We start from the raw sequence: 82,589 nt of genomic DNA, 5'->3' as shown, positions 1-82,589 counted from the left end.
GATAGAATAAATGTATCCAATTGTCAATAATATTTCACCAATTTGTTTAATTATTAGGCGGTGGTATAAAGGGAGGTAATGCACACAAAAACGCGTGATTGCAAAAGCCGCTTCTCAGAGGTCCTAAAGCAGCCACTGGCACTGTCCGGAAAACCCTAATCACCTCCCTTTATACCACCACCGAAAAATTTAATATCTACATCGGTTGATGGAACTAACGCGTATAATAAATCTATTGTTTCCAGTATTCTGATTTAGGATTCAAGCTCTTTGATATTATTTCTACATCGTCTATAATTTCTGTGAAATATTTGTTCTCATCATAAAAAAAAGCTTTCTTTTGAAAGCATTCAATATATGTATGGAACATTTTAGACAATGAATCATATATAGTTATAGGATGACTCATCCCAAGTGAAGGGGAATAATAATATATCATATTAAAACTTTTTGATAAAGGGTCTATATTTATTAAGTAAGTACTGTCAAAAAATAATGGAAATAAATATTTAGGATAAATTTCTTCTTCTATATCAAGAACGTATAGATGAGTACTGATTTCCAAAGGAGAAAATATTCCCCTAGCTCCAAAAAGTAGATAATTTGCGTTTATGTTCTCACTATACAATCCATTCTTCCATGTATATAAATCAAGTAAACATTTGGGGGGGCTTATATTAATCCTGCTAAATAAAGCAAGCGCCTCTTGTTCCGCAATGCCATCATTCAAAAATGAGATCACAGGTGACTTATTGCGTTTTAATTCTTCCAGAAAACGAACTAGTACGTTTCGAAAATCCATAAGTGAAATCAACTTTCAGGAAGCGATTCTTGATTAGGAGTAATGGGAAAAAAAATGGGCATCCAAAATAATGGTATTGTTCTTAATGCTGGCACCAATCGGTCTATTATTGTTGGTTGCACAGGAATGACAGGTATGATAAAAGGCTGAGGCACTGGAACAGGAGGTTTATTAGAATCTGGCAAAGGAAGTACTATAAACTTATCGCCAGTTTTCATCTGTGAGTACAATTGTTTGAGTCGAGCACCTTGGCTACCATTTTGCTTCTTCGGAACATACGCCACTAACGCATTTTTGCCTCCTTCCATTGTGGACGCGTATGGATATTCATCTCTTTCCAATCCTTCAGGATACCTAGAGGGCAGCCCGCTTGCTTTAAGGGCATCCTCTCTTCTTTTGTCTCTATTATTTTTATCAGAATCATAAGTTAAAATTTGTGGACGTCCTTTTTTGAAAGCATCTAAAGTGTGTTGATATATAGCAGGAGTTTCTGACTCAGGTACCAAATGTATTTTATTCGGTGGTCTAGTAGTTAATGAATTAAATAGTGTTTGCGCATCGCTGCCTGTAAATCTAAGATAATTTTGCGTGTTAATAATGTCTCTCCCATCAATATCTTTATATAAGATAGGATTATTTATACTCATGTTGTAGGACGTCCAAGAGTAGTATTTCTCAGCTAATGGATCAACTGCATGCCAACGCCCCAATTGTGAGTCATACATGCGAGCTCCATAATCATTCCAGTTGAGGCCAAACTCTTCCTGTTTTTCTTTGCCGTTGTACTGAAATTTAGCATTAGGTATACCTACCGTTTCGATACCTACCAAATTTAGACCCCAAGGGTCATAATGATTCTCCTGAAAATAGAGTGGTTCGGCCGGTTGTAGTGCCAAATCATCGAAGTACGCAGGTATTGCGCTTTCATTGATGACACTCACTTTCACATAACCTGCACTATCAGCTTTCAACCCTAGATCAAGGCGTTGCCAGGTATCGGTAGCAGTACGCAGTAAAGAACGAGTGCCGCTGGCCACCAGTTGACTATCCTGGTCGAAGAGTTCGTAGCGCAGGAAAGCCGTAGGCAATTCTGCGCTACGTGACTTGAGCAATTGCGGCAGCAAAGCCACACTAGCGCCTACGTAGGGCAGCCAGCGGCGGCGGGCATGAATCCGTTGCATTCTGTCACTAGAGAGATCCGACGGATTACCGGCTACCGCTGCTCCGGCCACCAGGGCCCCAGAGCGCAGCAGGCTACCTGTAGCGCCATTACGGTCATAACGGCCGTATACTTCAGCTTTTAAACTGTCGCCAGCAGCTACCGCTAACGTAATGCTAGGCCCTAAACGACGGCCTTCACGGGCATTCAAGCGTGCTACATAGCTACCCGTACGCGCATGCATGGCGTCCCGTAGCCGCGTCTCGCTCACGTGGGCAAACCGCTGTTCTTCTTCGGCTGCGTTCACCGGCTCCATGCCTGCGGTGAGTTGCTTTTCGGTACTGGGCCCATCGGTGTCGCGAAAGGTCATTCGTAGGTTGCCCAGATGGTCCTTCAAATGGTATTCATACTTCCACTTATAGCTGGTGCGGTCTGCAAAATATAAAACGCGTCCTTCAGCTGTGTGCGCAAAAACCGGTTGGCTAATTTGCGAGTTGCCTTCATACACGAACGCGCCTACATAATCTGTCTGGGTTGGTAAGCTCTCCCCTAATTTGTAGACTCGCTTACGCAGCTTAGTGCCCGTGGCTGAATAGACGTACTCAATGCGGTTTCCAGCGCCGAACTCAATCCAACAAGGCAGATTGAGCCGGTTATAGCGTATTAGAGTAATTCCTTTGTTCTTGTCCGCTACTAAGTTGCCAGCTGCATCATACGTATATTCAGGTGTATTATTTCCAGCTTGACCGCTGAAGAGGTTACCTCTATCCTCAAAATCATGGGTAGCAGCTGTAACATTCAGTGTGGTAGCAGTAGCTAGATCGTCTACCGCTAGCAGGCGGTTGCTAGCTGAACCACCGGTTGTTTTATAAGAATAGGTAAGTTGGTCTAATATACCTGTCTGCGAAGTACTTGTAGGGTTATTAATCTGACCATTACGGATCATGGTTTTCAGATTGCCATTCAAGTCGTAGGTGATGCCTGACACGGAAAAGTCCATGTTAATATTATTCCACCCCGTTCCCTCATACGTACGGTAAATGCCCTCTGTCAGGCGGTTCGTCTGATCATAACTGTAGGCATAGCCGCGCAATTTTGAGTTGTTCGCTGTGCTACGTGTACTCCACATGACCTCCGAGATATTGCCATTGTATTGCAGCGGGCTTTGTTTCAAGTTTTGTTCTTTGTCATACATCAACTCCACACCAAACAAATCCTGACCCTCAGTTGCAACATTGTCGACATTGGGGTCAGCATCGTTGTAGCGGGAGCCATCATTGCTTAGGTTGCGGTTATTGATGTTGGTAAGCCAACCGCGGATATTGTAGCGGTAGTCCACCGACTGTAGGAATGTGGCCCCACCATCGGCGCTGTGTAGCTTCTTGTCGACAAGCTGGCCAAGAGCATTGTATTCTTGTTTGGCTAGTAGGATGGAGGGCTGACCATCCGTTCGTTGCGTGGTGGTTAGCAGCCGGCCGGCATGGTCATAGACAAAGTCGTTACGAATGGTGCGCCGCACCCCATTGCCCAAATGCTTGAGCATGGTGTATTGTACCCGGCCCACGAAATCATAGCCGTTCGTGGTTCGGTCCGTGCCACTAAGCGTATTCTTCGTTACACTTTGCAGCAGCCGGTACTCCGAGTCATAGTACAAGACAGACGTTAGCCACCCCCCATATGTAGTGGTGTGGTCGGGCAACTGCCGAACCCGTGTGCCGGTTACTTGACCACGAACGGCAACTGCTCTAGTGGCAGCCGAGCCTACAAAGGATAGCGTCGTATCGCCTTGACTGGTAGCATTCAGGCTGGGATAGGTGTAGTCGTCATAATACGTAATGCTGAGCAAACTGCTCTCGGTGATGTTGATGCGGGGATAAGAATTCGTTAGCGTGTACCCCACAGTTGTTGTGGTGCGTTGCTCCGTGAAGACGGTTTCAGAGGCCGCATTCAGCTCGCTCTGGACCGTTGTGTGGTCTTTGCCTAAGCTAACGGTACCTGTGAGAATGGGTCGATTAAGACCATCGTACTTGGTGAAAGTCCAGTTCGTGGTTCCTTGGTTCGCATCTTGGGTGAGGACGGGCAAGTCCCGCTGGTTATACGCAATGCGTACAGGTCCGGAGCCTGGCACCTGCTTTTCTATTACCCGGCCTTTAGCATCGTATACGTAGCGAAAGCACCAGCGTGACTGGAAATCGGGACTAGGCGTCCAGGTACCAGTGGTCGGTAGATCTAAAGTTCCTTGCGGCTGAATGACCAATCGTAAACGATTAAAGGAGTCATATGCATAATAGGTCTGCTGATCCGGTTTCGTTGTGCTGGTAGATAAGGCGGTATAGGTAGCTACAACTTGCAGCGTTTTGCCAGAGCCCGGGCAAGGGTCTCCTAAGTAATCGACATTAATAGGAATCGTTAGACTAGTGGTGTTCGCCGTTAGGCTAGTAGCCACTTTCTGCTGTACTTGTGCTGTGACATCAGCGACACAACTACCAAACGTGAAACTCCCACATGTACCGGTAGTACCACTACCCACGCCGAAGGTAGCCGATTGTATGCCTGTAAGGCGCGTATCTGTTGGTGCATCGAGCGTTAAGAGGCTAATAGGATTTGCTGTCGTTACCCCCTCATAGTAACCGCGCACCTTGCAGACCGTTCCACTGGAAGTCGACACCCGTTTAAGCACGACGAGTCCATCCTTATCCTTGTATTCCGTTATCAGGGCATCATGTTCATCCCACATTTCGGAGACAAACAACTCTCCTGCTGCATAAAAGCCAGGAGAGGAGACGCTAGTGGCCGTACAGTCAAACCGCCGCACTTCATTGGCCCAGTTCGTGCGTGTAACGGGTTTCAGGGTATGATCGGGCCCTGGTGTCGGCCGCCAGGCACTACCAACTGCCCCTTGTTTGAGTACTCGGTCCAACGGAGAAGCCTCATAGACCGTACGGGTATAAGGCTGCGAGTCATTTGCAATATTGTCGCCGGTTGTGGAAGCCGCGTAGAAAGCGGCTTGTTTGCTAACTGCGTCGACTTTAAACTCGCCATTATTAATATCCTGGGCGTAAGGCAAATAGGTAGAGGAAGTCCTTCCTATAGCATCATATGTGATAGGCTCTACCAAGTCGTACTGCGTGGGAGAGCCTGCTTGGGTGACCTTTTGGCTCGGTCTGCCTAACCCATCAAAGTAAGTGGTACTGACTGCAACCGCTTGGGCCGGGTAGCCAACCAATTGTGTTGCCGTGCGCTTGCCCGTAACTTGGGCAACCCGGGTAGTTATAAAGTTGCCGGGCACCACCTGCACTTGCACTTGCAATGGGGCGGAGGTTAAGCCACACCGGGTGCCCACTACTGTGTACGTAGTTGTTGTAGCGGGAGCAGCACGTACCGTTGCTCCCGTAGTGGCATTTAACCCAGTGGCTGGCGACCAAGTGTAAGTGGTGCTTCCCAATCCGTCAATAGTGATAGGTATGCCTGGGTCACCTAGTATTGTTTTGTATCCTCCAGCAGGCCTGTTCAGCTCAGTGATGGTAGGAGCTAAAGGAGTCGTCTTAAGAGAAAGTAACGCAGATCCCGCCGTTTGAGTCAGGCTTGAGACAATAATATAGTAATCCCCTGCCTCTAGGTTTCGTTGTAGAAAGGAAGCACCAGCGCTACATCCTGCCGTCGGAGTATTATCGTTCGTGATAAGTGGCGAGTAAATATCCGTAGCGGAGGCTAGAGACAGGTAGGTATCATAGGAACTGGAATAGCAGGTATTAAGCGAAACGTTCGTGGGTATGCTTAAGCTAAACTTATAGTAAGCAGCTGGTCGGTTGTAATAGATGCTATTGCAGGGACCAACCGACACAGGAATGGTAGAGCGGGTTTCACCACACTCCGCGAGCATACCTAATGAAATTGGATTACTAGACGTGTTACCAGGTGTGTTAGGACAGGTGACCGTAACCGTGAGGCTACCATCTTCAGTAGCTGTATAGGGATAGGTGGAAGAAGGTATCTGGTATCGGATACGCCAGGTGCCGGGCGTAGTCCATTTAATGTCTGTTTTGACATTTGCAGGTGACGGAGTTGTGTAGGTATTTAAGATATTCCCCCCACCAGTGGCTAACCCCCAGGAATACGACTGCCATGCACTTGAGTTATAGCCAGAATACGTGTACGTACGTGTTTCCCCAACGATGGCCGTATAGTTATACCCGTTGGCTGCATGAATATTATAATCGCTGGACGTTTGAGCATGGGTGTTCCAACTGTGGCAACAGAGTAAGCTCAAGACAACCCATGATTTGCGGGAAAAGAAAAAATCAGCAAAAGCAACCAACATACCTTGGAGCAGGTAATGTACCGTAGATAATATTCTCATATAATGGATTTGTGAGGAGAACACGAATTCCTATTGATGGTAGTTGTATTCCAGCGTTTTGAGAATATTGCCTTCTTGGTCCTTTACAACGGAGAAGCGATTTAGCCCGTCATATTCGTAGAATACTGGCTTATTATTGGTGTCTGACATGCTCGTTACTCCTACCCCAGGCCGGTGAGTATAGGTTATCATCTGCGCATCAGCTGGATGGACACGTACATCATCAAACCAGACGCCGCCGCCCTGCACACTGGCCCCATTGTAATGGTTGTCTAGGCGCAGAGTTAATAAGGTTACGCCATCCGGTATATCTACCTCTTTTTCCAAATACACCCACTTGGCCGTTTCATTCGTTTCAAGCAGGTAAACAGGCAAGTTGTACGCCGTCATACCTTCGTAATAATTTACGGTCCCATCAGCTCGTTGTGCGCTGGGCTTGTTGAGTAAAAGGAGTAGTTGTGCTGCCGGGCCAGCACTGTATACCCAGCCAGAAACCACGAATTTCCGGGGGCGTGAGGCAATGGTCAAGGAAGGACCAAATGCATATTCATGCTGTTGTGGCGTGGTGGTGTACAGTGCCCCGGCTAATAAACCAGTTCGTGCCGTATTGCGGGCCATAGACCCGTCGCTCGGGGTACTTTCGTAGCGTAACGGAGCGCCATCCCACTTGTCGGCTACTTTAGTGCCTTCGAAATTGCAATGGAAGGTTTCATTGGGCGCTGCATTTTCCGTTTTCGCAATAGGTAGCGTGGCGTTATATCCCCACAGATAACTAGTCTGCTGGCCACCTTCATAGGATAGTCCTACTAAATTGCCCTTAGCATCATAGAGCGTACAAGTAGATTTTAACTGCATTTGGGTGCTGCCCCCCCCGATAATTAGAGGACTGCTAGTGGTTGTTCCATAGGTAGTTGGTGTGTAAGCACTAAGTGGTTGATCCGTTTCCAAGCGAAAGGCCTGAAAAGGTAAAATGCAGCTATTATTTAAGCCACCGAGGCGATATGTCTGCACGGAAACCCCGATAATTTGATTATTTCGGACGTTGATGGTTTCAATTGGCGTCCCAACTATATTTTTCGCTGTCATCGCACGGATAGTGCTCGCAACTGGATCTGTCAGCGGCTGCGTAGGGGGGGTTACCCCCGAGGGGAAAGTTAAATCAAATGGGTAGCGATACGTCGTACTCTGCGTCTGATTTTTACTATCCGTTACGGACTCAGATATTTTTAGCCGATATCCAGATAAATTATATTGTATGTTCTTTACTGTGGTTACAGGGCTTTTTCCGTAAATATCGTACAGCGTTTCTGTTTCACGACTAGGAAGGTATGAGTACGTATACAAGCGGTAGGCTGTACCTTCTTGTACGCCGTCCGTGGTAGTAGAAGGACAAGCCGTAAAGGCATCAGCTTGTACAGAACGCACATAATCTGTCTGCTTATTAAGGGCCGTGTACTCTATTTCGCGTGCTTTCACGCGCACATCTTGTGCAGTAAATAATTCCTCCTTGAGAAGCTTGCCACGCATTTCTTCGTTAGAGGCAAAGGGTTGATAGAGGGTACGCTGAGGCATCAGGGTACTACTTGCCGCTGCCACTTCATCGCGGTAAGCCGCGCCAGTATCAAAATTGCTGTAGGTGTACTTCGTGTAGCCACCATCACTTCTTTTCTCAACTATTTCACTGTAGCCCACATGGGTGCCTTTATTGCTGGAGGCAGGAATAACGGGTTGGGAACTAAATATGCGTTTAGAATAAATGGCCGGATTAGTGCTAGTCGAATATCCTATAATAAAATTACGATAATCGTCATAGTAGTAGCGACTCATTCCTCCAAGTACCCCACTGGAAGGCAGCGCAGTAGAGTTAATACTATTCTTGTAACCGGTAACGTAGAAATATTCTTTTTCCTGGGTAGCTTCACCCCAACGGCTCACGTAGTTTTTGATCTTTTTAATACGCACACCCCCAGCTGTACGAGCAGTTGTTAAGACTTCAGGTGCCAATGACCGATCCTCATACAGGCATTTACTATAGCTTGGCTGTTCGTATTCGAATACTGTACTGCCACCCGTTGGATAGGTGACTCTAGTAAGCATCCCGAGCGTGGCAAATGCTAGGCTGTTTGTGGCATCACGCTGTTGTTGATAAGTAGTAAGATAACCACTTCCCTGAGTATGATCAATAGAGGCATATACACCATTAAAAAAACCCCAATGATCATTGCTATTAGCTAGATAGTCAGTAATATAACCAGTGAATCTTTGGCTATTATACTCGAAGAGATAAGGAGGTTTAGTGACGGAACCACTTTGTGGAGTATACCCATTTTCCCTCAGAGCCTCAAGCGTCAGCCGTTGTTTCTCTGCATTAACTTCATTGCCTGGTCGGTCACTATATTCTAACTGGAAGCTCTTAAGAAACTTTCCCTGATAATTAACACTAATATTATCAAGTTTTTTCCACTGTAGCTTTTGCAAGCTTGTCGGATAGCGGTCTAACGCATTTGACGAAATTTCAAGCATAGGCAAAAATAATTCATGAGGTCTATACAAATCAAAAATTCTCTTCCGCTCACTATATGCTCTATAATTATCATAGCGAAGCTCTCTAGTTAGTGAGGACGTAAACGTAACCGTTGAGGATGTACAAGAAATCGAAGTTAAGTACACAGGTGAAATAAGTTGCCCTGATTGAAAGGCTATTACATCATTGTTCTGACTTGTATTCTCAAAGCCAGCACAATTAGATTTAGTAATGAAAAAGAAATCCGCTACTCCACTACCTGCTTGAGCTACTTTGGTTTCTATATCTTGGTAAACAGAATAATACATCTGATTAATGAAACGGCCATTTCCAGCTTCTCGTTGATATGTAAAGTTAATTGTGTTGCCATTCGTATCTGTAATCTTCGTTAACTGCCAAGCATTAGCAGTCATGTTTGACTGCCCATAGCCTTGAAGAAAAAAATCCGTACTATACTCAATAGCATCTCTTGTGCCGCCAAACTGGTATTGGGTACCATCATCGCCAGTTAAAACAAAGCCTATAAAAGACTTAAGATATGGATTTTCTGTACTGTCTAGAGAGGCAAAAGGTGAAGAAATTAACATCTTAGGGGTTGTAATCACTTCTACCTTAACCGGTCTATCGCATTTAACCTGCCATTTTCCCTCATGATTTAAATAAAATTGCCCAGTATACCCGGGGCAACTAAATGAAAATTCATCAGGTTCGGTATCTTTTATATGATTTTTATCGTTAGCAGCAGAATATGATCCCTTTATGAGCGTGTTTTCGATAAATGATCCCTGTTCCCAGGTAGAATTATTTAGAATGGAATGTTGAAAATAAAAACCAAGATTAGCAGGGTTAGTCGGGTCCTTTGGAAGTGCGTATTCATCAATTCGATCGTGCACAATACGCGTAATCGTTCCCCCCGCTTCAAGAGACCATCCCATGCCGACCCAGCCCGGGTGCATATCAGGTCTGAATCCTGAAGCATGATAGCTTAATACAATAGGAACGGTTAAATTTCCTTCCTGGATAGTATATAATGGTACCGAGATAGACGGTAACCCTGTAAAAGGGGAGACTGGAACATCGCCAAAAAGCCCAAGGCTAGCAACAGTAGGACTCTGGACGGGCGGCACACTCTGTGGGATTTGTGCGTTAAGCTGGCCAAAAAGCACAAACAGCAACAACAACAACAGGATGGTATTCTTATGCATAAGATGAGGCTGCATGTGAGGCAGGGCAGCACATAAAAGTTAATGGATGAAGAGAGTCTGAGTGATACCCATTTGCCGGGTAATCAATTCGGTACGTTAGTATTTCCTGATTAAACAGCAAAAGTGGCTTAATCAAGTATTATGCTTACTTCTTGTATAAGAAAGCGTGCTGCATAGTATGAAAACGAGCTGCGACTAGCTACTAGAAAGATTAGGGCAAGATGAAAGAATACTTTCATATATACAAAAGGTGGTGAGTAAAATACGCCTAGGCTTCCTTATTGGGTGAGCAGTGAAAAGTAGAGGAAAGGGGTATCTTCTCATTCCTTCTCATTCCTTCCCTACTGCCCCATGAAAAAGCCGCTTCACCTGAAGCGCAGCTGCATCCTATGGCAACAAGACTATGACCAAACTGTCGCTCAGATTTGCCAATATCCCAGCTTCAGTGGGCCCACGATTTACTAGTATAAGAGGAAATAGGGAGACCTGAAACTTGTTAAGTTGCAACAAGTAAATTACTTACAGGTAGGTATTGCTGCCTCAAGCAACTGGCAGCCGACTGGAACCTGGAAAGCGAAGTGGTAGAGTATTGTGAAAAAAGTAATTGCCCCGGCCTAGAGGCAAGCTGTGACAAAGCAAAAAGGGGCAGGGAGTTGAGGAGCCAGCGCTGGTGCTAGCTGCTCCCGTGCCTACGAGTCCGAACCAATGCTGGTCGCTGGATTGCATAATCGACGCACTAACTGACGGGCAACGCTTCCGCACGCTTAACGAGCTGGCTAACAGCAACTATGAGGTGCTCGGCATTGAGCTGGATTTTTACTTGTCTAGCGCCCGCGCCATGCGCTCGCTCGAGCAGTTGCTCAAGTGCGACAGGCCACTAGCCTGGCTGCATGTCAATAGTGGCCCAGAGTTTATCAGCCTAGCACTATAGGGTTAAGGAAGCGCCCTAGGAGTGGTGCTGAACTGAGTGAATGCCGCTATGCCCACGCAAAAGGCCTACGTGGAGCGCGTCAACGGCTCGTTTCGCTCCGAGTTGCTCAACGACTATCTTTTCGCCACTTTGCAGTAAGTGCGCGAAAATTTCCGCTACCTGCAGCTCCATCAGCACCTCTATTTCATTCCTCCAACCGAGTTCCGTCAAACCGCCTGACCGCTAGTTTTGGCTGACTCACCGAACGGAAAGTGTATAATGCAACTCGTGAACGTCATTGTGCATATGACCGATTGCCTACAGAATTTAGCTAAGAACTTACGGAAAGTATACTGCTTATTTATATTGCTATTGCTGTTTCATTCAGCTAAAGCCACACATATCGTAGGTGGAGAAATGGACTTGCGCCATAGCGTTTTCAATAATTATGTGCTTACGCTCAACCTCTACTTTGACGACATCAACGGCAGCCCCGATGCCTACGATTATGATCTGACAGCGGCAATCTATTCCAAGCGCACTAACCGCTTTATTCAAAGTGCCAATTTGCACCGTATCAGCGACACCTTTGTCGCCTACACCAATCCGGCCTGCGAAGCCTCCTCGCTACGCACTCGCCACCTAGTCTATGATGCTTCTTTGGAATTACAGGAAGTATTCTACACAGACCCGACCGGATATTACGTGGTGGTGGAGCGCTGCTGCCGCAACGGTACTATCAACAACATTGAGGAACCCGGCAACGCTGGCCAGACCTTTTACCTGGAGTTTCCGGCTATTGTGCGCGACGGGGAGCCATTCTACAACTCCTCGCCCCGCGTATTTCCGCCCCTGAGCGACTATGCCTGCAAAGGGGAGCTGTTCTACTACGATTTCGCCGGCACCGACCCCGACGGCGACTCGCTGGTCTATGAAATGGCTACGCCCCTTAATGGCCATGCTACCTATGATGACCCGATTCCGCGCCTACCCGGCCCGGCGCCGTACTCCCTTATCCGCTGGTTGCCCGGCTTCAGCACTGAGCAGCAGATTCCCGGCAACCCCGCTCTGAACATCGACCGGCAGACGGGCCGCCTGCAAGTACGGCCTTCCCAGCTCGGCCTGTTTGTCTTCAGCATCCGTTGCTCGGAGTACCGTGACGGGGTGAAAATCGGGGAAGTGCGCCGCGACTTTCAGCTCAAAGTCATCAGCTGCCCCGACAACCAGCAGCCAAGCCTGACGGCGCGCCTGCCCGGCCAGACCCGCCCCTACGCGCCCGGCCGTGACACGCTGCGCCTGCAGCCCGGCCAGGACCGCTGCGTGCCCCTGCGCTTCACCGACCCCGACGCGGCCTCCCGCCTTACCCTCTCGTTGCACCCGGTCAACTTTATTGGGGGCCTGCCGACCCTGAGCTTGAAGCAAGGCACTGTGCGCACGCCCGGCCAGCCCGACACGTTAGCCTCCCAGCTGTGCTTTGCCGAGTGCATCGACACGCAGGGGAAAGTGTACCTGCTGGATGTGGTGGTGGCCGACAATGGCTGCAGCCTGCCCAAGCGCGACACGGTGCGGATTGCTTTTATCGGCACGGGCCCACCTAACGCCCCGCCCACGCTCACGACCACGGCCAAACAACCTCTAAAGGTGCGCGCCGGCACCTGGGTCACCTTCGACCTGCTGGCCACTGACCCTGATGGGGATGCCGTGACGCTCACCATGCGAGGCAAGGACTTTGATGCCGACTGGCGTAAAGCCGAGCTAACCCAGACGCCGGGCAAGGGGCAAGTAAAGGGTACCTTCCGCTGGCGGGTGCCTTGCCCGGACCGCTACTACAAACGCTACGCTTTCATCTTCGAGGCCACCACTACGTACTGCGAACGACCGGAAACAGCCCGCGTCGAGGTAGTTATCGACATTGATGATAGTAACGTGCCGCCGAAGGTGATGACCACGGCGCCCACCACCCGCCCGTTGATCGTGCACCCGGGCCAGGTGCTCTCCTTCCAAGTGGTGGGCACCGATGCCGACCAGGATACCGTGAGCTTGGCGGTGCGAGGCAAGGATGAGGCATTTATTCCAGAAAACCTAGGGGCTGAGCTACTATGGGAGCGGCGAGCAGGCCGCAGTGAGGGCACTTTCCGCTGGCCCGTACCTTGTCCTGAGCAGGACAGCGTCTTATACAACTTTGTGTTTTTCGCTGGTTCCACATTTTGTGACCGAAATATACTCGATACGGTCACCGTGCCGATCCAAATCATTCGGGGCAATGCGCCCCCGGTACTGACGTCTACGGCGGGCCCGGAGCCGCTGCGGGTCCGCCCCGGTCAGCTACTTTCCTTTGATCTGCTGGCCGTTGACCCGGATAGCAACGCCGTCACGCTCACCTGGACCGGCCAGGGTTTTTCGCCTGATGATGTGGGGGCGCAGCTCACGCAGCAGGCCCATGGGGCGCAGCAGCAGGGCCACTTTAGCTGGCAGGTGCCCTGCCCGGTGGCCGGCAAGTCCTTGTACGAATTCGAATTCACGGCCACCGACGTGCCGTGCGGGGAGGTAAAAACGGCGGGTCTGCGCATGCCCGTGCAGATTGAGGACACGAACAGTCCGCCCACCCTTTCCTCCTCCCTGTTTGCGGCAGCCCCGGCCCCGTTGCTGCTCCGGCAGCTGCCCGGCACCACGCTGGAAGCTACGCTCACAGGGCTAGACCTGGACCAGGACCCACTCACGCTCACCGCCCACGGGGTGGGCTTCGATCTGGCCACAGCCGGGATGCACTTCACGGCCCAGAACGGAACCGGGCAAGCAGCAGGTACTTTCCGCTGGGACGCGCGCTGCGCCGAGGCTTTCCCGGAGGGGTATGAGGTGGTCTTCGAGGTGCAGGAAGCCGGATGCCAGCCGCAGCCGCGGCAGCAAACGGTACGCTTCGTGGTAGCGGACCCCGCGCCGCAGGCGTTTGTGCCGCCCAACATCTTCACGCCCAACCACGACGGGCAGAATGAGGTGTTCACGCTGCCCATGCTGCCGGCCGATATCTGTGCCCAGCGCTTTGCCTCCATCAAGGTGTTCAACCGATGGGGCAAGCAGGTGTACGCCTCCACCGACCGGGGCTTTGCCTGGAACGGCGGGGGCCTGCCCGGCGGGGTCTATTTCTACCTGATTGACTTCGTCAATCGACCCCAGTTCAAAGGCTATGTTACTATTGCCTATTGAAAGGTTAGTGCAGCAATGGCAGCTGCAAGGAATGATATGCTATAACTGAGGAGTATCGGAAACGTGGCCCCAAACTAATGCTAACGGATGGATATAATTTCACGACTACCTGCCGCATAAATCGCATTGCAAGCTCAGCAGATATACAATAACCACTCCTCCCCTCCCCTACTGTGCAGGTATATTGCCACTGGGTAATAGATCTACTACTCTAACACATGAATGATGAAATAAATATCAAGCTGCAATGGAGCGTTTATAGAATGTTATAAACACTCATGGGTACATATCCCACAACCTGACAACAAGGTGTTGTCAGGTTGTGGGATATGTACCCATCAGCTGCCAGACTTTTGCTAAACGCCCGTAAACTTTACGGTGACAATGGGCTCCGTCTCGTCGCAGCGCACCAGGTGCGGCTGCGTTTCCAATAAGGCCGTGGCGTCCTTATAGGCAAAGTCGAACTCCTGCAGAATGCTGCTATCAAACTCCCCCTGCCGCTGGAGCAACTCTGGGAAGCGTTGGCGGTAAGCTTCCTTGTCCGCTCGTTTCAGCGAATGCCAGTACTTGAGCGTATCCGTGCGGCTGTAGCGCCGCCCCGCCCCATGCGCGCAACTCCACAGGGCTTGGGCAAGCGCGGGATGCCAGCAGTTGGGCTTGACGATCAGCGAGCCCCGGCTCATGGAAAGCGGAATCACTACCTCGTGGTCGGCCGTGAGCTGCGTACTGCCCTTGCGGTGGATCACGCCCTCACTGGTGAATTCGAGCAGGTTGTGGCAGCTGTCGGCATAGACCGGTGCCCCCGCCCGAACGTAGCCGTTGCGCTGTAGGAACGCGTACGTCTTCTGCAGGAACTCTTGCCGGCGGCTGGCCGCGTAGGCCAGCACGCGTGCATACTCGCGCCGGTATTCCGGCGTGGCAAGTGCAAGCGGCAGCCACTCCTGCCCCGGGTTATGCTGCTGGAGCAAGCGCAGGTTTTCCTGATACATGTACACGCCCAGGTTGCGGCTGCCGGTGTGCACGATCAGGTAGAAGTAGTCCGCCGATGCCTCCAGCGAGAGGAAATGGTTGCCGCCACCCAAGCCCTCATCTGTCATGGTGTGTACCTCCCGCTCCAGTGCCCGGTAGTGCCGGGCTTTGTCAAAGGGGCGCAACACATCTTGCTGGGGCAAGCGTAAGTAGGCCACGCCACAGCCCATGTCCTTGCCCGTCACCAGTGGATAAAAGACGTCTGTGGTGTGGAAGGCCACCCCGACGGGGATGGCACGCTCAGCGCAGTAATGGATATCGGGAAAAACGGCGATGCGGCCGATGGTTTCTTTTTCCTCGAAGGCGAGGAGGGACTGTAGCGCGTGCTGCTCCACGCCGCTACGATCCGTAAAGTAGACGGTTTTCACGGGGTCTTCTTTCGGAGAATAAATGAGAAAGGGCGCGCGTCGGGTAGCAGCCGCATGAAATGCGCGCAAGGAGAGCCTTAGCGTAGGCTCGCACAAAGATAGCAACAAGTTGCTGGTTTTAGTCCAGTGGTGCCCCATTGAAACCGACGACTGTTGTACCCGTTTCATGCCCGCTTCGGGTGGGGAGGTGCAGGCCAAGCCATGCGACCCTTCATGCCTCCCTCGGAGGGGCCGCAGCCCTTTTTCGGAAACGGCTAGTTACTGCCCATTAACCCGAGAACGGGTAGGCGGCAGGGTACTGGGTCTGTGGTGGGGAGCAGCGGGCGGTGCGGGCACCCGCTTTTCTTGTGGAGAACTCACCTCTACCAGTGGCGGTGCTATGATGGCCTTGAACACGACGCATTGATTCAACGTCCGGTACTCGGTTACACTGTCGGGGACCAAGGGCTGCTGGTTGCTAACACTACGCACCGACAGTCGGCTTGCGGCGATGCCCTGCTGGTGCAAATAATCAGAAGCCGCCTGCGCGCGGAGCAGTCCCAAGCGCTGCAGGTATTGGGCCGGATTAGGGTGTCCCGCACGAGCCTCCTGCGCATCAGCGTGTCCTTCCAGGCATACTGCCAAGCGGGGTGTGGCCCGCAGGATGCGCACCATCACGCCTAAGGTCTGCACCGACGTCGAGGACAAGGTGGCCTGACCGGCAGCGAAATACAGACGGGGCGCCTCATCCTGAATCAGGTCGGGGGCGCGGCATGGGACGTAAAAGGTATGCGTTACCGCGCTCGAATCTTCTCTGGTAGCCAGTAGCTCCAGGTTGACTGTTGCCACGTGACGCGTCTCACAACTTACCTCAACTTGGTAGCGCCCGCCAGCAGGCAACGCGACCCGAAAGTCGCCGTCTTCTTGGGTAAGGACGCGCCAGGACCGGGTCAGCGAGTCCACGCCGATCTGGCGGAAAATAAGCTCGACGCCTGGCAGCCCGCTTACGCTGTCGTGTATGCTAACGACATGCCCCTGCAGCAGTTGGCTTCGCTCCTGCTGGCTGACGGCTGACGACATCGTCATGAGTCGCGAGGGCATCGGTTGGGAAGCACGGCACCCAAGGAAGCCGACACAGAGCAAGAGGGCAACGTGCTGTCCTGTGCGACCCGTTGCCTCAATGTGGCGCACAGCATCGCCTCTGAATAGCGCTTTCATTCGTCGAGTAGGTAGCACAGCTTTACCACGTATTGTACCAACATCACAAGGTATACCTTATTGAGAATCTATAGCACCAGCAGGCTACTGCAACATCAGGGAAGTCCATGGGAAAGTACCACGCTAGCGGCCGGCCTCGCAGGGAGGTTAAAACTGCACTGATTCCCAGGTCGGTCTGAGATCTGTTCTTACGTTAAGCGACAAAACCTAGTAAGGTGTAGAAAAATATGGACTGCTTCACGGTCGTTAAAATCCTATTTGCTTAAGCCCCTAAATCTACCTTCTACAGTCGTATTACCAACAGACCAAGCCCTTGGGTAGGGCAATCGGATAAGCTACTATCGAGGTACACGATAGTAGGTCTGCTTGCTAAGTTGTTCATACAAGCCCATGTACTGATGATTCTTCACGAGTTGATACTGTACCACGATCGAGGGGCAGTGAATGGCAAAGGCAGGAAGTGGCGCACGTGTATACACGGTCAGCGTATCGTGGGCAAAGCGATACAAAAACGGATCCAGGCCTTTGACCATCTCCGGCCGCTGCTGGTCATCCCATCCGATCGGGACGTTCGTGTCGCTGATGGTGGAGATCTGATGGTCACCTGTTAACCCCCAATTGTAGGCTTTGATGTAAAGGGTATCCCCGGCGCTGGAAACGAGGGGTACACCTTGATAGACTCCATTGGCCCCATCGCCCTCACTGCACGAAGCAGTTAGCAGCAGGCCGCAACCAGCGAAGAAGAAGCTTTTGATCATGGCGATAAAGTATAAAGGAGGTAAGCAATCGCGCCTAAGCGCTGCTAACTATGTAGTCGTTTTTTACTTGGGAATCGGTCCTCGCACTAGCCCTAATGAGAAGGCAATTTGCCTCATCAGAAGTGAGTAATTCGTCCGATACGTCCAGTTATCCTATCTGCCCTACAGTCCCGTTTGCCCGAGAGGGCCGGCGCTGTTTTTCGACGGCTCGCCGCGGCCGGTGGCTTGCTCGACGTCCCCGAAGCCGGTGCCTAAGCTTCCAATCCCTCGATGGTGACGACCGGGAACCAGCGGTCGGCGAACCCGTAGGCCTCGAGCCAGACCGTGCCCTGGGTGTCGACGGCGAAATCTCGGCGGGGGAAGTACTCCTGAGTGCTCGTCAGCCAGGCCACGGCCTGCGCGGCCTGAAAGCGGTGCGCCCGCACGGTAGCCGCTGCCTCAAAAGAGCGTTCGTCGGACATGAGCAAAAAGTACGACCCCACGGGCTGTACGGGGCCTACGGCGGCAATGAACCGCGCGGGCAAGGCAAACTCGACGGCGGGCGAGGCGGACTCCCCCCCGGAGGAAGCCCCGACCTTCTTGCGGGCCTGGGCCGCGAGCACGTTGCAGGAATTACAGCAGTACTTACGGCGTAGGTGGCGGGACTCAAAGACGTTCTGGCAATGGGCGCAGACCGTAGGAATGGGCGGGCGGGGGACGAAAGGCATGAACCAGGAATAGAAACAGAAAACAGGCCATTAACCCGCACAATCTACACTAATTATATCCAACTTAGCGTAAATTTGCGCTAAGTTGGATATAATTAGTGTAGATTGTGCGGGTTTGGTACGGGCCGGGGCAAGAAGCGCCTGAGGCCATAGCATAGGGTGTTGTTAAACAAATAGGGCAACACCTCCGACTCGTCAGGACAACCACGCGGTTTCAATGGTTAGTACCTTGATGAACACTGTTTTGCTTGGAACGCAGGCAAAATAGTAGCCTTACTGTTCGTTTTCGCTGCTCTCTCTCGATTGCATTACCCCTATTTGTTTAACAACACCCTTAGCGTGTAAATCCGCCCGTTTGGAAGAAGAACCCCTAGCAGACCACTGCCCGGTAGTACTAGCGGGAAAGAGGCGCTTTTCCCTTAGGGCGGTGTTCGCTGCTCGTGAATAGCATCTAGCGAAGAAAATATCCCGTTCTTTTACTGGCTTTTTGCGTGGTGTTGAGCCGGAAGAAAGACGCGGCTTTTTCCCAGCCCGCTACGGCCTGTCGTACGCTCTGTCGCACACATAAAAGCGCATAAGAAATGTCGCGCTTAGCCCAAGCAGGCGCGTCTCCCTAAGCGGAGGCCTTACAGCGGGGCGGACACATATGCTTTTCACAGCCAGTCCGCGTTAAACGCCCGGTTTGTGGCTTAAAAAGACCTGCACATGGGTGATGCTACCTCGCTTAACCAACGTCAGTAGTTGTGGCGCGGCAAGCGAGACAAGCAGGTCAGGCTATGCGGGAGCCATACGCCCCGCTTACCCACAGAAAAAACAGGCTGTCACCAGGAAAAATGGGCTGTACAGGCGGGGCAAAAATGGCCTATCTTCTGTATTGCATTATTTCGCTATAAATACCGGTTAAGCAGGGGTTCCTGCATAGCCAGTCGCTTAGGCGTTGACAGCACCTGGTAGGGGTATTCACTTCAAGTAGTACTTGAACTCCTGCCCGCCCCGCCCGCTGTCGTCCTCTGACCACGCTTGCTGCAGACAGGTACTTGGTTGCTGTGGGTGGCTCAGGTGTACTTGACGAGCCAGGCCTCCCCTAGCCGATCTTCGAGCGTGAAGCCGTCTTTGAGGTAGACCTGCTCTAGATGTTGCTCAAAGGTATCCGCCCGTTTCTGCCGGTGGGCATAGGGCCCCGGGTTGTCGTACATCGCTTGCACTTCGCTTAAGCGAAAGGCCACGGTCGCCTGCGACTCACTTGCTGGGACAACCTCCTTCTTGGAACCCACGCGCGGCTTGGCCGCCTGTTTATAGTCCTCTAGCAGGTACTTCTCGACCAGGGCTTTGTAGATAGCCCCCGCGGGCTTTTTGATCTTGCCCTTCCGAAACTGTCCTTCGACGATGCGCACCACAAAGCCGATGTATCCCACATCGTACTCATCGTTTTCTAGCTGATGAGCGATGGTAGCAATGCTGCGCTGGCTTACCCCAATCTGCAGCAGAGCGTCTGCCCACTCGGCCGCGCCGGGCAACGTCTTTTTTGTAGCAGATGCCGCCAACTGCTCGAATAGGAACTTGATCCGGGCAACCGTTTTGCCTTCCCGTTCCAGCTCATACGTGAAGGGAATGTCAGTCTCGGCAATCTCACTTTGTGCCTTATCCAGCACTCGTGCCTTGAAGTTAGAGAACCGAGGGTACTCATGCTCTTCAATGCCCAGTACAAACCGTAGATCCTCTACACTGATCGTACGACGGCCGAAGCCGGCATACTCTTTCAGCAGCCAATAGATGCGTAGTGACTGAGGGCTCTTCAGCTTGAGCACCTGCTGCATGTCAGCCGTGGTGAAGTTGCCACATTCTCGCAGCTGCAGCAGGTAAGGCATAATCTTCGGGTTGAAGCTGGCCACCACCCCACCTAAGTCTGCCCGGTAGCCCGCCTCGGCCATCAATGGAATATACGTGTAGCTGGGCTTACGCCGGCGCTTACGAGTCTTCTCTTCCAATTCCTCAATGTATAGGGTAAAGGAAGCAAGACCCTTACACATCTCATCTACCTGCTCATACGCAGATCCGCCGCGGCGCTCAAAGACCAACTCATCCAGCGGAATGAAGTGCTCTTTGAAATCAACATCTTCAAAATCAATGCGTGACAGAAGCGAAACGAATAACCGCATCTGTAAAGGCACAAAACTGAACCGGGCATTGATCAGCGCGTTATGCTGGGCTACTCGCTTATCCGGGGTGGCGTCCATGTCAGCAACGTCTTTTTTGTAGCAGAAAGGCTGTGGAAACGGCTATTGTGTAGTAGATATACGGCTATTGTGTAGCAGCACAACGTCTTTTTTGTAGCAGATAACGTCTTTTTTGTAGTAGATGCCCCTCTGGGGACGCTGTCCGTCAAGTAGTTATGGCACCTATAATACTCTATAAGTTTAGTAATAAAAAAAAGACTAGTAGAGCTTTTTTGAACGTCTTTTTTGTAGCAGATAGGTTGATTCAGGAAGTTCAAAAAAGTCCATTTCCGCTTCAAAATCGCGGTTTTTATGCTTTTTTATACTTGTCATGGCTTCAACTTCTTGTTCTTCTGCAACAGCTTCTGGTACTCATCCTCCGGTAAAGCCCGATTGGCGCCTTCTAGGCTATCCAACAGTTCGCTAACCACTTGTTCAATACGATGCCGGACGACGAAGCCCGGCTCCCAGTACTCGGCCTGTTTCAAGCGCAAGTAAGTCTGCCGGCGTAAGTAGGAACTAAACTGGACCCAGTCCTGACCAGATGCCTCAGGGCTGGGTACTACAGTTGCTTCAGCTACCGGAGCTTTGGCTGGTGTATTAGCAAGTGGTAGCTCGTCCAGTCCGTAGAGAGAATTGGCATCCAGTACAGGGCGGGCTGTTTTAGCGGTAAAATCGCGCTTGGAAGTGCTGCTCATAGTCGGGCAAGGATTTCATCGGTTAAAGACACGTAGTCGAGCGCTCCGTTGCTATCGGGGGCGTAGGCAAGAATGGACTCATGCATTGCTTGCGCCTCCCCTAGCTTGGTATTCTGCCGGATGCTTACATCCATTACCAAGGGAGCTAACTGCTCATCCTGATTGATGAGCTCGACATACTGGTGGTGCATGGATGAGCGGTAGGTAGGGGAATACTTGGTGAAGAAAATACCTCCGACCTTCAACTTTTGATTGTAATGCTTCCGAACGCGTACGCAGGCCTGCAGCAACGAAGTGAGCCCGTTGTAGCCAAAGTACTCCGGTTGCATAGGAACGAAGACAGCATCTGCAGCAATAAGAGCAGAGTAGGTGATACCGCCCAGTGATGGTGGCGTATCGATCAAGCAGTAATCGAATTGGTCCTCTATCGTCTCCAGGCCTTCCCGTAGCACAAACTCCAATCCGGAGCTACCAGCCATCAACTTCTCGACCATCTGCAGCCGAGGCGAGGCGGCAACGAGATGAAGCCCCTCCCCTACTTGTTCTATCAGTTCAGTAATCGAGACTTTGCCGTCACTCTCCAGCAACTCTCCCAAATGCCGGTTGCTCTGGCGGTCGAAGGACATGGAAAGATTCGTCTGCGAGTCACTATCAATCAGCAAAACGCGCGATCCTTTACTTGCTAGTACTTGACCTACGCTCAGCGTAGAGGTCGTCTTGCCTACCCCACCTTTGTGGTTAGCAAAGCATAGTGTCTTCATAGGAAGCGTGCCGTTAGTTTACAGCAATAGTACACATTGTATTTAAAACACACTGTACATATAACACATATTCTACACGCATAGCACCTATTACATGTAATACATACATTGTGTGTAGTGTATTTGTTGTATACTGTGAGTATGTAAGAGTCAATTACTTAGTGAATACTTGTGTATATCCACCATTACATCGATCTAGCACTCAAATTGTCAGATAGGCCAACTACTGCTCATGATTCCAGCCAACAATAGTCACTTGTTTGAGCATACCTTTGACACGTTCAAGGCCTTCGATGACTTGACAGTAATTAGTAGCAGTGCGGGACAGCAGGCATTTCCAGCCAGTGTTTGGCAAATTTTACAGCACTTACTTGCTTGGCAAGCGCATCAGTTAGCTCAATGGCACGAAAGCACACGAGCCGATTCATTCAACGAAGAGGGGAGCTGGAGAACAGAGCGCATACCACCCAGTCAAGAGGCAGTACAAGCCGCCGTAGCGCAGTTCAAGCAGCAACTTACCCAGTGGGCAACCCACGCCACTGACGTGCGCGATAAAGCACAGGGGAGCCATGAACAGCGCTTACTGTTACAGGAGGTCGCACTGCACTTGTCCTTTCACCTTGGCGAGGTCGTTCTGATTCGTCGGCTTCAGGGCAGTTACCCAATGCCGGCGCAGATGCAAGAATTTTTACGCGTATAAACATCCCGTTTCACTCCCGACATCTTACTAAGTAGGCATTTGGAATACTGGATGGAGCTTAGATCAATTTTATTTCCTCACTACTATAAGAAGGCCATTCTGAATCACCACATCATCTGAATAGAACACACCTGGCTTCAAGGGCCTTTTGTACAGGCTATAGATTTCATCCCCCCAATCGTCCCGCCCCCATAGTTCTTCAGCCACCAGCGGTAGGAGGGAGGAAAGCAGATGCCTAGCGCCTGTTCAGCAGCGCAGATCTCGTCTCCAGTATATCCCTCGCCAAAGTCAGCAAAATCAACCGCATCGGCATTGGCTGCTAAGAGCTGTTTGAGGGTTGCTGCTTGTTGGGTAAACTCCTCGGCAGGTATGCAGGTATCATCGGGCAAGGGGGCAGTGACGGAAGATAACTACCTTAGGGGGGTATTTTAGCAAGGGGCGCGTACTTTACGTTTTGTTCTTACGTCTCATGCAGCAGTTGCTCGCCCTTCTTCTCGTGACTTGTTCTTGCCTGGCGGCGGGGTGTGCAACGCCGCCACCTGCCATACATGCAACCGCGAACTGCCAAGCGTTCAGAAACGGAACATTTGTGTTCCGGCCTCAAGGTGGAAAAACGAGGTGGTCCTATCTGATTACCCGAACCGATACGCTGCAGGTGGAGGTAGAGCAGCCAACGGGCGGCCGATCTGTGCTAGCGGTACATTGGCTGAATGAGTGCACTTACCAAGTACGGCTAGTGAGTTCTACTATCCCTTATCCAGATTCGATTCAACAGCTTCGCAAGACGACGCCGTTAACTACACATATTCTGCAGACCACAGATCGTTACTATGTCTTCCGTTCGCAGCGCGCACCGAGTGATCCAGTATTCAGCGATACGCTTTGGGTACAACCCTAACAAAGCGTAACAGTAGGAAATAATCTTGGAGGCGTTGCAGCCCAGCTGCCCTCTGTTATGAGCAGGGCCATGCGGTCTTGCGTGAAAGCAAATAGGATTCAGAAAGCCTCTGCTCTAGCGGGTTCTGTCCATTAACATAAGCTTTACTTCTCGGACAGGCCTTGTGGAAATAGGTTTGCTAATTAAACGTCACAGAGGTGGCTGGTGTAGCAAGCGCGTTCCTGCATAGCTATCGTAGGGCAACTCTTCGTTCAGCCATGCGGGCAGCACCTGGCTCTCTAGCAGGAGTTGTACCACGGTATGTCGGTGAAGGCCACAGGTCATTTTGTGGTACAGAGCCAGTAGGGGCGCCGCGCACTCAGGTGTTTTATTCGCTTGGTAGATTTCTGTGTAGCTGCAGGCCAAGGCCTCGATCGTATGCTCCTGGTGGAAACGAGAGACCAACGTTGTCAGCAGCGCGGCGTCCCCTTCCTGGTAATTGCTGATCAGCAAGTCGGTGTACACACTGGGCCGGGTCGTACCCAACAACCGTTGCAAGGCAAATTCTCTGATTGCAGGCCCCTTCAGGTGTCTTAATGCATAGGTAGCAAACTCCGTGAGCCGGTTTTTGCTGCTGGGTTTCTGCTGCGCTAGCGCTAGGATGGGCTCGTAGGATAGCGGAAAGGGAAAAAGGGTAAACACGTACAGCAGGTTCTCTCGCACGGCGTTGTTTTTCTCCCGCACGAACCGCTCAGCTAACTGGCGCAATTCATTAGGCTCTAAACCGCGTTTCTGCAAGGCGAAGCGCCTATAGCCCGCACGGGGTGCGCACAGGATCTCTTCTAAGGTGGCTAGCTGCGTGCGTGGCCGTTGCAGGGTCGCATGGTGCGCCAGGGTTGCCTCAATATTTTGCACATAGCGGCGCACATCCTCGTCCTGCTCGGCCAGCTGGTGCAGTTCCTGCCAGACATTGATGGCCGGGTGCTGCTGCTGAAAAGATCGGATAAGGTCATCATCCTGCCAGCCAGCTGGATTCTTGGCCAAGGCTTGGCCGAACGTGCGGGCAATATATTTTAGCCCTTCCCAGCCATCCAGTTCCATAATTTCGTCCGCACCCACCCAATCAGAACCATGGATGGGGTTACGCAAAAACCGGCGGTACATGGCCCTGCGGGCGCCTTGGTCGCCGTCTTGCGCGAAGCGCAACGCTAGCTCATATAACTGGGTTAGGGTCCACGTATCTTCTCGTTCCTGCGCTAATGCGTTCAGCACAGCCCGCCGAATCCGCTTTTGCTGGGATGATAGGCGGTAGAGTTGATAGAGATAGTGAGCCCGGCTGGGCTCCGCTTGCCCATCATAAGCGTAATTCTTCAGCGCTGCGTCAATGATATCGGCGGAGAAATCAATTTCAGGATTTGCCTCCGCAATCAGGTCGGCACGGCCCGTTCCCCGTCGGACAGAATGGATAAAAGACTTTTTGAGCGTTCTTATAATGGTCATCGGCGCCTAGTGGCAGTAAAGTATGGCTAAGCAATCACGTACTATTTTTTTCGCTTCCTGAGAAGAGTCCTTCTATCCTTAGTCCCACGCTACTTTCTCAACTCTTCAAATACTTCTCCATTCTGAACAAATAATCGGGCCTTTGAATAGAGGCCTTTGCTGTCCTTCACGAATTCAATCTGCGCATTCCCGTCCAAGACAAAAAGGTTATTAGCTATATGTGCCAGCTCAGTTTTATTACCCGAGAAACTACATAAAAGTTTGTTTCCCTCCCGGTAGATGACCAGGGGACCATATGTCCCGGCGAATTGGTCAAATTGATCTAAAGGGAGTGTACCAAGGTTCCCATTCACATGGACGGCGTTGATCAAATACGTCAGCTTTTGTTTGTCCTTATCTGTTTTGGCGGTTGCCTGACGCTCTCTGAATATAAGCTCTTGGGCTTTTATAAGGGCTTTTGAAGCTTCCACTTCAACGTTCGGTTGTACTCCCGTTCCTTCCCAGTCAGTATTGGTAATAGGATTTAGGGAGCGGGCAAAGGGGATATGCACGACAAAGCCCTGACCAACTGAAAAAGGCATGGTTGGATGCGCGCCTCCCCCGGTAACTTCTCCTACGATGGTGGCGCGCTTCGCCTGCTGCATGGCATAGCTAAAGTCTTCCGCAGCGGAAAAGGTCTTTTTACTGGTCAGAATATAGAGGGGCATGGAAAGCGTTAAACCATCCGTCTTCGCCGGGTCGGCATAATAAAACGTAGTGTCCGGGGTACCACTAGAGTAAGAACCGAAAACAACGCTAAGCAAATTCGTCCGGGCCAACACTAGCCTACCTGAATTTTGCGCCGGCGGAGTGTCTCGCGAAACGGCCGTTTTAGCGGCCCACCCGCCGCGGCCGATTCGCGCCCCGAAAAGCCCCCAAAGATTGTCTCATTTGCTGTTCTCACCAATCAACGACTCGCTATCTTCGCCCACATTGACTTCTTGAGAATAATGGCGATGATTTTCGGCTATGCCCGCGTGAGTACCTCCGATCAGCACCTGCACCTGCAGACTGATGCCTTGCAGGCCTATGGCTGCGTGGAGGTGGCCCAGGAAAAAGTGTCGTCCGTGAAAGAGCGCCCAGCCCTGCAGCACCTGCTGACCCGGCTGCGGCCCGGTGATACACTCGTGGTCTGGAAACTCGACCGGCTGGGCCGCTCGCTCAAAGACTTGGTCACCTTAGTGACCGGGTTTCAAGAGCAGGGGGTGCACTTCGTCAGCCTGCAGGACCATCTGGACACGACCACGGCCCAGGGCCGGCTCATGTTTAATATGTTTGCCTCGCTGGCCGAGTTTGAGCGCGACATCATCCGTGAACGCACCAAAGCGGGCCTGACAGCAGCCCGGGCCCGGGGACGACAGGGCGGGCGGCCCAAGGGACTGTCCAATGAAGCGCTCTCCAAAGCCCAGGCGGCCAAAACGCTCTACCTGCAGCAGGACAAGACGGTGGCGGAAATCGGCCAATTGCTGGGGGTAGGCCGGGCCACTATCTACCGCTACCTGGCTTACCTGGGCGTGGCAACCGGCGGAAAAGCGCAGCAAACGGCGTAGTTGCCGCATTGCCGGGTGCCTGCTCGTGGCGGCTGCCGTCAGAAAGTCTTCAGAATTGCCGGCTACCTTTCCGCTGTTCCTAACCCTGCTCTCCCGTGAAGCTGCTGATTGTAGAAGACGAGCCCGCTCTGCGTACCTCCTTGATGGAGTATCTGCGCCAGGACGGCTATGTAGTGGAGGCTGCGGCCAACTACGAGCAGGCCCACGAGAAAATCAAGCTCTACCAGTACGACTGCGTGCTGCTGGATTTGACGCTGCCCGACGGCAACGGGCTGGACGTGGTACGCACGCTCAAAGCCGACCGCTCCCCGGCCGGCGTACTCATTATCTCGGCCCGGGGCGCGCTCGATGATAAGGTACTGGGCCTGGAGTTGGGGGCTGATGATTACCTGGCCAAGCCGTTTCACCTCTCGGAGCTGAGTGCCCGGCTGAAGGCTATTATCCGGCGGCGGCAGTTTCAGGGGCAGCGCCACCTGCTGTTTCAGGAGCTAACCGTGTTTCCCGACCAAGCCCAGGTGCTGGTCAATAGCGAGCCGGTCATTCTCACGCGCAAGGAATTTGACTTGCTGCTGTATCTGCTCACCCATCCCGGCCGCGTGCTGACCAAAGAGTCCATTGCCGAGCACGTCTGGGGCGACGCAGCCGATGCGGCCGACTCCTTCGACTTTCTCTACACCCACCTGAAGAACCTGCGGCGTAAGCTGCAGGAGAAAGGAGCCGGGGACTACATCCGCTCCGTGTACGGGGTGGGCTATAAGTTCAGCGCGGAATGAAGCTGCTGGCCGCCACCAACCGCTACTACCTGCTGCTGGCCACCGTACTCTTCACCGTGGGCAGCGTACTGCTGTACTATGGCGTGCGCTGGACACTGCAAAGCGAGGTAGAAGAGCGCCTGTTTCAGCAGCGCGACTACCTGCGCGCGCAGGTGCAGCGCACCGGCCGCCTGCCCGGCACCCCGTTCGAGGGCCGCATGCAGCTCAGCGTAAAGCCCCAGCCGGAAGGCCTGCGCGACACCCTGCTGCTGGAACCCCTGGAAAACGAGCTGGAGCCCTACCGTCAGCTCACGTTCCGGATGCAGCTCAATGGGCAAACCCAGTGGGTGTCGCTGAGCAAAGCCCTGCTGGAAACCTACGAAGTGCAGCGCCTGATTTTGTTGCTGCTGGTGGGTGTGCTGGGCACGCTGCTGCTGGGCGTGGTGCTGCTCAACCGCTGGCTGACCCACCGCCTCTGGGCCCCGTTTGAGCAGACCCTGCACCAGCTGCAGGGCTATGATATACGTCAGCACCAGGTCCTGCAGCTGCCCGTCACCCGCATCGAGGAGTTTGCCCAACTCAACCATACGATCACCCAGCTGAGCAAGCGGGTCGCGGCCGACTACGCCACGCTTAAGGAGTTCACCGAAAACGCGGCCCACGAAACCCGCACTCCGCTGGCCATCATGCAGGCTAAGCTGGAACAGCTGCTGCAGCTGCCCGATCTGCCCGCGCCGGCCGGCCCCTTGGTGGGCGACCTGTACGCAGCCGTGCAGCGGCTGGCCCGCCTGCACCAGGGCCTGACGCTGCTCAGCAAAATCGAGAACCAGCAGTTTGCCGCCGCCCAGCCGCTGCCGCTGGCCGGGCTGCTGCGCGAAAAACTAGGCCAGCTGGAAGAATTCGTGCAGCAGAAAGACCTGCAGCTGGACGTGCAAATCAGCGCCGAGCCGGTACTGCTGATGCACCCGGCCCTGGTGGATTCGTTGCTCAGCAACCTGCTGCACAACGCCATCCGCCACAACCAGCCGGGCGGGCTGCTGCGGGTGCAATTAAGCGCCACCGAGCTGATGATCACCAATGCCGGCCCGGCCCTGGCGGCGCAGCAGGAGCCCGCCCAGTTTTTCGAGCGGTTCCGCAAGCAGAACGCCGCGTCCGAGTCGCCCGGTCTGGGTTTGTCCATCGTGCAGAGCATCACAGCCTTCTATGGCTTTACCGTGACGTATGCGTACGCCCCGGACCCGCCGCGGCATACGCTGCGCGTCCGGTTTGGGCCGGCGGCTAGCCGGCCCTGACAACTACAGAATGTGCACAGAATTGGCCCTTACGTTTGGGGCCTACCTGCTGCTGCCTTCTGTATGTTTCGCTCTGTGCTGCTCCCCTGGCTGTGCTGTCTGCTGCCCCTGTTCCCCTTACGGGCTCAGACAGCCCCGGCTGCTCTGAAAATACCCGCTTCCGGTGACTCCACGGCCCACCGGGCGCTCTGGCAGCGGCCGGTAAGCCGGGCGGTGCTGGTGCCCACGCTGCTGCTCACGGCCGGCGCCCTGACCACCCACCGGGTGGAGCTGCTGGAATCAGACGAGGAGCTGCGGGAGGAAATCCGCGAGCACATGGGCCGGCCCACGACCACGCTCGACAACCAGCTGCGCTACCTGCCGGGGGCAGTAACGCTCGGCCTGGGTTTGGCCGGGGTGCCGGGCCGCCACAAACCAGTGGACCAGCTGCTGCTGGCGGCGCTGGCCTTCACCCTCAACGACGCGGCGACCAGCAACCTGAAGAAGCTCACGCAGGTGCAGCGCCCCGACAGGTCCGATTTCCATTCCTTTCCCAGCCAGCACACCAGCCTGGCCTTTGCCTCGGCCACGTTCCTGCACAAGGAATACGGCGGGCGCAGCATCTGGTACAGCCTCGGAGGCTACGGCGTGGCCGCCACTACAGGGGGCATCCGCATGGCCAAGGATGCGCACTGGCTCTCGGACGTGCTGGCCGGAGCCGGCGTGGGCATTCTCTCCACCGAAGCGGCCTACTGGCTGTATCCGCGCGTTATGAAGCCGATGCGCCGGGTGCTGGGCAGCCGGGCGCTGGTGGTACCCAGCTACCAGCAGGGCGCCGTGGGGGCCACCGCGGTGGTCAGGCTGTGAGGCCGCTGCTCCTTCTCTTCCTGAATCCGGCCCCATTTCTTCCTGTGGCCCCACTTTCTGCCAGACAGCATATGCGCAAGCGACTTATCCATTACCCGTTGCTGCTCCTGTTGAGCGGCGTAGTAGCTCACCCTCTTTCTGCGCAGGTAGTGCCCCCGCAGAAGATACTCCCGGATACCACGCACAAGTTTGAGAACCCCAATGCCGTAGCGGCAAGCAGCAAGAAGCCCTGGTACGCCGGCAAGCTGGTGAAAGCCACCATCGTGCCGGCCGTGCTCATTGGCTATGGGGCTTACACCTTCAACGGGGGTGGCTTTTACACCAACCAGCAGGCCAACCGCGACATTCACCGGGTATTCCCCACCTTCCGCACCCGCGCCGACGACCTACTCATCTTCGCCCCGTACCTGGAGCTGGGGGCCGTGCTGTTCTCCGGCGTGGAGTCGCGCAACGACCGGCTCAACATCGGGCTGGTAGTGCTGAAAAGCGAGCTGATTATGCTCAGCACCACCTACGCGGTGAAGTTCCTGTCGCGGGAAACCCGGCCGGATGGGTCCGACAACCTGTCGTTTCCCTCGGGCCACACGGCGCAGGCGTTTCTGGCGGCCAGCATCGTGCACACCGAGTTCCGCGACAAGAGCCAGTGGTACGGCGTGGGGGCCTATACCCTGGCCACCAGCGTAGCCGCCTTGCGCATGATTAACAGCAAGCACTGGCAGAGCGACGTGGTGGCCGGGGCCGGCTTTGGCATTCTGTCGGCCCACCTGGGCTACCTCACCCACCGCAACCGTTGGGGACGCAAGCTCACGCTGGTGGGCCTGAACGTGGCCCCGGCCTACTTCGGCGGCGGCACGCCCGGTCTGACGGTAAGCTGGCACCCGACGCACTAGCCGGGCAACACCAGCCGGGTAAGGCAGCTTTTCTTGAGCCGGTAAAACGAGCTGGCGAGCAAATAACGCGAGCTACAGAATTACTTCAGATTCCAGCAGGAGCTTTGTCGGGCTGATGCTCACCGACGAAGCTCCTGCTGGGCTTTTCGCTTTGTTGCTGGCTGCTATCTGACAGCGGGTTCAGTTTGACCTGCTATTGTACCCCTACCCACTTCACTGTGCCGGATACACCCTTCTTTTTTCGTACTACTTTTCTCTCTGGCCGTCTGGCTATTGTCGGGCTGCTGGCGCTGCCTTTGCTGCTGACGGGCTGCGTGAGTACCAAATCGACCTACACCCGCGACCATGTGGCCCGCCGGCTACAGACGCGGGCCGGCTACGAGCTGGGGCCGGGCCGCTCAGCTAACGCCCCCGCCCCCGCTCTGCCCAACCTGCAGGACGGCCTGAGTGAGGAGGAAACCGTGAGCCTGGCGCTCACGCGCAATCCTGCCTTTCAGGCGGACCTGAGTACGCTGGCCCTGGCCCAGGCTGATTTGCAGGACGCCGGTCTGCTGGCCAACCCTGTGCTCACGGGTGTGACAGCTTACGGCACCTCGCCCGTGTTTCTGGCCCTGAACTTCGCCTCCGACCTGCTCTGGCAGCGCCCCGGCCGGGTGGGAGCCGCCCAGCTCGAAACCCAGCGCGTGGCCGAAAGCCTGGTGAGCCGGGGCCTGCTCGTGAGCCGCGACGCGCAGGTAGCCTACACCGACATCACGCTGGCCGAGGAGCGGCTGCGCATTGCCCGTGAGGCAATTGTCATGCGGGCTGAGGTGGCGCGCATCGTGCGGGCCCGCTACCGGGTGGGTGAGGCCAGCGAGCTGGAAACCGTGGCCCCCAGCGCTGACAGCCTACGCGCCGTCGACGACTTCTACCGCGCCCGCCGCGACGCCCAGGTGGCCCGCCTGCGGCTTTTTGCCACCCTCGGGCTGGATTCGGTGACAGCTGATTCCGTCCGCTTTGCCGGGCCGGCTGCTACTACGCCGGCCGTGCCGCCGCTGCGCACGCTGCTGGATTCGGCCTACGCGGCCCGGCCCGATTTGTGGGCGGCGCGCATCGGCATCGAGGGCATCGGCAAGCGGCTGAAGTGGGAACGGAGCCGGGTGTTTTCGTTTGTGCTCTCGCTCAATGCCCGCCTCAACGACCCCAACCCCGTGAGCCTGGCTCCCGGCGCGGCCATCGGCCTGCCTATCTTCAACCGCAACCAGGGCCGCATCTCGCGGGTCAAAGCCGAACTGGAACAGGCCTCCTGGCAGTACCTGGCCCTGCGCCAGACCGTGAACCTGGACGTGCGCGAGGCCTACGCCCAGTACGAGCAGGCCACCCAGAGCGTCGCCCTGTGGGAGCGCAGCTACCTGCCCAGCCTGAGCGACGCGTTACGCCGCTCCACCAACGCCTTTATCAACGGCGACTTTCCCTACGTGCAGGTGGCCGAAACTACCCGCCAGCTGCTCGACGCCCGCCAGCGCGCCGCCGACGCCCGCGCCGACCAGCGCCGCGCCCTGGCCCGGCTGCGCTACGCCGTGGGGGGCCGCTTCTAACTTCTCCGACATCTTCCTGCCATGTACTTTCCCCCGTTCACATCCTCTCTGCTGGTGGCCGCCCGCTGCCTGGCGCTGACCAGCCTGCTCGGCGGCATGGTGGCCTGCGGCAAAGCCGAAAAGCCCAAGGCCGTCAGCCCCGCCGAAGTCGAAAACCCGGTCAAGGAGTCGGACCTGACTACCATAGTTATTACTGCTGACGCGGAAAAGCGGCTGGGCATCAAAACCGTGGCCATCAAAACCGACAACGTGCAGGCCACGCGGGAAGTGGGCGGCGAGATTCAGGCCGTGCCGGGCCAGGCCGTGACCATCGTGGCGCCGGTGCAGGGCACGCTACGCGGCGGGGCCAGCCTCACGGCCGGGCAGCGCGTACGCCAGGGCCAGACGCTGTACAGCCTGGTGCCGCTGCCGCCGGAGCGCGACCTGCTCACCCTCGACCAGGGCACCACCCAGGCCCGCACCCAGCTGCAGGTGGCCCAGGCCCGCTTGCAACGGGCCGAGGAACTGCTGGCCGACCGCGCCGGAAGCGTCCGGGCCCGCGATGATGCCCGCGCCGACGTGGCGTTGGCCCAGCGCGCATTGGCCGACGCCCGCGCCCGGCAGGGGGCCATGAACGGCAATACCAACGGCGGGCAGGCCCTGCCCATCAAAGCGCCGCTGAGCGGGGTGGTGCAGCGCGTGAGCGTCGCGCCCGGCTCGGTGGTGACGGCCAACACGGTGCTGGTGGAGCTGGCCGCCCTCAACAAAGTATGGGTGCGCGTGCCGCTGTTCGTGGGTGATTTGCGCCGGGTAGGCAAGGAACAATCCGTGACCGTACGGCCCCTGAACGGGGGCGCGGCCCGGCAAGCCCGGGCGGTGGAAGCCCCTTTGCTCAGCACTTCCGCCGGTACCGGCACGCCCGGGGCGGGTACGGCCGGCACGGGCACCGCCGACGTGTTCTACGAGCTGGACAACACCAACGAGGCCTTCCGCCCCGGCGAGCGGGTGGCCGTGGACGTGACGCTGGGCAGCGGCAGCTCAGCCACGGGCGGCACCGCCACAACGGCCGCCCTGACCATTCCGGCCGCCGCGCTGCTCTACGACGCGTCGGGCGGACAGTGGGTGTACGTGCGCACCAAACCCCGGCAGTACACCCGGCAGCGGGTGGAGGTGCAGCGGGCAGTGGGCAACCAAATTGTCATCTCCCGGGGCGTGCAGGCCGGCGCGGAAGTCGTGACGGACGGCGCGGCAGAATTATTCGGAACTGAATTTGGCGGCAGCCACTAACGGTGAGATGGTGAAATGGTGAGTTGTCGTTCTTCTTGCGCCATTTGCGCAGAACTGCGCCATCCGAACATCAAACTCACCATCTCACCATTTCACAATTTCACCATATGAAGTGGATCATAGAATCGGCGTTGCGGCTGCGGCTGGTAGTGGTCATCCTGTTTGGGGTGTTGTTGGTGGCGGGCCTGCAGGTGGTGCGCAACACGCCCCTGGACGTATTTCCCGAGTTTGCGCCGCCCTACGTGGAAGTGCAGACCGAAGCGCCTGGCCTGAGCACGGCCGAGGTGGAAGCCCTGGTGAGCGTGCCGCTGGAAAACGCCCTGAACGGCACGCCCGACGTGAAGAAAATCCGGTCCAAGTCGGTGCTGGGCCTCTCGTCGGTGGTGCTGTACTTTCCGCAGGGCATTGACATCAACAATGCCCGGCAGGCGGTGCAGGAGCGGCTGGCGCGGGTGGCGCCCACACTACCCGGCGTGGCCCGCCCCCCGGTGATGCTCTCCCCGCTGTCTTCGACCAGCCGGGTACTCAAGATTGGCGTTTCCTCCGATAGCCTGACGCAGGTGGAGATGACGACGCTGGCCCGCTGGAGCATCCGCCCGCGTCTGATGGCGGTGCCCGGGGTGGCCAACGTGGCCATCTGGGGCCAGCGCGACCGGCAGCTGCAGGTGCTGGTGAACCCCGAGCAGCTCCGCACGCTGGGCCTGACCCTAGCCGAAGTGGAAAAGGCCACGGCCGACGCCACCTCGCTAGCTGGCGGCGGCTTCATCGACTCGCCCAACCAGCGTTTGGCCGTGTCGCAAAGCTCGGCTATTCAGTCGGCCGCCGATTTGGCCCAGATGCCCGTCACGTTTCGCAACGGCGTGAGTCTGAAGCTGGGCGAGGTGGCGCAGGTGGTCGAGGGCTTCCCCGCGCCCATCGGTGACGCCGTGATAAACGATGGACCCGGTCTGCTGCTCATCGTGGAAAAGCAGCCCGGCGCCAATACCCTGGACGTAACCCGCCAGGTGGAAGCGGCCCTGAACGCTATGCGGCCGGGCCTGAAGGGCCTGGAAATCGACTCGACCATCTTCCGGCCCGCGACGTTCATCGAGATGTCGCTGAGTAACCTTAACAAGTCGCTGCTGATTGGCTGCGTGCTGGTGGTGTTGGTGCTGCTGTTCTTCCTGTACGAGTGGCGCACGGCCCTGATCAGCGCGTTGGCGCTGCCCACGTCGCTGATTGCGGCGGCGCTGGCCCTGCGCTACTCCGGCAAAACCATCGACACCATGGTGCTGGCCGGCCTCATCATTGCGCTGGGCGAGGTGGTCGACGACGCCATCATCGATGTGGAAAACATCATGCGCCGACTGCGGCTGAACCACGAGGCCGGCTCGCCCAAAACCGCGTTTGCGGTGGTGTATGAGGCCTCAATGGAAGTGCGCTCGGCCGTGATTTACGGCTCCGTTATCGTGGCGCTGGTCTTGCTGCCCATCTTTTTGCTGCCGGGCTTGTCGGGCGCGTTTTTCCAGCCGCTGGCTTTTGCCTACGTACTGGCCATCCTGGCCTCCCTGTTCGTCGCGCTGACGCTAACGCCCGCGCTGGCCCTGCTACTGCTGCCCAAGGCGGCGGAGAAAAAGTCGAAGGATGCGCCGGTGGTGGCTTGGCTCAAGCGGCACTACGCTCGGGTGCTGCCCAGTTTGCTGGCCCAACCTAAGCGCGTGGCCTGGTCGCTGACCGGCGTGGCAGTGGTGTCGATGCTGCTGGTACCGTTTTTCGGTCAGGAGTTTTTGCCCAACTTCAAGGAGTACGACTTCCTGATGCATTGGGTGGAAAAGCCCGGCACCTCACTGCAGGCCATGTCGCGCATCACGGTGCGCGCCAGCAAGGAGCTGCGCGCCATTCCCGGCGTGCGCAACTTCGGCGCCCACATCGGGCGGGCCGAGGTGGCAGATGAGGTGGTCGGCCCCAACTTCACCGAGCTCTGGATTTCCGTGGACCCCAAGGTGGACTATGAGGCCACGGTGGCCAAAATCCAGACCGTAGTCGACGGCTACCCCGGCCTGTACCGCGACCTGCTGACGTATCTGCGGGAGCGAATCAAGGAGGTGCTCACCGGCACCTCGGCCACCATCGTGGTGCGCATCTTCGGTCCCGACCTCGACCAGCTTTACACCAAAGCTAAAGAAGTAGGCGCCAAGCTCGAAGGCGTAGAGGGCGTGGTCGACCTGAAAGTGCAGCAACAGACGCTGGTGCCCCAGATTCAGGTGAAGATCAAGCCCGAAGCCGCCGCCCGCTTCGGCCTGAACCCCGGTACCGTGCTGCAGGTCATCAGCACGCTGGTGAAGGGCCGTAAGGTGGGTGAAATCTACCAGGAGCAGAAGATTTTCGACGTGGCCGTGTGGGGGCAGCCGGCCGTGCGCTCCGACTTCGGCGCGGTGCGCGAGTTGCTCGTGGGCCTGCCCGGCGGCGGGGCCGTGCCCCTCAAGGAAGTGGCCGACGTGCGCATCGTGCCCACCCCCAACGAAATCACCCGCGAAGCCTCTTCCCGCCGCATCGACGTGACGCTGAACGTGCGCGGCCGCGACTTGGGCAGCGTGGCCCGCGACGTGCAGGCACAGGTCGACGGCGTGGCTTTTAGTGCCGGCTACCACCCCGAAATCTTGGGCGAGTACGCCGAGCGGCAGGCTTCCCAAAACCGCATGGCGCTGCTGGTGTGCCTCTCGCTCATCGGCATCTTCCTGGTGCTCTACACCGACTTCGGCACCGTGCGGCTGGCCACGCTGGGTATTCTGAGCTTGTTTTTTGCCGTGTCGGGATGCCTGCTGGCAGCGTTTCTCACGGGCGGGGTGCTGTCGCTGGGCTCCATCGTGGGCTTTATCACCGTGCTTGGCGTCGCCGCCCGCAACAGTATCATGCTCGTGAGCCACTACCAGCACCTGGAACGCGAGGAGGGCATGCCTTTCGGCAAGGAACTGATTATTCGCGGCTCCCTGGAGCGGGTGTCACCCATCATCATGACGGCCCTGACTTCGGTACTTGCCCTGCTGCCCATCATCCTAGCCGGCAACGAGCCGGGCTCGGAAATCGAGCACCCCATGTCGGTGGTGATTCTGGGCGGCGTCATCACGTCCACGGTGCTGAACCTGCTGGGCATGCCGGCCCTGTACTGGGCCTTCGGGCGGAAGGCAGGTATCCCGTCTGACTCCGCGAACCAGTAGAAAAGCGTGGGCTGAAACCCTGGACGCTGCCCCGATGCCGGTAGAATTTCTTAGCAACGACCAAGCCGCTCGGTACGGGCGCTATCATGCCGACCCAAGCCTGGAGCAACTCAGCCGTTTCTTCTACCTGAGTGCCCCGGACCTGCAGTGGTTGTCGGGGCGTCGGCGCCCTTACAACAAACTGGGATGTGCCGTGCAGCTCTGCACGCTCCGTTTTCTGGGCACCTTTCTGCCTGACCCCACGCAGGTGCCGGCCAGTGTGGTCCACACGCTGGCTCAGCAACTCGGTTTGCCGGCGGAGTCGTTGGACGGCTACCTCATCCGCCCCAATACGTGGTATGACCACCAAGCCAGCCTGGTGGCGTACTCAGGGTACGTGCCCTTTGATGCCCGGCAAGCGTTTCGACTCACACGCTGGCTCTACGCGCAGGTAACCACCAGCACGGTGCGCCCGAGCGTTCTGTTTGATTTGACCACGGCGCATCTGGTTAATCTGCGCGTGGTGTTGCCAGGCGTTTCGCTCCTGACGCGCCTCATTGCGCGGGTGCGCGAACGGAGTGGCCAGCACATCTACCGCCACCTGCGGGCCCGCCTCAGTCCCGCGCAGCAGCTTGCCCTGGAAGCGTTGCTGCTGGTGCCCGCGGGGGAGCGGCTAACGCCCTTGGAAGTGTTGCGCACACCGCCCACCCGCGTGTCCGCTCCTGCCCTGGTGGTCGCCCTGCGGCGGGTGGAGCAGATTCGGGCCGTCGGTGTGGGGGATGTGTCCGTGCAGGATGTAGCCGAAGCCCGGCTGGTCCGTATGGCCCGACATGCCCAACTAACGTGGGCCCAGCCCTTGCTACGCATGAGCGAGGAACGTCGCCTGGCCACGCTGCTGGTGTTCGTGCAGGCCTTGGAACGCACGGCCACCGACGACGTGCTGGATTTGTTTGACGGGCTGATGACGTCGCTGGCCCTGCGCGGGGAAACCAAGCGTCGTCGTGAGCGGCTTCGCTCGCTCAAAGACCTGGACCATGCCGCCCTGCTGCTCCAGCAAGCTGTCTGCATCCTGCTCGACGAGGCGGTACCCGCCGAAGCAATACGGCCCCGGGCCCTGGCCGTCCTGGGCGAGGCCCGTTTACGGGCGGCGGCAGACGCCGTGCAGGCGCTGGCCAGCCCGCAGGATGACCCGATGGCGCAAGCGCTGAGCGGCAGTTATGCCACGGTGCGTCGCTTCTTGCCCGCCTTGCTCGGCAGCGTCAAGTTCGAAGGTACTCCATCAGCCAAACCCCTACTGGATGCCTGGCACTTCCTGCAAGCGCAGGAAACGAGCGGCCGGGGCCGGCCCAAATGGACTGCCGCCCCCCGCGCGGTGGTGCCCAAGGGGTGGGCGGGGCGGGTATTTCCTGCCAAAGGCGAGGTAAATCCACCCGCGTATACCTTATGCGTGCTCAACCGGCTGCATCAAGCTTTGCGCCGCCGGGAGGTATTTGTGGTGCGCAGTGAACGGTACGGCGACCCACGGGCCGAACTGCTTCGGGGCGAACAGTGGGAGGTGGCCCGCGATTCCGTGGCGCGGGCCCTAGAAAGGTCTACTGACCCAACCGTCGAAGTGGGTCGACTTCAGCAGCAGCTGCGGGATGCCTACCGCGAGGTGAGTGAAAATCTAGCGCAGAATACGGCCCTGGAGCTGCGGCAGGAGAACGGACAGCCATACGTGGTCGTCAGTCCCCTGGCGGCGCAGCAGGAGTCTGCGCGCTTACAGCACCTGCGGGAGCACCTGGCCAGCCAGTTGCCCCAAGTCGAACTGGCCGCGCTGCTCCTGGAAGTGGAGGCCTTTACCGGTTTTGCCAGCGCCTTCAGCCATGTGGCCGATGGGCAGACGGTCGCCACCGACCTGCCCCTGAGTATCTGCGCTGTTCTGCTGGCCCAGGCCTGCAACATCGGCCTGAAAACGGTGGCGCGGGCCGACGTACCGGCCTTGACGTTGCCGCGCTTGTCGTGGGTACAGCAAAATTACGTGCGGGTCGAAACGCTTACCGCCGCGAATGCCCGGCTCGTGGACGCACAAGCGGGGCTGCCGCTGGCCCAGGCCTGGGGCGGTGGGGAAGTGGCCTCGGCCGACGGGATGCGCTTCGTCGTGCCCGTGCGCACCCTGCACGCCGGCTGGAACCGCAAATACTACGGCTCGCAGCGTGGCGTGACCTACTACAACTTCACGGGCGACCAGTTCACCGGCTTTCACGGCATCGTCATTCCCGGTACGCTGCGCGACTCCCTCTTCATCCTAGCCGGGCTGTTGGAACAGCAAACCAGCCTGGACCCACGCGAAATCATGGCCGACACCCACGGCTACAGCGACGTGGTTTTCGGCCTGTTCGCGTTGCTGGGCTACCGCTTCAGTCCCCGGCTGGCCGACTTGGCCGACCAGCGTTTCTGGCGGCTGCAGAAAGACGACGACTACGGACCGCTGAACGCGTTGAGCCGCCACGTCGTGAATTCCCGTCTCCTTATCGAGCACTGGGACGATATGCTACGGCTGGCCGGCTCACTTAAAGTGGGCAAGGTCAAGGCCCCGGCCGTGATACGCACCCTGCAACGGGCCGGGGCCTTATCGGGCCTGGGCCGGGCCGTGGCCGAGTTAGGGAGGGTGGAGAAAACGCGCTACCTGCTGGCCTACGTTCATGATGAGGCCTACCGGCGGCGCATCCTGGTGCAACTCAACCGGGGTGAAGGGCGGCATGCGCTGGCCCGCGCCGTCTTTCACGGCAAGAAAGGCGAGCTGCGCCAACGGTACCGTGAGGGTATGGAGGACCAGTTAGGGGCCCTGGGTTTGGTGGTGAATGCGCTGGTGCTATGGAACACGCGTTATTTACAGCAAGCGCTGGTGCAACACCAAGAAACGGGTGGGGAAGTACTGGAGGAGGACATTGCCCGGCTTTCGCCGTTGTTGCATGAGCACGTCAACATGCTGGGACGCTACGATTTTACGTTGCCCGAAAGCCTTGCTACGGGGCAATTGCGGCCGTTGCGGGACCCGGCCGATTGGGAAGAACAACTCGCGCAAATTCCTTAGCGTTGGTTTCCGTTCTTACTCTTGTGCTACCCCTGTCCTGGTTGGCGCGCGTTACTACGCTGTTCATGCGGGTCTTCTCTTTGAAAAAATAGCTTTCCAGCTGGCTTACCATTTCCGGTTGTCCCCCATTATTTTCCCGTAAATCAATGATTATGGCACTGGAATTAGCTAAAAAACCCAGGGCGGAGGCAATGATTGGTTTTGCCTCTTTTACCTGTCCAACAAAGATGGTAAAGGGGAAGTAGCCGATATTACCGGGTAACAGCTCCACCTTCTTAAACATAAAGTTGTTGTCCTTCTCCCATTGAGCAAATTGCAGGGTTTCCTCCTCGGACTCCTGGTCGCTTCTTTGGATTCGCTGGGCTAAAGCAGGATTGTATTCCACCGCCATATGAGGGTCGCGGTGTGCTGTGTAAATATCCGCTTGAATTTGTACCGCTAACTTTTCAGGTTCCTTGGCCAAGGATGCATAGGTGTGCTTCTTTACCTGGCTCCTCAGATGCTTGGAAATAAACGTAGCCTTATCGGGAAAGACATAGTTCGTTTTCAGACGAAGTTCTAGGGAATCTAGCAGGTGGCGAACCTGTGTGGCGGCCTTCTGGCTACCCTGCGCGCGAGCCAGGGAGGGAAGTAAAAGGGCCACTACCAAAGTGGCTAATCGCAGGTTTTTCATCTTTGATCCTGAACTATTTATAAACAGGTAGCCAGTAGTAAAAGGCCCCTGGTGTTCCGTTCAGTCAAAGGTGAATACAGTACGCTACGCGGGCAATTGGCTTATTCACGTAGCCGGAATTGCTGTGTGAATGACTACAGGAGGAGGGTGAATGCAATAGGAATGGCAGGAAAGGCTATTGACATAGATTTTCGTCACGGACAAGCGCATAAGGGTATCTTTGATGTTGGATAATAACCAGCCCATCCATGATCCAAAGCCTTCGGATGCGTACGGAAACAAAGCATGTGGAATGGATGCTGCATGCCCTTATCTGGACCTCGTTGTTTGCCTATATCTGGCATACAGCTAATACCCTGGGGCCTTTTAGAAAGCAGGAAGGCAGTATTTACTGGCCCTTGCTGTGGAGTGCCGGCTTCAATGTGGCCTTGTTTTATGGAAATGCCTCCGGTTTGGTGCCGTGGCTATTCTATAAGCAACGCTATAAAACGTACGTTGTCTGGTCCCTACTGCTCTATGCGGCGGCTGTCCTTGGAAACGCCGTTTTTGATCACCGATACAGCCTCTCGCTTTTTTCAACTGAGAAAGAGCCCTTGGGGTCGGATATCGTGCAGAACATCCAGAGCAAAACGGTCCTCTTCTCGTTGTCCCTGGGCTATGGGCTCACGAAGCAGTGGTTTGAGAATCAGAAACTGCAGCAACAAGTCATTAAAGCGGCACTAACCACCCAGCTAAAATATCTGAAAGCCCAGATTAACCCGCATTTTCTGTTCAATACGCTGAATATGGCCTATGCGTCGGCCACGAAGAGCAACGACCTGGTTACGGCCGACATCATTGAAAAGCTCTCAGGCCTGATGCGCTACGTGTTGTATGAGAGCAACGAGGACACCGTTTCCTTGGAAGAAGAAATCCGGTACCTTGACGACTTTGTGAGCCTCCAACGGCAGCGCTTATCGCCCGAATTAGCCAGTCGGGTACAGTATCGGGTAGAAGGCAACCGGCAGCGCCACACGGTTGCTCCGCTGATACTTATTCCCTTTATTGAAAATGTATTTAAGCACGGCATTCTCCTCAGTCGAAGGTCGGATGTGCTGATCTCTATTATGATCAGCGAGAAGAGCTTAACCCTGGAAACGAAAAACGAGAAATCCCGGCATGCCAGGCCAGCGGAACCTAACTCCGGTATTGGCTTGAACAATGTCAGGGAACGGTTGCTACTCCTGTATCCAGACCAGCACACGTTAGACATTGATGACTCGGAGTCCTCTTTTCACGTCAGACTTCAACTGGAACTTACCCCAAAGCCATGAGATGTATTGCTGTCGACGATGAACCGTTTGCACTAGAGCTCATGGCCAGTTATATTCAAAAAACGCCTTCTTTACAGTACATAGGCGAATTTACCAATCCCTTCCAGGCCATGGCCTTTCTGGTGAGCACGCCGGTAGACCTGGTTTTTCTGGATATCAATATGCCCGAACTTTCCGGCCTGGAATTACTCAGGTCCCTGCCTGTTATCCCTAATATCGTATTCACGACGGCATATTCGGAGTTCGGGGCGGAGAGTTATGAGTTCAATGCCATTGATTTTCTGCTGAAACCGATAAAGTATGAGCGGTTCCTCAAAGCAGTCAACAAAGCCAGTAGCTATCCATTAACCCCAAAAGGGGGGGCTACCCCCGCGCAGCCGGTGGAACCGCCGAGTGAATCCATCCTCGTGAAAAGCGGCACGAAAAGGTTCCGAATAGAACCTGATGACATCCTCTATATTGAAGGGGGCGGCAATTACATAACCTTTCATACCAAGAATGGGAAGATTACGACCTTGTTGCCGATGAACGACGTGCTGAAGCTGCTTTCCCCTGCTACGTTCGTTCGGATCCATAAATCCTACATTGTTTCCTTGAAACACATAGGCATAATTGAACGGGCCAGCGTCATCATCCAGAACAAATCGATACCCATAGGCATTACGTATCGCGAACAATTTTCCAGAACTATACAAAGCCACTAAGTCTCCGCTTGTAGAATGGCCTCCTTCCCAGTGTAAGGGAAGATGACGCGAAGCCTTGCCCAACAGCTTGGTCATTACGCAAGCGAGGCCTGCAAATGCGTGCAGTAGTGCTTGACACCAGAAAGGATAGGAGTCCGTTTAAATACATCCAAATGATTATCACGTCACGGTAGTCACAGGCGGCGAATTTGCTTTTGTTAGCGGCTGGGTGCGGGCCTTCTTGATCTGCATTAGTCCTGTCCCTCACTAGCCGCAGAACCTCCCAGCGTGCTGGTTACTGCTGTGGTTTCTGCGCCGGCCCTTTATCTTCCGGCGTTATCTTGCTTTCCCCTGTATGAGACCACATCGATGGCTGCTGTATGGCCTACTGAGTAGCTGCTTTGCTTGTCAGGAACAGGCCAAAAAGGCCCCAGCCGCGGCAGAGCAGGACGTAGCCCCGCAGCCAACAGCAGCCGAGGCGGTGGTGGCCGCCACGCCGGTAGTGGAGGCGCACTTCTCCTGGCATCAGGCCGGCCGGTCTATTCTGGATGTAGCCTTTGCTCCCCATACCTCGGAACTGGCGCTGGTGCTACAGTACCAGCGCCAACCGGCCCATCACGACGGGCCGCCCCCGTCTCCCTTGCCGGCCAACGACCGGAGTGAGGATCCAACCATTAGCCTGCTGCGCACCGATACGCGGCAGCTGACCCAGGTTGACTACGGCTGGACGCCGGCCTTTTCGCCCGATGGCCAGCGGTTGGCCTATAGCTACCAACTGCGGCCGATGCCTACCCTTCGCACGCTGGCCTCTACCTTTACCGGTAATCCCATCCGGCTGTACGACCGCACGACGCGGCACATCACCACGGTAGCGCGCCCAGCACGGACGTTTCTCTTCGAGCCGCAGTTCACGGGCCCGCAGGAGCTGGTGTACCAAATCGGCGATACGACCAATGGCAGCTACGCGGGTGGCGTGGGGCTGCTGCAACTGAATCTGCGTACGCGACGCACCGATACACTCTACGCGGTCCAGCGCAGCCATGGGCACTACCATTTACTAGGGGGCGTCTGGCCGGGCGCGGGGCAGCTGTATTACTCGGTAGCCGTGCCGCAGGATCATTCTCTCTGGATGGCCAATACCTACGAACACCACCTGTATACCAAGCGGGGCCTAGCGCAAAGCTTCGGGCTCAGCAGCGAGGCGTATGTTGACGAGCTGATCGGTCTGCGTCCTTCGGGAGAGGCAGTGCTCGTGGGCCAGGGCCAGGACCCGGACAATACCCGATACTACCTGAGCTATTGGCGCAAGGGGAGGGGACAGCGGGAGCGGGCCTTGCCGAGCCCGTTTTCGAAGGCGGTACTCAGCCCCGACGGGCAGTACCTGTTTTACCTGACGGAGGAAGGGCAGGCCTTTGTGCTCAATACCGACACGTTTCACCAGACGCCGCTACCCACCGGCGATGGGGAGGTCCAAATGGTGCAGTGGGCCGCTGATTCGCGACGCTTGGCGCTGATACAGCCCGACGATACGCGGGCCGCTACCGACGTGCTGCACCTGTACCGGCTGCGCTGAAGAGTTGCGCACTATCTTTCCTGTCTTATTCTCAGTGAGATCGGGAAGTCATTTAATGGCCTATACAGAATAGCACTTTGGGGGCCGTTTGGAAGCGTAAGTTGGAAGGCGCGTTCGCGGAATTATTTCTTTACATAACGTTTAGGTATCAGACTGCCCCCGGAAAAGTGACGCTTTTTGCCTACCTACGCGGTTTGGTGCCAGCGTGGTACTTTGCTAGGAGACCGGGTGCGAAGCTTTCTAACCTTGCCGGTCTAGTCGAACTGCCTTCTGAGCCGCTTCCCGACCGTCCCATTGGTCGAAGCACGTTTGGTGAAAGCCCGCGTCGAAATAATCGTATTTATCGGCTTTAAAGTGTCGTGCTTTGTGCTGGTCATTGCCAAGCCCGCGAAAGACGTAAGCGCACTTCTCTTGCCGGTCGTGTGGCGCTTATCCCCATTCCCTATGCCCAACGGCACCATTTTACTCATCGACGACGAGGCCATGCTGCGACAGGCCGTAGCCCGCACCCTGGAACTGGAAGGCTATACCGTGCTGCAGGCGCCCGACGCCCATCGCGGCCTGCAGATCCTGCGCGAGCAGGCCGACAGCATCGGCGTCATCCTGTCCGACGTGAAGTTGCCTGACGGACGTGGCCTGGACCTGCTGCCCCGCTACAAAGCCCTGGCCCCGCTGGCCGAAGTCATCCTGATGACGGCCTACGGCACCATCCCCGACGGGGTGCGGGCCATGAAGGAGGGCGCCTTCGACTACCTGACCAAGGGCGACTCCGACGACCAGCTGCTGGTGGTGGTGAGCCGGGCCATGGACCGGGCCCGCCTGCAGCAGCGCGTGGCTGAGCTCGAACGCAAAGTGGACGCCCAGTACAGCTTTGAGGCCATGATTGGCCACTCCCCGGCCCTGGAAAAAGCCAAAGCCATGGCCCGGCAGGTGGCCCCAACCGACGCCACGGTGCTGCTCGAAGGTTCCACCGGCGCCGGCAAGGAGCTGTTTGCCCAGGCCATTCACTACGCCAGCGCGCGCCGCAGCAAGCCTTTTGTGGCCGTCAACTGTTCGGCCTTCCCCCGCGAGCTGATGGAGTCCGAGCTGTTCGGCTACAAGAAAGGCGCCTTCACGGGAGCGCAGGCCGATAAGAAGGGCTTGTTTGACGAAGCCCACGGCGGCACGCTGTTTCTGGATGAAATCGGGGAGCTGGAGCCCGGCGTGCAAGCCAAGCTGCTGCGGGTGCTCGAAGCCCAGGAGTTCACCAAAATAGGCGACACCAAGCCTACCCGGGCCAACGTGCGCATCGTGGCCGCCACTAATCGTAACCTGCGCCAGGAAGCCGAACAGGGCCACTTTCGGCCCGACTTGTACTACCGCCTCTCGGTGGTCGTGGTGGCGGTACCGGCCCTGAGTGCCCGCCGGGCCGACGTGGCGCCCCTCACCGCGCACTTCCTGCACTACTTCGCCGTGAAGCTGCGCCAGCGCCCGCTCGTTGTTGCGCCCGAAGCCCTGCGCGTGTTGGAACACTACCCCTGGCCGGGCAACGTGCGCGAACTGAAGAACGTGCTGGAACGGGCATCCATCCTCACGCCCGCCAACCAGCCATTGACCGTGGACGGGCTACCTCTGGAGTTGCAGCTGTTTGCCCAGGCGGGCTCGCCGGCCACCCCGGCCGAAGACGAACGCAGCCTGCGCAACGCTGAAAAGCAGCACATTCAGCGCATTCTGCTGGAATGCGGGGGCAATAAAACGGACACCGCCAAGGTGTTGGGTGTGGCTCTCACAACCCTCTACCGCAAAATACAGGAGTATGGGCTGTAGGAAAGCAACATGCTGACCAAGTGCTATTCCGCCTTTTAACTAAGCCCCCAGCCTTACAACTGGGGGCTTTTCTGTAGCCGCAGTCTGCTGGTGAGGAAGAGCTGCCGATACTACTGCCAGACTATCCATCTGCCTTGGTCCCGGGCAGCGGCCGGCTCTAGCATTTTGCAAAATACCCTAGCAAAACGCTAGGGTGCTCCCACTGAAGTAGCTGCCCGTCAGTCGCGCAAAATGATTATAAAATTTTGATTGTCAATAAATTGAAATAAGGGACTGGCTTCAGCGGCCAGTTGGGGCCGGGAGTTGCTGAAAGGCTCTGGCATTTGTGCCACACCCCTCCAGACCTCTGACTATGTCCCCCATCCTGATGATTCCCCTGCTCACCGCCGCTGGCCTGGCCGGCTTCTGGCTTTTCTACAAATCGGTTGAGTTTTTCGATCACATCTAGCCCGTCTTGCCATGATGCTTGCCCTTTTTCTTCTGTCGCTAGCCGTGTTCGGCTACTTGGTATACGTGCTGCTGAAGCCGGAGCGCTTCTAACGGCCGGCTTTCCTTCTCCCCTGACTTATGAACACTGAATTAGTCGGCATTGCCGGCATTTACTTACTCACCTTGGTGCTGGCCCTGCCGCTGGGCAGCTACCTGGCTAACGTCTTCCGGGGCGACAAAAACCTGCTCGACTTCCTGGCCCCCGTAGAGCGCGGCATCTTTCGCCTGGCCGGCATCGATGAGCGGCGCGAAATGAGCTGGCAGCAGCACATGGTGGCCCTGCTCACCATCAACGGGGTCTGGTTTCTGCTGGCCATACTCATTCTCTGCACCCAGGGCAGCCTGCCGTTCAACCCTGACGGCAACTCTTCCATGAGCCCCGATTTGGCTTTTAACACGGCCATTTCCTTCCTGGTGAACTGCAACCTGCAACACTACTCCGGCGAGTCGGGCCTTTCCTACTTCTCGCAGCTGGCGGTTATCACCTTCCTGCAGTTCGTGAGTGCGGCTACCGGCATCGCGGCGGCCGTCATCGTCTTCAATGCCCTGCAAACCCGCACCACCGAGAAGCTGGGTAACTTCTATAACTACTTCGTCAAGAGCCTGACGCGCCTGCTCCTTCCCGGCTCCATCGTGGTGGCCCTGATTCTGGCCTTCAACGGCGCGCCGATGACCATGCAGGGCAAACAGGCTCTGGTGACTTTGCAGGGCGACTCGGTGCAGGTGAGCCGGGGGCCGGTGGCGGCCATGGTGGCCATTAAGGAGCTGGGCACCAACGGGGGAGGCTTTTTCGGCACCAACTCGGCTCATCCGCTCGAAAACCCCAACTACCTCACCAACGCCACCGAAAACATTGCCCTGACAATCATCCCCATTGCCATGATTTTCGCGCTGGGCTTCTATTTAAAGCGTAAACGGTTGTCATATATGATTTTCGGGGTGATGACCGTGGGCTTCCTGGCGCTGCTGGCCCCGGCGGTGTACTACGAAATGCACGGCAACCCCGCCATCAGCCAGCTGGGCGTGAACCAGAGCCTGGGGGCCATGGAAGGCAAGGAGGTGCGCTTCGGCGCGGCAGCCTCGGCCTACTGGAGCATCACCAACACCATCATCAGCTGCGGCTCGGTGAACTCCATGCATGACTCGTTCATGCCGCTGTCGGGCCTGACGCAAATGTTGGGCATGATGACCAATGCCTTCTATGGCGGCTGCGGCGTGGGTTTGCTCAACTTCTTTGCTTACCTGATTATTGCCGTGTTCATTGCCGGTCTGATGGTGGGGCGCACGCCGGAGTTTCTGGGCAAGAAAATCGAGGCCCGCGAGATGAAAATTGCCATCCTCGTCACGCTGCTGCACCCGCTGCTGATTCTGGCGGGCACGGCCCTGGCGGCCCACACCTACACCGGCAACCCCGCCGAGTACGCCGGCTGGCTGGCCAACCCGGGCTTCCACGGCCTGTCGGAAATGCTGTATGAGTTCACCTCCTCGGCGGCCAACAACGGCTCGGGCTTCGAGGGCTTGGGCGACAACACGCCGTTCTGGAACATCGGCACCGGCATCGTACTGCTGCTCGCGCGCTTTCTGCCCATCATCGGCCCCGTGGCCATTGCCGGCCTGCTGGCCCGCAAAAAGTACATTCCCGAAGGCGCCGGCACCCTGCACGCCGACACCGCGACCTTCGGCGTGATGGTGCTGGCCGTGATTTTCATCATCGCCGCGCTGGCTTTTTTTCCCGCTTTGGCGCTGGGCCCGATTGCCGAGCATTTCTCGCTCTACTAGGCTCTCCTCCCCGCTATTTTCTTTCCCTTACATGGCACAGTCCCAGTCTTTATTTCAACCCGCGCTGGTCGCCGAAGCCATCAAGCAGGCCTTCGTCAAGCTCGACCCGCGCATCATGTTCCGCAACCCGGTGATGTTCACCGTGGAAATCGGGACGGTGGTAATGCTCCTCGTCACCCTCGGGCTGCTGGTGAACCCCGACCCCGCCCAGGGCTCGTTTGGCTACAACTTCACCGTTTTTCTGGTGCTGTTTCTGACCCTGCTCTTCGCCAACTTTGCCGAGGCCATTGCCGAAGCACGGGGCAAGGCCCAGGCTGACTCCCTGCGTAAAACCCGGCAGGATACGCCCGCCAACGTGCGGCTCGAAAACGGCCAGATGCAGGTCGTCAGCTCTGCCCAACTGCTGAAAGGCCAGGTATTCGTAGTCGTGGCCGGCGAAATCATCCCCACCGACGGCGAGATTATCGAAGGCCTGGCCACCATCGACGAGTCGGCTATTACCGGCGAGTCGGCCCCAGTTATCCGTGAGGCCGGCGGCGACAAATCCAGCGTGACGGGGGGGACCAAGGTCTTGTCTGACCGCATTGTGGTGCAGGTAACCACGGCCCCCGGCGAGTCGTTTCTCGACAAGATGATTGCGCTGGTGGAAGGCGCCTCGCGGCAGAAAACGCCCAACGAAATTGCCCTGACGATTCTGCTGGCGGGTTTTACGCTGGTGTTCGTGATTGTGTGCGTGACTCTGCAGCCATTTGCCGAATACTCGAAGACGCCCATCGCCATTTCCTCCTTCATCGCGCTGTTCGTCTGTTTGATTCCGACCACCATCGGCGGACTGCTCTCCGCCATCGGCATCGCGGGTATGGACCGCGCCCTGCGCGCCAACGTCATCACCAAGAGCGGCAAGGCCGTGGAAACTGCCGGTGACATCGACGTGCTACTGCTGGACAAAACCGGCACCATTACCATCGGCAACCGCAAAGCCACCCACTTCTGGCCCGCCCCCGGCGTGCCGATAACGCAGTTCGTGGAATACGCCACCCTCAGTTCGCTCACCGATGAAACTCCCGAAGGCAAAAGCATTGTGGAGCTGGCCCGCGACAACAAGGTGGACTCCGCGCAGCTGCAGAACCGTTTGGCCGGGGCCGAACTCATCAAGTTCACGGCTGAAACCCGCAGTAGCGGCGTGACGCTGACCGACGGCACCCGCATCCGCAAGGGCGCCTCAGACGCCATGCGCAACCTCTCGAACGCCGCCGGCTTCACCTTCCCGCAGGAAACCGCCTACCAGGTGGTGAAAATTTCCAGCAACGGCGGCACCCCGCTGGTGCTGAGCCAAAATGACAAGGTGCTGGGCGTGGTGGAGTTGCAGGACATCATCAAGCCCGGCATTCAGGAGCGTTTCGAGCGGCTGCGGGCAATGGGCATCAAGACGGTGATGGTGACCGGCGACAATCCGCTCACGGCCAAGTTCATCGCTGAGAAGGCGGGCGTCGACGACTTCATCGCCGAGGCCAAGCCTGAGGATAAGATGCAGTACATCCGCGCCGAGCAGCAGGCCGGCAAGCTGGTGGCCATGATGGGCGACGGCACCAACGATGCGCCCGCCCTGGCCCAAGCCGACGTGGGCGTGGCCATGAACTCAGGCACCCAGGCCGCAAAGGAAGCCGGCAACATGGTCGACCTCGACAACGACCCCACCAAGCTCATCGAGGTGGTAGAAATCGGCAAGCAGCTGCTCATGACCCGCGGCACGCTGACCACCTTTTCCATTGCCAACGACGTGGCCAAGTACTTCGCCATCGTGCCGGCGCTGTTCATGGTGGGCATCCCCGCCCTGGCCGCTCTCAACATCATGGGTCTGAAGTCACCGCAGTCAGCCATTCTCTCGGCCGTCATCTTCAACGCCATCATCATCCCCGCCCTGGTGCCGCTGGCGCTACGCGGCGTGCCTTACAAAGCCATCGGCGCTTCGGCCCTTCTGCGCCGCAACCTACTGATTTACGGCCTGGGTGGCGTGATTGTCCCATTTATCGGCATCAAGGCCATTGACCTGCTGGTCGGCCTGTTTTTGTAGTCGCAGATTTTCCTCATCGTATCATGAAAAATAACCTCCTTCCCGCTTTTCGCCTCACGCTGGTGCTGTTAGTACTCTGCGCCGTGGTGTACCCGGCGCTCATCTGGGCGGGCGCCCAGTTGGCCCCTAACCAGGGCCAGGGCGTAACGGTCAGCCAGAACGGCCGCGTGGTGGGCTACGCCAACGAGGGCCAGAAATTTGACCGGCCCGAGTACTTCAACGGCCGTCCTTCGGCCGTTGACTACAACGCCGCCGGCTCGGCCGGCTCCAACAAGGGGCCGACCAATCCCGAATACCTGGCCCTGGTACAGCAGCGCCTCGACACACTGCTGCTGCAAAACCCGGGGGTAACCAAAAGCCAGGTGCCCGCTGAACTGATTACCGCCTCCGGCTCGGGGCTGGACCCGCACCTTTCCCCCCAGGCAGCTACCATTCAGGTGGACCGCATCGCCAAAGCCCGCAACCTGGACGCCGCCACCGTGCAGGGCCTGGTGGCGCAATACACGGAAAACGGCCTGCTGGGTCCCGACCGCGTGAACGTGCTGCGCCTGAACCTGGCCCTGGACGCGCTGGCTCCGGCCGGCCGTTAACCGCTCAACTCCCATGCTAACTGCTGTTCATCGAAGGTTGCGGGCGCACCGCCACCCGCCGCGTCGATTTCAGGTGGGTTACACATTCCTCATCTTAGGCCTGCTCTGGCTGCTGGTGGAACTGGCCGCTTAGAAGCGCCGCCCGCCATTCCCTCTTCTCTCATTACCCATGAATACCGCTTTCCATCCCGCTGATTTCAAAAGCCGGCTAAGCGCCTTGCTGCTGGCGATGGGCTGCACGGTTCCCGTACTAGCGCAAACCATGCCCACGACCGATTCCGCTCTGGCCGTGCCCCCGACGGCCTCACCCGTGCAGGCCACGCCCACGCCCACCAATCCCCTGACCTTTTACGGCTTTGCGGACGCCTACTACGGCTACGATTTCAACAACGATAACACCCAGGACCGCCCCGGCTTTCTCTACTCGCACGACCGCCAGAACGAGTTTACCCTCAACAACGCCATCCTGGGCATGCGCTACCAGGACGACAACGTGCGCGGGGCCATCGGCCTGCACTCCGGCTCGTACGTCACGGCTAACTACGCCGCCGAGGACCAGGTATTCAAGCACATCTACGAGGCTTATGCCGGCTTCCGGCCTTTCCAGAAAGCCTGGCTGGATGTGGGCATCTTTGGTTCCCACATCGGGTTTGAGTCGGCCATCAGCAAGGACAACTGGACGCTGACCCGCTCGCTCATGGCCGAAAACTCGCCCTACTACCAAGCGGGGGCACGCCTTACCTACGAAGTCGGCCTCACGCTGACGCTGACGGGACTGGTGCTCGACGGCTGGCAGAACCTGCGCGATAACAACCAAGCCAAGGCCCTGGGCACCCAGATTCAGTGGAAGCCCACGGAGAAGCTGCTTATCAACTCCAGCACATTTTACGGGCAGGAGCAGCCTCAGGACACCACTGCCCGCCGCCGGTACTTTCACAACTTCTACGCCAGCTACACTGCTACCGACCGCCTCTCCCTGGCCTTAGTATTCGATGTGGGTAAGCAGCAGGCCCACCGCCCGGCCGGCACCTCGGGCGAAAAATACGACACCTGGCACACTGGGGCTGCTTATGTACGCTACAAGCTGGCCGACAAGTGGACCACTGCCCTGCGCGGCGAATATTATAAGGCCGAGCGCGGCGTCATCATCGGCTCCTACTCCCCGGCGGTGGGCAACCCCAACGCCTTTATCCGTGGCGGCTCGCTGGGCCTGGACTACGCGCCCACCGGCAATGTGCTCGTGCGCCTCGAAGGCCGGGTGCTTACAGCCGCTGACAAGGTGTTTGTCGAAACCGGTGGCAACACCCGCAGCACCTACACCAACCTCACGTCCAGCATCGCCATTTCGTTTTAACCCGTCCTGCCGCTGCGCAATTTCCCTCACCTGCTCACCCTCCGGTTTTCTCCTGAATTGCTGAATTTCGGCGGCAGAGACGGCCGGAGGGTCCCGTGTTCTTTTGCTATCCTTTCCATGAGTCCGACCGAAGAAGACCAGCACGATACCTCCGCCGAGCGGTTTCTGCGCCTGGTGCAGGCCAAGCGGCGTGGCACACTCAAGGTGTACCTGGGCCTGGCTGCCGGCGTAGGCAAAACATACCGCATGCTGCAGGAAGCCCACGACCTGCACCAGCACGGCGTGCACGTGCTGCTGGGCTACGTGGAAACCCACGGCCGCGCCGAAACCGTAGCCCAGCTGCGCCAGGTGCCGCTGCTGCCCCGCAAGCACATCTTCTACAAAGGCCGGGCGCTGGAGGAAATGGACGTGGAGGGCATCGCGCAGCGCCGCCCGCAGGTGGTAATTGTGGACGAGCTGGCCCACTCCAACGTGCCCGGCTCGCGCCACGAAAAGCGCTGGCAGGACGTGGAATACCTCGTGGCCCAGGGCATTTCCGTGATTACGGCTGTGAACGTGCAGCACCTGGAAAGCCTGCACGACCAGGTGCTCAAAATCACGGGCACCGACGTCACGGAGCGCATTCCCGACCGGCTGCTCCAGCTGGCCGACGAAATGGTGAACGTGGATGTGACCGTAGGCGAGCTGCGGGCCCGTTTGGAGGAAGGCAAAATCTACGACCCGGCCAAGGTGCCCACGGCACTGGCCCACTTCTTCCAGGCCGAAAACCTGCTGCAGCTGCGGCGACTGGCCGTGCGCGAAGTGGCCCAGCTGCTGGGCCGGCAGGTGGAAACCGGCAGCGGCGGCGCCCCGGCCGTGTCCGCGGCCCGTCGCAACGACGACCGCCTGCTGGCCTGCATCAACTCCAACGACCAGGCCGCCCGGGAAATCATCCGCAAAACCTCGCGCCTGGCCGACCGGCTTTCGGCTGCCGCCTGGTACGTGCTCTACGTGCAGACCGGCCACGAAACCGCAGACCGCATCGGGCTGGCTACCCAACGCCATTTGCTGCATAATCTACAGCTCGCCACAGAGCTGGGCGCCCAGATTCTGCGCGTCAAGGACGATGACATCGTGGGGGCCATCACGCGGGTGGCAGCTGAAAAAGAAGCAACCTTGCTTGTGTGCGGCATCACCAGCGAAAAAGGACTATGGGGCCAACTCTCCCGGCGCGGCGTCACCAACGATTTGCTGCGTGCCCTGGCCCATACCAACCGGGACCTGGATATTTTCCTGGTTACCTACTGATTTCAAAGGATTTGTGCTAAAGAAGATGAACGTTAAAACCCTGATTACGCTCGGCTTTCTGGCCATGCTCACGCTGCTGCTGGCCCTGGGCGGCTACGCATACTACACGGTGCAGCGGCTGGAGCGCGGCTCACGCAACGTGTTGCAGGACAACTTCTACTCCGTGGAGCTGGGCCAAAAGATGCTCCAGGCCCTCGACCAGATGGCCGCGGCGCCGGAAGCCGGGCTGCCCCAGTTTCGCCAGAGCCTGACCCGCGAGGCCGGCAACATCACCGAGGCCGGAGAACGGGAACTGGTCGATAGCCTTACGCAAAACCAGGCTGACTTCCAGCGCCTGCTCGATGCCGGCGCGTCCGCCGCCCTCGCGCCCAAGCTGGCCCTGCTGCGCCGGCAAACCTACCGCATGGTGGCGCTTAACACGGCCGCCCTTACCCGGAAAAACGAGCAGGCCGCCCGTCGGGCCACGGAGGCCCGCTACTACCTGCTGGCGTTTGTAGTAGTAAGCCTGCTGGTCGGTCTGCTGTTTGTGCTGAGCGTGCCCGAAGCGGCCGTAGGGCCGCTGCGCACGCTCATCGCCAGCCTGGAGCACGCCACCGAAAGTGACTTCACGGCCACCATTCCCGTGGAAAGCGCCAACGAATACGGGCGCGTGGCCCTGGCCTTCAACCGCATGCTGGTGCAGCTGCAGGAGTTCCGCAACTCCACCATAGCCGAGGTGCTCACTGAGCGCAACCGGGCCGCCAGCATCGTGAGCAGCCTGGACGAGGGGCTGCTGCTGCTCGACGAAAACCGGCGCATTATCCTGGCCAACCCCGTGGCCTGCGCCCTGCTTAGCTTGCCCGCCGCCCGCGTGGTAGGACGGCTGGCGGCCGAGGTAGCCCGGGATAACGACCTGATGCGCGAAATGCTGCTCCCACTGGAATCGGACGCGGCCCGCCGCGAGCAGGCCATCGCCGATGCCCCCCTGCTGCGCATCGCCCAGCAGGGCGAGGAAGCCTTTTACCGCCTGGCCGTGCAACAGCTGGTATCGTTCAACCAGGCCCGCGACAAAAACGAGTTTGTGGGTCAGATTCTGACGCTACGCAACGTGTCGGACTTCAAGAAGCTCGACCAGGTGAAATCCAACTTCCTGGCCACCGTGTCGCATGAGCTGAAAACGCCGCTTTCCAGTATCACCATCAATGCCAAGCTGCTGCTGGACGAGCGCCTGCCCGCCGGGGAGCGGCAGCAGGTAGCGGGTTACATTCGCCAGGAAGCCCAGCGCCTGCAGCGCATGGTAGCCGAGCTGCTCGACGTGGCTCGCCTCGACGCCGGCGCTGGCATCCAGCTCAACCTGCGCCCCACTGACCTGGCCGACGTGATAAGCTTTGCCACTGCCACCGTGCAGCCCCAACTCGACGACAAGCAGTTGCACCTAGAGCTGCACCGCACCGTGAACCTGCCCAGCGTGCTGGCTGACGTGGAAAAAACCACCTGGGTGCTCATCAATCTGCTGGCCAATGCCATTCGCTACTCGCCGGGCGGGGAGGCCCTCACCGTGCGGGTTACCGTGGCGGGGCGCTTCGTGCGGGTGAGCGTGCAGGACCGCGGGCCGGGCATCGCGTCGGAGCATCACGAGAAAATCTTCCAGCGCTTTGCCCAGCTGCCCGACAAGGCGGGCTACCGCGGCGGCTCGGGCCTGGGCCTGAGCATTGCCCGCGAGTTCATCACCACCCAGGGCGGACGGCTGTGGGTGGAAAGCGAACTGGGCAGCGGCAGCACGTTCTACTTCACGTTGCCAATGGCTTCTTAGTCCCATGTTTCACTCACCAGCCCTTGCCGGAGCTGCTCGTATTAGTCCGGGGCTCACTTACCTGGAACCCTTGCCACATTAGTTAAACGGACGTTATTAGGAAGGTGCGACGAGGTATGGGGTGACTTAGTACCGATAACTGCTTACCTATTGATCGGTATGCCGTGCTTCCCCAGGCCGATCCTACCCGGAGGCTGCACAAGGATTTCGTCTTACACGAATTACGCGAGTATGTTCGCGCAGCCGTATTCATGGACTTGGAACAAGCTGTAGCTTGGCTGCAGACCGATAGCCAATCGGCTCTTAGCTCGGGGAATGCTGACTGATGAACGCAAGTGACATCCCAACATGAGGTGCCGATAGTTGAGCCAAAATAAGGCCAACACACACTACTTATTCCCCCACAAAAAAGCTTCTCCGAAACGAGGAGCTTTTTTGTGGGGGAATAAGTAGGTGCGCAAGCTAACGGGCTTGGCGGGCACGCAAGGCGCGTAGGCCCAAACCCACGCCAGCGGCCAGTAGCAGGGATGCCCCCCCATCAATCGGGACGGCCGTTGGGTCCGGGTCAGGCTGCGGGCCCGTAGAGCCAGGTTCGCCCTGGGCTTGGGCATGGCGGGTACTGAGCGCCGATAGAGCCACAAGCAGGGCCGATACTACAAACAGCTTCTTCATAAAGAGAAAACAAGCAAAGAGAAAATAGCCGGCCCCGCCCGGGGTGGGGCCGACTTACGCTTACTGCAGCACCACGCGCTTGATGATTGTGGTCGCCCCGGCCGTCAGGCGCAGCGAGTACACGCCCGCGCTCAGGCCCTCGGCTTCGACCTCGAAGTGGGCGCCATCGGCCCGCAGGTTCACCGACTGCCGGCGTACCACCTGGCCCAGGCTATTGAGCAGCGCTGCTTCCACCGTGCGCGCCCCGGCCATAGCCGGCAGCGTCACGGCGAAGCGGCCCGTGGCCGGGTTGGGGTACACGCTCACTTGCGCCGCCAACTCGGCCGGCGCCGTGGCCAGCGCGGTACCCGTGTTGAAGGAGAGCGTGAAGCGGTTCGTGAGCAGGGCCACCGACTGCGCGGCTGTCACGCTGAAGCTGTACGAGGCGCCCTCGGCCAGCTGCACAGTCTGGCCCGTAGCGGCGTCGCTCAGGTAAGCGTCCAGCCCGGCGGGCAGGTTGGAGAGCGAGGCGGCGCTGATGGTGTAAGTACCGGCGGCAGGCACGCCCACGGCCAGGGCAACGAGGGTGGCCGTCGTGAAGGTCGGGCGCCCGTCAATGCTCAGGTCCTGGTCGGCAAATGAGCGGCTGCTCAGGTTCAGGCCTGTGGAGTTGGGCAGCTTCCAGGCGTCGTAGCGACCATCGAAGCCGGCCGTGGCCTGGGCGTCGGCGTACACGAAGAGCTTATCGGCGGGGCCGGTGGCGCCACGCAGGGTGAGGGACACGGTGGGCTGATTGGCAGCACCGCCGCGGTGCATGAGCACGTGCTGGTCGAACTCGGTGATGCGCTGGGCGTTGCGAAAGCGTAGCTGGCCGCTGGTGCGGTTCTGGCTCACGCGCACGAAAAAGCCCTGCCCCATGGCGATAAGTGGGTTCTGCGCGCCGCCGAAGCCGGCCACGTAGGAGCGGTACATACCGGCGTAGGGGCCGGTGCTTTCCACCACATAGAAGCTCTGGTCCAGGCCAGGAGCGTTTTCATCCGTCAGCAACAGGCTGCCGTCGAGGGGGGACGGGTAGGGGTTGCCCACCAACGCCCAGCCGGCGTCGGCGTTTTCGGACACCCGGCTCAGGCTCAGGTTAATGTTACCCGTGTTGGGCGTGCCGGTGAAATCTACTTTCTCCGTGCCCTTGATGTGCACGGCGTAGCCCCGGCCTACTTCCAACGGGGCGTTTTTATTGTCGCCGGTGCCCTCGGGCACGAAAAAGCCCCGGTCGAACGGCTTGTAGGTGCTGGTCATGGTCACGCGCTCCTGCTCGTAGCCGAACACGGTGGGGAAGGGCTTCACCTGGCCCGGCGTTGCGGACGTGTTGTACACTTGGGCCTGGCTGACCTCGGGCGTGAAGCCGGCGGTGGCCAGGTCGGCCACCGTGGAGCTGTTCATCGGGGAGCTGTAGTGGCGGTAGCCCAGGCCACTGTACGTTATGCCGGTGCTGGTCTGCGGGTTGAGGTAGCGCTGCAGGGTGATGGGGCCGAGCACGTAGCTGGCGCTGCCGTTCTCAATCAGGGCCGTGCCCGAGGCGTCGGAGAGCAGCGTGAGCGAGCCGCCGGGGCCCTGGAATGTGGTGGAGTTGTTGTACACGGCCAGCTTGCGGCGGATGCGCACGGGCACGCGCAGCTCCACTATGTCGTAGCTACCCCGCTCGCCCAGCGTCATGGTTTGCAGCTCCATGCCGGTGGTGCCGTTGAACAGGTGCGTGGGGCCGCCGAAGGCCACTTCGCTGGTAGGGTCGAGGGCGAAGGTGGCCCCGTTGTTGGTCAGGTTGCCGGCCAGGTAGATTTCGCTGTTGGCGAGCTGGGTGAAGAAGCTGCCGGAAGCCAACGTGAAGTTGCCGTCCTCGATGGTAATGGTGGTCAGCGTGCCCACGGTCAGCTCACTGCCTGCGGCCAGGGTGAGGTGGGCACCGGTGGCCAGATCCAGGTTGCGGGCGGTCTGGTCGCCGCTTACCACGGGCTGATTGGCCGGGCCGGCAGGGATGGTCACGTCGTTATCAATGGTGGGCACCTGGGCCGGGCTCCAGTTGCCGGCCGTAGCCCAGGCCGTGCTCACGGCACCCGTCCACGTCAGGGCGCTGGTGTAGGTGATAGAATAAACCTCTGATGCTTGGCTGGTGGTGTTGTTAGCATCCTGGGCCACGCCGTCGGCCACACTCACCCGCACGGGGCCGGAGCTGCTGGGGGTGACGGAGAAGGTGTAGGTAGTACCCGAGCCGGCAAAGTCCGAGAGCGTGCCGTTGCTCACCGTCAAGTCGTCGGCGGTGAAGGTGGTGCCCACGCTCTGGCTGAAGGTCACGGTGTAGCTGAGCGTGGCGGCGTTGCTCGTACTGCCGCTGGGGGCTGTGGCGCTTGAGACGGTGGCCGTCAGGGCCGGGGCCGTCACGTTGAACGTGGCCGAGGTAAAGGTGTCGTACGTCGGAGTGCTATTCGGCTGAATGTTGCCCACGAACACGTCGTCGACGAATACGTTCAGCCGCTGGTTCTTAGCGCTGTAGTTGCGCTGGACCGCCCGAAAGCTCACCTGGTAGCTGCCTGTGGGCACGGCCAGGTTTTGCGCAAGGCTAGCATTGTTGTTGCCAGCGCTCTGCACCAGGGCCACCGCGTTGCCCTCGGCTGCTACCGAGCCGAAGGGGCTGCCATTGCGCGACACCCCGGACGTGCCGGTGAAGCGCCAAGGCGCGGCCTCCACGCCGTCGGACGTCTTCTTGGCGCCGTTCGCTGCCACGTTATTCGTTTCGAAGCTGCCGTTCTGGATACCATTTGCCACCACAGTGCTCGACCCGCTTTGCAGCACCTGCACCACATCCACAAAGGCCGTCACGTCGCCGTTGTTGCTGGCGCTGCCCGCCGCTTGGATGCTCAGGGTGGGCGCGGCCGCGAAGTTTCGGGTGATGGTGTATTCAGTGCCGCCAGTGTAGGGCGTGTTGGTCACAGTGGGCGTGATGCCCGTGCTGTTGGCCACGTTCAGGCGCAGGGTGCCGTCGCCGCTGCCCGTGTTCACGACCACTGTGTACGTGGTGCCCGAGCCCGACACGCTGCTGACCGTGGCGCCCGTTGTGCTCGTCACCGAGAAGTTGCTCTCGCTTACGCCCGTAACACTGAAGGAACTGGATGAAAAGGTCACCCGGTAGCTCACCGTGGCCGTCGCCGTCGGCGAGGGCGTCAGCCCCGTGACCGATACCACCGTCGCGGTTGGCTCGCCATTGGTGATGGTATATACCTCCGACGCCTGGTTGGTGGTGTTGTTGGCATCCTGGGCCACACCGCTGGCCACACTCACCCGCACGGGGCCGGAGCTGCTGGGGGTGACGGAGAAGGTGTAGGTAGTACCCGAGCCGGCGAAGCCGGTGAGCGTGCCATTGCTCACCGTCACGTCGTCGGCGGTGAAGGTGGTGCCCACGCTCTGGCTGAAGGTCACGGTGTAGCTGAGCGTGGCGGCGTTGCTCGTGCTGCCATTGGGGGCCGTGGCGCTGGTGACGGTGGTCGTCACGGCCGGGGCCGTCACGCTGAACGTGGCCGAATGGAAAGCTTCATAGACTCCGTCACTGTTGGGCTGGATGCTACCTAGGAATACGGGCGTGCCAAATTGAAACAGGAACACGTTCACCACCTGGTCGCTGAGGTTGTTGTTGGTACGCTGGGCGGCCCGGAAGCTCACCCGGTAGCTGCCCGTAGGCACGGCCAGCTGCTGCGAGATGCTGGCATCGGTGCCGTTGACAACGTCAGTGGAAGTCTGGACTAAGCCTACTGCGTCGCCCTCGGATGTTACGGAGCCAAAGGGGCTGTCGTTGCGCGACACGCCGGCCAGGCCACTGAAGCTCCAGGGGGTGGCTACCACGCCATCGGCCTTCTGCTTGAAGGTGCGGGGGTCCACGTTGTTGGCCTCGAAGCTGCCGTTTTGCAGGCCGTTGTCGAAGGCTGAGTTGCCGCTGAATACCTTCACCTGGTCCACAAAGGCTGTCACGTCTCTCTTGCCCGAGGCGCTGCCCCCGGCCTGAAGGAGCAAAACGAGCCCGGCGGGGAATCTCTTGTAGATGGTATAGGTGTCGCCGTTGGCAGTGGGCAGGCCCGTAATGGATGGCGTCACGTTCGTGCTGTTGGCCACGTTCAGGCGGAGCGTACCGCTGCCGTCGCCGGTATTCACCACCACCGTGTACGTGGTGCCCGAGCCGCTCACGCTGGTCACGCTGGGCCGTACAAAGAAGTTATTGTCGGTCGTCACGATGAAGTTGTCAATGGTCAGGCCCGTGACGGGGGCCGAAAACACGACCCGGTAGCTCACCGTGGCCGTGGCCGTGGGCGAGGGCGTCGTGCCCGTAACCGATACCACCGTGGCCGGGGGCGCGTAGGTGATGGTGAGGGGCGCGGCGGCGGTGTTGCCGTTGGCCGTGACCAGGTCGAGGCGGCCGTCGACCTTGAAGTCGCCCGCCGCCACGTCGCGCGTACTTGGGCCGGTGGCGTAGCTCATGGCCATTGCGAAAGCGTCCGGGGCCAGGCCGGTGCCGAACAGCGTGAGCAGCAGGGCGAGCCACCAGTAAGTACGCCGGCCAGCGTAACGGCGGGGCGGCAGCAAGGAGGAAAGGTGTAGCAAAGCAGTGAGGAAAAAGGTGGCAAAAAAGAAAGTCAGCAGCAACGCACGACCAGACAGGCGCGCGGCTGCTCGTTGTTGAGTAAATTCCTCTTTTAATAGCGTTTGTTTTGAGTTGAATTTGCTTTTTGAAGCAGCCAAATCATGCGGCGGGCATCTATCCACGCCAGCAAACAACCACAAAACGCTCTGCCAATGAAAGAGGGTCTTGTGGTCGTCTGGTTTTGCGGCCTGAGGTGCTGACGGGTGGTAACCGGCCGGCCTTATTCCACCGTGAGGCGGAGCGCTTTGCTGCCCACGCGCACCAAGTACACGCCGCTGGGCAACCCGGCCGGCAGAACCAGCGCAGCCGTGCCGGCGGCATCTGTGGCGGCGGCCTGTACTGGGCGTCCTAGCGCATCAAGCACCGTTACCAGCGTCCCGGATGGCGCGCCGGTCAGGGTAGCCGTGCCACTCCGGGTCGGGTTCGGGAACAGCGCCAGGCCGGACGGGCCACTTACGGCCACGGCCCGCACGGGAGAGTAGCTGAACGTGCCATCCCGGTCTACCTGCCGCAGCCGGTAGTAGAGCCGCGACGCGCCGGCCGGCAGCCTGGCATCGGCCAGGGCGTAGGCACGGGGCCCAGAGCTACTACCGGCCGCCGCCGCCGTGCCGATGGCCGTAAAGACGACCCCGTCGGGGCTGCGCTCCACCTCGAAGCGGGCGCTATTGATTTCGCTGGCCGTGCGCCAGGCCAGCGCCACGGCCCCCGGCTGCGCTTCGGCCGTGAAGGCCACCAGCTGCACCGGCAGCGGGCCGTCCACCGTAAACACGGGTCCGTTGTAGGCGGCCAGCGCGGCCAAGGCCACGCTCACCGGGCCGGTGCTGGCCCCGACGGGCACCGTGGTGGTGGCCACGTAATCGTCGGCGGGCGTCGCAAACGCGGCCCCGGCCAGCGAGCCGAAGTTGAAGCCGGTGGCATCCTTCAGGTTGGTACCCCGGATGCTGACGACCGTGCCTACGGGGCCGCTGGCCTGGTCGATGGCCGTGATGGTGGGGAAGCTGCGCACCCAGTTGCTGGTGGTACCCGTGAGGCTGAATTGGAATAGTGTGCCCGCATTGCCCTTCCCGCTCAGGTCGGGCAAGGCGGTGAGGCCTGCGTTGTTGCCCCCGGCCGTGCCCTGGTCGAAGGTAAAATAGAGTTGCAGGTTGGTCAGCTCCTGCCCGACCGGGATGGCGTTGAACATATCGGCCATTATCTGGGCCGGCGTGCGGGGCGCGTTGTATACGCGCACCTCGTCGAGGCGGCCGGTGAGGTACTCGTTGTAGCTGGGCGAGCGGCCGAGGCGCAACTGGCTGCCGCTGGTGTTAGCGGTGACGGTGGGAGTGCTCGAAACGGTGAGGCCGGTCACATCCACGCCGTTGAGGTAGGTTTTGAGGCTGGTGCCGTTCCAGGTGCCGGCTACGTGGTTCCAGCGGCCCGCCACCAGGGCCGTGGTAGCAGTGGCCGCGTAGCGGGTGCTGCCCTGCCACACCTGCGTTTCCACCAGCCCGTTGCGCACCAGCAGGCCGTAGTCGCCGTCGAGGCGGATGATGGAGTTGGCCGCCTCTGCTGCCGCTGGAGCGATATATACCCACGCCTCCAGGGTGTAGCCGCTGGCCTTGAGGTTGCTCGCCCCCGCCGGCGTCCCCCCCTGCGAATTAGCCACGTTCACCCGGTCGTCTCCCCCGTCGAAGGCCAGTGCATTGTTGGCGATGGAAACGGGCGTGATGGTCATCGAGCCATCGCCGACGGCGGGCACGAGGGCGTAGCTGACGTTGGTACTGCCCTTGGGCAACACGAACGACGAGCCGCCGCCGCCGCTGCCGCCCCCGCTGCCGTTGTTGCCACTGCCTACGCCGTAGCTGCCGCCGCCGCCGCCGTAGTAGCCGCCGCCGCCGCCACCCACCTTCAGGCCCGGTTCGCCGGCCCCCCCCGTGCCGTTGCTGCCGGCGCTGCTGGCGTCGTGGGCATAGCCGACCGTGGTAGTGGTGGCACCGCCGCCTTCCAGGTTGTTGAAGCTGGTGGTGCCGTTGCCCCCGTTCGGGATGCCGCCATTGCCGCCAGGATAGGCTGTGTAGCCGGAGTTAAGGTCGAGGGTGAGGTTGCCGCCGCCGCCGCCAGCCACCAGCAGGGCATTGCGGCTGGTCAGGTAGTCGCCGGTGCTGCCCACAAGCGGGTTGCGGCGCAGGTCGGTGGCCCCGCCGCCGCCGCCGCCGCTACCGGAGCCACTGCCGCCCCCGTTGTAGCCGCCGTCGTTGTTGCCGGTAGTATAATATCGGTGGCCCTGGCCGCCCACCTGCACGGTGAGCACTTCGCCGGGTATGACCGTGACGGTACCCGCCGCCTGGCCGCCGTGCGAGTCCTGCGACGTGAGGTAGGTGCTGCCGCCCCCGGCCCCGCCCTGGGCCACCACTTGCAGGCGGAAGATACCGGCCGGCACGGTATAGTACTGGGGGCCGCCGGTGTAGCCAAAGGTGGTGGGGGTGGTGCTGGTTACGGGCGTGAGGGTGAGCGAGCCGTTGCCGGCGGCCGCGGCCGTGACCAAGCTGTATCGCACATTGGTGGCCGTGGCCGTGACGAACGACGAGCCGCCGCCGCCGCCCCCCCCGTGGTTAATGAAGCCGCCGCCGCCGGCAGCCCCGCCCCCCCCGTAGTAGCCGCCGCCGCCACCCCCGTTGAAGGGGGTGCCGGTTGACCCATTGCCGCCAGTGGGGCCATTGCCGGGCACCCCGCCGCCACCGGGCGCGGCCTGCGTAGCCCCCCGGCCAGGGTTGCTGCTGCCCGTACCACCATCGCCCCCGGTGGGGGTGCCGCCCGCGCCGCCGGTGCTGTAGCTATAGTCGCTGCCCCCGCCCCCGCCCGCTACCACCAGCGCGTTGCGGGTGGTGAGGTAGTCGCCGGTGCCGGTGGACGCGGTGTAGGCGCGCCGCAAGTCGGTGGCCCCGCCGCCCGCGCCCGTCTGGTAGCCGCTGCCGCCCCCGTTGTAGCCGCCCGCCGTGGTGCCGGCGTTGCCCGAGGCCCCCTGGCCGCCCACCACCACGGTGAGCACCTCGCCGGCGGTTACGGGCACTACCGCCTGCACCACCGCGCCGGGGGCCGGGGTCGCGCTACTGCTGCTGCTGATACCGCCGCTACCGCCCGTGGCTACTACTTGCAGCCTGGTCACGCCCACAGGCACGGTGTAGGTCTGGGGGGCACCCGTGTAGCCAAAGGTGGTGACCGTTTGGGCCAGGGCCGCGCCGGCCGGGGCCAGCAGCGCCAGCAGTAGCCACAACCCATACCCCAGGCAGGAGCGCGAGCGGTGAAAAGAAGGGGAGCGTGTCGTCATGCCGTAATAGGGAAGCGGGGGCAGGAAAATAAACCAGGGCAAGTGCATAGCACGGGGCTAGCCAGCCGTCAAAGGCAGGCGTCCGCAAGACCATTGCGGTGAGTGGACGTACCCGGGAGTAAAAGTAAAATCCAGTTTTGGGGAGCCTGCGCAAAAAGCTGCCATTCTGTTTCGCACCCACCATTTTGGCTGTTGGCAGGATTTTGCACTGAATCAACTACTTAACATCCAATTATTTGGGAGACAAGTAGTCAATGGGCCGCCGGCCGAACCGCTCGGTATAACATGTGCTGAAATACCTGGCCGAAGCAAAACCTACTGCATCAGCCACCTCCGCCACCGAGCCAACATCACCGGCTTCGAGCAGCTGCCGGGCTTTGTTAAGGCGCAATTCCCGCAGCCAGGCGGCGGGCGTGAGGCCGGCCAGTTCGCCCAGCCGCCGGTAGAGCGTGCGCTCACTCAAGCCCAGCCGGCGGGCTAGCTCGGCCGCACTAAATTTTTCGTTCGCTAGGTGCGCCTCTACCTGCGCCTGCCACTGCGCCAGCTGCGCTACTGCCAGTGGGACCGCTGCCACTTCCAACGCAACTTCCGCGCCCGGGGGCATCGAGGCAAGTAGCTCCCCAGCTGGCTCACCAACCAGGTCGGCCGCCGTTTCGACCGGCAACGTGGCGAAGTGGCGCCGCACCTGCTGGCGTGCCAGCAGTATCTGCACCCGCGTCAGCAGCTCGGCCGTACCGAAAGGCTTGGTCAGGTAGTCATCGACTCCCACGGTAAGGGCCGCCTGGCGGTGCGTGTCGTCGGCGCGAGCCGTGAGCATAAGTACCGGCACGCCGGCCAGGGTCGGGCTCGCCTTGAGGCGGGCTAGTAGCTCGATACCGCTCAGGCCCGGCATCATGGCATCGGTGGTAATCAGGTCGATTGGTGCTTGGCGGGCCAGCAGCTCCAGCGCCGCCAGGCCGCTGGCGGCGGTCAGCACTTCGTAGGTGGGGCTGAGCAACTCGCGCAAGTACTCGCGCAGGTCGGGCTCATCTTCTACCACCAGCACCCGCGGGCGAGAATCCGTGCTAGCTGGAGTTGTGGGAGCAGAGGCTAGCGACCAGTCGGGCGGGGGCACTGGGCTCTGCGCTGGCTCCTCTGCCGATACTGCCCCGGCTTGCGCTACTGGCTCAGCGGCAAACGTGAGTGTAAAGGCTGCGCCCATGCCCGGCTGGCTAGCCAGCGTGAGCGTGCCCCCTAGCAAGGTGGCCAGCTCGCGGCTCAAGGCCAAGCCTAACCCGGTACCCCCCTGGGGCTGGGGCTGTGGGCTTTGGTAGAAGCGTTCGAATACCCGCTCGTGCTCGGCCGCCGCAATGCCGGGCCCGGTGTCGCGCACGGTCAAGGCGTAGCGGCCATCGGGGCCGGGCAACGCAGCCTCCACGATGACCGTGCCGCCAGCGGGCGTGTGGTTCAGCGCGTTGCTGAGTAGGTTCGTCAGAATTTGCTCCAGCTTGCCAGCATCTACCAGCAGGTGAAGCGCCTCGGGCAGTACGGCGGGGCCGAGCAGACGCACCCCACGCTCAGTGGCTAGCCCCTCAAACTGCGCGACCACCCGGCGCAGCCACGGCGCCATCGCGGTGGGGGTAGGCGTTACAGGCAGGCGCCCGGCCTGCAGCTTGGTCAGGTCCAGGATGCGGTCGACCAGCTCGCGGAGGCGATGGGCCTGGCGGTAGGCAAGGGCTACGGGCGCACGTCCGGCCACCCGTAGCGTGTGCGCGGGGTTAGCGAGCAGCGTTTCGAGCGGGCCCAGCACTAGGGTGAGCGGCGTGCGCAACTCGTGGCTGGCGTTGGCAAAAAACTGATTTTTGGCCGCATCCAGTTCCCCCAGACGCTCGGCCTGAGCTTGCAGCCGCTCGGCCTGAGCTTGCAGCCGCTCGGCTTGGGCTTGCAGCTGGGTGGCCTGGGTGGCCAGCCGCCCGTTAAGGCGGCGGGTGGTGCGCAGGGCTAGTAGGATGGCCAGCGCCAGCAGCGCCAGCAGCCCGGCTCCGGTCGCCGCCAGGCGAACCAGGCGGGCTTGCTGGCGCTCGCGCTCGGTGAGGTAGGTAATCTGGGCGGCCTGCTCGCGGGTGCGAAACCGGGCCTCGGTAGCGGCCAGCGCCGCAAATTGCTGGGCCTGGCGCAAGGTGTCGGTGAGGGCCTGGGTGCGGCGGGCGTAGTAGTAGGCGCTGTCGTAGCGACCAGCCTGGGCATAGGCTTGGGTGAGCAATTCGGTAAGCTGGCTCAGGGGTAGCAGGCTGCCCGACTGCTGGTAGCCCCGCCGCAAGGGCCGCAGCAGCGCCAGGGCGGCGGCTGGCTCATGCATGGCTAGGGCAACGCCGGCCAGGGTTTGGCGAGGACGGGGCTGGGGGGCAGTGCGGGGGTAGCGGGTGAGCAGGGCCACGGCCTCGGCCAGCAGGTGGCGGGCCTGCTCAGGGTGGGCGAGCTGCTGCTGCCAAGCCGTCAGGCCCAGGGTCAGGGCTTTGACCTCGGCGTAGGGCTGGTTGCGGGCGGGCCAGCCGGCCGCCGTGGTGTCGGCGACAACCCAGTGGCGCAGCCAGGTGCGGGCGCGGGCCAGCCAGGGGGCCGCCTCGGCGGGCCGGCCGGCCTGCAGCGCCACCTGAGCCGGCACCAGGTTCAGGCGTGTAAGCAGCAGGGCGTTGTAGGGGGCGGCGGGCATCAGGGCGGTGGCTTCGGCGGCCAGGGTGCTGGCGTAGGCCGGCGGCCGGTGGCTGTGGCCCTCCAGCAGCAGGGGCAGGTAATAGCTCAGCAGCACGTCGGCCAGGGCCCCCGCAGCTGGGCCCCGGTTGGCGGCCGGCTGCCCGTAGCGGCGGTAGGTGGCCAGGGCCTGCTCATACGCCCGCTCGGCCTGGGGGTAGTTGCCCTGGGCGGCGTAAGCTTCGCCTATCAGGCACTGCATCCAGCCGGTTCCACTCAGGTTGCTCTGCCGTTGGTAGAGGCTCTGGGCCCGCTCGTAGTAACGCAGGGCCAGGGGCAGGCGGCCCAAAGTACGACAGACCGAGCCGGCATTGGCCAGGATACCGGCCAGCGACAGGTTGAGCGGCTGGCGCAAGGCAGGCCGGGTAGTAGCCGGGTCAGGCTTGAGGCTGCTGTCGGGGCCCACCACCCGAAACTGCCGGGCCGCCTGCTGATAGTAGTAGAGCGTGCTGTCGTAGTGGCCCCGGACGTAGTGCTGCCCGGCCAGCTCGTTGGCCAGCGCTATAACAGCGGCCGGTCGCTGCTGCCCTTGCCGCGCCCCGGCCAGCCGCCAGGCCCGCCCCAGGTAGTAGGCGCCAGAATCGGGGCGGTGCCGGTCTTGAAAAGTATGCGCCAAGCGCACATAGGCCAGTAACCGACCCAGTGAGTCAGCAGGCAACTGGGGGCGGGTGTCGGGGCGGCGGGTTAGGTCGACGGCTTGGGGCAGCCGCGAGGACGAGGGGCGGGACAGCTGGCGCAGGGTGTCAGCGGGCGGCGGGGCCAGCACCAGCCCCCGCGCGTCATGACTGGCAGCTTGGTGAGCATAGGCAAAGCGTATGGCCGGCAGCCTGTGCTGATACGGTATCTGCTGGCGTTCACTGGGGGACCCATGCATCGCGGTTGCCCTCCCGCACAATAGCCACCAAAGTCCGCACAGCAAGCTAATTTGTCGCATGCTGCAGCTTGAAGAAAGAAGTAAGCGGAGCAGCACGAGGGACCCGAATAGATTGCCTGAGTTGGGTGTGGTGGTTAGATGACCAAAGGTATAGAAGAACGAGTGTATCTCTAATCGATCCGCAGCCGTCCGTTTACCCACTCTTGTAAGACCATGGTTGCGCCTAAAGCCACGACACCAGATAGTTGGCTGATGCGTTGGAGCGCCGCTCTTGCTTGCTGCTCATGAGAGGGAAGTAAATGGGTCGCGGCCCAACTGGCCACAGCCGGGTCGTGGTTGTCGAGCAGTGGCACCAACTGTGCTACGGCGGCTTCTCCTTGCCGTTTCAGGGTCCGGTAAGCGCGCATGAGTTGTGCGTGTTTTTGGTTGGCGGTGGAAGCATCACCTCGCTCCGTTGCTTGCCTGTGTTGGGAGGCTGCGGCGTGGTATTGGTGCACCAGAAGAGCAATAGAAGTCATTGAGAGTTCAGGGATACGGTATTCTTTCTGCTATTGCCTTCGAGTATTTCGTTTTGTCACATTCGTTGAACGGTGGTGTAGATGCGTGACGTGTAATACCGCTGCTGATCGAGCGTCCCCCTGTGCCAAAGCTGCTATGTAAAGAGGAGGCATACTCTACGGGTAGCTATCTTACCGAGCTCCCAGGCGCTACTTTCGCTTGAATTTCTAATCTCTGTTATGATTACATAACTAAATGATTGGCAGTACATAATAAAAATATTGCTACAAATATTAGTTTGCCAATAATATAAGATATATTGACTATAAATTAGTGCTCAATCATACCTAAAGCACACGCATCATGAGCAACAAAGCGAAAGAGGTTATAACGCCACCTGCTGGCGTTTTCCGCATCGTATTTCTGTATGTTGGCCAGGGCGACGCCGCTATTCTCGCTATACCCGATGGCAGTAAGTTCAGATATGTCCTATTAGATAACAACATTGACAAGGGCGCAGGCGGTATCAACACCGAGAAGCTGCTGAAGGATTTGCTTGACGATCCGCTTGATGCTTTCATCAATACCCACCCGCACTGCGACCATACTGAGGGCATTGAGGCCATTCACAAAGCCGTAACAGTTACCGAAGTTTGGCACTCCGGGCACGTGCCAGGCAAAGATAACGATGACGCTTACCAGGAAATGCGCCGCGTCATCAAAGACATCGGCTCGGCGAACGAGTACAAGCTTTTCGGCACCAATTCCCTCAATAAGATTCGTAAATCTGATGGCTCAACGGAGGTAATCAAAAAGCTGGGTGATATCGATTATCAAGTTCTTTCCCCAGCGGAATACCTGTGCGACGACATCGCCGAGGGCAAGGACTCCGAACGCGACCAGCGTATCCACGAGCATTGTGCCGTTCTGCGCTTTTCCTACGGCACTACACCAGTTTACGTGCTGTTTACCGGCGACTCCGACCGAGTAGCTTGGGAAGAACACATTATGAGCAATCATTCTAAGAATGTGGCAGCTCACGTATTAAGCGCCTCTCACCATGGCTCCCGCACCTTCTTTAAGACTTCCGGCGAGGATGAAGAGCCCTACGAAAAGCATATGGAAAGCATCAAGCCCAGTGTCATAGTGGTAAGTGCGCCCAAGCAAAAGGAAAGCCGGCATAAGCATCCCCACGACGATGCTATGGACCTATACCGCAAACACGTTGACGAGGACAACCTGATGCACTCCGGCGAAAACCGGGAATCCATCATCATCGATATCAAATCAGATGGGACATGGGAAGTAAATACAGACCAAGAGCTCGTCAACGAATACGGCTACGACAACGACGGCGGAGGCAGCAAGGGGAGCAACCGTAGCGCCGCTGTCATCGGGGCCGGCACCCGTCTGGATGACAAACCCATGGGCTAGTATGAGCAAGTGGTTTGAGCGGCATCCTTTTATTCTACACCGCGAGATACATCAGCTCAGCAGCCACGGAGACTACCGGCAGGTTGGCATTGCCTGCAACCAGGTTTTACTCTCTGCCGGAACCTTGCTACTCCGCCTGAATGGTAAAGTAAGCCGCTACCCAGCGGCTTTCCTTTATCCCGATTCCACGCCCTTCGCATTACCCACGGTTTTTTTGCTTGAGCGGGAGTTAACCGAGCAGGAAGTCACCAAGCTAGCAGCCAGCAGCTTCGCCCATGCAACCGCCAGCTTGGGTCAAGTCAAGCGCTTAATCTATCAACGCCATCAGAATTCTAATGGCAGCCTCTGTTTGCTGGAGCAAGACAACGTCGAGCAGCTAGGCGCCGAAACATTCGACGCGCACAGTATCATCAACCGCGTAGTACAATGGCTCAAAGCCCTTGAGTTGGGTACGCCTATACCCGAGAGTAAGGAGGTGGAGCTGTACGCCCATTTCCCAGGCAAGGCAGCCACGCGTATACTGCTCACCGAAACGTATTTCACCACTGTCGGCCAGCAAGGCCGCATGTACTTCACCCCGCTGTTACAGGAACCTCGCAAAACACTAGCCAAAGAGCGGCTTTTCATAGGGGCAGGTATCTTGGTTGACGGTATCTCAATGCCGCCTGATGACGGAACCGTATGGCATTTCATGCCGGATGGTATCAACTCACCCAATTTGCTGTACCGGTACCCGGCCAAAGCACAGCGAGCCACCAAGCAATTCAAGTTGCTCGAAGGCTATTGGTGGCAAGTTGCGCAGGAGCCCCCCGTGCTGCGCGACACTGAGCACTTGCTTGCCTTTCTTGGCGGTGGTAACATCAATCAAGGCCTCACACGAATAAGTTCCGAGTTAAAGACCGCAGTAACTGAAGCACGGCAACCGCTGTTGATAGGCTTACGGTTTACCAATCGTAAAGGCTCCCCGGAATGGCTGATGCTCAAGCTAGAAGCATCTGAAACGCCCCAATTGCCTAAGGGTGCACTTTTTCGCCAGCGCTGGGCAGCCCTCTCCATCTATGCCTGTCCTGTAGAGGCATTCACGGCTAAGGAATACCACACCCGCAATGCTGGCCGGGTAGCGTATGACGTGATCAGTCAACAGGCAGTAACTGTAGTTGGGTGCGGTGCGCTGGGCAGTGAAGTAGCCGATTGCCTCGGCAAAGCTGGCGTAGGGTCTTTACACCTCGTCGACAATCAGTTACTCCACCCACACAATTCTGTGCGTCACTTGGCCAGCTACGCGTTTGCTGAGCTGCCAAAGGCCATAGCTGTGAGGCATCTTGTCAAGCTGCACAACTTTTTTATCGAAGCCACGCCCGCTATCAGCAATGTTCTGAACGAACCACTGGATAAGTATTTGCTGCCTTCAGGCATTGGTATCTGCACCATTGCTGACGACAACGCCGAAGAATACATCAACGAACAGGCCGTAAATCAGGGCCGGACCATCTTCTACGCCCGCGCGCTTCGGGGCGGTAAAATGGCCCGCATCTTCCGGGTAATTCCCGGACAAGACGCCTGCTTTCATTGCCTCATTCTTTACAAACGAGAGCAGCACCCCAACTTTATTTCAGTGCCCGATGATGAGCAATTGCCCACCATCCGCAACGAGTGTAATAACCCCATTCGCCCAGCTAGCGCCGCCGATTTAAAGTTGATTGCTTCCCTCACCAGCCGGCTGCTCCTGGACCATCTGCAAGCCCCAACTCCGGGGCCCGTCAATCAATGGATATGGGCGACCGAGCCCCTACCGGGTCGGCCCGCCACCTCTGAGCTGCCCTTCGTACTGGAAACCTGTCAGCTGCCGCCGCACGAGCAATGCCCATACTGCAATGCTCGGACGCCGACCGCCGTTGCTATACGTGCTGCCGCCTACGCGTTTATGCAGGAGGAAACCATTGGCCGCGCCGGCACGGAAACCGGTGGTATCCTAACGGGGCATATCCAGCCCGACGGTGCCATCCACGTCCTTAATGCTTCGGGTCCTGGCCCTGCTGCGGTGCATTCTACGGCATTATTTAAGCGGGATGTGGCCTACTGCCAGCAGTTTTTGGCAGATGAAGAGAAAGCCGGCCGCGTGTACGTAGGCGAATGGCACAGCCACCCCAACGAAAACAACAACCCAAGCCAAACCGACCTGACTAGCCTCGCTGCCATTGCCTATCAGCTAAACTACCACACCAGCAAGCCCGTGATGCTGATTTTTTCTCGCAGCGGCCGCGGGAGGTGTACAGTTCACCCCATTGGGGCTCCGCATTATCTCGTTGAGCCCATTTTCTTACCTGACCCGGCATGAACTTTTCTGTTTACGACGTCCTATCCAAGCTGCTGCCGGGTGGAATCCTCTTTAGCGTTGTGCTACTCGGGCAACTGGTGCCAAAGTCAGACAGGCTGACCGACGTTCTGTCGCTGGTCATTATGTATCTAGTGGGCTACTTCGTGGATGCCGCAGCTAGCAGCATTGAGCCCTTACTTTTTACCCTCATGGGCGGCCGGCCCAGCACCCGTCTGATTCAGGATCAGTACCAAGGACGACACCAACTGAGTCGGCTTGCGGTGCTCGTCCAGCATGTTCAACTAACCTATCCGGAACAGTTTGCCGACCGATCCTTGTGGTTCGACTTGCTTGCCCGTACTGTTAATCAAAAAGCACCACCGCGGGTAACCACTTTCCAGGAGGCCTATGCTTTTGCACGTAATCTGTCAATAAGCTTGTGCTTAAGCCTCCCGCTGATTCAATTGGCTTTTCATTCGTGGTACCTCGCGGCGGCGGTTGCTTGCTTATGCTTCCTGGCTTTGCGCCGCACTAAAGAGCGTGCATACTACTATGTACGCGAGATTATAAACTGCTACATGCACGAAAAATGCCCGTAGGGATTCGATCTGACACCTGAGTAGCTACGGTGCTTACTTCTCTATCTATAGGCATGACGAATCGGTCTTGAGTCATTGCGAAAAGCTGGTTTTTGATACTTTTTTGCATAAAGTCTTCAAACAAGTGATGTTTAGCGAAATGCAAAACAGGAGAGTCTTTATGTAATTGAGCAAGTGAAAAGGGTATCATGTTAGCCACATAATTCTTCCACTATTACTCCATGCCGGCTAAGGGCAGCCAAGGATTCCTGCCAGTCAGAGTCGGTGGCGTTGACGATAGGTGGGCGCTGGGGGTGAGTAAGGTGGGCCGCCACAAATACTCGGTCCGATTGGTTGAAGGTCATCAGGGCTGGGTCTTGGTCGGGATAGGCTTCGTACTGACCCTCGGGAGTACGGGGCAGGTTTACCCAATGACAGCGCTCGGTATTCGAACGGTTGTTGTATACCCAGCGCAGAAACAAGTGTCCTGCCCGAGCGCCGGTTTTAGGGGTGAGGTTGCGTTGGTACTCGGTCAGAATTTCCCAGCCTTCATCCAGCACCAGAATTTCGCCGGCCATGAACTGCTGCAGGCGGGCAATAGCACGCTGTACGCAGGCGGGGGAGGCACCGGCATGGCCATTATTAGCCACTACGCCTACGTTGGTATCGATTAGAAAAGGCTGCATCTAGGAGGCGGAGGGGGCTTGGCGGCGCTTCATTTCGGCATCGAGCATGGCGGCGGCATCAGCGAAGGGGTCGCCGAAGAAGCCGGTGGGCCAGTTGCTGATGTTGCCGTAGTTATCGATGGCCAGGGGCGTGAGCTTGGAGCGGCCGGCTTCGATATCGGTGAAGTATAGCTTGGCCTTATCAGCATCGAAGCCCTTATCGGCATCTACCCCAAACTCGGCCATGCGCCGCTGCAAGCGCTGCAACAGATGTTCGCTATGGCTTTCGAGAATAATCTGGAGGCGGCGGCGCTTGATGGCGTCGACAAATACATCGGCCAGCCCGGCCTGCACGGCGGGGTGCAGGTGAATTTCGGGCTGCTCCAGAATAACCGTGGAGCTTTCCGGTACATAAAACAACAGCACCAGCACCGGCAGAATCTGCGAGACACCGAAGCCCACATCGGTAAGAAATACGCTGGCCGATTCGGCCGTGCGCTGAATGCGCACCTCGTATTCCTTGCGGTTAGGAGCAATGGGCTGCACTACGAAGGAGTGAATCATGCCAAGCTCCTTGAGCCAATAAGCAACGTGCTCTTCGACTGTGCGTTTGGGCTGCCCTTCACCCATGTCAATAGTAGGTTCTTGATTACGGGAAGCGAGAAGCGCAGCAACAGCTCGTTCGCCACTGCTGCCAACACCGTCTGGCTGTTCGCCTCCCCATATATACAGGCGATGAGGATACTCTCTTAATGGCCCTAAATAATGAATTTCATCAACCAACTCCTCTAGCTTATACTCCAAGTCTTCCATTAAGTAATTTTCTCTGTATGCCACATGCGCTTGATTAGGAAATAAATAAAATTTAGAGGGTCGAGGTAAATCAAATATTGTAGGTGTGATACTGCCAGCATCTCTAATATTTAAGTTGTACTTAGAGTTAGCTCCGTCTTCTTGTTTTTTAATTTTACCTGTCCAAATTCTCTGATCTTCTAGCTCTGTGCGGAGCTGGTATTCAAACTCCTCTACAAATATTCTGTCATTATAATAGCTTATCCATGAACTAAAAGTTAAATTTCCTGGTACAGCAGTTCCGCTAACAGTTGGAATACTGTATTTCCAAAGTAACTTGAAAATCAGGTCTAATGGATTTTCATGATGGTATAGAATATCATGCATAGTGCCTAGCTCTACATAGCTAGAGTCGTCCCCTAAATTTAATACCTGCGACCTGTCTGACGACTCCACCGTCTGCTTCAGCATTAGCAGAAACTGCAGGATGCTGGATTTACCAGATGAGTTAGTGCCGAAGAAGCCCGTGAGGCTGCCGAAGGCTATGTCGCCAGTATCCTGCCAGGATTTGAAGTTTTGGATGCGGAGAGTTTCGAGCATAGCTGAGGAAGAAGCTTGAGATTCAGTAAGTAACAGAGATATTATTCGGGTAAGGCAAGCAGTTCCTGCTCCAGGCGCCGGATAGCTCGTAGTAGGTGTTTGAAGCTAACTGACCGCTCGTTGGTAAGATCGAGCAATGGGCCTAACAGGCGGGAGCCTTCCACTTTTTGGTACATATGCTCCGTAATCTTGCCTAACTCGTGGTCGGGCGCCTCCAGATAATCGGGCGCACGGAATTTGGCATTGGCCTGCTGACTACTAAGTCCCCGCAGCTGCAAGGCCTCTTCCACGGCGGCCAGATCGGCCAAGTAGAACGTTTCTAATGCCCGGCACGCTACCCTTACCATGGATACCGCGCCTTTACCTGCTTCCTGGCATTTAGCAACGAGACGGTTTTTAACCACTCGGCAATCGGGGGCACTGTCCTGGTCACGCATGACAATAAAGCGGGCCTCCGGGTTAATATATCCCCGAAGTTTGGCTACCATCCGTTTTTCCAAATCCTGTTTGCCTTCAAACGGAATAAGCCGGAAGGTAATGGATGGATCAAGCAAACGAGGTAAAAGGCCCTCCAGAAGCGCCTTGGCAGATGGCTCTTCTAGTAGGAAGACTAACTCCTTTCTCATTGCGGATCAGCCCCGGTAAAAAAGCCTTGTTTCCAGAGGTACCCCATTTGGTCGCCCTCGGCCATATAGATGGCCAGCTGCGGATCGTCCTTGGCCCGCATAATCTGGGTGCCACCATTGCTCTTGACCATCCAGCACACTTCTTCGAGAGTGGTAGCATTGAGAAAATCAGGTGAGTGGGTCGAAACCAGTACCTGACCGCCTCGGTGCGCATACAATCGAAATTCCTCGGCTAGCTCCGGCATCAGGCGGGGGTACAACTGGTTTTCGGGTTCTTCAACACATAGTAAAGGATGGGGTTGAGGATCGTAAAGCAGGACGAGGTAGGCAAACATCTTGATGGTGCCATCAGAGACGTAGCGGTCCAGAAAAGGCGTTTTGAATGAGCCATCTTGGAAGCGCAGGGTCAGGTAGCCATCATCCATCAACCGGGGTTCTACTGCCTGCACCCCGGGAATGCGCTGGGTCATTGTTTTGAGCAAGCGTTTGAATGCCTTAGGGTGCTGCTCATAGAGGTATTGGGCCACCAGCGGTAGGTTGTCACCCGATTCTGAAAGGTGCTCCGAGTTGCCCGCCGCCTCTTTGCGGCCGCGAGCCTGGTCGATGTGAAAATCGGAGACGTGCCAGGATTCAATGAGCTGCCGGAAGGCATTGGCCGCTTTAAATCGCTCGAACTGGCCTAACCCTTTTAGAGCGAGCATATCGGGCGAATTCAACGTTTGAAATTCCCGATCTAGCTCTTCATCTCCCTTCTGAAAATCTTCCTCGTTGGTAATGGCGTAGCCTTGGCCGCTACTAAAGTCGAGGAAATGGTAGGGGCTGCCGTAGCGTCCCCGTTTGTAGCGTAATATTTCGCGCTTTACGTAGGGAATCCCCTTTTTGTCGGCGATTTCCAACGAATAGGTCACCAGCCGGTTGACCTCCGCAATGGGCATCCGGTATTGAATTTCAATGAGGATAGTCGCGCCGGGGGCGCTGTCACGGCTAATAACTTCCTTGAAACGACCTCGCTTATCAAGCGCCTGCCGAACATTGCCGCGCAGGCAATCGTGTAGAAAGCCAAATACATCGAACAAGGTGCTTTTACCTGACCCATTCGCCCCGACAACGACCAAAAAAGGCGGGATTTCCCGCAGGTGCACGTCGCGAAACACCTTAAAGTTGCGTAGGCGGATGGCTTCGATTTGCATGGGAGCAGAGTACTAGTGAGATGAGGGTTGCCGTGGAGAACTTGTAAATTATTGGAGTAGCGCAATTTCATCTTCCGTGAGCCCATACAGCGCTGCAACCAGCGTATCAATCTGCTGCTCCAGCCCCGCAGTATCGGCCGTGGCATCGGCAGCTTTGGCGGCCAGCACCTGCTCAACTAGGGCAGCTATTTCAGACTGCTGCTCGGGTGTGGCGGTAGGAATAGAAATATTCTTAAAATTATCAAAGAGAAGCTGATATCCTCCTCTAATAGAAATACAGATCTGAGAAGTTTGAAACCATACAACCTTAGAATTTAAACATCCCAGTAGATATAAATCTGCTGTTGGAATAATATATGTAGCATTGTTGCTGAAATGTGAAGCTGTATCAATTGTGAAAGCAGGCTTTACTTGGAATGCATTATAAATAATCTTATGTTTTGTAAACTCTGATTTTGCTTCGCTCCTAGGTCTCTCCAATGCAAACCATGGATGATTACCTGCTTTTACTTCGGATCGGTTTTTTAAGGCTTCCTCAAATTGGAGCAGATGCTTTTTGATAGATGGATATTTATCTAGTTCAAACTTCCAGTCAATGAGAAGTATATAATCAGATGTTTTTGGCTGTAAGTAGCGTTTGATGTCTTTACCTATAAGGAAGGGTCTGATGACATCGCTTGATTTTGGGTCAGCAGCAATTAATTCACTACGTACTTGTTCATTTACTATGAAAGCAGCGCCTAAAGCTGATTTGATACCATTAAATGACTTGCCATCTACATACTCACCAAGGGTTTTGCCTGTAGATTGAAGTTTTATAAGTAGATGTTGAGTATCCATGCTTGCAGTGCTCCAAGCATTATCGTCTAAGCTTGTTATGGGAATTTTAATTGCTGCAATATTTACAATATCGTCAAAATTATTTGTGTCAGTCGGTAGCGTTGTAAGTTCTGCAACACGTATGGTGGATGTAGTCGGGGCGCGACGTACACTCAGGATGTTAGGGTAGGTAGTAGCTTCGGGAAATACGGGCAGGTCGCCGAAGTCTAATAGCTCTACCAGCTGACGCTCAGGGTGAAGCAAATAGCGCCGTAGGCCCTGGCCGTAGCCAGCCCGTAGCCATTTGTTGTTGGTAATAAAGCTCAGCTCGCCGCCGGGCGCGAGCAGGCGCAAGCCTTGCTCGTAGAAATATACGTAGAGGTCAGCGGTACCGGCTGCGGTTTCGTAGCCGGTTTTAAGATGATTCTTGAAGACCAGAGCCAGCTCTTCCTGCCGGATATAAGGCGGGTTCCCCAGCACGGCATCGAAGCCCCGGAAGGAGCCGTCGTGGTTAAGAATCTCCGGGAACTCGAACCGCCACTCGAAGGCGTCGCGGTAGAGGGTAGCTTCGCGCTTTTCGGTGAGCTGTTCCTGTGTCAGGTCGATGAGCATCTGGAGGCGCTGCTGCTCTACGGCGCGGTCGGCGGGGGAGCGGCTCTTCTTGCCGAACAGGTCGAGACCGGAATATTCGAGCTGGGCCAGCTGCCCCTTCAGCTCTTTGAGCTTCTTGTTGAGCGGATCGTGAATGGACACAGCCACCCGGAACTGGTCTTTGAGGCGGGCCAGAAAGTCTTGGAGCTCTTGCTTGGCCTCCCGGCCTCGGGCCGAGAAGAACTGGTTGAAGGCGCGGCGGTAGGCCGCTACGGAAGTATCCTTCTTGCGAAAGACTTCGGACAGATCGGCCTGCAGAGGGAAGCGGCTGATGAGGGAGTTGCCGGCCCGCACGTTCAGGTCGAGGTTGGGCAGTGTTTCCAGCTCCCGGAACTGACTTTCGGGGGTGTAGTAAGCGTGCTTGAGCAGCTCAATCCAGAGGCGCAGGCGGCAAATACGCACCGAGTTGGGGTTGAGATCCACGCCGTAGAGGCAGTGCTCGATGAGGTGGCGCTTTTCGCGGAACAGGGCGTTTTGCAGGCGTGAGTGGTCTTTGCCCACATGGCGCTGCCCGTCGGCGTCGAGGCGGGCGTGGTATTCGAATAGCTCGTCATCCTCGTCGGAGGTCACGGCCAGCTCGTCGCGGGCCACGGTGAGGGTATAGCGCAGGCGCTTGCCTTCGTCATCGAGCAGCAAGCCCAGCTCGCTCTTGATGGCCAGCAGCTCGTTCAGGGCCGATACCAGGAAGTGGCCCGAGCCCACGGCCGGGTCGCAGACGCGTAGCTCATTGAAGGCCGTGCTGAACTCGGGCCGCTTCTTGGGCTTGTCGTCGAGCAGCTCGCGCAGGTCGGCCACGGTCTCGGCGGCCAGGGCGTAGCGCTCATTGAAATGGCGCACCACGGCCCGGCGCAGAGTGTGGCGGCACATGTACATGGTAATAAAGCCGGGCGTATAGAAAGAGCCGTCCTTGTACCCGTTGATTTTCTCGAAGATAAGGCCCAGCACGGCGGCCGAAATCAGGGGACGGTCGTCATCAGTAGTCACGGCCTCAGAGCCTTCGGAGGCGAAGTCGTAGGCATCCAGAAAGCGTAGCAGGTAGGTAAGGGCCAGTGGAGCGGGGGCGCCAGCTTCCTGGCGCAGCACCGAGCGGCTAGCCTTGCCCCGGGCTAGCAGGGGTAGCGCAATTTGGTCGTCGAGCCCGGAAATGCGCAGCGTGACGCGCTCCAAAGCACTGGGCTCAAACAGCGAGGAGTTGAGGTAGGGTACGTGGGGGTAAAGGCCGGCTTCGGGCTGTTCGCGCTCCTGCAGGGGGCGGTTGAGGATGCGGTAGAAGAGGCGGTTGAGTAGGTCGTACTCCTTGAGCTGGCTGGGGTCGAGGAATCGGAAGGGGGCGTCGTGGGGAGCATGGTAGCGGCGCAGCTGGCCTTCCAGCAGCTTAAGGAACAGCAGGCGGCTCACCCAGGTAAGGCACAACGCCAGGGCTACTTCCTGGGCCTGTTGATCGGGGGTGTCGCCGTAGGTAGCCAGCTCCTCGGCGGGCAGGTTGCGCAGCATATCCTCGGCGCGCAGCTGCACCAGGGTATTTTCGAGCAGAGAACCTCGCTGCCGCCGCTCGGGGGCGCAGCGTTGAATGAGCTTACGGCCCTTGTCCTTTACTTCCTCCAGGCCCATAAGGTAGAGCAACTCCTCGTAGAAGGCCCGGTTCAGGGTGTTGGCATCCTGGGCGAAAGGCTCCTTTAATAGATGGGGCGCTGAGAACAGCTTACTCAGCCAGAGCAGACCCCGCTCGCCCAGGTTACGGCGCTGATTTTTGTCGTCGCGGGCGTCGAGGGTGAAGTAAGTAAAGCTGACCTGCGTGTCGATTTTGTCGAGCAGTTTCTTTACCTCTTTATAGAAGAAGGCTGTGTCGCCGGCGCTGGTCTGACCCTGCTTGTGCTTCTGGAAGAAATTACGCAGCTCGGTGTTTTTCCAGAATACCCGGTGAAACTCGTGGGCATCGAAGATAAACCACTCGTAGCCGGTGGTAATGATGAGCTGACGCAGTTCCAGGGCTTCCTGCTCGGAGGTGCGTTCCTGGAAGTAGTAGAGCAGCAACTCATGCAAGGCCTTGCGGTTGAGGTTGTCCTTGCGGACCATCTCGGACTTGTTCTTCTGGTGCTTGAGCTCAAAGAGAATGCCAAACGGGTCAGTAGTAGCCGCACCGGTTCGCATAACCAGGTCGCGTTTCTTATGAGAATTCAGATAATAGTCCTTGAGCCCCACAGCACTGAGAAACTTGCTTAGGGGCTGCACCATATCAGCTTCGTCTAGGGCAGCATCCAGCTGGGGTAGCAGCTGGTGGCGGGCTGTTTCGAAAGCATCGAGTGTAGCGCGGGTTACTTTCTGACGACGATAAGCTAAATCAAGCGCCTGGGAAGGCAAAAGGGCACGGTATTGCATAAGTATCGCAAGATAAGATCGAAGCCGTTTCTCTTACTATAAAGTATGGATATGGCCACAGAACCTACCTCTATGGTCATTAAAACTTAATACAAATAATAAGCAGCCAACGTTAAAAGCTGGTACTTAGTGGAATGCCAGCAGCCTGATTTCTAATAAGAATATTACTGAATATGATATAGTTAAGCTATTTCAATCTTTTAAGAGCGTTCTGTTGCTCTAAATGGATCAGTAGCTATCGAAGCTAATTGCCTTCCTGCAATACACAAGTACTTATTCACTTGTTGGTGGCTGGCAGGCAACAATGAAAGAGTGACCAAAATGGGTGAGAGCAAGCGTCTTAGATGAGTAGCCAATCCTGGCCCGTTTTTCAGTTATTGATTTGGTCGCAATCATATTATCAGGCCCAATAAAAAGGCGTAGCCGGAAGAGGTTATCAAGGTCTAGGAACGTAGCATTATAGGCATCTTGATTTATTTCACCTTCCACATTGCCATAAGCACCTACTTCCTTCATATACGCCTCAAAACCAAAAGGGCGAGGCGTGAACGCACCGAAGATAGTTGGCTGGGAAGGAGGTAAATCACCCGGTGCTAACCTAAATAAAGTATCCAGCATGTAGGCTTGGCGGGGTGTTAGCTGCTTAAGCACTTCTACGAAGGCGGGTTGGATTGCTCCGGTTTGATAAACGGCTGCATTAGCCAGTAAGGCGGCCCATTTATTAAACAGACTATCGTCTTCTTCCAGGGAAGCTGCTTCAACCAAGGGAAGCAATATCTTCGATTCTACCTGGTGCGGGACAACCCCACTATCTTTGAGCATAGCGTCTGCTTTACTATAAAGCTGAACCTGTTTTATAATGGGTAACAGTTTTAAGCGTGAGAGAACAAACTTTCCTATCTCGTCACCAGTAGGACCTAAAATCTTATTGAGGAAAGGGACTACAACAGGACTAGAGCCTATTGCCAGCTTATACATGATGTCTAACTCGTTCAATTCATTCAACATAAGGGCAATGATAAAGTTGGTGTTCAAGAAAAGGTACTGTTTCTGCTAGATAGTAAATACTTAGGTGCATGACCTCAGGCCTTGCCGTACTATCTGATTAGGCTACTTCTAACAAATAGCCGAGGCTCTCATTTGTATGAAGTTGCTGACTAATGTATTCCGTAAGTTAAAAACAGGTATTTTAAACTTACCTTATAATCAATGAGCGTCTACTTAGTACCTTCAAAAGGTAATCACGCACCCTTGCTGTTCAGTACTGGTGTATTATGTATTGCTCCAGAAAGCAAGCGCTTGACGCCCATAGGGTGAAACGCTTTCCCCCGCCGGGTCCGATAGCCCGACTCATTCAGCCGAGCGGCAATCTCCCGCAGCGTCATGCCCGTGGCCCGCAGCAAGACGGCCAGCTGCGCCGCCTGTCGGTTACTCAGATTCGTCTGGGCATTGCGCTGCAGCGAGGTCAACGCCTTCTCCCGCGAGGCAGCCGTAAGATTAGCCGGGGTACCGAGTTGAAACCCCCGCGCCTTCTTGGCGGCCAGCGCATCCCGGGTGCGAGTAGAAATGGCCGTGGCCTCCTTCTGGGCTACGGCGGCTAAGATGTGCAGGGTAAACTCATCGGCGGCCGGCAGGTCGACCGCCTTGAAACGCACGTGGCTTTCCATGAGGGTGGCCAGGAAAGCCACGTTGCGTGCCAGCCGGTCGAGCTTGGCCACGAGTAACACCGCTCCCTCCTGCTTGGCGTGGGCAATGGCCGCCTGTAGCTGGGGCCGCGCGTTCTTGCGCCCGCTCTCAATTTCGACGTACTCGGCCACAATGCTCGCCTCTGTCCCGACGAAAGTGCGCACGGCTGCCTGCTGGGCTTCGAGTCCGAGGCCGGACTGACCTTGGCGGGCGGTGCTCACGCGGAAGTACGCCACGTACCGAATCATGGTGAACTATATATAAAGGAGTGGAAAAAGCGCAAGATAGGTCTTTGTCACGTTTGTTAAACGTCCGTTTAACAAACGTGACAAAGACCTATCTTGCACAGTTTGCGTGTATAGTCCGTCAAGGTAAGATTGCAGAACAAGTCAAAGCAACTCTCCGCAGTCTGGGCTGTCCCTAGTTGCTAGCGATCAAATTGAGATTAGATCACTGATTATCAAGAACTTTCATTGGAGCCACTAATAAATATTCAAGCCTCTAGTAAGGCAATATGCGATGGTCTAGCAAGAGCGGACAATTAGCAGTAGATAATTCAGCAGGCCGGCTTCAAAGTAGTGAGGCGGGCGGCAGCCCAAAGCGGAGTAATGGTGAGGGTAAAGTAGGTATTGAGGTAGTGGGCCACTTCTAGCCAGGCTTCTTCTAGCGAGTCAATGGGGCTGCCGATAAGCCTAACTGTTGTAATGGTTGCAGCGGTCAGCTGAATAACGAGGACTTACGCAGGCTGACGGGTCAGTGCCTGTTTTAGAGCCGTCAGCAGTGGTTTTCACAAAAGGGCAGAAAACTACGCTAAACCGCTTCGTTGACACATTAAATGCACACCAATGCGCTGCTAGGAGGTCTTTTCTGCGCTTTTTTTGCCAACTTAGCCACCGTCATCTGGGCCACACCGATTAGGCGAACAATCGCCCGTTGCGAGACGCGTTCCACTAGCAGCCTTTCAACTTGGGCATAACACGCCGCCCGAGCTGGAGCGGCAGGGTGAAAATAGCCTTGGTGGCTGCAACTGGTACACTGATACTTGGCTCTACCGCCACTACTTCCATTTTTGCGAATATGCCGGCTCGAACAGCAGCCACAGCTGTGATGAGTTGTTACCATAAGGGGTATACGCATTCACCCTCAGTTAGACCACCGCCCCCAAAGGCATGCCTTTTTGATAGAATAAATGTATCCAATTGTCAATAATATTTCACCAATTTGTTTAATTATTAGGCGGTGGTATAAAGGGAGGT

General features: G+C 57.6%; 53 protein-coding genes and 1 pseudogene. 27 read left to right on the top strand and 27 right to left on the bottom strand.

The window, feature by feature from the left end; all coding sequences use genetic code 11:
• Positions 1-232: 232 nt before the first annotated feature.
• From I5L79_RS21580 to I5L79_RS21570, 3 genes are all read right to left on the bottom strand, one after another.
• On the bottom strand, positions 233-802 hold the full coding sequence (locus tag I5L79_RS21580; RefSeq protein WP_196957164.1) for a hypothetical protein: 570 nt from the start codon (positions 800-802) through the stop codon (positions 233-235).
• 8 nt (positions 803-810) lie between these two features.
• On the bottom strand, positions 811-5,265 hold the full coding sequence (locus I5L79_RS21575; RefSeq protein WP_317191402.1) for a DUF6443 domain-containing protein: 4,455 nt from the start codon (positions 5,263-5,265) through the stop codon (positions 811-813).
• A 1,086-nt stretch (positions 5,266-6,351) separates the two neighbouring features.
• Complete coding sequence (locus I5L79_RS21570) at positions 6,352-10,050, bottom strand: hypothetical protein (RefSeq protein WP_196957162.1); 3,699 nt, start codon at positions 10,048-10,050, stop codon at positions 6,352-6,354.
• 979 nt (positions 10,051-11,029) lie between these two features.
• Between I5L79_RS21570 and I5L79_RS23420 the strand changes: the two genes are divergently transcribed.
• Together I5L79_RS23420 and I5L79_RS21565 are read left to right on the top strand one after the other, a co-directional pair.
• The gene (locus tag I5L79_RS23420) at positions 11,030-11,119 is read left to right on the top strand and encodes a transposase (protein ID WP_231403258.1); all 90 of its coding nucleotides are present in this window, start codon (positions 11,030-11,032) and stop codon (positions 11,117-11,119) included.
• A 258-nt stretch (positions 11,120-11,377) separates the two neighbouring features.
• Positions 11,378-14,164 carry a gliding motility-associated C-terminal domain-containing protein gene (locus I5L79_RS21565; RefSeq protein WP_231403257.1) on the top strand — a complete coding sequence of 929 codons (2,787 nt, stop codon included), beginning with the start codon at positions 11,378-11,380 and terminating at the stop codon, positions 14,162-14,164.
• Positions 14,165-14,520: 356 nt separating this feature from the next.
• Here the strand turns inward: I5L79_RS21565 and I5L79_RS21560 are convergent, their stop codons facing one another.
• Both I5L79_RS21560 and I5L79_RS23845 read right to left on the bottom strand, forming a co-directional pair.
• Complete coding sequence (locus I5L79_RS21560) at positions 14,521-15,561, bottom strand: RtcB family protein (RefSeq protein ID WP_196957160.1); 1,041 nt, start codon at positions 15,559-15,561, stop codon at positions 14,521-14,523.
• Between the two features lie 258 nt (positions 15,562-15,819).
• Positions 15,820-16,389, bottom strand: coding sequence for an OmpA family protein (locus I5L79_RS23845; RefSeq protein ID WP_394368821.1), 570 nt, complete (start codon positions 16,387-16,389; stop codon positions 15,820-15,822).
• Between I5L79_RS23845 and I5L79_RS23415 the strand changes: the two genes are divergently transcribed.
• Entirely contained in the window at positions 16,390-16,614 is a 225-nt protein-coding gene (locus I5L79_RS23415) for a hypothetical protein (RefSeq protein WP_231403256.1), read from the top strand. It begins immediately after the preceding gene.
• Positions 16,615-17,096: 482 nt separating this feature from the next.
• Here the strand turns inward: I5L79_RS23415 and I5L79_RS21550 are convergent, their stop codons facing one another.
• The 5 genes from I5L79_RS21550 to I5L79_RS21530 form a co-directional block, all read right to left on the bottom strand.
• Positions 17,097-17,516 carry a hypothetical protein gene (locus I5L79_RS21550; protein WP_196957158.1) on the bottom strand — a complete coding sequence of 140 codons (420 nt, stop codon included), beginning with the start codon at positions 17,514-17,516 and terminating at the stop codon, positions 17,097-17,099.
• A gap of 251 nt (positions 17,517-17,767) precedes the next feature.
• Positions 17,768-18,223 carry a hypothetical protein gene (locus tag I5L79_RS21545; protein WP_196957157.1) on the bottom strand — a complete coding sequence of 152 codons (456 nt, stop codon included), beginning with the start codon at positions 18,221-18,223 and terminating at the stop codon, positions 17,768-17,770.
• Positions 18,224-19,278: 1,055 nt separating this feature from the next.
• Positions 19,279-20,460: a replication initiation protein gene (locus tag I5L79_RS21540; RefSeq protein WP_196957156.1), complete on the bottom strand. Its 1,182-nt coding sequence runs from the start codon at positions 20,458-20,460 to the stop codon at positions 19,279-19,281.
• Between the two features lie 308 nt (positions 20,461-20,768).
• Positions 20,769-21,137: a hypothetical protein gene (locus tag I5L79_RS21535; protein ID WP_196957155.1), complete on the bottom strand. Its 369-nt coding sequence runs from the start codon at positions 21,135-21,137 to the stop codon at positions 20,769-20,771.
• Entirely contained in the window at positions 21,134-21,898 is a 765-nt protein-coding gene (locus I5L79_RS21530; protein ID WP_196957154.1) for a ParA family protein, read from the bottom strand. Before I5L79_RS21530 ends, I5L79_RS21535 begins: the two co-directional genes overlap by 4 nt.
• A gap of 232 nt (positions 21,899-22,130) precedes the next feature.
• Here I5L79_RS21530 and I5L79_RS21525 point away from each other — a divergent pair, with 232 nt between their 5' ends.
• Positions 22,131-22,598 (top strand): hypothetical protein, encoded by a 468-nt coding sequence (locus I5L79_RS21525; RefSeq protein ID WP_196957153.1) that lies wholly within the window; start codon positions 22,131-22,133, stop codon positions 22,596-22,598.
• 137 nt (positions 22,599-22,735) lie between these two features.
• Here I5L79_RS21525 and I5L79_RS21520 read toward each other — a convergent pair whose 3' ends face one another.
• The 3 genes from I5L79_RS21520 to I5L79_RS21510 all read right to left on the bottom strand — a co-directional run bounded on the left by I5L79_RS21520 (position 22,736) and on the right by I5L79_RS21510 (position 25,796).
• Positions 22,736-22,987, bottom strand: coding sequence for an SMI1/KNR4 family protein (locus tag I5L79_RS21520; RefSeq protein ID WP_196957152.1), 252 nt, complete (start codon positions 22,985-22,987; stop codon positions 22,736-22,738).
• 698 nt (positions 22,988-23,685) lie between these two features.
• The gene (locus I5L79_RS21515; protein WP_196957151.1) at positions 23,686-24,975 is read right to left on the bottom strand and encodes a hypothetical protein; all 1,290 of its coding nucleotides are present in this window, start codon (positions 24,973-24,975) and stop codon (positions 23,686-23,688) included.
• Positions 24,976-25,064: 89 nt separating this feature from the next.
• Entirely contained in the window at positions 25,065-25,796 is a 732-nt protein-coding gene (locus I5L79_RS21510; protein ID WP_317191401.1) for a S41 family peptidase, read from the bottom strand.
• A gap of 168 nt (positions 25,797-25,964) precedes the next feature.
• Between I5L79_RS21510 and I5L79_RS21505 the strand changes: the two genes are divergently transcribed.
• The 9 genes from I5L79_RS21505 (at position 25,965) to I5L79_RS21465 (ending at position 39,439) form a co-directional block, all read left to right on the top strand.
• Positions 25,965-26,564 (top strand): recombinase family protein, encoded by a 600-nt coding sequence (locus tag I5L79_RS21505; protein ID WP_394368820.1) that lies wholly within the window; start codon positions 25,965-25,967, stop codon positions 26,562-26,564.
• A gap of 95 nt (positions 26,565-26,659) precedes the next feature.
• On the top strand, positions 26,660-27,337 hold the full coding sequence (locus I5L79_RS21500; RefSeq protein WP_196957149.1) for a response regulator transcription factor: 678 nt from the start codon (positions 26,660-26,662) through the stop codon (positions 27,335-27,337).
• Positions 27,334-28,608 carry a sensor histidine kinase gene (locus I5L79_RS21495; protein ID WP_196957148.1) on the top strand — a complete coding sequence of 425 codons (1,275 nt, stop codon included), beginning with the start codon at positions 27,334-27,336 and terminating at the stop codon, positions 28,606-28,608. The genes I5L79_RS21500 and I5L79_RS21495 overlap by 4 nt, the downstream gene beginning before the upstream one ends.
• Before the next feature lie 63 nt (positions 28,609-28,671).
• Positions 28,672-29,454 (top strand): phosphatase PAP2 family protein, encoded by a 783-nt coding sequence (locus I5L79_RS21490; RefSeq protein ID WP_196957147.1) that lies wholly within the window; start codon positions 28,672-28,674, stop codon positions 29,452-29,454.
• Between the two features lie 71 nt (positions 29,455-29,525).
• Positions 29,526-30,344, top strand: coding sequence for a phosphatase PAP2 family protein (locus tag I5L79_RS21485; protein WP_196957146.1), 819 nt, complete (start codon positions 29,526-29,528; stop codon positions 30,342-30,344).
• 218 nt (positions 30,345-30,562) lie between these two features.
• Positions 30,563-31,921: a TolC family protein gene (locus tag I5L79_RS21480; protein WP_196957145.1), complete on the top strand. Its 1,359-nt coding sequence runs from the start codon at positions 30,563-30,565 to the stop codon at positions 31,919-31,921.
• A 21-nt stretch (positions 31,922-31,942) separates the two neighbouring features.
• Entirely contained in the window at positions 31,943-33,187 is a 1,245-nt protein-coding gene (locus I5L79_RS21475; RefSeq protein WP_196957144.1) for an efflux RND transporter periplasmic adaptor subunit, read from the top strand.
• Between the two features lie 107 nt (positions 33,188-33,294).
• On the top strand, positions 33,295-36,384 hold the full coding sequence (locus tag I5L79_RS21470) for an efflux RND transporter permease subunit (protein ID WP_196957143.1): 3,090 nt from the start codon (positions 33,295-33,297) through the stop codon (positions 36,382-36,384).
• Between the two features lie 34 nt (positions 36,385-36,418).
• Positions 36,419-39,439 carry a Tn3 family transposase gene (locus tag I5L79_RS21465; RefSeq protein ID WP_196957142.1) on the top strand — a complete coding sequence of 1,007 codons (3,021 nt, stop codon included), beginning with the start codon at positions 36,419-36,421 and terminating at the stop codon, positions 39,437-39,439.
• Here I5L79_RS21465 and I5L79_RS21460 read toward each other — a convergent pair.
• Complete coding sequence (locus tag I5L79_RS21460) at positions 39,372-40,112, bottom strand: S41 family peptidase (RefSeq protein ID WP_196957141.1); 741 nt, start codon at positions 40,110-40,112, stop codon at positions 39,372-39,374. The genes I5L79_RS21465 and I5L79_RS21460 overlap by 68 nt on opposite strands.
• 248 nt (positions 40,113-40,360) lie before the next feature.
• Between I5L79_RS21460 and I5L79_RS21455 the strand changes: the two genes are divergently transcribed.
• The 11 genes from I5L79_RS21455 to I5L79_RS21405 all read left to right on the top strand — a co-directional run bounded on the left by I5L79_RS21455 (position 40,361) and on the right by I5L79_RS21405 (position 54,852).
• Entirely contained in the window at positions 40,361-41,425 is a 1,065-nt protein-coding gene (locus tag I5L79_RS21455; RefSeq protein ID WP_196957140.1) for a sensor histidine kinase, read from the top strand.
• Positions 41,422-42,129 carry a LytR/AlgR family response regulator transcription factor gene (locus I5L79_RS21450; protein ID WP_262894924.1) on the top strand — a complete coding sequence of 236 codons (708 nt, stop codon included), beginning with the start codon at positions 41,422-41,424 and terminating at the stop codon, positions 42,127-42,129. Before I5L79_RS21455 ends, I5L79_RS21450 begins: the two co-directional genes overlap by 4 nt.
• A 334-nt stretch (positions 42,130-42,463) precedes the next feature.
• On the top strand, positions 42,464-43,681 hold the full coding sequence (locus I5L79_RS21445) for a WD40 repeat domain-containing protein (RefSeq protein ID WP_196957138.1): 1,218 nt from the start codon (positions 42,464-42,466) through the stop codon (positions 43,679-43,681).
• Between the two features lie 444 nt (positions 43,682-44,125).
• The gene (locus I5L79_RS21440) at positions 44,126-45,487 is read left to right on the top strand and encodes a sigma-54-dependent transcriptional regulator (RefSeq protein WP_196957137.1); all 1,362 of its coding nucleotides are present in this window, start codon (positions 44,126-44,128) and stop codon (positions 45,485-45,487) included.
• A 459-nt stretch (positions 45,488-45,946) separates the two neighbouring features.
• Entirely contained in the window at positions 45,947-46,027 is an 81-nt protein-coding gene (gene kdpF / locus I5L79_RS23840; RefSeq protein WP_196957165.1) for a K(+)-transporting ATPase subunit F, read from the top strand.
• A 27-nt stretch (positions 46,028-46,054) separates the two neighbouring features.
• Positions 46,055-47,755 carry a potassium-transporting ATPase subunit KdpA gene (gene kdpA, locus I5L79_RS21430; protein ID WP_196957136.1) on the top strand — a complete coding sequence of 567 codons (1,701 nt, stop codon included), beginning with the start codon at positions 46,055-46,057 and terminating at the stop codon, positions 47,753-47,755.
• A 31-nt stretch (positions 47,756-47,786) separates the two neighbouring features.
• Positions 47,787-49,829 (top strand): potassium-transporting ATPase subunit KdpB, encoded by a 2,043-nt coding sequence (kdpB, locus tag I5L79_RS21425; RefSeq protein ID WP_196957135.1) that lies wholly within the window; start codon positions 47,787-47,789, stop codon positions 49,827-49,829.
• A gap of 23 nt (positions 49,830-49,852) precedes the next feature.
• Positions 49,853-50,419, top strand: coding sequence for a potassium-transporting ATPase subunit KdpC (kdpC, locus tag I5L79_RS21420; RefSeq protein ID WP_196957134.1), 567 nt, complete (start codon positions 49,853-49,855; stop codon positions 50,417-50,419).
• Positions 50,420-50,588: 169 nt separating this feature from the next.
• Complete coding sequence (locus I5L79_RS21415; protein ID WP_196957133.1) at positions 50,589-51,773, top strand: porin; 1,185 nt, start codon at positions 50,589-50,591, stop codon at positions 51,771-51,773.
• Between the two features lie 117 nt (positions 51,774-51,890).
• Positions 51,891-53,060, top strand: a complete 1,170-nt coding sequence (locus I5L79_RS21410) for a sensor protein KdpD (protein ID WP_196957132.1) — start codon at positions 51,891-51,893, stop codon at positions 53,058-53,060.
• A 25-nt stretch (positions 53,061-53,085) separates the two neighbouring features.
• Positions 53,086-54,852: a sensor histidine kinase gene (locus I5L79_RS21405; RefSeq protein ID WP_196957131.1), complete on the top strand. Its 1,767-nt coding sequence runs from the start codon at positions 53,086-53,088 to the stop codon at positions 54,850-54,852.
• A gap of 462 nt (positions 54,853-55,314) precedes the next feature.
• Here I5L79_RS21405 and I5L79_RS21400 read toward each other — a convergent pair whose 3' ends face one another.
• From I5L79_RS21400 to I5L79_RS21380, 5 genes are all read right to left on the bottom strand, one after another.
• Positions 55,315-55,524: a PID-CTERM protein-sorting domain-containing protein gene (locus tag I5L79_RS21400; protein ID WP_196957130.1), complete on the bottom strand. Its 210-nt coding sequence runs from the start codon at positions 55,522-55,524 to the stop codon at positions 55,315-55,317.
• Positions 55,525-55,584: 60 nt separating this feature from the next.
• Positions 55,585-60,147, bottom strand: a complete 4,563-nt coding sequence (locus I5L79_RS21395) for an Ig-like domain-containing protein (protein WP_196957129.1) — start codon at positions 60,145-60,147, stop codon at positions 55,585-55,587.
• Positions 60,148-60,407: 260 nt separating this feature from the next.
• Positions 60,408-63,542: a glycine-rich protein gene (locus I5L79_RS21390; RefSeq protein WP_262894922.1), complete on the bottom strand. Its 3,135-nt coding sequence runs from the start codon at positions 63,540-63,542 to the stop codon at positions 60,408-60,410.
• 184 nt (positions 63,543-63,726) lie between these two features.
• Positions 63,727-67,098 carry an ATP-binding protein gene (locus I5L79_RS21385; protein ID WP_196957127.1) on the bottom strand — a complete coding sequence of 1,124 codons (3,372 nt, stop codon included), beginning with the start codon at positions 67,096-67,098 and terminating at the stop codon, positions 63,727-63,729.
• 170 nt (positions 67,099-67,268) lie between these two features.
• Positions 67,269-67,616, bottom strand: a complete 348-nt coding sequence (locus I5L79_RS21380; RefSeq protein WP_196957126.1) for a DUF2019 domain-containing protein — start codon at positions 67,614-67,616, stop codon at positions 67,269-67,271.
• 343 nt (positions 67,617-67,959) lie between these two features.
• Between I5L79_RS21380 and I5L79_RS21375 the strand changes: the two genes are divergently transcribed.
• Genes I5L79_RS21375 through I5L79_RS21365 form a run of 3 tightly spaced genes read left to right on the top strand, consistent with a single transcriptional unit; the run spans position 67,960 to position 71,946 of the window.
• A complete protein-coding gene (locus I5L79_RS21375; RefSeq protein WP_196957125.1) occupies positions 67,960-69,030 on the top strand; it encodes a ComEC/Rec2 family competence protein in 1,071 nt (356 codons plus the stop codon).
• A 1-nt stretch (position 69,031) separates the two neighbouring features.
• Positions 69,032-71,368: a ThiF family adenylyltransferase gene (locus I5L79_RS21370; RefSeq protein ID WP_196957124.1), complete on the top strand. Its 2,337-nt coding sequence runs from the start codon at positions 69,032-69,034 to the stop codon at positions 71,366-71,368.
• Positions 71,365-71,946 carry a hypothetical protein gene (locus I5L79_RS21365; RefSeq protein ID WP_196957123.1) on the top strand — a complete coding sequence of 194 codons (582 nt, stop codon included), beginning with the start codon at positions 71,365-71,367 and terminating at the stop codon, positions 71,944-71,946. Before I5L79_RS21370 ends, I5L79_RS21365 begins: the two co-directional genes overlap by 4 nt.
• Before the next feature lie 191 nt (positions 71,947-72,137).
• Here the strand turns inward: I5L79_RS21365 and I5L79_RS21360 are convergent, their stop codons facing one another.
• From I5L79_RS21360 to I5L79_RS21330, 8 genes and pseudogenes are all read right to left on the bottom strand, one after another.
• A complete protein-coding gene (locus I5L79_RS21360; protein ID WP_196957122.1) occupies positions 72,138-72,611 on the bottom strand; it encodes a hypothetical protein in 474 nt (157 codons plus the stop codon).
• Positions 72,612-73,154, bottom strand: a complete 543-nt coding sequence (locus I5L79_RS23405; RefSeq protein WP_231403255.1) for an AAA family ATPase — start codon at positions 73,152-73,154, stop codon at positions 72,612-72,614.
• A 654-nt stretch (positions 73,155-73,808) separates the two neighbouring features.
• Positions 73,809-73,982, bottom strand: a pseudogene (locus I5L79_RS23835) (AAA family ATPase); the annotation flags it as partial.
• A 41-nt stretch (positions 73,983-74,023) separates the two neighbouring features.
• Positions 74,024-74,608: a DUF4276 family protein gene (locus tag I5L79_RS21350; protein WP_196957120.1), complete on the bottom strand. Its 585-nt coding sequence runs from the start codon at positions 74,606-74,608 to the stop codon at positions 74,024-74,026.
• Complete coding sequence (locus tag I5L79_RS21345; RefSeq protein ID WP_196957119.1) at positions 74,605-75,798, bottom strand: AAA family ATPase; 1,194 nt, start codon at positions 75,796-75,798, stop codon at positions 74,605-74,607. The genes I5L79_RS21350 and I5L79_RS21345 overlap by 4 nt, the downstream gene beginning before the upstream one ends.
• 48 nt (positions 75,799-75,846) lie before the next feature.
• Entirely contained in the window at positions 75,847-79,647 is a 3,801-nt protein-coding gene (locus I5L79_RS21340) for a type IIG restriction enzyme/methyltransferase (protein WP_196957118.1), read from the bottom strand.
• 273 nt (positions 79,648-79,920) lie between these two features.
• Positions 79,921-80,655: an Abi-alpha family protein gene (locus tag I5L79_RS21335; protein WP_231403253.1), complete on the bottom strand. Its 735-nt coding sequence runs from the start codon at positions 80,653-80,655 to the stop codon at positions 79,921-79,923.
• A 233-nt stretch (positions 80,656-80,888) separates the two neighbouring features.
• Positions 80,889-81,581: a recombinase family protein gene (locus I5L79_RS21330; RefSeq protein WP_196957116.1), complete on the bottom strand. Its 693-nt coding sequence runs from the start codon at positions 81,579-81,581 to the stop codon at positions 80,889-80,891.
• Between the last annotated feature and the right edge of the window lie 1,008 nt (positions 81,582-82,589).

The sequence above is a fragment of the Hymenobacter guriensis genome, assembly GCF_015773195.1.
GTDB lineage: Bacteria > Bacteroidota > Bacteroidia > Cytophagales > Hymenobacteraceae > Hymenobacter > Hymenobacter guriensis.
The sequence above is the reverse complement of the archived record's forward strand: the minus strand, read 5'-3'. Positions and strand labels throughout refer to the sequence as shown.

What these genes read in the sequence shown, in the direction of transcription:
- I5L79_RS21580 (WP_196957164.1), bottom strand. Translation starts at nt 802, where the DNA reads ATGGATTTTCGAAACGTACTAGTTCGTTTTCTGGAAGAATTAAAACGC.
- I5L79_RS21570 (WP_196957162.1), bottom strand. Translation starts at nt 10,050, where the DNA reads ATGCATAAGAATACCATCCTGTTGTTGTTGTTGCTGTTTGTGCTTTTT.
- I5L79_RS23420 (WP_231403258.1), top strand. Translation starts at nt 11,030, where the DNA reads ATGCCCACGCAAAAGGCCTACGTGGAGCGCGTCAACGGCTCGTTTCGC.
- I5L79_RS21565 (WP_231403257.1), top strand. Translation starts at nt 11,378, where the DNA reads ATGGACTTGCGCCATAGCGTTTTCAATAATTATGTGCTTACGCTCAAC.
- I5L79_RS21550 (WP_196957158.1), bottom strand. Translation starts at nt 17,516, where the DNA reads ATGATCAAAAGCTTCTTCTTCGCTGGTTGCGGCCTGCTGCTAACTGCT.
- I5L79_RS21545 (WP_196957157.1), bottom strand. Translation starts at nt 18,223, where the DNA reads ATGCCTTTCGTCCCCCGCCCGCCCATTCCTACGGTCTGCGCCCATTGC.
- I5L79_RS21540 (WP_196957156.1), bottom strand. Translation starts at nt 20,460, where the DNA reads ATGGACGCCACCCCGGATAAGCGAGTAGCCCAGCATAACGCGCTGATC.
- I5L79_RS21535 (WP_196957155.1), bottom strand. Translation starts at nt 21,137, where the DNA reads ATGAGCAGCACTTCCAAGCGCGATTTTACCGCTAAAACAGCCCGCCCT.
- I5L79_RS21530 (WP_196957154.1), bottom strand. Translation starts at nt 21,898, where the DNA reads ATGAAGACACTATGCTTTGCTAACCACAAAGGTGGGGTAGGCAAGACG.
- I5L79_RS21525 (WP_196957153.1), top strand. Translation starts at nt 22,131, where the DNA reads ATGATTCCAGCCAACAATAGTCACTTGTTTGAGCATACCTTTGACACG.
- I5L79_RS21515 (WP_196957151.1), bottom strand. Translation starts at nt 24,975, where the DNA reads ATGACCATTATAAGAACGCTCAAAAAGTCTTTTATCCATTCTGTCCGA.
- I5L79_RS21505 (WP_394368820.1), top strand. Translation starts at nt 25,965, where the DNA reads ATGGCGATGATTTTCGGCTATGCCCGCGTGAGTACCTCCGATCAGCAC.
- I5L79_RS21495 (WP_196957148.1), top strand. Translation starts at nt 27,334, where the DNA reads ATGAAGCTGCTGGCCGCCACCAACCGCTACTACCTGCTGCTGGCCACC.
- I5L79_RS21490 (WP_196957147.1), top strand. Translation starts at nt 28,672, where the DNA reads ATGTTTCGCTCTGTGCTGCTCCCCTGGCTGTGCTGTCTGCTGCCCCTG.
- I5L79_RS21485 (WP_196957146.1), top strand. Translation starts at nt 29,526, where the DNA reads ATGCGCAAGCGACTTATCCATTACCCGTTGCTGCTCCTGTTGAGCGGC.
- I5L79_RS21475 (WP_196957144.1), top strand. Translation starts at nt 31,943, where the DNA reads ATGTACTTTCCCCCGTTCACATCCTCTCTGCTGGTGGCCGCCCGCTGC.
- I5L79_RS21470 (WP_196957143.1), top strand. Translation starts at nt 33,295, where the DNA reads ATGAAGTGGATCATAGAATCGGCGTTGCGGCTGCGGCTGGTAGTGGTC.
- I5L79_RS21465 (WP_196957142.1), top strand. Translation starts at nt 36,419, where the DNA reads ATGCCGGTAGAATTTCTTAGCAACGACCAAGCCGCTCGGTACGGGCGC.
- I5L79_RS21460 (WP_196957141.1), bottom strand. Translation starts at nt 40,112, where the DNA reads ATGAAAAACCTGCGATTAGCCACTTTGGTAGTGGCCCTTTTACTTCCC.
- I5L79_RS21455 (WP_196957140.1), top strand. Translation starts at nt 40,361, where the DNA reads ATGATCCAAAGCCTTCGGATGCGTACGGAAACAAAGCATGTGGAATGG.
- I5L79_RS21450 (WP_262894924.1), top strand. Translation starts at nt 41,422, where the DNA reads ATGAGATGTATTGCTGTCGACGATGAACCGTTTGCACTAGAGCTCATG.
- I5L79_RS21445 (WP_196957138.1), top strand. Translation starts at nt 42,464, where the DNA reads ATGAGACCACATCGATGGCTGCTGTATGGCCTACTGAGTAGCTGCTTT.
- I5L79_RS21440 (WP_196957137.1), top strand. Translation starts at nt 44,126, where the DNA reads ATGCCCAACGGCACCATTTTACTCATCGACGACGAGGCCATGCTGCGA.
- kdpF (WP_196957165.1), top strand. Translation starts at nt 45,947, where the DNA reads ATGATGCTTGCCCTTTTTCTTCTGTCGCTAGCCGTGTTCGGCTACTTG.
- kdpA (WP_196957136.1), top strand. Translation starts at nt 46,055, where the DNA reads ATGAACACTGAATTAGTCGGCATTGCCGGCATTTACTTACTCACCTTG.
- kdpB (WP_196957135.1), top strand. Translation starts at nt 47,787, where the DNA reads ATGGCACAGTCCCAGTCTTTATTTCAACCCGCGCTGGTCGCCGAAGCC.
- kdpC (WP_196957134.1), top strand. Translation starts at nt 49,853, where the DNA reads ATGAAAAATAACCTCCTTCCCGCTTTTCGCCTCACGCTGGTGCTGTTA.
- I5L79_RS21415 (WP_196957133.1), top strand. Translation starts at nt 50,589, where the DNA reads ATGAATACCGCTTTCCATCCCGCTGATTTCAAAAGCCGGCTAAGCGCC.
- I5L79_RS21410 (WP_196957132.1), top strand. Translation starts at nt 51,891, where the DNA reads ATGAGTCCGACCGAAGAAGACCAGCACGATACCTCCGCCGAGCGGTTT.
- I5L79_RS21405 (WP_196957131.1), top strand. Translation starts at nt 53,086, where the DNA reads ATGAACGTTAAAACCCTGATTACGCTCGGCTTTCTGGCCATGCTCACG.
- I5L79_RS21400 (WP_196957130.1), bottom strand. Translation starts at nt 55,524, where the DNA reads ATGAAGAAGCTGTTTGTAGTATCGGCCCTGCTTGTGGCTCTATCGGCG.
- I5L79_RS21390 (WP_262894922.1), bottom strand. Translation starts at nt 63,542, where the DNA reads ATGCACTTGCCCTGGTTTATTTTCCTGCCCCCGCTTCCCTATTACGGC.
- I5L79_RS21385 (WP_196957127.1), bottom strand. Translation starts at nt 67,098, where the DNA reads ATGCATGGGTCCCCCAGTGAACGCCAGCAGATACCGTATCAGCACAGG.
- I5L79_RS21380 (WP_196957126.1), bottom strand. Translation starts at nt 67,616, where the DNA reads ATGACTTCTATTGCTCTTCTGGTGCACCAATACCACGCCGCAGCCTCC.
- I5L79_RS21375 (WP_196957125.1), top strand. Translation starts at nt 67,960, where the DNA reads ATGAGCAACAAAGCGAAAGAGGTTATAACGCCACCTGCTGGCGTTTTC.
- I5L79_RS21370 (WP_196957124.1), top strand. Translation starts at nt 69,032, where the DNA reads ATGAGCAAGTGGTTTGAGCGGCATCCTTTTATTCTACACCGCGAGATA.
- I5L79_RS21365 (WP_196957123.1), top strand. Translation starts at nt 71,365, where the DNA reads ATGAACTTTTCTGTTTACGACGTCCTATCCAAGCTGCTGCCGGGTGGA.
- I5L79_RS21360 (WP_196957122.1), bottom strand. Translation starts at nt 72,611, where the DNA reads ATGCAGCCTTTTCTAATCGATACCAACGTAGGCGTAGTGGCTAATAAT.
- I5L79_RS23405 (WP_231403255.1), bottom strand. Translation starts at nt 73,154, where the DNA reads ATGATTCACTCCTTCGTAGTGCAGCCCATTGCTCCTAACCGCAAGGAA.
- I5L79_RS21350 (WP_196957120.1), bottom strand. Translation starts at nt 74,608, where the DNA reads ATGAGAAAGGAGTTAGTCTTCCTACTAGAAGAGCCATCTGCCAAGGCG.
- I5L79_RS21345 (WP_196957119.1), bottom strand. Translation starts at nt 75,798, where the DNA reads ATGCAAATCGAAGCCATCCGCCTACGCAACTTTAAGGTGTTTCGCGAC.
- I5L79_RS21340 (WP_196957118.1), bottom strand. Translation starts at nt 79,647, where the DNA reads ATGCAATACCGTGCCCTTTTGCCTTCCCAGGCGCTTGATTTAGCTTAT.
- I5L79_RS21335 (WP_231403253.1), bottom strand. Translation starts at nt 80,655, where the DNA reads ATGTTGAATGAATTGAACGAGTTAGACATCATGTATAAGCTGGCAATA.
- I5L79_RS21330 (WP_196957116.1), bottom strand. Translation starts at nt 81,581, where the DNA reads ATGATTCGGTACGTGGCGTACTTCCGCGTGAGCACCGCCCGCCAAGGT.